Below are 100,746 nucleotides of genomic sequence, written 5' to 3'. Positions count from 1 at the left end.
AGAGAAGCAATCGAGAATTTCTATACTGTGACTCTTCCAGAGATCGCAAGCTCTTTGATATCTCGAATAAATGATAATTTTCAGGTGCTCAAGCAAGCATCTTCAAGTTGATTGGGTATAAAGCGTTGTTCAAACGACTATTTAATTTGAAAGACGGAGAGAGATTCGTTGTATTCATCAGATTTTAATTTAGGGCGTTTAATCGTGTTAGACCACTTCTTTTCGGTATTGTCTGGGCGAGCTTCCACTCCACTTACGAAAGGCATGTCGAAAGTTAGCGCTGTCTGAAAACCCAACGCGCTCAGATATCTCTTCAATGCTCATTTGAGTTGAAGAAAGGTAGTGTCGAGAAAGGTGAAAACGAACGTGGTCAAGTATCTTCTGGTAACTCGTATCGACGGCTTTGAGGTGCCGGCGCAGCGTTCGAGAAGACATCCCCAATTCTGATGAAATAGATTCTATCGAAGGGTAACATCCAGGTCTCTCTAGTAGCATTTGAGAGACTTTTTCTTTTAGGCTGGTGGACGCACTGACTTTTGCCAACATGTCGTCACACGATTTCAGGCACATCTGCAGCGTGATGGTATTGGCGGTAGGAAGAGGCGAGTACAAACTTGTTGCATCAAACTGCCATTCAAGGCGATCACTATTGAATTCAACGGGGCAACGGAAAATCTCTGTGTAGAGGTCGCCGTATTCTGGCTTAGGGTAAGGGAAGCGGATCACTTGAGATGGGAATGGCTGTTGTAGTACTTCTTCACACAGGCTTTGAATTGCGGTGAACCAATATTCGCAACAAAATGGCAGCAGCGAGTCCAAGTCGATCAGCTGCTCGGCTCTAAAGTATCCAACGTTATCTTCTACTGACATCGTTTTTCTAAGTACAGGGCCTGCAAGCTGCAGATATTTAAATCCAATCAGCAAAGCATCTAAAAGCGTTTCACTACTGAATACGGCATAACCTAGAACGCCAAAGTCGCTAAACCGCGCTTGTTGGCCGACTCTTAACCCTAAACCGCCTTCATCAGTGTTCGCCAATGCGTTACTGAACACCGCCAACTTTTGCGCCAAGGTAATGTGGGTGTCTGGCGTGTTGAGCTGCAGAGCATCAATGTTACTGCCTTCCAATAATGCTTCGATATTGAGGGCGGGTGACATATAGCGATGCAGTAATTGAAGATCAAGAATGCCGAATGCTTGCATATCGGGTTCGTAGACTGCGGTGTATTTCATAGGATGCCTCTTGTTGAATATTGCCATCTTAACCGAACTCTTAACATTTTCGCTTGTCGCCTGTTCTCACTTTCCCAAGCTTGTTCAAACTTTTGCTTTATGCGTGCAAGGTTTTACAAGGCCTGATAGAGCTGTGTCCGAATATCACCGGTTTTTGTCTTTTTGAAACCTGTTCGAAATGTTATCAAAATGTTGTAATTTGATGGGTTGCATATTGGAACATCTCAAACATTTTGCTCAATAATTACTATTTTGCTCAATAAATACTCTTACCTACATGACACGCCAATGTGCAGGGTTTGATAGCAACAAAGACAACACTTATTACAACGATTAAAACGTCTACGGTGACTGTGATTAACAGGTCTAAGCCGAATAAGGAGATCATGGATGCACAATCTTGCTGTTAACTTGGAGCGCAGCGCTTCGCTTTTTCCAACTAAAGCCGCTCTGCGTATGGGATCGGATGAAGTCAGCTTTTCTCAGTTAGAACAACTTTCTGGAAACGTGGCCGCGAATCTAAAAAGACTCGGGCTAAAGAAGGGAGATAAGGTCGCGTTGTCGTGTCCGAACGTCACATATTTTCCAATCGCTTATTACGGGATTCTAAAAGCGGGCTGTGTGGTGGTGCCTTTGAATGTGTTATTCAAGGCCAGAGAGATCGCTTATCACCTCAATGATTCAGATGCGAAAGCTTATTTATGCTTTGAGGGCAGTGAAGAGCTGCCAATTGGACGCTATGGATTACAAGGCTTCGAGCAGGCAAATCAGTGTGAACATTTTATTGAGATGCCACTCCCAACAAGCTCAGGAACTCCTTCAGAAGCACATCAGCAACATGAATCGATTACCGACTGGATGGCACAACCTTTGGCTTCGTTTGAGTCTGTGGCGTGCAATGGTGATGATACAGCTGTAATTCTGTATACCTCAGGTACTACAGGTCAGCCAAAAGGCGCAGAGCTTTCACACACCAACATGCAAACCAATGCGATGTCGTCACAATATTTGATGAGATTGGAATACAGCGATACGACAATGGCCACGCTCCCTTTGTTCCACAGTTTCGGCCAGACCGTAATGATGAACGCGAGTGTGTTAACGGGGTCGACCATGGTATTGATTCCTCGTTTTGAACCGTCACTGGTTATTAAACAGATCATTAGCCACAAAGTCAGTGTGTTTGCGGGCGTACCTACTATGTATATCGCGTTGTTGCGAGCAGGAGAAGAGTCGTTAGAGCGCTCTGAACAAGTCAAACACAGCTTAAGGCTTGGCGTGTCTGGCGGGGCCTCTATGCCGCTTGAGGTTATTCGCCAGTTTGAATCGCGATTCGAACTTCCGGTATTGGAAGGTTATGGGCTGTCTGAAACTGCGCCGGTTGCCACGTTTAATCATATTGATGGTGATCGCTTGTCGGGCAGTGTTGGCCAACCCTTGTGTGGGCATCTCATCAAAATTACAGACATACAAGGTAACTCAGTCGCCAAGGGTGAATTGGGCGAAGTCTGCATCAAGAGTCCAAGTGTCATGAAAGGCTACTATCAAAGGCCAGAAGCCACTGCAGAAGCTATAAGAGACGGTTGGTTCCTAACTGGAGATATCGGACGCACCGATGAGCACGGCAACTTGTTCATTGTTGACCGAGTGAAAGACATGATTATCCGTGGTGGCTACAACGTGTATCCGCGCGAAGTTGAAGAAGTTTTGATGTGCCATCCTGATGTCGAAATGGTCGCAGTTGTGGGTGAGCATCATGATCGCCTAGGCGAAGAGATTCACGCTCATGTGGTGCTTCATGAACATACACAATGTAATAGCGAAGTACTGATAGCTTGGTGTCGTGAACAATTAGCCGACTACAAATACCCTCGCAAGGTGTTCATTCGTAAAGCACTACCAATGACGGCAACAGGCAAAATTTTGAAACGAGAATTGCACCCACTAGAAATAGCGAAGATGACCAATGGATAGTTATGATTTTATTATTGTTGGCGGTGGTTCTGCGGGTTGTGTCATGGCTTCGCGGCTATCTGAAGACCCCAATATTACGGTTTGCTTACTAGAAGCGGGTGGTAAAGACACGAGCCCATTCATTCATACTCCAGTTGGCGTGGTGGCAATGATGCCAACCAAACTCAATAACTGGGCTTTTGAAACCGTTGAACAACTGGGTTTGAACGGCCGCAAAGGTTACCAACCGAGAGGTAAGACACTTGGCGGTTCTAGCTCTATCAATGCCATGATGTATGCTCGTGGGCATCGTTACGACTACGATACGTGGGAAAGCTTGGGTAACACCGGGTGGGATTATGAATCGTGTCTGCCTTACTTTAAGAAAGCAGAAAATAACGAAGTCCACCAAGATGAGTATCACGGCCAAGGTGGTCCATTGAATGTGGCTAACCTTCGATCGCCAAGCCCAATGTTGGAACGCTATTTAACTGCGTGTGAGTCGATTGGTGTCCCTCGCAATGAAGACATCAACGGTGCCGCTCAGTTTGGTGCAATGCCAACTCAGGTAACTCAGATTAATGGTGAGCGATGCAGCGCGGCCAAGGCTTATTTAACGCCAAACCTTTCAAGACCAAATCTTACGGTCGTGACCAAGGCAACCACCCATAAGGTCTTATTTGAGGGGAAGAAAGCGGTAGGTGTTGAATACGGCTCGAATGGCAAGCGTTACCAGATCCAATGTAACAAAGAAGTGATTCTATCCGCTGGCGCTTTTGGTTCCCCCCAACTGCTGTTATTGTCGGGTGTCGGCGCTAAAGGTGAATTGGATGCGCATGGTATCGAACAAGTTCATGAATTACCTGGAGTGGGAAAGAACCTTCAGGATCATATTGATTTAGTGCATTCGTACAAATGCAGTGAAAAGCGTGAAACTTTTGGTATCTCGCTGCAAATGGCCTCTGAAATAACCAAAGCCTTACCGCTCTGGCACAAAGAGCGTCGTGGCAAGATGACCAGTAATTTTGCAGAAGGGATAGGCTTTCTCTGTTCAGAAGATCATATCGCCGTGCCGGATTTAGAGTTTGTATTTGTCGTCGCTGTGGTTGATGACCACGCCCGAAAAATACATACCAGTCATGGGTTTACCTCTCACGTCACCTTACTACGACCGAAAAGCATAGGCACCGTAACGCTCAATAGTAGTGATCCTTATGATCCGCCTAAGATCGACCCTGCGTTTTTCAGTCATCCAGAAGACATGGAGATTATGACTAAGGGCTGGAAGAAACAGTATCAAATGCTAGAGAGCTCGGCGTTTGATGATATCCGTGGCAATGCTTTTTACCCAGTCGACGCAAGTGACGATAAAGCTATCGAACAAGATATTCGTAACCGTGCGGATACCCAGTATCATCCAGTGGGAACCTGTAAAATGGGGGCTAGTGATGATTCGCTGGCCGTTGTAGATAAAGACCTTAAAGTCTATGGGTTGAATAACTTAAGAGTCATTGATGCTTCTGTGATGCCGACATTAGTGGGAGCGAATACCAATGCGCCAACTATCATGATCGCCGAAAAAGTTGCAGACCAAATAAAAGAACAATACGGTTTTAGCAAGCAACAAGCCAATGAACAGGCAGAAGACGAGATGGTTGTATAATTAAGAGAAACAGAGATAACTGATTGATTTAAAGTAGGTTAGGGAGTCTTATTTTGGTAAGGCTCTCTAACCTATTTTTTTGCACGCTTCTTCAAGCACCAGCTAAATCAAAAGCGATATAAAATACGGATCTATTTGGTCAGAGCTTGATTAAGCCATTGATCAAATTGACCTTTTGGTAACGCACCGTTAATCGTATCGACACGTTTGCCATCTTTAAACACCATCACCGTCGGAATACTTCTGATTTGGTACATCGCGGCAAGCTGTTGCTGAGCTTCAGTATCAATCTTAACGAATCGAACATCTCCTGAACGCTCTTTTGCGACGTCGCTGAACACTGGCGCAAAGCCCACACATGGGTTGCACCATGTCGCCCAGAAATCGACAACCACAGGCTGTGAACTGTTCAAGATAGATTGGAAATTAAGTAACGTTCCCTCGATAGGAGCGCCATCGAGCAATGCTGTTTTGCATTTACCGCAGGTTGGGCTTTCTGAAATTCTTTCTGAAGGAACTCGGTTTACGCCATTACAAGAAGGGCAACGTGTGTTGAATGTAGACATAACTTTCTCTTTTTATTGTAACTCCGTGTCTAACGCGATTTACGAATCAGGCACGGAGCGCTTATACTGTTTAAAACTAGAATACGATACTTAAATAAAAACAAACAATAAACAGGTAAATGATGACAAAATTTTACGCCGAAATTACTGGCTGGGGAAAGTGTCTGCCACCAGCCGTGCTGTCCAATGATGATCTAAGCACTTTCATTGATACGTCTGACGAGTGGATTCGAACTCGAACTGGTATCGAAAACCGTCGTATCAGTCATGTAAATACCTCTGAACTTGCGACTGTCGCTGCAAAACATGCAATGGCGTGTGCTGGCCTAACTGCTGAAGATATCGATCTTGTTATCATCGCGACGTGCAGCCCAGACTCACTTATCCCAAACACCGCATCTAAGGTTCAACAGAACCTAGGCATTAAAAGCGCAGCGGCTTTCGACCTTAATGCGGCATGTACTGGCTTCATTTACGGTGTTGAAACGGCGACTCGACTGATTCAAGCGGGTAACTATCGTAATGCTATCGTTGTGGGCGCAGAACGTCTTTCATTCTTCATCGACTGGACCAAGCGTGATACCGCGGTTCTTTTCGGTGATGGTGCTGGCGCTGTGGTTCTATCTCGCACCGAAGAACAAGTTGGCTTACAAGAAGCTCAGATCGGTTGTGATGCTGAAGGCCGCGATATTCTAGCAGTACCAAAATTCGGTACATCTATGGATCGCTTTGCTGCTGACAACGGTTACTGGGACTTTGATTTCGTTGGTAAAGAGATCTTCAAACGTGCAGTGAAAGGCATGGGCGCAGCGGCACATACAGTATTGAGCCGCACTGGTATCTCAACCGACAACATTGACGTTGTGATTCCGCACCAAGCGAACATCCGAATCATTCAAACTCTTTGTGATATGGCGGGTATCGATCGCGAGAAAGCGTTTGTTAACATCCAAAACTACGGCAACACGTCCGCAGCGACTGTGCCAATCGCATTGTGTGAATCGCTAGAGCAAGGTTTCGTTAAGCCTAACGACAACATTCTTGTTGCGGCATTTGGTGCGGGTTTAACGTGGGGTGCTGGCCATATTAAATGGGGTAGCCGTGTTGAGCCGCTAGGTCAATCAGATGCTAAGCTTCCAGAAGCCGACAAATCTGCTTTAGAGCTTCTAGAAAGAGCCATTTTACACTGTAAAACGCGTCCTAATTCTGATACCGAGTAGCATCATGGCGCAAGTTCGTTTTATTCTGTGAATACAGAAAACCACGGGTTTACCCGTGGATGAATGCCAATTCCAAAATTACAGCGTAAGCTGTTTGTAATTTTGGTCAACGCTTTAGCGTTGTCACGGTAAGTACTCCGGGCATGCCCGGGGGAATCTTCGACAGAAGCCGACCTCAATGGGGCGGCTTTAGTTCACAAAGCTACTTTTGTTCGACAGCAAAACTCAAAAGGTTGGTTACAATGTAACTTGAACGCTTCACCACGCTTTCTTAACTTTGTTGCTGAAAGCGATGGCGAGATTGTCGGCTACATCATCTGGGTTCAGAAAAGCGGGTTTAGACCTGAAGCTGTTTTAGAACTAGAGCAACTTGCCGTGTTACCAAGCGCGCAGGGGCAAGGATTGGGTAAAACGCTGATTCTAGATTCGCTGCCGCAGGTAAAACAGCATTTGGCGGAGCAAGGCTCGACGCTCAAACATGTTCTGGTTACCACCAGAGCAGACAACTTTGCACAAAAGCTTTATCAATCGACGTTGGGCGCAGAGGTCGAAACCACGATTTCAAACCTGTACTCTGCGGATGAAGTGCTTATGATAGCTCGCAATGTAGGTGAGCGAATCTGATCGCTGAGTTATTAGAACCCATTATAATCAGCGATCTAAATTGATTTACGTTTTATTAGGGACTTCTACAGTCCCTTTTGTTATTTCTTAGGAAGTGTTTTGAAGACAGTTTTAGCAATTGGCTACGTTTGGCCAGAACCGAATTCATCGGCGGCGGGCAGCCATATGATGTCACTTTTACGCCTGTTCAAGAGACAAGGTTGGTCAGTTGAATTTGCAACGCCAGCTCAAGAAACCGAGCACATGATCGATCTCTCTGAAGAGGGCATCTCGAGCAAATCCATACAGTTAAATTGCGATAGCTTTGACCAGTACATCGAAGATCTGCAACCCGATGTCGTGATGTTTGACCGTTTTATGATGGAAGAGCAGTTTGGTTGGCGTGTTGAGAAAGTATGCCCGAATGCATTTAAGTTACTGGATACGGAAGACTTGCAGTTCTTACGCAACGCGCGCCATGAAGCGGTTAAGAAAGAGACTGAACTGACCAAAGCGCATTTGTACAGCGACTTGGCTAAACGTGAAATTGCCGCGATTCTACGCTGTGATCTTTCGTTGATCATTTCTAGCCATGAGATGGAGTTGCTTCAATCTGAGTTTAATATCGATCCAAAACTGCTTCATCACTTGCCGTTCATGGTTGATCTCAACACTCTACCTGCAAGCACGAAAAGCTTTGAAGAACGTAAGCATTTCATGACGATAGGCAATTTTAGACACGCACCGAACTGGGATGCTGTACTTCAGTTGCAAAAGATTTGGCCGAAGATTCGTAAACAGTTGCCTGAATCTGAACTTCATATTTACGGATCTTACCCGCCGCCGAAAGCAACGGCTTTGCACAACCCTAAAACCGGTTTCCATATCAAAGGTTGGGCTAAAGACGCTCAAGAAGTGATGGAACAGGCACGTGTGTGTGTTGCACCTCTACGATTTGGCGCGGGCATTAAAGGCAAGTTGCTTGATGCGATGAAGTTACAAACTCCGAACGTGACGAGTGAAATCGGCAGTGAAGGCATGTTACCGCAAGGTGATTTGCAATGGCCGGGCGCGGTTGCAGACGATATTGACGAGTTTGTTGAAGCCGCAGTTGCTCTGTACAAAGATGAAGAGAAGTGGCTTAAAGCACAAAGCCAATGTCATTCAATCCTTGAAGCGCACTACGAGCAGAATCAACTGGGCGACACATTGATTGAGCGATTAACTGCGTTAGAGTCTGGTCTTGAATCTCATCGACTGGATAACTTCTTTGGTTCGATGCTCAAGCACCACAGCATGGCGAGCACCAAGTACATGTCGCAATGGATAGCTGAAAAGAACAAGACTAAGTAACCGACACAATAAACCGAATCAAATCATAAGCCCTTAGGTTAACGCCTAGGGGCTTTTTTCATGCGGGACGCTTATTAATTCCAGACTTACAAACCGAAACATACTAGTAATATATTAGCATTGACTAATTTATATTTATTAGTAAACTCTAATATAAGTTTATTAGTAAGTCCTAATTTAAAGTTGCGACGAGTTAAATTTAAGCAGTAACGAGTTAGATTCGAGTTGTTAGATAGGAGAGGTAGGTGATGAGTTTAATACCTTGGGATGCATTGTTCGGTGGCATGTTGTTAGGCGCGTCGGCAATTATTCTTATGTTAGGAATAGGGCGAGTAGCAGGAATTAGCGGCATTGTTAGCCGACTATTGCCATTAGGTGCGAACAATAGTGCAAGTAAGGCTTCTCAATCAGGTTCGGACAACAACGCTGAGAAGACCGAAAAGCACTGGCGCATTGGCTTTGTTGTGGGAATGGTCGCAAGTGGTTGGGTATTGATTCCGACGGGTTACCAACTTCCACAGTTGGAAGAGATGAATCTCGCTTTAGTGATTATTGCTGGTCTTTTGGTCGGCTTTGGTACCAAAACAGCGAACGGTTGTACCAGCGGGCATGGCATTGTCGGAATGGCTCGTTTGTCTAAACGATCTATTGTTGCGACCTGTGTATTTATGGGTGTGGCAATCGTAACCGTGTTTATCAAGAACCTGATTGGCTTGGGGGTATAATGAAAAACGCTTCATTTACTATCGTTATCGGTTTGGTCGCAGGTATTCTGTTTGGGTCAGGAATGATCATTTCAGGCATGGTTGATCCTGAGAAGGTACTCGGCTTCTTAGACATTACCGGTAACTGGGACATTAGTTTGGCATTCGTCATGGGCGGCGCGCTGTTGGTCTTCGCTCCGTTTTATCATCTGGTCATTAAAAAGCGTGCTAAAGCGATCAATGGCGATCCGTTAGATAGCCGTAACAATCCACTAATCGACAGAAAGCTGATTCTTGGCTCTACAGCGTTTGGCTTAGGCTGGGGGATTGCAGGCTTTTGCCCTGGCCCTGCGGTAACCAGCCTAAGTGGAGGCAACCCGACGGTATGGGTGTTTATGGTCAGCATGCTGGTGGGAATGTGGCTGGCGGGTCGTACGAACAAAACCTGCTAGCGTTTAACCTATCGCTTGTCGCATAAGGCTTTATATGAGCATTTGAGAGGCTGACTCGCTTTAATTAGAAAGCCAGTCAGCCTCTTTTTACATCTCTATCTACTATTTAACAGTCGTTGAAACTGGGCAGTGGTCACTGAGTTTGTAGTCGAGCACATCTTGCGTTTCAAATACCTTTTGCTTCGCAGGAGTAGCATCTAAGGACTCGCTTACCACAATATGGTCTATTACTGAACGGAACTGGTGCGTGCGGTGGTTATTACGATTTGAGCGAACCTTACAATCTGCTCGAGTTTTTCTTGTTGCCAATTGAGCATCGGTGTTTTGCGTCATATCTTTCCACATCCAATCTCTTGTATAGGAGAGGTTGTGGTTAAAGTCGCCCAGAATCGCGTAGTCTTCGCCTTTACGTTCTCTTTGCTGTATCCACTTATTCAGTTGTTGAGCTTGGTCTTTGAGCCTTGAACAGTCACGGGTAGACTTATACGCGCCGCTGCAACCCGCCTTTAAATGCACTGACAACATGTGAATTGGTTTTGTGTCCGTTTCTACAACCATATAGCTGGCAAACCTAAGCTTGCTGTTAGCACTCGTTTCTAGAGGAAAGTCAGCGTAGTCAGTGAGAGCGATTCCTTTACGAACCGCGAAGCCCGTATATTGGTTCACTTCTTTGAATTGTCGGTTACTGTTTTTGGGCAATGAACGATCAGATATCAATATTTCATATTGGTCACCAGCGATGCGTTGAATGGCATTTACGTCATCGACTTCTTGAAAAGCAACCACATCCGCATCTAAGGATTGGAAATACTGTTCGAGCTTATCGAAATCCGCTTGCTCACGTTGGGCAGGAAACTTATTCACAGCCACATTGGTTGATAACCATTCGATATTCCAACTTGATATGGTCAAAGGTTCAGCAAATGCATGGCTACTGAGTAAGCAACCTAGCATTACCCACTTTTGAAGTCGTTTCATTCCAAATATCCCTAATTTTGTCGTCCAATATAGTTGAGCCGTTATCCTACAACACTTACCGAAAATTCAACTCTTTTTAGCAGTTTTTTTATTGTTACATTGTTTCTTTTCGACTTGAGAACTCACGTAATAATATTGGATTTATCTTGTTCAGCGTGCGCGTTTTATTGATCCAAATCAATACTCAAAGTTGGTGGTTCTCGTTAAATACGCCACAATATCTAGTGTTAGTTAAACGATAAATCGCTCTATATAGTGTGTTTGTGGATAAGTCTGTGAATACCTCAAGAGTAAGGAGAAGTGGTGAAATCAATCGTAATCAAGCGTGATGGCTCAAGAGCTCCATTCAGTAGAGATCGCATCCAAGCTGCAGTGGAAGCAGCGTCAGAAAAAGCCGATAAGGAAATTGCTATTTATGCTCTGAATGTGGCATTAGCAGTTGAGTTGAAGCTCGAAGACTACGATGAAGTTCATATCTCTGAAATTCAAACCATGGTCGAGAACGAGCTAATGCAGGGACCTTATAAGTCTCTGGCTCGTGCCTACATTGAATATCGTCATGACCGCGACATCGCACGTGAAAAGCAAAGCGCTTTAACGCGTGAAATCGAAGGCTTGATCGAGGAAAGCAATGTTGATCTGATCAATGAGAATGCCAACAAAGACGGCAAAGTTATCCCAACTCAGCGTGACCTGCTGGCGGGTATCGTGGCTAAACACTATGCGAAAACTCACATTTTGCCGCGTGACATCGTACAAGCTCACGAATGTGGTGACATTCACTACCACGATCTAGACTATGCACCGTTCTTCCCGATGTTTAACTGTATGCTTATCGATCTGAAAGGCATGTTAACGCATGGCTTCAAGATGGGTAACGCAGAAATCGACACACCTAAGTCGATCTCTACGGCGACAGCGGTAACTGCGCAGATCATCGCACAAGTCGCGAGCCACATTTACGGCGGCACAACGATTAACCGTATCGACGAGGTTTTAGAACCTTACGTAATGGCGAGCTACGAGAAGCACTTATCGCTAGCGAAAGAGTGGGACATTCATAGCCCAGAAGCTTTCGCTATCTCTCGTACCGAGAAAGAGTGTTACGACGCGTTCCAATCTCTGGAATACGAAGTAAACACACTTCACACCGCTAATGGTCAAACACCATTCGTGACGTTTGGTTTCGGTCTTGGCGAAAGCTGGGGTTCAAAACTTATCCAGCAATCTATCTTGAAAAACCGCATCGCAGGTTTGGGTAAGAACCGTAAAACAGCCGTGTTCCCTAAACTGGTATTTGCAATCAAAGATGGCTTGAACCACCAGAAGCAAGATCCAAACTACGACATCAAGCAATTAGCGCTTGAGTGTGCATCTAAGCGTATGTACCCAGACATTCTTAACTACGACAAAGTGGTAGAGGTGACAGGGTCATTTAAAACGCCTATGGGCTGCCGTAGCTTCTTGAATACTTACGAAGAAAACGGTGAGTTGATTCATGAAGGACGTAACAACTTAGGTGTTGTTAGCTTGAACTTGCCACGTATTGCGATTAACGCGAAGCAAGATATGGCTAAGTTCTACGAACTGCTTGATGAAAAACTTAAGCTTGCTCGTCGTGCTCTAGAAACTCGTATTTCTCGTCTAGAAAACGTGAAAGCACGTGTTGCTCCAATCCTATATATGGAAGGTGCATGTGGCGTTCGTTTGAAAGCTGATGATTCTATTGCCGATATCTTCAAAAACGGCCGTGCTTCTGTTTCTCTTGGTTACATTGGTATCCATGAAGCGATGACAGCCCTTTACGGTACTGACGTTCACCTGTACGACGATGGCGAAATGCGTACTAAAGCGCTTGAGCTGGTGGAGTACATGAAGCGTGAAGTGGAATCTTGGACGAAAGAAACAGGTTACGCGTTCAGCCTATACGGCACGCCAAGTGAAAACCTATGTAGCCGCTTCTGCAGCATCGATACCAAAGAGTTTGGTGTGATTGATGGTGTCACTGACCGTGGCTACTACACAAACAGCTTCCACCTAGATGTGCAGAAGAAAGTGAACCCATACGACAAGATCGATTTCGAGATGCCTTATCCTGAAATTTCTAGTGGTGGTTTCATTTGCTATGGCGAATTCCCAAACATGCAGAAGAACATCGAAGCACTAGAAAACGTATGGGATTACAGCTATACGCGTGTTCCTTACTATGGCACCAACACGCCGATTGATGAGTGCTACGAGTGTGGATACAACGGTGAGTTCGACTGTACGAGTAAAGGCTTTACATGTCCTAAGTGTGGCAACCATGACTCAACCAAAGTATCGGTAACGCGCCGCGTTTGTGGTTACCTAGGTAGCCCTGATGCACGACCATTTAACTTCGGTAAACAAGAAGAAGTTAAACGCCGCGTGAAGCACCTTTAGTCAGGCCTAGAGCATTAGAAATAAGATTGGTATCGGTTCAATGTCGATACCAATTCATTTGTTTCACTTATCGCTACTTTCAAGTTAAACCATTAAGCAATCGCGAGTTTTCAATACTGCCTTATGAATTATCACCAATATCATCCAATCGACGTTGTAAACGGCCCAGGAACACGCTGCACTTTGTTTGTGTCGGGTTGTGTGCACCAGTGTCGCGGGTGTTATAACCAGTCGACGCAACGATTGGACTCTGGGCATTTGTTTACTCAAGAACTGCAAGATCAAATTATTGCTGATCTCAATGATCCGCGGATAAAGCGTCGTGGCTTATCGCTTTCTGGTGGTGATCCAATGCATCCAGCAAATGTGTCTGAAGTGCTTAAGCTCGTTCAGCGTGTAAAATCGGAGTGCGAAGGCAAAGACATCTGGATGTGGACGGGTTATGAGCTCGATGAGCTTGATGAAAAGCAGAAGCAAGTGCTTGAATACGTAGATACTTTGATTGACGGTCGCTTTGAACAAGATAAAGCTGACCCAATGTTGGATTGGCGTGGTAGTTCAAACCAAATCATCCATCGATTTACTGACTTATAGATTTACTGACTTATTAAGTGTTGTCCTGATTCAGGACTCTCGTAAACAGGAACACACTCTCAAACAGAAAAAAGGGCTTCATCATTAGCGTAATGCTACAAATCAGCCCTTGGGTGTGAGTTCTTTTGAGTCTATGGCCTGCACGCCAGTGTCGGTTTAGCGCCTGTTTAAATAGGAATGTGCTCAGGCTCGTCGATTAGGTTGTTTATCCATTTCTTGGATTGAATCCTCTTACTAGTTAGAACGATTTTGGCTAGTTCTTCCAGCAGCACAATCATCAAAACCCACTCTAGCGGCCACCCTAATACCAGAGCAGTAAAGTAGGCGAGGGGAATACCGATTGCCCATTGGCCAAACAGGTCGATGAAGATGCTGTAGTTGATGTCGCCACCACTTTTCAGCACTCCGCCGATACCAACCATATTGAAAACTCTGAGTATCATGCCGAGTGCCATTACTAAGGTAACGTTAACGGCCGTATCTTTGAGCTCTAAGTGAGTAAGACCGATCATGTATACGATTGCGGGTTTAGCAAACCAGCAAAGCAAGGCTAGCAGAGCCGCGAGCCCACAGCTGACCAATACATACCCCCAAGCGGTATTTTCAACACGTTGATAGTTCTTCGCGCCGATCTCGTTACCTAGAATGATTGAAGCCGCGACGGCAAACCCCATGAACGCCGAGATTAAGATGCTTTCAACAGGCGATAACAGTGAAATGATCGCAAGCTCTCCAACCCCCATTTGTCCAACGATCACGTTATAAATCAGTATTCCACCCGCCCAGGCCGTATCATGAACCAACATAGGTATAGCTATCGTGAAGTACTTCTTTCTGTGCTTCGGTAATATTGCACCTCGCCAATTGCTTAATGTCGGAAATAGGTGGGCGTAGTGTCTCTTTGCCATAGCAAGCAGGGCAACCGTTTGAAAGAATCTAGACACCGTAGTACCAATTGCCGCGCCAACCACACCCAGTTCTGGAAACCCAAACAAGCCGAAGATCAATAGGGCATTGAGAATTGCATTGACGATGATTGCCCAGATACTGATTTTGGTGGGCAGCTTGGCTTCGCCCACAGAACGAAGTGCACTCTCTAGCGGCACAACTACAGCGGTACCAATAAGGCTGGCTCCTGTTATCCAAAGGTAATACGTTGCCAAGCGGACGTAATCAGGGTCTGAGGCCACCACAGACACTACTGATTCAGGAACCAATGTATAGATGAACACAAAGGGGATGATGGCAAAGATCGACAGTGCCCATGATTGCGCTAGTGTACGTCGAATTCCGTTGAAATCACCGGCGCCAAAATATTGCGAAGCTAGCACGCTTACAGCTCCGCTAATCCCCGAAACCATGATCAAGTTGAAGAAGAAGATACGGTTGCCAACACCAACAGCGGCGGTTGCAGAATCACCAAGCTGATTGACCATAAAAATATCGACCACGCCTAGCAATGAAAACAACATGGTTTGCAGTGAGACAGGTAAACCGATGTGTAATAGTTTTTGCCAAAACTCTTTGTCTAAATGACGATATGTCGAGAGCATCGCATTTCCCCTCTAGTGAATATGCGAGAAGTTTATCGGCATTTGTTTTAACTGTATTGTTCAGGCTCATCACAAACTTTTGCCAAACTATCTAGTTTAGTGGTTTCGCAACTTATACGAGCTAGCAATTGAATGAGTGAGAAACAAGAACAGTACGAGATCTCCGAAAAGACACACCAAGAGTTTGTCGATCAAAGCCATGTTTTGGCATTTGAAGAGCTCGGTATCGTTCAATGTGGGACGGCGTCGTGTCGAGACTTCTTTTCGGTGTATCGGAAAAACCAACAGAAACACATGCTGTTGTATACCGTGAGAGGAAAAGGTTGGTTAGAAAGTGGGGCGTGTCGTTACATTTTAGAACCGGGTTCGTGCATTACTGTTCCAGCAGGTATCGAGAATGGTTTTGGTATTGAAGAAGAAACATGGCAGATCGCATGGATCTTTCTCTCGCCTAATAAACAATGGGAAAATGTCGTCAGTGATGAAGTGAGTTATACGTTGTCTCCGGCGGCAGAAGTCGTCTCGTCTTGCATTCATACTCTGTTGAGAAGTATTGCCTTGCCCATCGATTTGGGTGGAGCGATTGCTACTCACAGCGTAGCCCAAATTGAATTCATGATTAATGCGCCGGTTCCACAGCAGCAATCACGAAATTTGATTCGCTTAAGGCGCGTATTCGACAATGTACAAAAGCAGCTTCATAAGGAGTGGAACGTGCATGAGTTGGCAAACCTGTTTCCGTGTTCAGAGCCACACTTCCATCGCTTGTGCCAACGTTATTATTCACACAGCCCTATGACTCATATCATGCGTATGAGAATGGAGTACGCGGCGCGTTTGCTAAGATCGAGTGATTGGTCGATTCAGCATATTGGTGAGATAGTCGGTTATCCCAATGCTGCTAACTTCAGCACCCGATTTAAGGCTTGGTCGGGAATGACACCAAGGCAATTCAAACAGAGTGTTTGATCGATGTAGCTGCGGGAGGTAAAACAATAAAGCTTATATATTGCGTAATTGGTTGTTAACTGTTCGAAAATTAAACTATATCTTCGCTTAAAATGACCAATCTCTGATTACTTCTGGTAACTAAGCTCTTCTATTAAAAAATGTTTCTGATTTTAGTACGAAAATGTTAACGTGAAATCCATTACTTGAATTTCAAAGGGTTGTGACTTTCATGTTTTCACATCTACCAAAACCAACTTTAGATCCAATTTTATCTCTTTCTGTCGCTTACCGTGGCGATCCTCGTACTGACAAAGTCGATTTAGGCATTGGCGTTTACAAAAACGACCAAGGCGAAACACCTATCATGAAAGCCGTTTCTATGGCTCAAGATATTGTTGTTGAGACTCAGAAAACCAAAGCTTACGTTGGCCTAGCAGGCTGTGAAGAGTTTAACCAGAGCATGGTTGATCTTTTGCTTAAAGGGACTTCTGCAATGGATCGTGTAGCCGCGATTCAAACACCGGGTGCAAGTGGTGCGCTTCGTATGTTGGGCGACTTAATGAAAGTTTCTCAACCAGACACCACGGTTTGGATTTCAAACCCAAGCTACGTTAACCATAAACCGGTGATGGAAGCGGCAGGCTTAAAAGTTCGATACTACAATTACTTCAGTCCTGAAACGAAGCAAGTTGATGTTGCAAGAATGATGGAAGACCTATCAACAGCGGGTCCATCAGATGTGGTACTACTTCACGGTTGCTGCCATAACCCAACGGGTGCTGATATCAATTTTGAAGCGTGGCAGGAAATTACTAAGTTATCGCAAAAGAAAGGTTTCTTACCATTCGTTGACATCGCCTACCAAGGCTTTGGGGATGGCCTAGAAGAAGACGCGAAAGGTCTTCAACACATGGCTAACAACGTTGAAGAAATGCTGATCACAACGTCTTGCTCGAAGAACTTCGGTTTGTATCGTGAAAGAACGGGTGCGGCGATCGTTATCGGCAAAAACAGCGAACACGTAGGCAACGCAAGAGGAAAACTTCTCACGCTGGCTCGTTCAACTTACACTATGCCGCCAGATCACGGTGCTGCTCTGGTCAAAACAATTCTTCAGAATCAAGAGCTAACGAAGATTTGGAAGCAAGAGTTGAGTGAAATGCAGCAACGTTTGTTAAATCTGCGCCAAAGTTTATGTGATGAATTGCGAAATACTTATAACACGTCACAATTTGACTTCATTGAAAGCCATAAAGGTATGTTTAGTGTACTAGGCTTTAAAGAAACTCAAATGAATCAATTACGTGAAGAATATGGAGTCTATGGTGTTGGTGATGGACGCATCAATATTGCAGGCCTTTCCGAATCTCATATTCCTTACGTAGCAAAGGCGATAGCCAACGTCTCAAAATAAAAAGGTGACTGAATGTACACTTGGAAAGCGATTATAACCCTGATGTTAAGTGGTGGCCTGTTTGCTTGTTCGACGACGACTCAAGTTCCTGTCGAGCCAGAGCAAAAGCCGCAAATCGAACAACCTGTTGTTGACGATTCTTCGAAGGGTGAGACTGAAGCAACGGAAGGCGAGAAAGTAACGAAACCTACAGAAAAGCCTGAAGAAGTAAAACCAGTAGAACCTGAAGTAAAGCCTGCACCTGTTGAAAAGCCAGTTGAGAAAGCTAGAAAAACAAGTGATGGTAAATTGCTCCTTGGTGAAGAAGAATGGGTGTTTGTACCTGGTCTTAAAGAAGCATTTAAAGCTCGTGTTGATACCGGTGCGACAACTTCATCAATCAGTGCAGTCGATATTGTCGATTTCGAACGTGACGGTAAAGATTGGGTTAAATTTAAGATTGAACATGATGGCATCACAACGGAAGAGGTGAGCTTACCTGTAGAACGTTGGGTGAAGATCAAACAATCAAGTGCTGAAGGCACACAACGACGTGCTGTTGTTGTCGCTTCAATTCAAATCGGCGACCTAAAAGACAAGACTGAGTTTACGTTAGCAGACCGAACGCATCTTTCTTTCCCACTTCTTTTGGGTAGAAGCTTCTTTAGAGATGTTGCGGTAGTAGATGTAAGCCAAAAATACGTTCAAAAGAAAATTACTAAATAGATTTAGGTCTATGAGTTCTGACTCAATCTGACGTTTCTGTTTTGATAAATTGAATCCCTGCTAATGGAATTAGCGGGGATTTTTTCTATTTGTGGCGTAATAACCTACGAAATACATTTAGTTGTGCGTTATATAAGTGCTCTGGGTTAGGAAAAGAAGCTCTCAATTTTTATCAGTTGTAACTCGTTACCGTATCAATTTGGAAAAGTGATATGCTTTGAAGAACATATTTTTCTGTAATCAAGGTCATTAATCGTGTCAGCGGAAATTCAAGAAGTTGTTGGTGAAGTAGTTAGGATAGGTCTCTCTGAAATAAGTGTAATTGTTGCATCTTTGGTTACAGGCTTGTGTACTCTCGCAGCGGTACATTTATCTAATTTAAACAATGCTAAAACCACTAGGGAACGCGCTGAATTGGAACGCGATGATAACAAGGTAAGATATCGTTTAGAAAAAGCGGAGCAGTTTTATCTAAACGTGACTAAAGAGCAGTATAACTTTGAACGTGCAATGTCTAAGGCTCAAAACCCACCTGCGTACATCAAAACAGATGATGAGTTAAGTGGATACATTATGAGTGATTACAAGTACAAACAAGATGAGTTCTCTGAAAAGAATATGATAAGTGAATTGCACTTTCCGGAGTTAAGAGGTCTTATGTCAGAGGTTAATGTCAATAAAAAGGTGTGTCTTTGGTTCTCAAGTATCTTACATAGAAATGAAGATGAAGAGGTATTGTTTCAAAACGCTCTTGAAGAGGCTAATAAATATACAGAAGCTTTGAAAGGTGAACTAGCAAAACTCGTAAGGTACTAATTCTTAAGGCTTCAGTAATTTCTACATGGTTACAGTATTAATTATTTGATCTATATCACATAGTGGTTTTATCGTTTATACTACGCGTCCTAATTATACCGACCCCTTATCTGACAATCTTCAAGAAGTCTATTAAGTATCGGAATTTATAGACTTTATACTTGAGGAATGCCGTTATCATATCTACCGCGAACATCACAATGCAATTTGGCGCAGAGCCGCTGTTTGAAAACATCTCTGCTAAATTTGGTAACGGCAACCGCTACGGTTTGATCGGCGCCAATGGTTGCGGCAAATCAACGTTCATGAAAATCCTAAGTGGCGCATTAACGCCAAGCTCGGGCAACGTTTCGATCACTCCGGGAGAAAAACTGGGTGTGCTAAGCCAAGATCAGTTCGCATTCGAACAATACAGCGTTATCGACGTTGTGATCATGGGTGACAGAAAGCTGTGGGAAGTAAAACAAGAACGTGACCGCATTTACTCTTTGCCAGAAATGAGCGAAGACGATGGCATGAAAGTCGCTGAGCTTGAAAGCGAATTCGCGGAAATGGATGGCTACACAGCAGAAAGCCGTGCAGGTGACATCCTGATCCAAGCAGGTATCGAAGAAGAGTTTCACTTCGGCCTGATGCAGCAAGTTGCTCCGGGTTGGAAACTGCGTGTGCTATTGGCACAGGCACTGTTCGCAAACCCAGACATCTTGCTTCTTGATGAACCGACCAACAACTTGGACATTCACACGATTAACTGGCTTGCTGAAGAGCTAAACCAGCGTAAATGTACAATGATCATCATTTCGCACGATAGACACTTCCTGAACTCTGTATGTACGCACATGGCGGATATCGACTACGGTGAATTGCGTGTTTACCCAGGTAACTACGAATACTTCCTAGAAGCTTCTGGTTTGATTCGTGACCAACTTTTAGCGAGCAATGCTAAGAAAGCGGCTGAGATCAGCGAACTGCAAGACTTCGTAAACCGTTTTGGTGCGAACGCATCTAAAGCGAAACAAGCAAGTTCTCGCGCTAAGAAGATGGACAAGATCACGCTTGATGAAGTGAAATCATCGAGCCGTATGAGCCCATCAATTGATTTTGGTGAAGGCAAGAAACTACACCGTCAAGCACTTGAACTTAAAGAACTTGGTCACGGCTTCGATGGCGAAACACTGTTTGCTGGTGGCAACTTGCTACTTGAAGCGGGTACACGTCTTGCCGTTATCGGTGAGAACGGTGTGGGTAAAACCACTCTGCTACGTTGCCTAGTTCAAGAGCTAGAGCAAAACGAAGGCATCGTTAAATGGTCTGAAAACGCATCTGTAGGCTACTGCCCGCAAGACAGCACGACTGATTTCGATAACGACCTGAGCATCTTCGATTGGATCTCACAATGGCGCACGGCGAAGCACGATGACCTAATGGTACGTGGCATTCTAGGTCGTCTATTGTTTACTGCTGATGATGCAAACAAGAAAGCACGTAACTGTTCGGGTGGTGAGAAAAACCGTCTGTTATTCGGCAAGTTAATGATGCAAGACATCAACGTACTTGTTATGGACGAACCAACCAACCACATGGACATGGAAGCAATCCAAGCTCTTAATGATGCGTTGAAGGTTTACACTGGCACGCTTATCTTCGTAAGCCATGACCGTGAGTTTGTTTCTTCACTAGCAAATCACATCATCGATGTGAAAGATCAACAGCTAGTAAGCTTCCAAGGTACTTATGAAGAGTACCTAGACCACCAGAAAAAGATGCTGATGGTTAATTTATAAGTAAGTCGCTGGCTTAGAGCGTGAACGACTTAAAGCCAGCGAAACTAATAAACAAAAAAGCCCCGAACATTAATGTGTTCGGGGCTTTTTCTATTTAGATCATGTCGCTATTTATTACTCAGTAACCAAACCTAGATACGAAATCTAGATTAGAAACCGAAGCGAGCAGACATTAAGATTTGGTGGCCGTAAGTGCCATTGTTCCGCATATCAAGGCCAACAGAAAGTTGATCTGTAGAGTGGAAGCGTGCACCAACACCAACAATTGAATGCGTGTCGTCGTTGTCGATCAGTTGGCCTAGGCGTGCGTTAACTTCCACGTTTGCCATTAACCAAGCTCTCAAGCCAATATTGACTTCAGTTTTGATATGGTTGTCGTCATTACGTTCAATGTTGTGCAGTAGCATTTGACCCGTAACGTCAGCAAATTGACTAATTGGGCCGTTAAACCCCATACCTACAGCTGCATCCCAATCACTTTCAAATTCAGAATCGATACGCGCAACGAAGTGTGAGTTCTGGGTGAACATTGTTGTGACTTCACCACCGAAAGTACTAGGGCTCGTACCCATGCGCAGCTCGAATGTGTTGTAGTTAAAGTTGTTTGCAGACGCAGAGAATGAACACAGTGCAGCTAACCCCAGAAGGACAGTCTTGTTTGTGCGACCTAGCATGGTGACTCCATATAAATTGTATTTTTCGGCAGTATATACAAAAAAGCCTGCAATATGCAGGCCAATTAATTGAAGTTCGTTATTTAAAGCGAGATGTTGGAGTTTTGGAGCTTACAACACTTGTATATGGTCAACTTCGATTTCTGGTGTCTTGCCGCCTTCATATTCACCGAAGATACGAACTTTGGTATCAGCGGTTAGTGGTTGTGCCAGGCGGATATCGTCATCCAGCTCAATTTGAATTTCACTCTGTCCGTCAGAGAAGATAAACGTGTCATTCTTTAGTTGACGAACAATCTTGCCATCTACAATCGCTTCTTGCTCTGCGAACATGCTTGTGTCTGCAAGTAGTGTTGCAACAGAAACGGTTTCAATCGGACCCGTGTAAGCAATAGCGCTCTCGTGCTTGTTGCCGTTGCTCTCGTTGTGGTGGTCACTAGCCATTGCGAAAGTAGGTGCAAGGATAATAGTAGATGCGATAGCTAATACAGTTTTTTTCATGGTGAATCCCTTAATGTTGTTTTTAGTAGAAACGTTTTGTGAATTTGAAACGCTTCTTTTCGTTAGTACGTTTTACTTGTTGATGCGCTGCTTATCGTTCATAAGCTTCGTTTCGATGTAGCTATTAAACAACACTGGGGTTGAATCCAGAGTGAGTAACACATTCATTTTCCATTCATTTTATTGAGCATCTACTCGGCAATGGCGTTAAGATGGAGGCAGAGAAATATTGCCCACAGCTATAAATTGAAAATTAAGAAATTAAGAAATTAAGGATTTAAGTACAAATGCGATCACCATTAAGTGCCCTTATGGTTCAAGGGACAACGTCAGATGCCGGAAAAAGTGTGTTGGTGGCAGGTTTATGCCGTGTATTGGCAAGAAAAGGAATCAAAGTGGCACCTTTTAAGCCACAAAACATGGCTTTAAACAGTGCGGTGACAAAAGATGGTGGCGAAATCGGCCGTGCTCAAGCGGTTCAGGCGCAAGCTTGTAATATTGAACCTACCGTTCACATGAACCCGGTATTGCTAAAACCTAATTCAGATACCGGCGCGCAAGTGATTCTTCAAGGTCGAGCGCTGAGCAACATGGAAGCTACGGGTTATCACGATTACAAGAAAGTGGCGATGGATACGGTTATTGATTCGTTTGTTCGACTTTCTAAAGAATATGAAAGCGTGATGATTGAAGGCGCGGGTAGCCCAGCTGAAATCAACCTCCGTGAAAATGATATCGCTAACATGGGATTTGCTGAGAAAGCGGACATCCCTGTGATTATCGTGGCTGATATCGACCGTGGCGGCGTATTTGCGCACCTCTATGGCACCTTGGCTCTGTTATCTGAATCTGAACAAGCTCGCGTAAAAGGTTTTGTGATTAATCGTTTTAGAGGCGATATCGCGCTGCTTCAATCTGGCCTTGATTGGTTAGAAGAGAAAACCGGTAAGCCAGTGATTGGTGTTCTGCCATACCTGCATGGTTTTAACCTTGAAGCGGAAGATGCCATCACTTCAGCCCAAGAGTCTGACGGAGAAGCTAAACTTAAAGTCGTGGTGCCAGTGTTAACACGAATAAGCAATCACACAGACTTTGATGCGCTAAGGCTCAATCCTTCCATTGATTTACGTTACGTAGGAAAAGGCGAGCGTGTAAACAACGCGGATTTGATTATCTTGCCGGGCACAAAATCAGTAAGAGCCGATTTGGATTACTTAAAAGAGCAAGGCTGGGACAAAGATATTCAGCGCCACCTACGTTTAGGCGGCAAGGTGATGGGTATTTGTGGTGGTTACCAGATGCTAGGAAAGATCATCCACGATCCGGATGGAGTTGAGGGTGAACCCGGCAGCAGTGAAGGGTTAGGGTATCTGGATACTGAAACGACCTTAACGCAGCAGAAAACCTTAACTAACGTGCGCGGTACTATGACGCTGGATGGAAAATCAGCACAAGTAAAAGGTTATGAAATTCACGTAGGTAGGACTGATGTCAATGAAACGGCCTTACCGGTTCAGTTAGAATCAGGCAGCCTTGATGGCGCAGTGAATCAAGACAACTCGATTTTTGGTACTTACCTGCATGGCGTATTCGATAACAGTGATGCGTTATCGCTTATTTGCGAATGGGCAGGAGCCAATGATGTAACCGCAATTGACCACGAACAACTTAAGGAGTTGGGTATTAACCGAATCGCTGATGCCATCGAAGAGCACTTAAATCTTGATTTGCTTTGGCCTGAGCTTAAAGCTCGGTTTTGAATTAGAAATATCGATTAAGAAATCAAACGAACAATAGATAAGTGAGAACAATGAAAAAGCTAGTCACCCTTGTCACCTTAGCATTAACGACTTCGTTGAGTTCGACTCATCTTTTGGCGGCAGAAAAGCTACGAGTTTATGCCGCATCGTCTATGACTAACGCGGTTAATTTGTTGATAGAAGAGTTTGAGAAAGAACATTCAGTCGATATTGTTCCCGTTTATGCCAGCACATCGTCATTGGTAAGACAGATTGAAAGAGGGGCACCTGCGGACATTTTTATTTCAGCAAATGAAAAGTGGATGACGCATTTAGTCGACCGAAAATACGTTTCTAGTGACAATGTCACAAACTTGTGTGAAAACGAACTTGTGTTGATTTCACCTAAAGAGATACCGGTCTCATTGGAACTCTCAAAGGGAGACCAGTGGTCTAAATTGCTGACTAATGAACGACTTGCTGTCGGTAATACTATGTCGGTGCCAGCAGGTATCTACGCTAAAGAAGCGTTAGAAGCTCTGGGGGTTTGGGGTAATGTGAGCACTCGATTGGCACCAAGTAACAATGTTCGTATGGCATTGGCCTTGGTGGAACGGAGTGAAGCGAAGCTCGGCATTGTCTACAAAACCGATGCGTTATTATCGAAAGAAGTCGATGTCGTTGCCACGTTTCCTTCAAATCTCCACACACCAATACGTTACCCTGTAGCTAAATTGAACGACAAATTAACCACGAATGACTTCTATACTTTTCTAAACGATGAAAAGGCAAAAGACATTCTTAACAGTTTTGGTTTTGAAGCGCATTAAATGATGTTTTTATCTGAGTACGAATACCAAGCCTTAATGCTGAGTTTAAAAGTCGCTGGGTTTGCCATCTTATGGCTTATTCCTATCGGCATTGGCTTAGCTTGGCTGCTGGCTAAGAAACAGTTTGTTGGCAAAAGCATAGTCGAGAGCATTGTGCACCTGCCTTTGGTGTTGCCTCCTGTGGTCATCGGTTATTTGTTGCTGGTGATGATGGGTAGACAAGGCGTTATTGGCTCATGGCTTAATGAAGTGTTTGGTATCGTATTCAGCTTTAGCTGGAAGGGCGCGGCATTGGCGTGTGTTGTTGTCGCGTTACCATTGATGGTTCGTTCTATTCGCCTGAGCTTAGAAACTGTTGATAGTAAACTTGAAGAGGCGGCAGCCACATTGGGCGCTTCACCGATTCGTGTGTTTTTCACTATCACACTGCCTCTTATGATCCCCGGGATCATTACCGGTACCATGCTTTCATTCGCAAGAAGCTTAGGGGAGTTTGGTGCGACAATCAGCTTCGTTTCGAATATTCCCGGTGAAACTCAGACCATCCCATTGGCCATGTATACCTTTATTGAAACCCCTGGCGCTGAAATGGAAGCGGCACGTTTGTGTGTCATTTCAATTGTTATAGCGCTTGGTTCATTGATGCTTTCTGAATGGCTCAATAAGAAGTCTGCACAGCGACTAGGAGGCAATGCATGAGTGCTTTGATCCTCCAATACCAGCAACAGTTGGGTGAAACCTTCTTTGATATCGACCTACAACTCCCAAGTAGCGGCATTACTGCGATCTTTGGTCGTTCTGGCGCGGGAAAAACATCACTTATCAATGCGATTAGTGGCCTTAAGCAGCCAGATAAGGGCTTGATCAGCGTATCGGGAACTACCTTGTTCGACAGTGATAAGGGCATTAACTTGCCGACTCACAAACGTAATGTCGGCTATGTGTTTCAAGAATCGCGATTGTTTCCGCACATGAAGGTGTCAGGCAATCTTAAATATGGCATCAAAGACTTCGATAAAACGCATTTCGATCAGATTGTCTCCTTGTTATCTCTCGGTTTATTGCTAGACCGTTACCCAGCACGTTTGTCGGGTGGTGAGAAGCAACGTGTGGCAATTGGACGTGCTTTGTTGTCTAAGCCGAGCATTTTGTTGATGGATGAGCCATTAGCGTCTCTTGACTTGCCTCGTAAGCGTGAAGTGATGCCGTTTTTGGAAAACCTCTCTGAAACCGTTCAGATTCCGATCATTTACGTGACACACAGCCTTAACGAGATTCTACGCTTGGCCAATCATCTTGTGATCATCGAGCAAGGCAAAGTCATTTCGTCGGGCGTGACAGAAGAAGTATGGGCTTCAAGAGCGATGCAGCCGTGGCAATCATTCTCAGAACAAAGCTCATTGTTTGAGGGGACGTTGGCTGAGCACAATGACGATTATGCGTTATCTCGTTTGAAGCTTGGCAAATCGACATCGTTGTGGGTTCAGAAGGTGTCGAGCGACATTGGGGCTGCGGTAAGGTTACAAGTTAGGGCAAATGATGTCTCTATCACGCTAGAACAGCCGCAAGGTACTTCGATACGTAATATCCTTCCTGTGACTATTAAAAGCGTAGAGACGCACCAGCAAGGCTCAAATAAGCAGAGTGTTGCGGTAGAGCTGGAGCTAGAGCCTGGTTGTTACTTGTGGGCGACCATAACGTTATGGGCGTTGGACGAGTTGAGTTTGGAAATCGGTCAGCAAGTTTACGCTCAAATTAAAGGTGTGAGTGTTGCTCAACGAGATATTGCCGTTACGCACTGATTCAGATGCGCCCTTTGAGGCAATGAGTTAGATAAATTCGCCCATTGTCTTTTCTATGTTTAAAGCTTTTCAGCGATGTTTAATGTTTGTCTGCGATATGAATGTTGATCTTGATGCCATGAATGGATACATGCGTCATTTTTATACGGTATAACTGCCAGTTTTGCGTCACACTGTATGAATGCTAAGGCATATTATTTGCTCTAACTCAAAGAGTGACTAGAGCTGTAATGACAAATTCTGCATCAGCACAAGAACACGACGAACGACGAAATTAAGCGGTGAATACGTAAAACGATTAGCAGACAAAGCAACAGGCACAAAAAAGCCGCATGTTTGAAGTAACATACGGCTTAATCATAAAGTTTTCGTTAAGCACTCAACCTAAATTTAGGTGAGATGAATGGGTTATCGGATGAAAACTTCTTTAAAATCACGCTTCAAGATAGCATCACGGCGTGCTTTCTTGATTTGCTTAGCCATGTCTTTTACACAGTTGTGTAAAATTTGATCAAGCAGTTGAGCTCGGTACTCTTCTTTTTCTTCATCAGACATGCCTTCTGGAAGTTTAAGAGTAGGGAACTCTTCCATCATGTTTACACCAGCGAAAGCTTGGCTAACAGAGATTAGAGCGTGGAATTGCTCAAAGTTGTCCAAAACATTTTGTGCGCTTGCTGGAAGGCTGCTCCAAGTTTCACGCACTGCTTCTTCAGACACCTCGTGAATAGAAGTAACCATGTTGTGCATCTCTTTAGGCACTTCATCAAATTCGATAACTTGGCGAAGCTCTGGTGAGATAGTGGTTAAATCGATTTCTTGTACTTCGTTGTTTGTAGCGTCTGACATAGTATTTCTCTTTAAAAAGAAACAATGCTAAAAAGATCTGTAAAAAAGTCAATATAATATAGAGATTAGGGCATGAATTAAGCCCAAAATTGAGCTACTTTCAATATTCAACGCTAGATAAAGGTGATGTGATGATAGAAAAGGGATCTTCGATGCGCATATTGCTGGTTGATGATGTTCAACTAGACAGGATGCAACTTGCTATTCGACTTAAGCAATTGGGACATATTGTGGAAGCGGTAGGTAGCGGTAAAGAAGCTCTAAACATCTATTCTGATTTTGATCCTGAACTCGTATTACTTGATATCAGCATGCCAGACATGGATGGTTTTGAGGTCGCTAACGAGGTTCGTAGACAATTCCCCGAATGGGTTCCCATCATATTTCTGAGTGGCCATGAAGAACCTGAAATGATCGCGAAAGCGATTGATGCAGGTGGTGATGATTACCTAATCAAACCAGTTAACAAAGTGGTGCTGAATTCAAAACTTATCGCGATGCAGCGTATCGCTCATATGAGGCGAGAGTTAAAACAGAGCACCGCCAAACTTGAAGAATTGAACATACTCCTGCAACAGCAAGCCAATGAAGATGGCTTAACAAAATTGTATAACCGTCGATATATGGATACTAAGCTTGAAGAGAGCATTGCGTGGCACGGACGACGTAATATCCCCATGACTGTGATACTTCTAGATGTAGACTTTTTTAAGCCTTACAACGATAATTACGGACATATTCAAGGGGATAAGTGCCTACAAGGGCTTGCCAATACCTTGAAACAGCTGTTTGTTCGAGCTGGAGAGTTTGTCGGTCGTTATGGCGGTGAAGAGTTTGTTTTGGTCTTGAGTGACACGGACAGCGCCGCGGCTAAGTTACATGCGACTCGAATAAAAGAAGCATTGCATGACATGAACTATGCCCACGACCACTCAAGCGTATCCGATAGAGTGACAGCGTCACAAGGCGTGCTATCATTCGTGCCTGAAGGCGGTGAGTCGATCGCTTCTATTTATGAAAAGGTCGACCAAGCGCTTTATCAAGCAAAACAAAGTGGTAGAAATACCTTTATACAGCGCAGTATTTTGGAGCTTGCAGGCTAGTTGGCGAGCTCTTCTGGATATTTGAATTTATACTTCTATTAGCGTTTGAGCTTGGAAGTACTTTAAGTGATAAGAGAAATGCCATATTCAAAGTCATTTTCTATGGCTAATACATGTTGGACACTGATTGTCCCTGTATTCTACTTTGCGGTTCCTACTAATGTTCAAGCGAACCAGTTGTCTGATCTTGTCCGTAAGGATATAGAGCAGAACTTTGCAACCAGTGTACTTCTTAACGACACTGATGTTTTTACATTCGGTATCAACAACTTTGACCCTAATAAAGTGTTTCGTTTAGACAATGAAGACATTGGTTCGAACGATTCCGTAAGTCGTCGGAAAAACATAACCTCGCTTAGCCTTCCTTATACATTTGAGCTTCCAGCTTATATTGAAGATAACCATCAAGAGGTGACGCTGCGCTTATCAGCATTACGCACTGAGAAAGACGTTCAATACGCATCAGAAACTGTGTCTGATTTTCAGAAAGAGACTGTGATATCTGGCTATGTTGAGTTTGCAAACGTGTCTCAGTTGGATGAGTACTGGAGTTTTCATTCAGCGATTGGTAACCATATCTCTTACTATCGGAATGATTTTGAGTATCGTGCGAACATACTTAAACCTGTTGCCGAACAGCTTGATGGGTTGTATCTCAATACTGACGCTTGGGCTTACATCATAGAGCCCAAGATTAAATTGATCTATGAAGACAAGAATAACTGGGGTAAATATAAACTCAGTACCAGTTGGCATTATTTTAATGGTGTGGGTTGGGGGGAAGCCAATAACGGTAACATTGGCCACCCAGAAGGTTGGTATATCGCCAATGAAGCAAAGATCTTTTATGATTTAGTACGTTGGGACAAAAACATCACATCGATGTACTCCAGTATCAGACGAATTGATATTGGGGGCGATACTGTAGCGCCTATGGGTACAACGTCATATTACGAGGGTAGCGTAGGCTGGTTACTTAACCCAAACCTATTTAACGATTGGGTCGATAATGTGGGGATCGGGTTTACGATCAATTACGGCAGCAGCTTGAAAGGCGGGAGCTTAGTTATCTTCTTCAACCAAGACTAAGCTTCAACCAAGGTATAACGCTTCTTCCAAAGGCTCGTTTGTCGCTATGGCGATTAAGTTTCTAACTATAGCCCTTAAAGCTTCTAGCTATATCGCCTAACTGTGAACGCACAGTTTATTTCGGCCTGTTTCTTTCGCTTTGTAAAGTGCATTATCGGCAAGCTTCAACACTTCTTCGGGCTGTTTGGTGGTTGTACTGTCAGACAGGCCAATACTCACCGTGACATTGACTACTTTAGTTGGCTTGCCATTCTTGCCGCGCTTTTGCATGCCCACTTCATGATCATCAGGGCGGTCGTGAGTATTACGAATGATCATATCGTAATTCTGGATCTCAGAAATTAGAACTTGAAGATGCTCTTTTACTTGCTCAGTGTTCTTACCTTTGAAAATGATCGTGAACTCTTCACCACCATAACGATAAGCTTTCGCGCCACCTGTCGTTTCTCTTAATATACGCGCTACTAGCTTTAACACATCGTCGCCAATGTCATGGCCATAGGTATCATTGAATTTTTTGAAGTGATCGATATCGACCATAGCCATCGAATATTTACGGCCTAGGTGCTTCATATCGACTTCTAATGCATGTCTGCCAGGGATGTTAGTCAGTTGGTCATTAAACGCCATATCGTGGCTAGCGGACATCACATAGACGATAATCAATATGCCTGACAAAGAGAACATGGTGCTTGAGACGTATTGGATATCAAAGAATATGAAGGTACTCGAAGACAACAAAATCGCGCTGTAAACAACGACATCGATAGAGCGGTTATAAACCAAAACCAAAATCGACGTTAGGCCCAGTAAACAAAGGCTATAGAGCACCAGAATAAAAGGCAATTTAGAAAAGTCTCTAACGGTAAAGAGAATGCCTTCACTCCATGATTCAAAACCTCCGGCATGGAAGTGAGACACAATCAGTTGCGCCCAAACCATGAATAGCACCACAACCAAGGCGTAAAGGAACATGGACTTTGAGTTAACCCCGTTATCGGGGAAGGCATACACCAATAAGCAAGTAACCGGCACTAAAGCAGCCAGAAGAGACAGCTCCAATAATGTGGTTCCAGTGTTTAATGGGGTTTGTAAGCGGACTTGGATAATAAAATAGGCAACGAGCATGGTGAGAGACACCATAGCCATACGACCTTGCCTGAATGTGTGACACAGCAAAACGGCAACGCTCAATAAGATATATGGGAGGTTGCTAGCAAACCCTAAGTTTGAATCCGTCACGAGAATGACGTTGTTCATACCAGCGAGTAAAATTGCTAATAAAAATATAGGGAAGCAAAATCGAAACATGCTCGACGTTACAAAAGAAGATGCCATTTACGTGGTGAGCCTAATTATACTGATGATCTTATAATTTAATTTTATACGTAGGATACGGTTAAACAAGCGATTGCCAAGCTTTTTGCGTAAATCAGAGCAAAAACATAGTCATAGGTCGCTATTGGTGCAACTCTTTTTATATGTATTTGAGTTGCTATTAACCATAGAACGAACTACATAGTATATATGAGAAATTAATTAGTCGTTATAGTTACTTAACATGCAGTTAGTAAATCTGTAGTAATGAGTAGGGTATAGTAAGGTAACAATATGTAGGTCGTTGCCAAATTAGGCTAGAACACGATCTGTCGTGATAGCTACAAATGGAGGTGTAGTATGCAAATTAGTGTTGATGTACATAACTATATGGAAACTCTGGTTGGTCACGTTTTGGCTACCGAGGAATACGTGTCTAGCTATACCAATGAACAGTTGGCTGACCTCGCGTGTTTGGCTTTGGGTCAGCTTAAGCCCATCTATATTCGCTTCGATATCGATTTTCTTTCGGCATTGCCAGAAGACAAATTGGTACTCTATAAACGAAATAGTGAGATCGCAGTCAAGAATGCTGAAAGCATGATTATTGAGGATCGAAGACGAGATCGAACGGACAATGTGCCCGTTATATTTAGTCAACACAATTTTGACGATGACGTAGAATTGCAATGGTATGAAAAGCCATTGTTGAACACTAAACAGTCGTGATAGTTTAGTGTCAGTACGGTCATTTAAGGAGTAAAAAACGTGGGATTCTTTTCTAGATTATTTGGTGGCAAAGAAAAAACCGAACAAAAAGTAGAGATTGAGCCAGTGGAATACAAAGGCTTCAATATCTATCAAGACGCCATTGCAGAATCTGGTCAGTACCGTGTGGCTGGTCGTATCGAGAAAGAAATCGACGGTGAAATTAAAACTCATCGCTTTATTCGTTCTGATGTTGTTTCAAACAAACAAGACGCCGATGAATTGATGCTTAAAAAATCGCAAATGTTCATCGACCAAATGGGCGACAGTATATTTAGCTAACCAATTAGGGTTAGAGTTGATGTTGGTCATAATTTGGAGAGCTTTCAGTGTATATGCTGAAAGCTCTTTTTAGTTTTAGGGATAAAGAACAGCTAGTAGGTTGTTATTAAAAGGATTATTGGGAAGTGGTTTGACCTCTTTATTCGAGAGGCCCGTCATTTATCTAAATTAAGTGCTCAAAATCCATCCAAATCGTTATAAGTAATAACTTTTCCTGTTCTTTGAACAAAACGCTTGAAGTATTAGTTGTCGTTAGATACAAACGAATAAGTCATTGTGCCAATAGTCAAGGAATCGCTATGCAAATTGGTGTACCAAGAGAAACACTCGCAGGTGAAACGCGAGTCGCTGCATCGCCGAAATCGGTAGAACAGCTTCTAAAATTAGGATTTGAAGTTTGTGTTGAATCACAAGCAGGTGCGTTAGCAAGTTTTGATGATACAGCTTATGAACAAGCTGGAGCAAAAGTTGTAACCGCAGATGAAGCTTGGAAATCCGATATTATCTTTAAAGTTAACGCTCCCATCGTTGACGAGTCTAAAAATGAAATCGAGTTACTTAAAGATGGCGCAACACTGGTCAGCTTTATTTGGCCTGCCCAAAATCCAGAATTAATGGAACAGCTTTCTAGCCGTAATATTAATGTGATGGCAATGGACTCGGTACCACGTATTTCTAGAGCTCAAGCTTTGGATGCATTGAGCTCTATGGCAAACATTGCGGGTTACCGTGCTGTTGTTGAAGCCGCTCATGAGTTTGGTCGTTTCTTTACAGGTCAAATTACGGCTGCAGGTAAGGTTCCGCCAGCGAAAGTATTGGTTGCTGGTGCGGGTGTTGCTGGCCTTGCGGCTATTGGCGCTGCGGGTAGCTTAGGTGCGATTGTTCGCTCTTTCGATGTTCGTCCTGAAGTAAAAGAGCAAGTCGAGTCTATGGGCGCTGAATTCTTGGAAGTCGATTTCAAAGAAGATACCAGCGCGGGTGATGGCTACGCAAAAGAGATGTCTGACGCGTTCAACAAGAAAGCAGAAGAGCTTTACGCGGCTCAAGCGAAAGACGTTGATATCATCATTACGACGGCACTGATTCCAGGGCGTCCGGCGCCTAAGCTGATTACAAAAGAAATGGTTGATAGCATGAGCGCGGGTAGCGTGATTGTGGATCTTGCTGCTGCGAATGGTGGTAACTGTGAATACACGGTTGCGGATCAAGTGATCACCACTGCGAATGGTGTGAAAGTTGTGGGCTACACGGATATGGTTGGTCGACTGCCGACTCAATCATCTCAGCTGTACGCAACTAACTTGGTTAACCTACTCAAACTTCTCTGCAAAGAGAAAGACGGCAACATCAATATCGACTTTGAAGATGTTGTATTGCGTGGCGTGACAGTGGTTAAAGAAGGTGAGGTCACTTGGCCAGCTCCACCAATTCAAGTTTCTGCTCAACCACAACAACAGGCTAAGCCTAAAGCGGCTAAACCTGAACCAAAAGTTCAAGAACCTGTCTCTCCTATCAAGAAAGTGGCTGGTATGGCAGTTGCCGTCGGTGCTTTTGCTTGGATAGCTTCGGTTGCTCCTGCTGCGTTCTTATCTCACTTTACCGTTTTTATTCTCGCTTGTGTGGTGGGTTATTACGTAGTTTGGAATGTAAGCCATTCTCTGCATACTCCTTTGATGTCGGTGACTAACGCGATTTCAGGGATCATTGTAGTAGGTGCTCTGTTACAAATAGGACAAGGAAGTGGCGTTGTCACGTTCTTATCATTTATTGCCGTATTAATTGCAAGTATCAATATCTTTGGTGGCTTTACCGTGACCAAACGTATGCTTGAAATGTTCCGTAAAGACTAAGGAGTAACAGATGTCTGAAGGATTAGTACAAGCAGCTTATATTGTTGCTGCTGTATTCTTTATCATGAGCTTGGCTGGATTATCGAAACAGGAATCTGCACGTGCAGGTAACTATTACGGTATTACAGGTATGGCAATCGCATTGATCGCGACGATCTTTGGCCCTCACTCAGCAGGTATTGTGTGGATCATCATTGCAATGGTGATTGGTGGTGGTATTGGTATTCACTTTGCTAAGAAAGTTGAAATGACAGAAATGCCTGAGCTGGTGGCTATTCTGCACAGCTTCGTAGGTATGGCTGCGGTACTTGTTGGTTACAACAGTTACATTGATGCTCCAGTAGCAGCAACACATGCAGAGCACGTTATCCACTTGGTAGAAGTGTTCCTTGGCGTGTTCATTGGTGCGGTTACATTTACCGGTTCCATTGTTGCATTTGCTAAGCTACGTGGTGTTATTTCATCGTCTGCATTGAACATTCCTCATAAGCACAAGTGGAATTTAGCGGCTATCGTTGCTTCTACACTGTTAATGATCATGTTTGTTAAAGCTGATGGCAGCATGTTTGCGCTAATGGTAATGACACTTATCGCATTCGCATTCGGTTACCACCTAGTGGCATCGATTGGCGGTGCAGATATGCCAGTGGTTGTTTCAATGCTGAACTCTTACTCAGGTTGGGCAGCAGCAGCAGCAGGCTTCATGCTTGCGAACGACCTTTTGATCGTAACGGGTGCGTTGGTTGGTTCGTCAGGTGCAATTCTGTCGTACATCATGTGTAAAGCGATGAACCGATCGTTCATTAGCGTTATCGCTGGTGGTTTTGGCCAAGAAGTGGTTGTTTCTGACAGTGATGAAGAACAGGGTGAACACCGTGAAACATCTGCTGAAGATGTTGCGGATCTGCTTAAAAACTCTAAGTCAGTGATCATCACTCCAGGGTACGGCATGGCAGTAGCTCAAGCTCAGTACCCAGTGCATGAAATCACTGAAAAACTAAGAGCGCAAGGTATCAACGTTCGTTTTGGTATCCACCCAGTTGCGGGTCGATTACCGGGTCACATGAACGTGCTTCTTGCTGAAGCAAAAGTACCATACGACATCGTTCTTGAAATGGACGAACTTAACGATGACTTTAATGAGACAGATACTGTATTGGTTATTGGTGCAAACGACACCGTGAACCCTGCAGCATTAGAAGATCCAAACAGCCCAATTGCAGGTATGCCTGTATTGGAAGTCTGGAATGCTCAAAATGTTATCGTGTTCAAACGTTCAATGAACACAGGTTACGCCGGTGTGCAAAACCCACTGTTCTTTAAAGAGAATACACAGATGTTGTTTGGTGATGCTAAACAGAGCTGTCTAGGTATTTTAGAACATCTATAGAAAGAACTTTCTAAGCTCTTTCTAAGTGTTTTGTAAGCATTAAGCTAAGCGCCTAACTAAGCATTAAGTAACAACTAGACTAGGAGCTCATTTGAGCTCCTTTTTTTGATCTTAAGAACTTAGTCTTAATCCGAACCTATGCGATCGGGACGAGGGAAACCAAAGCAAAACCCAATCGAAGTAAAGCTGGATTCATCAATCGGGTAGTGATTACACTTGTGCAACACAATCCTAATCTGATGAAATTTATCGCTATAACGCACCATTCCCACTGTTTTCATGCGGTTAAAAATTTATCTTTGATAACGAATGGTATATATTTGTTTGATCTATATGAATTTGCGTTGGTTTGTGATCATCAAAAGAACATTTACTCTTCTTATCGCTACGTTATCTGTGTCTGCAAACGCACTTGCTGACTCTTTACCTGAGCGTATCGATAATTTCACCAAACTCTTTGATCATGAAACCGCAATCGAATCTTATGATATTCGATTATTACAGGCTGATTATCCAACACGTTTGATCATGCCGTCTTCTATGCTGCCACAAACAGCAGAGTACCCATTAAAAGACATTCAGCGCTTATACCAATTATCAAAAACGTGTAGCGGAAAATTACCACTTAGCCCTATAATTACCGAGCCTTTGGTATTTACTCGGGCAATGTGTAAAGGCACCAAGCTTTCTGACCGTTGGTTTAGTCGTAGCGGGCTTATCCACCCAGGTGGTGGTTCTTATGCCGCGCGTTACGTTGAAAAGTACCCTGATAAGTTCGACTCCTTAAAGCGCTTTATGCACATTCAAGAGCGTCCAAACGTTGAGCATGATGAACTGTTATCTCGCTTGCAGGATATGGACAGTGAAGCGATTACGGCACTGTTGGCTGGTGCGAGCATGTTTGTCGAGCTTGATGAAATGTGGGTTAAACGCGGCGACAGGTACTATTTATACAAAGAACCGGTTTGGTCTGAAAACGCAACACAAGCGGGTTTATCACTCAGTTTATCTTCCGAAGGTAACAGCTGTTTCGTCCAACGCGGTAACGTGTGTTGGGAAATAGAAGATCATTCAGAACTTTTGCAAGTCGCGATGTTCATACTGGTGTTTGCCAATATCATGCTTGTGGTGGGTTGGGCGATATATCGTTGGAACAGCAAGAAGCAAGAGATGAAAAGTCGAATGCTTGTCCTTCAGATCTTAACGCACGAACTCAGAACACCGATCGCGAGCTTATCTCTAACGGTTGAAGGCTTTAGACGTGAATTCGAACACTTACCAGAAACGGTATATGATGAATTCCGTCGACTTTGTGAAGACACACGTCGTTTAAGGCAGTTAGCCGAAGCGAGTAAAGATTACCTACAGTCGGATAATCAACCGCTGGCCACAGAGTGGGTACCGAGTGTACAAGAATGGCTTGAGTATAAAGTCGAAGAAGATTTTGCTCCGGGTATCGAACTCCGAGTAAACAAAGACATTGCTGCAAAATTGAACGTATATTGGTTAGGTACGTGTATCGATAACCTGATCAGAAACGCCGTGAAATACGGTGTGGCTCCAGTGATACTAGAACTGAATACTTCTGACAAGAAGCTGACATTCAAAGTTATAGATAATGGAGACTTGTCCCGTAAAGATTGGGGGCAACTAAGAAAGCCATTTGTAAGTAAAAGTGGACTAGGTTTAGGTCTGACGATAGTGGAATCTATGGTCGGAAAAATGGGCGGTCACATGACGCTGATAGGCCCCCCAACAACATTTATTTTGGAGATACCTTGTGAAACAGACATTGCTTCTCGTTGAAGATGATAAAAATTTAGCTGACGGTTTATTAGTTAGCCTTGAGCAAGCTGGATATGAATGTTTGCATGCAGAACTGATCTCTGAAGTTGAAGGCTACTGGGAACAAGCGGACCTAGTGATTCTAGACCGTCAACTTCCTGATGGTGACTCAGTAGATTCACTTCCAGGTTGGAAGAAGAAGAAAGACATTCCTGTTATTTTGCTGACGGCACTTGTGACAGTAAAAGACAAAGTCGCGGGCCTAGATTCAGGTGCAAACGACTACCTAACGAAGCCTTTCGCAGAAGCGGAACTGTTCGCTCGAATCCGTGCGCAGTTACGTCTGCCAGATGCTGAAGAGCAAGATGCATCAAAAGTGATGGCCCAGAACCTTGTTATCGACAAAGCGACACGCGAAGTGTTTTTTAACGAGCTTGAAGTCACGCTAACACGTACTGAATTTGATCTACTCTTGTTCTTGGCAAGCAACTTGGGTCGCGTATTCACACGTGACGAGCTGCTTGACCACGTATGGGGTTACAACCATTTCCCAACAACACGTACCGTAGATACGCACGTTCTTCAACTAAGACAGAAATTACCAGGTCTTGAGATCGAAACGCTTCGTGGCGTTGGTTATAAGATGAAAGCGTAATGAAAAAAGCCTTACTTCCACTATTAGCGTTAGCAACTGTCGTTAGCCCGGCACAAGCGGCCGATTGGTTTAAGAATAGTGATACTCTGACCCAAGTGCACAAACATCTGCTGGACAACGACTTGTCCCAGATGTTTGATTCATTGGTGGAAGTTTGGCAAATTAACTCTTCTCAAGTAAGAGAAGATCACCTCAATGAATTATTTGACCAAGCGTTAAATAAGGATTGTGGAAAAACCCTCACCAAAAAGACCTTACCGGAATGGATTAATTCGCTGGTCGTCAAAAGACACACCATTCAAAGCCCTGGACGAGATACGTTTAGAGTTGTGATCGAAGTTGAGTCCGAAGAGAGTATCCAAGACATCACCTTCGAGAAATGGGTTGATAAAGCTGTTTCATCAGATAGCGAACTCACGAAAGATAAAGAAGTCGTGAATAACGCTTCAGTTATTCTTTATAAGCAACGCTACAACTTGCCTTCTCAATTGGACTCAGGCTTATACCGTTTAAATGTGAAAACCGAGGGCGGCGTAGCTTGGAGCACTTGGATTATTCTTGGTGAAATTACGATGCGACAACAAGTACGTTGGGCATCTAAAGACACCTGGAGAATCGATAAAAAAGAGCTTCTTAACCCATATTGTCCGTTACCAAAGTTAGACGTTGGTTTGTACGATTACATCGACGAACACTATGAGCAGGTATGGGGCAAAAGCTACGAGTCAGATTATCCCATCAGTTTAAGTGCTGAAGAAGTTCCTAATGATCGCTACGTTTTGGCAGTTTCGATGATACATTCGCGCTGGCAAGGTGACATAGCGATAGAACAAGCACAAACTATCAGTAAAACTTATGATATTTCTAGCGAAGAAGAGTTAAAGTAATTTAAAATTGTGCCGTTAACTATGTAAGGGATCTAACAAAGATAAACGGCATGAAAAAAACTACTAAACTACTCGCAACGTCAATTGCATTCGCCAGTCTTCCTCTTTCAGCAGCAAACTACGCCATTGAAGCGCGTGGTGATGCGATGGGTGGTGTTGGTGTTGTTTCTGCAAACTTCTTAACCGCTCCATTCTATAACCCAGCATTGGTTGCTATTTATCGTCGTAACGATGATATGGGAATGATCACGCCAAGTTTTGGTGGTAGCTATAATGACCCTAACGACATGAAGTCGAACATTGATAGTGTCGTTGATGCATCAAACACTGCAGATTTAGACGCCGCACTGAATAAACTGGATGGCAATCAAGCCAACGTTGAACTGGGTGGTGTTGTTGCATTCGCACTTCCTAACCAGTTTGTTGCTGCAAACCTTTTCGCGAAAGCCTACACAGAATCATTTGCGACACCTAACGTTTACACAACAGGTTCAGATGAAGACAAAGTTGAACTGTCTACCGTTGAAGCTGTTTCTATCGGAGTCGCTGAGGTTGGTCTTTCTCTAGCAAAATACCAAACCTTTATGGGTCAACACATCTCATTTGGTATCACACCTAAGATCCAACGCATTTATACATATAACTACGTTGCTTCAGTTAATGATTACGACTTATCTGACGTAAGAGAAAATAGTGATGGTGAAACAGCCTTCAACATGGATGCAGGTGCACTTTGGTTCTTCGGTCCATTCCGAGTCGGTGTTGCAGCAACGAACTTGATCTCTCGAGACATCGAAACCAAAGATACCACGAGAACGCTAAGCAGCAGCACAAGTAGTGCGACACACCAAGTCGGCGGTAAATACACTTACCAACTTGAGCCGGTTTACACCGTTGGTGCAGGTATCGTGTCTGACTACTTTACATTGAGTGTCGATTACGATTTGAATGAAACTGAAAGGTTTACTTCATTCGAAGATAACGAACAGATGATTCGTGTTGGTACCGAAGTCGACCTTCTACGTCAGCTTAAGTTAAGGGGAGGGTACTACAAGAACCTGGCTTACTCTGATTCAGAAGGAACAGTCACAGCAGGTATTGGTATCTCACCACTTAACTTGTTCCAGTTAGATCTAAGTGCGAACTACACAAACGAAAATGCAATGGGCGCTTCAATCAATTTCCTTGCTAGTTACTAACAGTCCTTATATAGTTCTGCTCCTAAATAAAGGAGCAGAGCATGCTAAACGACTTACCAACCCTTTCTCACGAAGAACAACAGAAAGCTGTTGAACGAATTCAAGAAATGATGACTCAGGGCATCAGCACAGCACAAGCTATCAAAATCGTTGCTGAGCAAATTCGTGAAGAAATGAGTAATAAAGAAGAGTAGGGCATCAGCCCCTCTTTTTTATTACCTTAGTGCACTATAACTGCATATATTACCCTCTAGTATATTATCTCGTACGTACCCACTCTTTAGTTACCCTAAATCCCGACCTCATCAAAACCGTTAATTTTAGCTTATTCAGTAGGTTACAGCGGGGTAATCTGCTTTATAGGCTTTTCTCGGTTTCTATTTGTAATTAAATTACAGCAAGATCTGAAGGTAAAACAATTACCATTTTGGGTGTCAGTATTTATGTCACCCCACCTAAGTGGTTCAATATGTGGCGTTTTTTAAGGCTGGTGACGTTGTGACTTCTATTTTTAGCGGATACAAGTGCATGAATGTTCAGAAGCAGACAAATGAGGATTTCATCTAAGAACAGTGCGAGATAAGTCGTGATGGTAATGTTCAAAACCGATATCGCGAGCGACTGACTACCGCTTAGGAGAAGCTTAGAGGCGTAAGGAAGAGCTGTTTATCGAGCGATTCAGACGATACGTATCAACCGGAGAATGCCATTGATAACGTTATTACAGGTGGTTTCATTACAGGTGATGAGAGCGCGCTTAGAAGTATCCGAATCGATTAGAATTTTGAGGAGACAACAAAGCTTATGAGCTTATTTAGACAGCGGTTAAAAACCTAACGGCTTCTTTAAGTGGAGAGTCGATATCGACAAGGTATTGATTGCGTGCTGATTGAGTATCGGCAGAGAGTTGAATGTGTAACTGCAGTCCAGTCTAACGAGCCTTAATAAAATGTAGCGACTTGGTTTCGTCCGTTGTCTTTCGCTTGGTAGAGTGCTTGGTCTGCACGTTTGATGGCAGTACGTATCGATTCATGCTCCTTAAGTTGCGTTACTCCGGTCGAAGCCGTAACTTTAAGCGCTTTAGGCCAAGGGCTTTGGTCCATTGCTAGGTAAAAATTATCGATTGATTCGTTACACTGTAGCGCAGTTTGTTCTAGGCAAACGAGTAGAAACTCCTCACCACCCCAGCGATAAAGCAAGTACTGCTCACCAAGGCTCTCGTTAGCTGTTGCGACAAACTGAATAAGTACTTTATCACCCACTTCATGGCCATGTTGATCATTGATCTGCTTAAAATGGTCTAAATCAAACAGCGCGATGTGAATGGTTTTTCCTTGTTGCGCCAGCCATTCGAAATCATAGAAGGTATCTAACGCTTCGGTTCGGTTCCTACAACCGGTCAACGGATCGGTTGTGGCTTTCACCTTTAGCTCTTTAATTTCTTGGGTTAAATAGCGTTGTTGCTCTGCTGCGAGCGTCTTGCTTCGCTGTGCGATATGTAATGCGCAACCTATATAATAGATGGCATAGGTCACCCATAATCCAACCAAAAGCTCACCTAACAAAGCTTTACTGATGATTTTACCGTGGAAAACAATGCTCGAGATCTTAAGTGAGTGATGCCCATCAAGCGTGCTGGCACCAAGCCCAAGTTCAACAGACACCGCGTTTGTAATGTCTACCGCGCTATCAGAAACAGGGTGGTTATAATGATCAATCCACCAGAAAGGGACATTGAAGTAGCCCAAATCAATGTGGCTTGCATCTGGTAACGAGAAGTCTAAGCGATTGAACTTGTTCGACATAGCATCGCCTTTCACGCTGTAATTCTTGTCGTAATTACGAATGTAGAAGCGAAACCTTGGGTCTTCTTGGCCTTGGTAATCCATATTAATGGTGACCGAATCGAAAGTAGAGAGATCGAGCCCTTTACCTTGTGTCGATATAACGAATTCAATTTCACAGAAGGGCAAGCTATAGGTTCGCTCAAAGTCACACTGTAACTCAATGCCATCTTCTGTCTTATGTAATGAGCCTACGGTGCCACCGTCGTGGTCTCTGTCTGTGTTAACGCGTGTAGGGTATTTGTCTGGTGTAATAACGTAGCTCTTATTCATGAGCGTATTAAATGAGACCAACGATATTAGCGTGATTGCTAGGCAAAAAATCGAAAGGAATATGTTGAGTTTTCGGAATGCTTTGTCGCTCATGATACTAACCCGTACACGTGATTCGAATGTAATGCGCAATGCCTTAGAGTTGGCGCAATCGAAGATTAGAGTATTAGCATTGATAAAAGAGCTATACCCAAAACTGATCCAGAACTGACGGTTATACAGGAAAGCGCACCATTAGACCAAATTCAAGTTTAAATATTGAACGCAGCCCCTTGATTCTGAATGTTATTTACTCAATAAGTGCGGTTTTTACGGGGTTAATAATTTAACTGTATATTTATACAGTTAAATTTTAAGTGGTTCAGTTTTTATTAATCAGAGTGGTGTGTGCGGGTTTTATGGCTAGCTGTGACCATGAGCCACGAGGCCACTGGTATTGTTCATCAATTAAAGTGGAGGGCAGTTATGTTGCAGTGTCACTTTTTGGGTCTCGTTTTATCGAAACACTTTGTTGTCTATGAGAGCGTTCGTACCAGTCATCTTGTCTTTCATTTCCAATTACGCGCTATATGTAGAACAAGGCTTCAATGCACTGCAGAACATCCCTAACCCTTATTGGTTTGTAGTTGGTGCCGTTGTGGTTGATACGCTAGGCATGCGCGCAATGGTTCGATACCTACTGGAGTACTATGCGTCTCGATGGAAAGTGAAGTGATGGCGTACCTTGATGCGTTAATCATTGCACTTATTACAGGTGGAGTCTCAAGCCTTGGCACAATTGCAGCTTTGAAAACAGACATCAACTGGATTAAACGAGTGCAGCAAGACCAAGAGCAACGGATACGAAAACTGGAGGATCCTAATGGCTAGAAATGTTCCTAAAGCAAAGGCCGAAAACAAAACGGCCAGCTAATGAAAGGCTATACGCTTAGAGATGGGGCGAATACGACCCGGAACCGTTACAAGAAGCGTAGGTAAAAGGAGCCACTTTCTTATAAAGTGGCTCCTTTTGCATCTTATATAAGGGATAAGGCGCTTAGCATTAACGGGCACTTGTGCCTGTCCCGTTTCCCAACGCGAAAAGGTAGCTTGAGTGATTTCAAGGTTGTTTTGAGAAATGAAGTCTTTCTGCTGTAGGCCAGAACGTAAACGCGCATCACGTATCAGTTTAGCCGTAATAGGGTACTTATATTTGGATGGTTCCATAGCTCGTTGCCTTAACTGACGTGAAAAGAAACAATCTGGAGGTTTTACGAACGATTTGTATTATACGTAACTCTTATTAATAAGGTGTTTATTTGACAATTGGAGGTATAATTATCCAATTATTTTAGTAAGTTATGACGTATACCGTCTTCGGTAACGCAGTTAATAGAGGTGTCACGCAACACATGGAAGAAATACATTCTGATGCAGAACGTTTGTTCAATCTGGCCCGCGATTATAAGTCTGGTAAAGAAGGAGTTGAGCAATCATTCGAAAAAGCTGTTGAATACTATGAAAAGGCAGCTAGCTTAGATCATAGCGGAGCAATATTTAGTTTAGCTTTTGCTTATGAACGCGGTGAGGGTGTTGAACAGTCGATAGAACAGGCGATTGAATACTATGAAAAGGCCGCCGCTTTGGGTGAGAGCAAAGCAATGTGCAATTTAGCTTTTGTTTTTCATCGTGGTGAATATATTGACCCGTCATTGGAAAAGGCAATTGAATACTATGAAAAGGCCGCTGCATTAGATGATAACAAAGCTCTGTTTAATCTAGCTTTACTTTATAAGCGTGGTGAAGGTGTTGACTTGTCATTGGAAAAGGCATTTGAATACTATGAAAGGGCCGCAGGACTAGGAAATAGTAAAGCCATGTTTGGTTTAGGCTTAGCTTACCATCGTGGTGAAGGTGTTGACCTATCACTGGAAAAAGCAATTGAATACTATGAAAAAGCCACCGCATTAGGTCATAGAAAGGCAATATTTAATCTAGGTGCAGCTTATCATCGTGGTGAAGGTGTTACCCCATCATTGGAAAAGGCAATCGAATACTATGAAAAAGCAGCTGCGCTAGATGATAGAAAAGCATTGTTCAATCTAGGTTTAGCTTATAAGCGTGGAGAAATTTATGAACCGTCATTGGAAAAAGCAATTGAATACTTTGAAAAGGCTGATGCGCTAGGTAATAGCAAAGCTACCTTTAGTTTAGGTTTAGCTTACCATCGTGGTGAAGGTGTTGCCGTGTCATTGGAAAAAGCAATTGAATACTATAAAAAGGCTGCTGATTTAGGTAATAGCAGCGCGATGTATAATCTAGGTTTAATTTATGATCGTGGCGAAGGTGTCGAGCCGTCATTGGAAAAGGCAATTGAATATTACGAAAAGGCCGCTGAGTTAGGCAATAGCAAGGCAATGTTTAATCTAGCTATACATTATGAACATGATGAGGATGTTGACGCGTCATTCGAAAAGGCAATTGAATACTATGAAAAGGCTGCTGAATTAGGCAACTACAAGGCAATGTTCAAGATAGCTTTGAACATTAGAAAAAGTGAAGGTGAAGAAAATCAAGCGATTTCCGAAGAGCTATTCCAGATGCTTTACGATGCAGGGGAAAAAGACGCGTATAGATACATACCGCATCCTTCCTTGAAGAATCATGTATATCCAGCACTAACAAAAGCACGTGTGAGTAAGTGTGTAGAAGAGGAAATAAAGAAAGCTTTTTCGCTATTCCAGGAAGCTATTATCAAAATCATGGAGTCGAGCGAATATACGGAAAATCAACCGATTTATCATTTTACTCGTTGGCCAGCTATTCAAAGCATTTTACCAAAAGAGCGAACGAAAGATTGTAGAAATGTTATCCGCTTGTATCACGAAGATTATATGAATGACCCTAGTGAAGGGAAAAGCTTAGATTCAATAATTAAAACTCGTTCATTTGATTCTCAGTATCAAGATGTTGCAGACTTTATGACTGAAGCATTAGATTTGCGCTTAAATTTAACACAGAAAGCTGCGACCTACATGGCATCATTTACAAAAGCACATGACCGATTGGACCTATGGCGTGCTTACAGTGATGATGGAGATGGTTATTGCCTAAAAATCAACATCACTCAAACAGACATGCATATCTGGTCGCAAGCAAAAGCCTATACTAATAGTGATACCGATACTGATACTGATACTGATACTGATACCAACAAGCAATATGAGACTGAGCATTTGTATAAACTTTATAAAGTGAAATACGATCAGGAAGACAAAGAAACAGACCTCAAAAGTCTATTAATAGCATTAAAACCTCTTTATGAAATCGCAGCTAATCTTCAGCCGAATATACAGAATGAAATTAAAAAAACGATGTTCTATATGCTTAGCGAGGTTGTATACCTATTTAAAGATGAACAATACTCAAGTGAACAAGAGGTTAGAATGATTCAGCGTTTATCTTTAGATGAAGTATTTATAGATGAAGGTGACGTTGGGAAATTGTATAAATCTACTGGTCCTATCTTATTTACTCATGAAGATTCAGAGATTATCATCGGACCGAAAGTTCAAAACCCAAGAATAGCAGAGCTGAGCTTACGCAAAAGGCTTCAAGAAAACGGTTTTTTCAATACAGAAGTCACTCGCTCAAATGTTAATTATCGTTAATTAAAGTCAAAGGCCACATCGTGATCTAGATGCGGCCTTTTTATATTTTCTGAAAATATTGCCTTTGCTTCCTCCTAGATTTATCGCGTAGCGATAGGCTCTTAGAATTACGTACATCTCACCCAATCCGTAGAATCACCATTCCTTTGTTGTGTTTCGTCTACAGGCATACAAGGCCGCAAGTCGCTTGCGATAAAGAAAGGCCGCTTCATTTGTCCCAAATAGAAATGTCTCCTTGTTGGGTCTTTCGACTGGAGGCTATGAGCACTGGGTTGATGGTTCGAGGGGCTGTTTGAAGGGCTCTTTGCTGTGCACGGCGTTTGGGGGCTTTCTTACTGCGGGTTCGTTGCTGTTGTTGTTCGAATTCTTCTTGTTGTTGCTGAGCAAACTTTAAAACTTGGCCGAGGCGTTTGTTGTCGACGATTTGGGTTTGTTGAACGTGCTCGAGTTTGTCGAAGGTTTTGAATTCGAGTTTTCGATGCCCGTATTGGATGGCGATTTCACCGTTTGGGTAGTCGAGTATCTTGACATGTTCGTGCGCTAGTCGGCTGTTTTCTTCAGTAGGTTCAATGAGATAAATCACTTTATCGTATTGAAATGTCAGCGACTTTGAGAGCTTGCGGGTTTCTTGCCAACTGAAAATATCGTCGAGTTCTTGCTTGGACTCTCGAACCGGACGATGCATGTCTTTTGGGTATTGAGCGGGCTTAGCAAAGCGATGGTTAAAATCGGCGGTGAAGTAGGGAAGCCAGGCGTTGGCTTGTTCGATGGTGTCGATACCTTGTAAGCGCATCTCTTTAACCAGCCGGTCTTGCAGCGTGAGGTTGGTTCTTTCAGCACGCGCCCGTATTGAGTTTGGCCAACTTGTTTGTGTTTCTCCTGATTCACTCGAAAAATTGAGTGCTTGTCACTGTAAAATGCGATGGGTTTACCGTGCTCATTGAGGTATTCACGCATGGTCAACATGTAGTCAAATGCGGATTCTGTCTCGCTGAATCTTAGGTTCATCAAACGGCCAGTTGCATCATCAATGAACACCAATAGGCAACATTTGTCGCTGCGGCCTTCAAACCAGTCATGATGGGAGCCGTCAATTTGGATAAGTTCGCCCAAGCAATCACGACGGTAACGAGGCTGATAGACTCGAGATTTGCGTTGTGAATGTGGAAGCCACAGTCCGTCGGCGATCATCCATTGACGGAGTGTTTCTTTAGAGACGGATAGATTGTGTCGTTCAGTCAGTTTTTCCAGAGCGAACGTTGGTGAGAAGTCAGAGTAATGCTCACGGATAAGTTTCAGTATTTCAATTCTGAAATGTTCTGAGTAGCGTCGATTACTTGGGCGTCCACGCGCTGCGTGTGTAAGACTTTGAGCGCCAAGAGAGACAAGTTTGTTTACCAAACGTCGGATATGACGCGCAGACAGATTCAAAATGATAGCAGCGTCAACTTGGCGTAGTCGCTTTTCACGTACGTCAGTAAGCACCTTGAATCGCTGAATATCTTTTTCACTCATAGTAATAAGCATCCGGATAACTCCTAAGCAGACCAATATAGGTAAGCTTAGGAGGACATTTTAAAATGGCTCAAACCGGATATTACTAAATTGCTCTAACACCGTCACTGCGTATTATGTACGTTATGTTAAATTGGTTTTGGCGTTTATAAGGCAGGTATCTTTGTGTGATGCCCTGCCTTTATTCTGTGTCGATAATCTCTGAATTATACTGTGTATTTAACCATAGTGGCTATTTACCATAAAATACCTAATAACCAGTGATAATAATCTTCGATTTTACCCCTGGCATTAGTTAGAGCTTAACCGCCAGCAAATTTAACTTTGTAGCCTTTCTTTTCTAGATGCGCTTTGAGCTTGTCACGAGCGTCGCCTTGAATTTCGATGTTGCCATCTTTTACTGAGCCGCCGCAGCCACACACTTTTTTGAGTTCCGCTGCCATTAGTTTTAATGGTGCGTCATCTAGGTCTAAGCCCGTTACGATAGAAACGCCTTTGCCTTTACGGCCTTTGGTTTCTTTTTGGATTCGAACGATACCATCGCCTTTAGGACGTTGGACTTTCTCTTCTTCAGGCTTAATGCGACCTGTTTCTGTTGAATATACTAGGCTCATAAATTACTTCTTTTGTTGCTCTGCTTTTTGTTTTGCGAGTAAGTAAGCTTCTATATGACGTTGGATTGCAATCTTGCCGCCTTTGATAAGACGCCCGTTAAACATGCAATACCACGCGTTAGGCTCACTGGTGTCATTCTTGATCTGATAGCCGTTGAAGTTTTCAGTTAGGCCACCAGTTCCTCTCGACTTATTTAATGCAGTGAACTCTTTAGGGTCAATAATAGACGCGGTGTCAATCCACCAATCAATACTCTTCTTCACGGCAGCTAGGTTGCCCTGAATAACATTGTTTTTTAACTTAGCACGCCAAATGGTGTTGTTAGCATCCATCGATTGCAGATGGACGCTACGGTAAATTGAATTAGCCATATCTATTAATCATCTTTTTGTTTTCACTGTATTAATCATAAGTATACTTATAATGATATCAAGCATAATATGGTAAAAACACCTGTTGAGGTACGGTAATTTGAGAAAAAAAGTCCCTATTTTAACCGACTCCGTGACAATTAATTCATTTGTTGAAAAATTGAACAGGCACGCGACAATTGAAATTATAGATGAGTTAACAGGATATCAGTATTCTCGTAACTCACTACTGGGTATCTACAGTGATTGGAATCGCTACCATGCGTTCTGCACTAAAAACCGTATTAACACACTCCCTGCCTCTATTACTGCTGTTCGTCGTTTTCTTGAGACTGAATCCAGTGATAGAAAATACGCATCTTTAAAACGTTACACTGCAACGCTTAGTTTGTTGCATACTGTGTTGAGCTTTGCCAACCCAATCAAGCACAGACAAGTTCGTTTTACCCTGCTCCACTTGCAAGCTCAAATGGCCGGCGACGCTAAGCAAACCAATGCCATGACATCTGCACACCTCGCTGAGTTAAACACGTTACTTTCAAATGAGAAATCGAGCTTAAAAGAGATCCGAGATATCGCCATTTATAATGTGATGTTTGAGTGTGCTTTAAAGCGCTCAGAACTTAAGGCGTTATCAATGGGTAATGTCGAGTGCGTTGAAAATGATTACCAGATTACAGTAAAAGATTCAGCGTATCGGCTGTCGCAAGTTGCAAGTGCTGCACTTCAGCGTTGGTTTGCGTTTACTGGGACACAAGATGAGTTACCCGTGTTTCGCGCGATAGATAAGCATGAGAATATCAGCCTACAACCGTTAGATGATTCGTCGATCTACAGAATATTGAGAAGAGCAAGCGACTTACTTCAACTTGCAGAAAACCACCATTTCTCTGGGAACTCGATTCGCGTGGGTGCTGCACAAGAGCTGTCGAAACAAGGCCTTAAGGTAAGGGAGATTCAGGATTTTGGTCGTTGGCTAAGCCCTGCAATGCCTGCGCAATATGTGGGTTATTCTGGAACGGCTGAAAGTGAGAAGATGAAGTTTAAAGCACTAGTGCCTTGGCAATAAGCTCAAGGCACTATTATGTTCTTTAGCCAGTGGTGTAAGACTCGCTAACATATTTTGGAAGAACTAAGAAATGCTCGTTCTCACACAGTTCTCTAGAAACTGGCTGAATTTGTGGCCATCATGTTCAACCATTTTAGGGAACATGGAAATTGGTGTCATACCTGGGAAGGTGTTGACTTCATTCAGGTAGATCTCATTGTCTTGCGTTAAGAAGAAATCAATACGAGACAAGTGACGAAGCTTCATTTGGGTGAATACTTTGCGTGCACTGTCTGCAATTAATTCACGTTGTTCATCCGTTAGATTACTTGCTTCCACTTCAGTAATTGAGTGGCTGTCTGCACTGTATTTCTCTTCATAAGAATAGAATGCTCCATTCGGTGCAATCACCTCGCCCGGTTTGCTGATGTGTAGCTCACCATCGATTTCATAAGCGGCAACTTCGAGCTCTCTAGGCACAACTGATTTCTCAACCAGCACTTGATCAGAGAAGGTAAACGCCTTATTGATCGCTTCGCTTAAGTCTTCCACTTGGTTAACTTGGTAACAACCTACAGAAGAACCTTGACGAGCCGCTTTCACGAACACTTTTCCCCAATTTTCAAAAGCTTGAGTCGCTTGTGAATGAGCTTGGTCGTTGTTGTCTGATAAAAACAGATACGGCGTGTTTGGGATGCCAAGAGCGTCGTACCAAAGCTTTGAAGTGATTTTGTTGAAGCTGTTGTTACTTGCTTCAGAACCACAACCTAGATACGGAATTTTTGCCAGTTCAAACAGTGACTGGATGTCACCTGTTTCACCCGGGAAGCCGTGAATACAAGGCGCAATGAAATCGACTTTAGACTCTAGGTTGTCGCCACGTAAGGTTTGATTGTTGATATCAAGATAAACCAATTCACCAGAATCAAGACACCAGCCTTCGTTTTTAATTTCAACTCTCACAACGTTAAAATCTGTAACGCTATTCAGTTGTTCAAAAAGGTAATTGGCTGAAACTAAAGATACTTCATGCTCTGAAGATCCACCGCCGCAAAGTAGAAGGATGTTAATGGTGTTCATGGGTAAATTCGGTCCTTGAAACTAGGAATACTGACTTCAATGATAAACAAAAGTCGAAATAGGTACAGTGTTTTGAACGTTAAAATTGTGTTCGAAAGATCGAGCGATTAACTATTAAACAAAACTGCTGGTCTTAAAACAAAAGAAGGAGCATTTGCTCCCTCTTTCTGAATTAAAACTTAGTTCAACTTGTTAAGTGTTGGGTATTCAGAGTTCTTGATGTCATCAATGCTCTTAACGAACGGCTTCAAGTTTTGGAAAGTGGTCGGCAGAGTCGAGATAGCCTTTTTAGCTTCTAAGCGTGTCGCGTAATCACCGTAAAGGACGGTGAACCACTTAGTGCCATTAACCATTTTATAGTTTTCCCAAACTGGTTGAGAAGTCGTTGGTAGCATTTTCACGAAAGAATCGACTTTAGTTTGGCTGCCAACAGCAACAACTTGAACTGTGTAACCAAAACGCTGGTTCATGTCTTGCTGTTTCTTGGTTGGGCCTGTTACTACTGCAACGGGTTTAGCCCTAGTCGTTAGAGTCACTTTCTGTTCAACAGGTTGGGTCTTGATAACGTTGACGACATTCTCTTCAACAACGCCTGTTTGCTCAGATTGAGATACAACTGGAGCTGCAACTTTGGCAGTTTTGTACTCTTCTTGATAGCTATCTGAAGTTACATTAGTCACGTAGTCGTCAGATACACATGCAGCCAAGAGCAGTGGCAAAGTCGCAATTGCAAATTTTTTCATGGAAAGCTCTATATCCTTAATAATAATTACTATAAATCATGCCGATACGTCGGTTTAGAATCAAGTTAACTTTGAGATTATACACCATTAGTGGGTGACCTATTTCACAAACTTTATGCAGTGTTTGCTTATTCATCTGAATTCGGTGAATTTGCCATCAACTCATGAGTGAAAAGTAAGTTACGATGAACTTACGTGCATTGCTAGGATATCTCTATGAATCATCTTGATCCCCTCCTTAAACCCCGTTCAATCGCTGTTGTTGGTGCTTCTCAACGAGAAACGCGTGCGGGATATACCGTCATGAACAATTTGTTGCACGGGGATTTTAAAGGTGCGGTGATGCCCGTTACGCCAAAATACGACTCGGTGGCAGGCGTACTCTCTTACAAAAATATTTTGTCGCTGCCTATCGTGCCTGACCTTGCGATTCTGTGTACCAATGCGACCCGTAATGTGGCTATTTTTGAAGAGTTAGCCGAGAAAGGCATAGCTTCTGTCATTGTGCTTTCTTCCGACATGCAGCAACAAAGCGATAATGGCGAAACTTATGATGCACGATGCCTAGCGATTGCTAAAAAACACAACATTCGTGTGCTTGGATCCAATAGCTTGGGGATTATTGTCCCTTGGTTAAATTTAAATGCCTCTTTCTCTCCGGTAACTGCGCTGCCAGGTAAAATCGCGTTTGTTTCTCAGTCTGCGGCGGTTTGCACCACGATCCTTGACTGGGCTAACGACAAAGAGATCGGCTTCTCTGCTTTTATCTCGATAGGTAATGGCAGTGACATTGAGTTTTCAGAGCTATTGGATTATTTGAGTACCGATTCGCACACTGAAGCAATCTTGCTTTATGTCGATAGTATTAGCGATGCGAGGCGCTTTATATCTGCGGCGCGTGCGGCTTCGCGTAATAGACGAATTCTGGTGTTAAAAGGCGGTAGAACAGCGAAAGGCAGAGCGGCAGCAATGGCACATACCGGTGGTGCTGATACCTTAGACATTATCTATGATTCAGCGATCCGACGTAGTGGTATGTTGCGAGTTAAGAACTTACATGAACTGTTTGCTGCAGTAGAAACACTGACTCACTCAGTGCCTTTACGTGGCGAGCGTCTTGCTATAGTGACCAATGGTGGCGGTCCTGCAATTATGGCCGTGGACACCCTATTTGACCGCGGGGGTAAACTCGCAGAATTATCTGAAGATACGCTCGATAAACTCAGTAAGGTTTTGCCATCGAGTTGGTCTAAGAGCAACCCTATCGATATTGTTGGCGATGCTGGCGATCAACGCTATATCGACACCATAAACATCTTGCTCGATGGCGATGAAGCGGATGCCATTCTTATCATGCACAGCCCCTCTGCGGTCGCACATTCAGCCAAAACAGCAGAGCGAATTATTGAAGCGATTAAAAAGCATCCTCGCCACAAGCGCTTTAATATCTTAACAAATTGGTCTGGTGAGCTAACAGCAAGGCCAGCGAGAAAGCTGTTTACGGAAGCGGGTTTCCCAACCTATCGAACGCCTGAAAGTTCAGTGGTCGCATTCATGCACTTGGTCGAGTACAGACGCAACCAACGTCAGTTAATGGAAACGCCGACCACGGCAGAAAAAGTGCACATTGAAGACTTGGCAGATGCCAAAAATTGGATAGAGCGCCAACTACTGGATAAAGATACAGTTAGTCTTGATACCCATCAAAACAGTCAGTTTTTCAAGCACTTCAACCTTGAAGTATTGCCAACTTGGATTGCTTCCGACCCAAGCGAAGCGGTACATATTGCCGAAACGATCGGTTACCCGGTCGCCGTAAAACTTCGCTCGCCAGACATTGCGCATAAGTCGGACGTTCAAGGTGTGATGCTCAATTTACGAAACAGTAGTGAAGTCGCCAATGCCGCTCAGGCGATTCTCGATCGCTCTCAATTGTCGTTCCCGACCGCTCATATCCATGGCTTGTTGATTCAAGGTATGGCTAAACTTGCGGGCGGCCAAGAGCTGCGAGTTAAGGTCACAACGGACGAAACCTTTGGCCCTATCATTTTACTTGGCCAAGGTGGCTCTGAGTGGGATGAATCGATTGATGCCGCAGCTGCTTTCCCACCGCTTAACATGACACTGGCGCGTTACTTGATCATTAGGGCGATAAAAAGTGGCAAGATTCGACTGCAAAAGTTACCTACCCCGATCGATATTGAAGGGCTCTCTGAATTGCTAGTTCGTATATCGCAAATGGTAGTGGATTGCCCTGAAATACATGACTTGGATATTCATCCCGTACTGGCCAATGGCGACAAGTTCACGATCTTGGATGCCGATATCATATTGAAAGCGTACGAAGGCGATCCTCAAGAACGTCTTGCGATTAGACCTTATCCAGTCGAACTTGAGGAGAATATTGTACTCAAGGACGGCACAGAAGTGTTGTTACGCCCTATTCTTCCTGAAGATGAACCACTTCATGCGGATTTTATTAATCGAGTATCCAAAGAGGATCTCTATAAGCGTTTCTTTAGTGATGTTGGTGAATTCAATCATGAGGCGTTGGCTAATTTTACTCAGATTGATTTTGATAGAGAAATCGCGTTTGTGGTCGTCCGTAAGGAACAAGGCGTGCCTGCGATTATTGGTGTATCGAGAGCACTGATTAACCCAGAAAACACCGATGCAGAGTTCGCGATTCTGATACGCTCCGATCTAAAAGGCGTCGGTTTAGGACGCATTTTGATGACCAAGGTTATTGATTACTGTCGTGCTAAACAGACCAAGCAAATGTCTGGAATGACTATGCCAACCAATAGAGGGATGCTAACACTAGCTCAAAAGCTTGGTTTTGAGCTAGACATCAGTTTTGAAGATGGCACTGCTGATATGGTGTTACCGCTATTTGAGTGACCATGTTTTTTTAAGGTGTTGAATACACCAAGATTTGGCGTCGCCCATTTTGTTGCGTCGCCAAGCCATGACGATATCGATCGGCTGTGGTTCTGTACCCGAAATCTGCTGTAGAACGCCAGATTCAATCAGCGGTTTAGCTATACTACTCGGCAAGGTGCCAATCCCTAATCCAGTTGTTAGAGCCTCTACCTTTGCAGAGAAGCTTGTCACGGTTAAACGAGGTTGTTTCTCTAGAATGTTGCGACTCAAAGCTGGTTGTTCACGTGCAGTATCCGCAATTGCAATAACCCTGTAACTTTCCCTTGCCTTTTGATCGAACTCGCCAGAACGTTTATGAACGTAGTGGTTTGATGCCGCGACCCATACCATTTCCATTTTACCAATCACGTCACTTTTCATATCGTTTGGAATCGTGTCGAGCTTGGGGCAAACAAGCAAATCTGCACGGCCATCCGTGAGGGATTCCCAGCAACCAGCTAAGATCTCTTCTTGTAAACGAACACGTGTTTTGCTGATTTTCCCGAGTTCGTCGACCAACGAGAAGAAATTAGCAATTGGAATAATGCCATCAAAGGCAATAGTTAAATCCAGCTCCCAACCATTGGCAAGAATACTCGCGTCGTTCACGAGTTGTTCGGTGGCACCAAGAATGATCCTGCCTTGCTCTAATATTAACTGCCCCGCTTCCGTGAAATTAGCGCGGTGGCCAGAGCGATCAAAAATCATGATATCCAAATCTTGTTCTAACTTCTGGATTTGATAACTCAATGAAGAAGGTGCTCGGTCCATTTCATTCGCTGCAGCTGCGAAACTCCCACGACGATCAATGGCATCTAATATGTGTAATGCTTCAAGTGTTATTGGACTATGCATAGCTTCCCTACTTTACAAATGAGACTTGAATCACAAAAACAGAAGCATTCAGGCTATAAATGGAACTGTAAAAGTCTTTTTAATACAGCTATTTAAGAATATTAATTATGAATTAGTTGATAAAATTGAAAATTATTTAAATGCAAATAATAGTAATTATCATTTAGAACCAATATTATCTTTCGCAAATCAAGATAATACTATGGAATTAAGGTAACTATCAAATGTATAAGCAATCCCTACTCTCTGCTTCAATCGTTTTAGCGCTTTCATCAACCTCAGCCTTTGCTGAAGATTATGCCCTATTTGACGAGGTTGTTGTATCGGCAACTCGTACCGAGCAAAACAAAGAAGATGTTTCAAGCTCAATTGAATCGGTATCGTCAGAAGATATTGATAATCAAATGTCTAACGACATAAAGCAAGCTCTTCAATACACTCCAGGCGTAGAAGCGCAAGGCAGTGGCCGCTTTGGTATTTCGGGTTTCAATATCCGTGGTGTTGAAGGTGATCGCGTTAAATTGATGATCGATGGTGTCCAACAACCAACCCCATACAACCCTGGCGCTACAGAACAGCGTAAATATTCAAACGCCATTGAAGTAGACACATTGAGTGTCATTGAGGTAAATAAAGGGCCAGCTTCTACATTGTACGGTTCTGATGCAATTGGCGGTGCTGTACTGCTAAGAACGAAGAACCCAGAAGATATGCTTAGAACTGATGGTGATGAGAACCGTTTTGGTATCAAATCTAGCTATACGTCAGCTGATGAACAGTTTAAAAACACACTTTCATGGGCGATGCGTAAAGATAAGTTAGAAACTATCGTTATGGCGACATACGCTCAAGGTCATGAGACAGAAACTCATTCATCAGGAAGTGACATTGAAGGTCCAGATCGTGGTGCTTCTAACCCAGCCGATACGGAATTAAGTAACTTCTTAGCTAAAGCAATCTACAATGTATCGGATTCAAACAAGATTGGTGTAACTTTAGAGCATTATCAGCGCCAATATGATGAGGATGAGTTGAATTACAATGGTTACCAGCTTATGCCGGGCTTTGTATACACTGATAACTATAACGAAGACACCAACAAACGTTTTCGTGCAACATTAGAGCAACAGCTTAAGTTGAATTCGTCTATCGCGGATTCGTTAGACTGGTCTCTTAGCTACCAGGACTCAAGCACTCTTAATAAGAACTACGACACGACACCATCAAGTGGTCGCCGATTACGTGAACGTGATGCATCAGACGTAAACATGCAGCTTGATACACAACTTTCTAAGTTAGTGAATATCGACGGCGCTGATCATGAATTTACTTACGGTTTTACTTACCTACAAAATGATTTTGAGCTAGACAACACCGATCATAAGTTTGACCGAGGCACCGTTACTCCAGGTAGTACGGGTATCCCTGATGCAAAAATCACGCAATGGGGTGTGTTTGTTCAGGATCAAGCGTTCTTCATGGAAGATAAGTTGATTGTAACCGGTGGTCTTCGTTATGACTCGTTTGTTGCTGATCCATCAACAGATGAAGGCTACACCACGGAATATGAAAAGAATGAAGATGATGCATTCACAGCGAAGCTAGGTTCGGTTTATCACATCAACGACAACTTATCTGTATTTGGTCAAATCGGTCAAGGATTTAAAGCTCCTTCAGTTTATGACTTGTATTACTTCTATAACAACGGCGCTATTATTGAAGCAAACCCTAATCTAAAAGCTGAAAGAAGTGTGTCTTATGAGTTTGGCCTTCGTGGCAGCAACCAACACGCTCGCTTCGAACTTAGCACTTTTTACACCGACTATACCGATTTCATCAATCAGACGAAAACGGGGGAGCAAAACGGTAGAGACGTAATTACCAAAGAAAACCTAGATAAAGTTACGATTTATGGTGCAGAACTTTCTTCAACAATTAACCTTGATACCCTGCTAGACGCACCATTCGGTACATACACTCGTTTGGCTGTAGCCTATGCTGACGGTGAAGATAAATCTAACGGAAAATCAATTGATTCGGTAGCACCTCTAACAGGAACAATTGGTCTTGGTATTGAGAGAGAAACCTTCGGTTCAGCTCTAAATATTAAAATGGTTGCTGCGAAGGATGAGTGGAACGCTGACGACAAGGTCGATGTAGCTGGGTACACCGTTGTCGATTTAACCGCTTATTACCGTCCTATCACGGATTTGACTCTGCGAGCTGGTCTATTTAACGCGCTGGACAAGAAATATTGGTTGTACAGTGAAACGTCTAGTAGTACACAGGCCTCTAAGTTTAATACAGACTTTAAGTCTCAACCTGGCCGTAACTGGGGAATATCTGCAAATTACGAATTCTAATTCGTTAACTAACTGATACAGAAAAACTAATGTAGCAGAAACTAAAAAGCCAGCTTAATGCTGGCTTTTATCTATTTCACTAAAAATTGTATCAAAAAGGACTAAGTGAAATTACGTCTTACTTCTCTGCCATTTCTTTCTTAACCATTACTGCAGCAGCAATGATGAAAGTGATGATTAGGCCTAGTTCCATGATTAACTCCAAAGAAAATTAACATTAAACATATAATTCGCGAGCATAGTAACACAACGAATACAGAATGATACTTTTTAACCACTAATTTACTTTTTATTCGATTTAGATCAAAAAAGATGCCCTAAAGCATCTTTTTGTACGTTAACTATTCATGAAACGACTAGATCAACCAGGGAAACCATCAGGGTTCGTTGACTGCCAACGCCACGTATCTTCGGTCATATCAGTCAGTGTGCGTGTCGCATTCCAGCCCAATTCTTTCTGAGCTTTTGCCGGATCTGCCCAACATTCTGCGATATCACCCGGGCGACGATCGACCAGTTGATAAGGGATTTGTTTGCCGCTCGCTTTCTCAAACGCCTTAACCATATCCAATACACTTGAACCGTTGCCTGTACCAAGATTATAGATATGAAGACCGTCTTTACGCCCTACTTTCTCAAGTGCCGCGATATGACCGTCAGATAGATCCATGACGTGGATGTAATCACGTACGCCAGTGCCGTCTTTTGTTGGGTAATCGCTACCGAATACTGATAAGAATTCACGACGACCTACAGCCACTTGAGAGACAAATGGCATTAGGTTATTTGGAATACCTTGCGGGTCTTCACCTAGCTCACCACTTGGGTGTGAACCTACTGGGTTAAAGTAACGCAGCAGTGTAATGCTCCAATCTGGATTGGCTTTTTGGAAATCGGTTAAGCACTCTTCAACCATTAGCTTACTACGACCGTAAGGATTGGTTGCGCTTGTTGGAAAATCTTCGGTGATAGGCACACTCGCAGGATCGCCGTAGACCGTTGCTGAAGAGCTAAATACCAGTGTTTTCAAACCTGCTTCACGCATTGCATCAACAAGAACTAGCGAACCATTTACGTTGTTGTCGTAGTACTCAAGAGGCTTAGCAACAGATTCGCCAACCGCTTTCAAACCAGCAAAGTGGATGACTGCTTCGATGTTATGTTGCTCCATGGTTTCAATCAGCAGTGCTTTATCGCGAATGTCGCCTTCAATAAAATCAGGACGAACGCCAGACACTTTCTCGATACGTTCTAATACGCTCGGCTTGCTGTTATACAAATTATCAAAAAGAACAGGCGTCATACCTGCATTGATCATTTGGATACTTGTGTGACTGCCGATGTAGCCCATGCCACCTGTAACTAAAACATTCATGTTTAGCAGACCTTTTAATTAAAATTATTCAACCTATCACTTATGATACAACAACTTAGGGTGGGCTCACAAACACTGGAGCCTATTTACCCTCACGAGCGAACACAAACTGGCCTTTTCCTTTGCGTTTCGCTTGGTACATAGCCTCATCAGCAACTTTTAGAATCACGTCAATATCACGCTCTGAGCCATCAACTAAATGGATACCTAAGCTCGCTCCCACATGAAGTGAACGTTGTTTATAATTCACTTCTTGCCCGATCAGATCCAACAATCGCTCGGCTAACTTAGCTAACAAGACCTTGTTTGTCTGTTTAATAATAAGAACAAATTCATCACCCGACAAACGTGCAACCAAATCCCCCGCTCTTACCTGAGATAACAACCGGTTTGATACTTCTTTAAGGATTTCGTCACCTGCATCGTGTCCATAGCTGTCATTCACTTCTTTGAAACCATCCAAATCCAAGTAGATAACCGCGAAATGCTGATTTGAATAGTGGCTCGACGTGACAACATCATCCATAACCTTATACAGCTGCGCTCTATTCGCTAGCCCGGTTAATGCATCGTGATGAGCCAAGTGTTCGAGTCTCTCCATCTCTTTAACGTTGGACAAATCAGACAGCGTTAATACCATATCAAACTCGTCTTTCTCATTGCCTGAGGCAACTCTATTCACTTTGACAAACATTGGAACTAACGTACCAGACGCACTCTTCTCCCACACTTCGCCTTGCCATTGACCATAGTTCTCTAACGAACTGCGAATTGTCGGCATTAGTGATGAAAACTGCTGCCACGAAAATACTTCAAATGGTGTTTTGCCCACCAGCAGATCAGAGTGATAACCGAGAAGTTGTGTGATCGCCGGGTTAACCATGGTTATCACATTGGACGAGTTCAGCACGATCAAACCGTCTTTACTGTTTTCGAAAACACCCGCTGCAATACGTTGGCGGCTCATGGCCGTTTCTATGTCTGTGACATCTTGGATTGCGTAAAGAATACGACCGTGTTTTGTCAAAGAACGGCTACTCACACGAAGCCAGCGTTTTGATTGAAAGAGATCGGTGGTTTCCAGCAATTCATCATTGAGTTCAATATTGGCATCAGTAACAACTTGTAAGTAGCCCGTTTGCTTGGTTGCGATCAACTCTTGGATCAACAAGTTCTCAAGAAAGGCTTCCGAGCATTTAAAAATATCCCGAGTCGCTGCGTTCGCATGAAGGATGAGCCCTTTTTCATCCACCACCAACAACGAGTGCTGAACGGTTTCAATGACCTCATTTGCGAACGATTTTTCTTCTTGTAATTTGTCTAACGTAAAATTGATTTGGTTGTCGCGATGGTGAAGCCTTTCTAACATGGTATTGAAAGCTCGAACCAGATCACCGATTTCATCGCGGTTCGTTGCGACCAATTTCGGCTGCTTTGAACTACGCTCAACGAAGGCTTGCATCGCCTCATTGAGGTCAAACATCGGTTCGATGATCAAGCGTTGAACCAATTTGACCAGTACTCCGCCTAAGATCACCAGAAACAACAGGTAGACGCCCGCAACCTTGAAAATATTCGTTAAGATCGCATTAAACGTCTCTTTCGATATTGTCACTCTCAAGTTCGCGATCACTGCGCCATCCAGCGTCACTGGAACGAGTAAAAATATGAAATGCTCAGAGATGGCAAATTGATGATCTGCGATATCGTCTAATTCATCTGTATTTGGCCTTGGAACCAAAGTGTTGCTCACCTGATAGCTTGCAAAAAGCTGCTCGTTAATGTCATAGAGCTTCACTCTAACAATATCTTTATCTGCTACGAAAGCTGACAAGATTTCCTGAGCCGATGACTTGTCTTCAAATAGAATCGCGGCTTGTAGGTTATAAGCAACACCTTGTGCTAGTACTTTAACACGCTGGATAAGACTCTCTTTTTCCCTTTCAAACGTGACAGTGTAATTTACTGATTGAATCGTGACAAAAGTGACTGCGATGAAGATGATGATGGGTAATATCAGCTTGTTTTTAATCGATATGTTATTAATGAAAGACAACATTATTGACCCTCCACTATAGCGATTCGTAACAGATTTGAGCCAATGACGTAGTCACCGCGCCTTGCATTCTCGAGATTAATCTTAGGTTTGAGCTTATTATCAATGTGAGTGAGCTCAATGACTCCACCTAAGTCTGTAAAGTTAGGGATATCACTGATTGTCACAGTATGTGGGGAGTGCTCTTGACTAAGGAATTGGTCATTTTTACGGTCAGACAAATACGTAATATCACACTTAGAAGTAATCGACTGTTGAACTTGGATAGCGAGCGAACGAATAGATTTGCCCTCTGTAATTGACGTCAGCACTTGGCTTACCTTTTCATCGCCAATCACACAAAAGTTCACAGCGTTCATTGAGCTTTCATCATTCCAACGTATAAAATTCGCAATTCTAAAAAGGTACACCGCTTTCACTTCATAAGGTTTGAAGCTAGCTGCCGAGGTATTCAAAGGCATAATAAGCATCGTTAAAGCGGCAAGGCCTAATTTAAAGAAACCGAGCTTAATGCGGTGCTTAAGCCATTTAGAATTCATGAGAGATCCTCACATACACCGATTCTTGATTGACGCTTTTCTGAGATGTGAATTCAGCTTGATAGCCGTCACTCTTACCTATGTTTTCAACAACCACTTCAACTAAAGGCGCTGCGGACGACTTTTTCCATGCGAGACGCGCATCAAAGGTTATTTCATGTGGGTAAGACTGCCATTCATATTGAGTGCCATCGCCTGCTACCCAATAGTCTGGGTAATTCACATTAATGTACTGGCCAATCACATCGAATTGCCAACTTTCTGTGATATTCCACATCAACTGTGCCGTGGCTAAATGTTCATTATCAATATCGTAATAAACACTCGTTTGAGGACTAGATTTAGGGTCATCACCTTTATTCTTACCTTCTAACGTCGCATAGGCGTAGCTCAGGTAACTGGCTAGATCTGCGGTGAGTTGGTAACTCGCGCCTAACTCTAAGCCATAAGTTTTTGCTTTATAATCGTCAGACAACGCCCCAACATAGACATGATTAGCGGGGATATCATTTGGGTCATAACTGTGGAAGCGAAGGTTGTCATGTTCACTCAGGTAAATCGTTACATCGAGTTCAAAGTTTGAATTGTTTGAGTAGCGATAACCCATTTCCGCCGTTACGACGTTCTCTGTTTCAAGAATCGAGCTTGATTTATATACATCTAAGTAGCTGTTGTTTGAATCAGCATTGTAACTATTGAAATAATAGGTGGAATTGGAATCCATATAAGATGGTGCAACAACTGCACGGCTAAGCCCCGCCCATACGGAGTGACGTTGAGTTAACTTATATAAACCACGCAGTTGAGGTGAAATCTCAGTTGAATCATTCTGTGTAAAGTGTTCAACCTTGGCACCAAGAGTAATAGACAGCGCTTCCGTCATTTGAATTTGAGACTGTATAAAAGCGTTCGCAATATAATCGTTGGCAGATTGGATATTGTAGGCTCGACCGTAGTAATCAGGGTTGTACCAATCAACATCCGAAACTTGGCTAGACGAGAAATCAAGATACATATATCGCAGGCCACCACCGAGTGTTAGCTGATGGTTTGCCGACAACTGGTTGATATAAGTAGAGTCAAAATCGAGGGTTGAGTAGCTTCCTGGAGAGTCTGGCGCGTTATCCTCATTATATTCACCCCATAACGAATATGAGAGTGTCGAATTTTCATCAAAATGGCGAGAATCGTTGAACTGGACGTAAACAGATTGGCTCTTATTATCAAAATCGTTGGCTTGTGATCCGACAAACGATCCTGAATTATCATATTGGAACGTATACAACTCCGACTCATAAAAGCTTTTCTCACCACCAATACGTAATGACCAACTTTCTTCAGCATTACTTGGCTGAAACACCATCCCTGCCGTTTGTGCTTTCCATTTTTCAGATTCGTTTGTGCGATATGTGGGCTCTTCTCGGTACTTATAAAAGGCACGAGCATTCACACTGTCGTTTAGGCTTAATCCCTGACGAACACTAAATTCATAGTTATCAGTATTAGAAGCGACACCTGAGAGATAAGTCCCCTGCGTATCATTGGCAGACTTAGTAATGATATTGACAACACCATTAACCGCGTTACCTCCCCAAATTGTTCCACCGGGGCCTTTTAGTACTTCGATGCGTTCGATGTCGGCAAGTACATAATCAACGTCGCTCCAATACGTACCGCCATAGACTGGGCTAAACAAGCTTCGTCCATCCATCATCACGAGCATCTTGTTATATAGGCCATCATGAAAGCCGCGTGTCGAAACAAACCATGAGGTTTCGTTGAATTTGGTGACTTTGAGTCCAGGTACAAGTGTTAGGACCTCTGCAATGGTTTTCGCGCCACTGCGCTGAATTCTCTCATTAGAAAGCACATACACCGACGAGGGGATGTCAGTGAGTTTTTGTGTCACTTTCGAAGCCGTTTCCATTTCGACATCTAACATAGACAACTCTTCAAGGCTCATCGACATGAGTTGATCTAGAGAGTTTTCTTGAGCAGAGACAAAAACAGGTGTCGTTAATGCTAGTCCTAAGCAAACCTGGCGCGATATCATGTGCTCACCTAATATACAGATAGATATTAATCCTTTAATCGATAGTTCAACTATATATGAAATGCCATACTGGTAAATTTCCGATATCGAAAGTTTGAGTCAGGTCACTGTTTATTTATGGCATTTATAAGACCGTCGTTACTTACCTCAACGTAAAGGATTAGCACCACGTGACAATGAAGATTTTGCTTAATTGCGACATGGGAGAAAGTTTCGGCAATTGGAAGATGGGCGATGATGAATCGGTCATGGAATGGGTCGACATGGCAAACATTGCCTGTGGGTTTCATGCGTCCGATCCCCACGTGATGTCTAAGACTATTAAACTTGCTGAACATTACCATACTCAGATAGGTGCTCATCCTGGCTATCAAGATCTTGTTGGCTTTGGGCGCCGTTCAATCCCTCACACTATGGACGAGATCAGCGAATTAGTTTGCTATCAAGTGGGCGCACTGCAAGCCCTTTGCCGATATCACCACACCTCTGTTGGGTATGTGAAACCTCATGGTGCCCTTTATAACGATATGATGGCAAACACCGATGTGTTTAACGCAGTCGCTCAAGCGGTTGCTGAATTCAACATCCCTTTAATGATCCTCTCTTCTTCTGATAATCAACAGTATTTAGATATCGCTGATGATCATGATTTACCTCTACTCTTTGAAGCGTTCGCAGACAGAGCTTATTTAAACAGTGGGCAGCTCGCGCCGAGAACTTTAAAAGGTTCGGTTTATGTCAATCAAGATGATATCTATAACCAAGTCATGCAGATCGTCAATTACGGATCAGTCACAACGCTCGAAGGTGAACGACTCCCTATTGAAGCCGACACGATTTGTGTCCACGGCGATAATCCACAATCGATCGCATTGATTAAAAAAATTAGACAAGACCTCAACACTTTTAATTAATACTGCGAAAGCTAGAAAGCTAGAAAGCTAGAAAGCTAGAAAGCTTCGAAGCGGTTAGTTAAAAATAAAGCGATAAGATAAGACCACAAAACAAGAAACCATGGCCAATTACCAAAGCTCATATGCTGTGATTGGCACGAATGGTATTTTAAAGCGTATTTCTTCGTATCAGTATGGAAGCGAAATGAAGATGAACAAGATTGAATTCAATATCGACCCTGTCGCAGAGTGCAGTGTTCTCGTTACACTAAAGCAGACTTACTCCTCAAACGTGACGCAAAGTGCAGAGCACAGTTCAAGTGCGGATGATTCTCGATACATGGCTCATTTTTCTGAAGCCATTCGACAACATTTCGCGTCAGTATTAATGAACGTGACACCGGCTTATCACACAATATTGGTGGATTACCTCCCTTACCGAATATCTGAACAACAATTGGTTGAACAACTTAACACCCTACTCACTCAATCCTTGTCGACACTTGCAAAAAAACATTCCCAATCAAATGTTGTTGAACTGCCCGCCTATTATTCTAAAGAAACCGCACTCGATTTAGAACGATACCAAGACAAAGGCTTGTCGTTAGATTCTGTTATTGCTTATCACACCTCGCAAACATATCACGTCAGTGCAATCGGCTTTATTCCCGGCTTTGCCTTTATGTCTGATGTGCCTGATGAACTGGTATTGCCACGCCATGCGACTCCGCGTTTAAGTGTGCCTAAAGGCAGTATTGCAATTGCAGGTTCAAAAACGGCTGTTTATCCATCTGACTCACCGGGTGGATGGAATATTATAGGTAACTGTCCTCTATCTCTGTTCAACTATGACCAATTAACCAACGCAGACATAAGCTCGCAAGGTCTCTCATTATTGAATGTTGGCGATAGCGTGCAATTTAAAGCCATTACTAAAGAAGAATTCATTGAACTAGGAGGCGTGCTTCATGGCCAAGCCAACACTCACAGTACTTAAGCCGGGTCCAATGAGTTTGATTCAAGATTTCGGACGGTTTGGTGTCGCACACCTCGGTTTAACACAAGGTGGCCCAGTGGATGATTACTCTTACAGTTGGGCTAATCACCTATTACAAAATCCCGTAAACTTAGCCGCGTTAGAAGTTACCCTAGGACAATGCGCTTTCAAGATCGATCACGATTGTGAAATGTCGATATGTGGCGGAGACTTACAGGCGTCTTTGGATGGCCAGAAGCTTGATAACTGGAGTACTTTCCAAGCTCGTACTGGGCAGATTTTATCTTTTGGATTACCGAAGAATGGCCTTCGAGCCTATTTAGCGATTAAGGGAGGATTTGATGCTCCCGTGACTTTGAATAGTCGTTCTACGGTCACAAGAGAAAAGATTGGCGGTCTTACCCAAAATGGTGAGCCTTGCCAACAAGGTCAGAAGATAACTTTCTCGACACATCCTCTCACTCAACCTTTCAAGCCTGTGAGTGTCACGTTCAGATACAAGCCGAACTATAACTTGCCTTTGAATTTACGCATTATCGAAGGTTATCAATGCAATCTGTTTTCTGAACCTGCGAAGGAAACGCTCTATAGTTCCAGTTATCGTGTTGATCAGAATTCGAACCGTATGGGTTATCGACTCAGTGGCGAGCCGGTCGCTTCTCCTGATATTTCTTTGTTATCTGAGGGAATTGCACTTGGGGCGATTCAAATCCCACAAGACGGGCAACCTATCGTGCTATTGAACGACCGACAAACCATTGGTGGATATCCGAAGATTGGTTGTATCGCTCGAATTGACTTACCGAGGTTAGCTCAAGCAAAACCGGGCCATGAAATATCGTTTAGTAAAGGAGATCGCTTGGGCTTACAAGATGTGTGGTGTCAGTGGGCGCAGTTTTTCGGCTATTGATGTGTTTTTTTGATGAACAACCCTATTAGCAAAACAAAACCAGACGTTTAAATTGAAAAATCCAGCTTGCTGTTTTCAGCAAGCTGGATTTTGTATTTGGATATCGTGGTTCTAGGTTAAGGTATAAGCTTCTAGGAGAATTAGAGCGCCTTTTAACCGTGATCTTGCCCTGATACCTTCGCAAGCGCATCTGGGTAACCGCGCTCTTTGGTTAAACCTATCGCTCTGCTTTCAATATCATCCACACTAAGTGACATTGTCACTGAATGCGTATCTTCAATCGATACTGATCCTGCTATATCAAACCATTGCTCAGCAACCTTTTGCGCCGCTTCTAACGTGGAAGACGCTTTGACGACTTCAAGTCGAGCATAGCGGTCACCGCAGAAAGACACGTCTGAAGCTCTCAAGCTTGGGTCCGTCCCCGGAATTTGCTGCGCACCGAAAAGCGGCTTACCGCCAACTTCAGCAGAAGCAAAGCTTGGAATGAACTGAGACATATGAGTGATCGCCGCTCGCGTTCTTAATTCAAGCTGTTCTTCACTCCAACCGGATACGATTTTCTTAAGCAGCTTAGAAGGTAACTGAGGTTGCGATGAATCCGTTGAAGATGAAACCAATCCGCCCTCAAACAGCGTAATCCCCTCTGTCATGCCATGAAGCTGGAACACACCATCGGCATACGGCGTTAATTGCGCCATGCCTTGTGGAGTGCCTCTTGGACCATGAAAGATAACTTCTGGCCACTCTTCCTTACATTCTTGTGAATATGGCCACTCAGTAACGTAGGCGGCTTTAAACTCAACCAGTCTTTGTTGCTTGGATCCAACAAAGTCATCGACAATGCCGGTCTCGAAACCACTCGCATTAATCAAGTAATCTGCCGTCAGGTTACGGCTTTGATTTTCGCGGTCTGTGTAAGTTAAAGACCAGCCTTCATTAGTCGATTCAACAGACTGTAAGCGGCTATTGGTTAACACAGTGCAATTCGATTGTTTATCAAGGGACAATTGAGCTGTCGCGGACAATCGGAATACACTCCAACCATACTCTTGAACCATCGCAACAGGGTATTTGAGCGTGTCTAAATCAGTGTGTTTAGCAAAAGGAATACACCAATCATCGAGTGACGTAGGCTTCAGAGGCTGCGTTTTTTCAGAAAGTGCTAACAAATCCTCTTTGTTATACAGCTTGTAATACTCTTCCGGGTCGCCAAGCACTTGATTGCTTTTATCTTGTTTAACAAGGTCAGTATAGGCTTGTTTGATTAGCTTAAGACGAGGAAGTAAATCCGTCGGTTCGCCGCCATCACTATGTGGCACAGCGATGATTGTCGGTCGAATATTGATCGTGTGAGGGAATAGTCGGACAGTATCAATCGACTGCGTGAGCAATTGGAGACACTGCTCTACAGAAATATCTCGATACAAATTGCCGCCAGCGTGCAAGTGGCAAATGGGTGGCCCATTGACCAAACTTGGCCCTTTTTCCAAGATAATGACCTTAAAACCCAGCTCACTAAAATGAATAGCGCTTGTGGTTCCGGCAATACCGCCGCCAACAATGGCAATAGAAGGTTGATTTGTATCCGTTTTGTTGTGGTTCATCGTGTTCTGTAGAATTAGATTAACTGCCCCTATTCTACTTTTGTTCGGCGATGAATTAAATCACATTTTTATCAAGGTCTTAGCATTCTGCTTCTTAATATCAATAAAAAAAACAAAAATAATTTCTTGACTTAATAACTCTAGATTACGATTTGAAGGTTATCTAACAGTCAGATTTGTCCTAAGTGACGCCACATAAAGGCTGTCTCAATACTCGTAATACATCGATGTTAACTTATCCCTAAAGTTATCCACCGTTTTTGTGGATAACTGTTGATAACGTTCTTGCTAAGTTGCGCAAACCCTTTGTTTACAGGGACTAACCCATGTTCATAAAATCGGCGATATTGAACAATGAGTTTTAATTAATGCTGAGAAATGTCTATTTTAAGGTGAGATATATCTTGTGAGTGACACCAGTTGGTTAAATAAAAAGCAGCCTATCGCGAATGACCGAAAAGATGCAAATAGGTATTCGCTGATAGACCGCTTTAAAAAGTGTGGGCGACGTAAGTTAGTCACCCACCTTGACTTAACCAATATCGTTTTAGTGACTATCCAAAGTCTTTGTTTACTGGCGCCAATAAACGTTTAATCAAACTGTTAACCACGGCCGCTAAGGTGATGAAAGTCAGCACAGGAAGAACAACCCACAACATTGGATGAAGTGATGGTTCTAACTCGAAGCCGAAGTTCATCACGCCAGCGACGCTGAGTTCTGAACCGAAAGCTGCAATCGATCCCGCCACCAGTGCCATCAATCCATATTCACACCAAATGGTATTGAGAATGCGCTTCTTACTCGCCCCTAAGGTTCGATATAAACGAATCTCTTGCTGTCTTTGAGATAGGCTCAACCTTAGCAGCGTGAAGATTAACAACAGCCCCGCTACCACGCCAAGTACCGCGAGCACGGTGATTGACCAGACGATTTGCTTAAGCAGCTCTTGTATCTTGCTGCCCATCTTTCGAATGTCCATCAAACTTACAGTCGGGTGATTACGTGACAGGTCGTTGAGCATTTGATTGTGCTGCTCTTCTAATCTGAAGCTCACCAACCAAGTCGAAGGAATCGAACTCAATACATCCGGTGTAAAGATGAAGTAGAAGTTTGGCTTCATCTCACGCCACTCTACCTTCCTGATGCTATTCACGTTGGCCACAACACTCTGGCTGTTTATCGTGAAGGTTAGCTCATCACCAATCTCCAAGCCTAGCTGTTCAGCCACTTCAGATTCCACGGACACACCTTTCTCTTGAGTCCAAGCACCTTCAAGCACTTCGTTATAGACTGGTAGAGCGTCTCCCCACGTAAAGTTAATCTCTCGGCTCAGTGCATCTGTACCTTCTGATATATCACTGTACTCGTTCGCTTCGACTCCGTTTATTGTGGTTAAGCGGCCACGAATAATTGGGAATGCCTGAGTACGCTCTACATCGTTGGCATCAATGGTCGCCAGATAATCGTCTTTCTCATAGCTCGCAATGTTCAGTGCAAACGCATTTGGCGCGTTTTCAGGTAAGGTTTGTTGCCAATCCGACAACAAATCGCTTCTCACTAACCAGATAATCGATAGCAGCATCAAAGACAGCGCTAAAGACCCGAACTGAATACCAGTAGCAAAAGGTGTGCGATTGATTCGACTTAACGCCAAACGCATCGAAGTTGATGTCGGTAATTTACCAAACAAACGCAATACCACATTACTCACGACCGCCAAAACTAAGAACAGACAAGCAATTCCGGCTAAGACGATCCACACCAACAAGTTATCGCCGTACATCAGCATCATTGGAATAATAGGCACAAGTAACAACAAGTATTTTTTATAGATTTCACGTAACTGGTGGTTTGATTGAATAACGCTGATCGCAGATGTGTTGACCAAACCTATTAGTGGAATACCTAAAGCGGGCACGCCAATCAAAATGCTTGATACGATAGCCAGTATTGCAGGTTCAGCGCCATAACTGGGAAGCGGTGTTGGCAATAAGTCACCAAGCGGAATTCGCAATAAAAACTCTAAGCCAATACCAATGGCTATACCGAGTACAGCGCCAATAACGACTAGCAGAGATACCTGTACAGATAGCCATTTAATGATCCACTGCTTACTCGCACCTAAACTTTTAAGCATCGCGATGGTTTTTCGACGACTCGCCACATAGTGTTGGCAAGTCAGCACTAAAGTGGTTGCAGCCATAATCACAACAATGGCTACCGTTAGCGATAAGTATTGAGTGGTGCTTTCGAACATGTCGTTGGTACGACTGGCCGAGTCTTGTGTACGCCAGCGATCACTTGGTGTCAGTTCGATACTGTCTTGTGCGGCTTTGAGTTTCGATTCATCACCATTTAAAAACAATCTAAAGCTAACGCGGCTACCTGGTTGGATTGCGCCTGTCGCTTCAACATCGTTATTATGAATCAGAACAGCAGGCATTTGTTGGAAAGGGTTAAAACTCAGGCCCGGTTCTTGCGCTATGCGCCCTGTGATTGTTAAATCGGTATCGCCTATCGTGACATTGTCACCTATCTCAACTTCTAGCTGAGCAAATATGCGTTCATCTAGCCACAATTCACCCGGTTCAACATGATTGCTTGCCGCGTTATCCGCGCCTTCTAGTATCATTTCACCACGTAAAGGGTAATTGCTCTCTACGGCTTTAACAGTAACCAACTGCATCGAGTTATCACTGAATGCCATGGTTGAGAAGCGAGTTAACTGAGAGCTTTCTAACTGTTCAACCTGAGTCAGATCTAGTAAAGGTTGAGGGATTGGGTTTGCCGATACAAATACACTGTCGGCGGTTAACGCATCTTTGCCCTGCTTTACGATTACTTGTTCCATACGCTCAGCCAAAGCTGAAAGCGCGAACACGCATGCAATAATGAGTGTTAAAGCGATGGATACCGGCCATAGCTGACCATGTCGAATCTCTTCGATGCTCCATGAAAACAGTCGTTTGTTCAGTCCGTGTGATGAATTCAATTTACACTTCCTCTATGTGACCGACATGCATTTTCAAGGTTCGCTGGCAACGCTGTGCGAGTTTAGGGTCGTGCGTGACGAGAACAAGCGTGGTGCCGTGCGATGAATTGAGTTCAAACAACAACTCGACGATTTTCGCTGCCGTTTGTTGGTCTAGGTTGCCCGTTGGTTCATCGGCAAACAAAATTTTAGGCTTAATCATAAACGCACGAGCCAATGCGACCCTTTGTTGTTCGCCACCTGACAGTTGAGACGGCAAGTGATCAAGCCTATCTTTCAAGCCCACTGATTCAAGCAGAGCCGTCGCGCGTTCGATGTCTTCGTCTTCACCTTTCAATAAACAAGGTAGCGTGACGTTTTGCAACGCAGAAAGGCTTGGGATCAATAAGAAGCTTTGGAAAACAAATCCAACGGATTCACTGCGGATTTTGGCTCTCGCTTCATCATCCAGCGGTGATAGAGGTTGACCTAACAAACTGATTTCACCAGAAGTTGGCACATCGAGCCCTGCAAGCAGTGTCATTAACGTGGATTTACCCGCACCTGAAGTACCGACAATCGCAACCGTTTCACCCTCACGAATATCGATATCAACATGCTCTAAGATTGTTAAATGTTCTTGATTAGTAGACACTGTCTTGGAAACAGCTTCTGCTTTTATGATGGATGTATGCATGACTCGACTAATTTCCTTTTTATTTTTTATTTTATTTTCAACCGCTTCGTTAGCTCAAGGCCCTACGTCAGCTCAAGTTTCCAAGTTATTGGTACTTGGCGATAGCCTAAGTGCGGGCTACAACATGGATATCAAGCAAAGCTGGCCAAGTTTGTTGCCAGACGCATTGGAAAAACATGATAAAACCGTGAACGTGGTCAACGGCAGTATTTCTGGTGACACAACGGGCAATGGCTTAGCGCGTTTACCGCAACTGCTTGAAGAACACGCCCCAGACACCGTTCTTATTGAACTCGGCGCGAATGATGGACTGCGTGGCTTCCCACCTAAGCTTATGTCTGCGAATCTGGACCAGATCATCGAGCAAGTAAAAGCTGCGGGTGCAAAACCAATTATGATGCAGATTAAAATCCCACCTAACTACGGCAAACGTTACAACGAACAATTCGAGTACGTTTTTACATCGCTGTCTGATCAACAAGACGTGCCACTTTTGCCCTTTTTCCTTGAGCACATCATCCTCAAACCTGAGTGGATGATGAACGATGGACTGCACCCAAAACCAGAAGCTCAACCTTGGATCGCTGAATTCGTCGCCGAAGAATTATATCAGTATCTTTAAGTTTTAATGGTCTAGCTCAATAAATTTTACACAGCTTTACGTTAGCCTGAGTGCATATCACCGTTAACTGTAAGGTTATTTATGCTGATCGAACCTATTATCAAGGGTGTGGTAGCCAAAAGCGCTCACCCTCTTGGCTGTAAAGAAGCCGTCAAACAACAGATCAAATTTGTTAAGAGTGCGCCGCAAATCAAAGATGGCCCGAAACGAGTCCTGATCATCGGCGCATCCTCTGGCTTCGGGCTTGCCGCTCGTATCGCCCTTACCTTTGGCGGTGCTAAAGCAGACACCATCGGCGTCTCATTCGAGCGCGGTCCTAATGAAAAATCCTTAGGCACTGCAGGTTGGTACAACAATATCTACTTCAGAAAAGAAGCCGAACGAGAGCAGCGTACTGCGATCAACATCGTTGGCGATGCCTTTTCACAAGAGACACGCTCCCAAGTTGTCGAAGCCATCGAAACTTACTTCGAAGGTGAAGTGGATCTGATTATCTACAGCCTAGCCGCTGGCGTTCGACCGAAACCAAATTCCGAAGACTTCTGGCAATCTGCGATCAAGCCAATTGGTGAAAGCGTCACTGGCGCGACGATATCTCTTGAACACGATCATTGGGTAACCAACACGCTTGAAGCAGCGACCGAAGAAGAAGCCGAAAGCACACTCAAAGTCATGGGTGGCGAAGATTGGGAAAACTGGATAGATGAGCTGATTAATGCTGAATCTATTGCCCCAGGCTGTAAAACCATCGCATTTTCTTACGTTGGTCCGGAAGTGACGCATCCTATCTACTTAGACGGCACTTTAGGTCGCGCTAAGATCGACCTTCATCAAACCAGCCATGCACTTAATCTTGAGCTAGCTAACTTTGATGGCAATGCTTACGCGACCGTGTGTAAGGCATTAGTCACCAAAGCGAGCGTATTCATTCCGGGTTTAAGCCCCTACTTGCTTGCTTTATATAAAGTGATGAAAGAGAAAGAAACCCACGAAGGTTGTATCGAACAGATGCAGCGCTTGTTTAGCAGCAAACTGTATGGTCAGGAAAAAGTGCCACTTGATGGTGAACGACTAGTGCGAATGGATGAATGGGAACTCGATCCAGAAACCCAAGCTCATGTGACAGAGTTACTTGAAGCAATGGATGAAAACAACTTCCAATCAATCGGTGACTATCAAGGTTTTAAAGAAGAGTTTTTACAGTTGAACGGTTTTGCTCAACCATCGATAGACTATAAACAGAAACTTAACACTCAAGATTTTATAAAGTTAAAGCCTTAATCGAAACTTATCTCATTACTGAGACCCAGATTCATATTTGAAAACCTCTGCAAAATTGCAGAGGTTTTTTTCTGCAACTTTTCTTATACTTAATTAACGTAATGTTCACAGGTTATTTGGTTTCATCATAATTAACACAGGATGTGTTGATGCATTAAGCATAATTGACTCGGAGTCATATGAAGAAAATTAAAACTCTAGATTTAGACATCCCAGACGACATGAAATCCGGTTGGCAAAATATTGTCGACTTGCTGGCTCAGATCACTGAGGTCCCAGCGGCTCTCATCATGCGTGTCCACAGCAACTCCATCGAAGTTTTTTCAACCAGCCGTAGCGAAAATAACCCCTATACCCAAGGCGACTCAGAAACATTAGGCAATGGCTTGTATTGCGAAAAGGTAATGGAATCTCAGCAAAACCTTGTCGTTCCTAACGCCTTGGCTGACCATGAATGGGAAAACAACCCCGACATCAAACTTGGTTTGGTCTCTTATTGTGGTATTCCGTTACTTTGGCCGAATGGCGAGCTGTTCGGTACGATCTGCATCTTAGATTCTAAAGAAAACCACTACACATCTACCTATATCAAGCTACTCGAAAGCTTTCGTACTTCAATCGAATCTCAACTCAAGACTTTGTTTCAGCACGCGAAACTGACTCAGATGAATGAAGAGTTAAAAAACCGCGTTTACACTCGAACTAAAGATCTCGCGAGCCTGAACTACTCACTCAACCAAGAGATTGATAAGCGCAAAGCGGCTGAACAAAAAATCAATTTCCAGAAGAACCACGATCTTGGTACCGGATTTTTGAACCGCAACGCGTTTGAATCTCGCTTAAACCAAAGGTTGTCTACACAGAATAGACTGACCGATTGTTCCTACGCTGTCATTCATATCGGTTTTACCAATGGTCGACGTATCCAAGCACGTTACGGTTATAACGCATTAGACCAAGTGCTGGTTGAATACCGTCAGCGAATCGAAAGCATCTCCGATGTTGAAGTTTTCACGGCACGCCCTACTTCTATTGACCTCGTATTGGCGTTCAGCGTTAAGGATTTACAGCATCGCCTCGAAGAACTGTGCAAGAGTTTGGTCAATGTCGGCCATTCAGAGTTCGCGATAGATAATGACAAGGTTCATTTGCATACTTTTATTGGCATTGCGATAACTGACAACGAAGACGATGCTGAAAGTGCGCTGCAAAAGTCGTCGGAAGCGATGCTTGCCTGTAAAGACTCGGGGCAAAAGTTTGCTTATTACTCCCAGTCACATACCGAAGAACAAAGTCATCTGAATAAGATTGAAGGTTATTTATTACACGCGGTTCGTAATGATGACCTGATGCTCTATTTCCAACCGAAAGTCTGCCCACTCACCCATCGCTGGGTTGGCGCAGAAGCGCTGTTACGGTGGAAGCACCCTGTTCTTGGTGACATATCAAACGAAACTTTGATTCACATGGCAGAACAGAATGGTTTGATCTTCGAGGTTGGCAGCTTTGTGTTGCGGAACGCGATTGAAAAAGCCAAAGAGTGGTCACAATACGTCGATGATTTCAAAATGGCGGTTAATGTGTCTGCCGTTCAACTTAAAAACGTGCATTTTGCCGAGCAAGTTATTCACCTCTTAGAAACCTATCACCTTGAACCGCACTTTTTAGAGCTCGAAGTCACTGAAAGTTGCCTAATCGCTGATGAAGTGGTGGCAAAGAACACCTTGGAATCTCTACATGATATCGGTGTTACATTGTCACTTGATGATTTCGGTACCGGCTACGCCTCATTCAGTTACCTCAAGAAGTTCCCATTCGACTCGATTAAAATCGATAAGAGCTTTGTCGACCAAATGTTGAACTCAAGTGAAGACAAAGAAATTGTTCGTTCTATTGTTCAAATTGCTAAAAAACTCGACTTAAAAGTCACCATCGAAGGCATTGAGTCAGAAGTTCAGGAGCAATTCATCGTTGAAGAAGGTTGCGATGTTGGACAAGGTTACCTCTACGGAAAGCCTATGCCCGGGCAAGAATTCGAACATAGCTTAGTCAATCAAAACTATTTGGGGTCAACTCGTTACGCTTAAAGCGAAAAAGAGCAGTTTGTTTTGGATTTAGGCCTACTTTCTCTTTACTCTAAAGGTGGTGATTTTTATAATCGCCGCCTTTCTGTTTTTATCTTCCCTTTATATAGGCATTCCTCGTTATGGATCAGTTGACTGCAAAGCTTAAAAAGCTCGAAAAACAAAACTTCCGCGCATATCAACAAATTAAAGGTCAATACGACTTTGCTGATTTCGAATTACACATCGACCACGTTCAAGGTGACCCGTACGCATCTTCTTCACGTTTTCGCGCAACACGCGCTTGGTCGTTAACAGGGTTAGGTTGGCTGAAAGAAAAGTCTTACGAATACCAAGTAGCAGCGCGTGATTTTATTGCACGTAGCTTCTCTGAATTTGCTAAGCAAGAAGCGACTGTGTCTATCGCACTAACAGGTCAAACTGTTTTAGATAACACATCAGTGGTTTTCACCGAGTACGGTATCGAAATCCGTTTTCGTATCAACTTACCTGCTGATGGTCGTAGCATTCTTGCAAAGAAAGCAATCAACATCATTACGTTCTATTTGCCTAAGTTTATTCGTCGCGCAACGCTTGAACGCGAACTCAACATCGAAGCGATGATTAAGCATTGTGAAGCTGTTGAAGACCAAGACGCATTGCGCGCTCAATTGGAAGAAAACAACCTAGCGGCATTCGTTGCAAACGGCAGCGTATTACCTCGTATCGCAGGTAACTGTGATTTACCAATGAAAGGCGCGGTTCCTTTCCTAGCACCAGAGTCTTTGAGTGTTACCTTAAACACACCAAACCAAGGTGATGTGACCGGTTTAGGCATTCCTAAAGGCATCACACTGATCGTTGGTGGTGGTTTCCATGGTAAATCTACACTACTGAACGCCGTTGAACGTTCTATCTATAACCATATTCCAGGTGATGGTCGTGAAGGCATCGTGACGGCGACTGATACGATGAAGATCCGTGCTGAAGATGGCCGATGCGTGCACAACTTGAATCTTTCAAACTACATCAACCATTTACCAATGCAGAAAGACACGTCTGATTTCAGCACACAAGATGCATCTGGTTCAACTTCGCAAGCAGCGTGGCTACAAGAATCTATTGAAGCGGGCGTACAAACACTCCTTATCGATGAAGATACGTCAGCGACTAACTTCATGATTCGTGACGAGCGTATGCAAGCGCTAGTATCAAAAGGGGCTGAGCCTATCACTCCACTTGTTGACCGTATTGGCCAACTTCGCGAAGAGATGGACATCTCAACTATCGTGGTAATGGGTGGTTCTGGCGATTACCTAGACGTGGCTGACACTGTGATTCAAATGCACGACTACCAAGCGGTAGACGTAACTGAAAAAGCACAAGAAGTGATCGCTCAACACCCTACTCAACGAACTAACGAATGTGAGACCGCATTAGAAACGTTTGTTCCTCGTTCGTTAAACCGCGCAGCACTGATGAACATTCTTACTGACGGTAAGTTCCGAGTTAACGCGAAAGGCAAAGAGTCACTGCGTTTTGGTAAGGAATTCGCGGACCTTTCTGCATTAGAGCAGTTAGAGTCAACTTCAGAAGTAAACGCGATTGGTTGGGCATGGTTCCAGTTTGCACAAACTCCAGGTTGGTCAAACAATCCTGCTAAAGAGTTTAGCGCTATCTTAAGCGATGAGTGGCACGTGAACATGCCAAACTACGGTGACTTGGCGAAACCAAGAGTATTGGATGTAATGGCCGCTCTAAACAGAATGCGTAAATCTCAGTTCAAACCTTCGAACTCCAACTCGAACTAATATCTCGCGTTAAGTTAACCTTATCTTGTATTACGGCTCTCATTTATGAGGGCCGTTTTTTTCGTTCAATTCCTATATTTCTATCTGATTCGGCCACTCTTTACGTAACTACATTGTTGGTCAGCGCTTTAATCATAGAAATCCCCAAAAACATGACACAGCTTTTACAAAACTATGGCGATATTCAGATAAAGTTCCGACTCGATAGGTGTAACTAAATGTAACAGACCCTTGAGGCTTCAATGAATCATAAACGCGTTAAGATGCGTGACCATAAAATCGAAGTAAACTTATTCAAAAACCGTGTAATCGTGGCGTTTTGTGGGATCTTACTGTTCACTCTCGTCTTAGTCGCCAACCTGTACCGACTTCAAGTCGACAATTTTGAAAGCTATCAAACTCGTGCGGATGGCAATAGAATCAAAGTATTACCTATCGCGCCAACTCGCGGGCTAATTTACGATCGTAATGGTGTGTTGCTTGCCGAGAACAAGCTTGTATTTAATCTGACGATGATTCCCGAGCAAACAGATGATGTCGATACCATGCTCGCCAAGCTAGACAAATACATCCCGCGTGATGTTGAGCAGATCGCTCGATTCAAAAAACGTTATCACAACACGCGCCGTTTCAAATCTGTCACTATATTAGAGAACCTAAGTGAAGAAGAGATTGCTAAGTTCTCGGTGCACCAGTACCAATTCCCCGGCTTATCGATTGATACGAACTTAAAACGTTTTTACCCAAATGGAGAGGTGCTGACACATGTCTTAGGGTATGTGGCACACATCAATGATAGTGACCTAAAGAAGCTAGAAGAAAAAGGCATCGAAGCGAATTATCAAGCGACTACTATTATTGGTAAGCTCGGTGTCGAACGCTATTACGAAGATATCCTACACGGAACCAAAGGCTATCAAGAAGTTGAAGTAAACAGCCGCGGCCGCGTCGTAAGGACGATCAAATACGTTCCCCCTGTCGCAGGCAAAGACATCGTGCTTAACATCGACCTTGATTTGCAAAAATACGTTTTCAAGCAACTTGATCACCGAACCGGAAGTGCGGTAATTCTCGATCCGAAAGACAACAGTGTACTGGCGATGGCATCTAGCCCAAGTTATGACCCTAATCTATTTGTCGACGGCATTTCGAGTAAGAATTATCGAACTCTACTCAATGACCCTGCCCACCCGTTGGTTAACAGAACAACTTTGGGCGTTTATCCCCCAGGTTCAACGATAAAGCCCTTCATGGCTGTTGCAGGTTTGCAGGAACATGTCATTTCCGAAAATACGATTCGCAATGATCACGGTTCATGGCAGATTCCCGGTTCTAAACCTAACTCTAAAGCGTGGAGAGACTGGAAGCGTTGGGGCCATGGTCCGGTGGATGTCACACAAGCGATTGAAGAATCCGTTGATTCCTTCTTTTATCAAACCGCCTTTGATTTAGGGATCGATCGTATTTCAAGTTGGATGAATCGATTTGGTTTTGGTGAACCCACCGGGATCGATATCTACGAAGAAAGTAACGCCAACATGCCAACCCGAGAATGGAAAATGGCTCGTTATCGAACGCCTTGGTATCAAGGTGATACAGTCCCTGTTGGTATCGGGCAAGGCTATTGGACGTCGACTCCTCTACAATTAGCAAAAGCAACGTCTGTTTTAGTCAATCACGGAAAAGTGATGCCTCCACATATCCTAAAGGCGACGTTAGAACACGGAGAAGATTTTGATAAACAGCACGTTGTTGATCCTCAACCTATGCCGTCGATTGAGGAAGTGCCAGACAAAATATGGGATATACCGATTAACGCGATGCGATTAGTGAACCACGGGAGTCGTGGTAGTGGTAGACGTGCATTTAAAGGCGCTAACTATATCAGTGGCGGTAAATCCGGTACTGCCCAAGTATTTGATCTTGCAAAGGACCAGGTCTACAACTCTAAAAAGCTCGCAAGGCACTTACTCGACCATGCTCTGTATACCGCGTTTGCACCTTACGATAACCCGGAATACGTTGCGACAGTGGTAATTGAACACGGTAATGGTGGTTCAAAAGTCGGAGCGCCTTATATCCGAAAAGTGCTCGATTATGCATTTGAGCATAAAAGCGGCCAGAACAAAGATAACTCCTAATACCAAGAAAGCCCCACTCTAGATTCATAGTATGGGGCTTTTTATTTTAGGGTTTCATTAAACGTAGCTAGAAACTCCGTTAGGTTACGAGCTTCTCAATACATGCCATGCTTCGCACAATGTCTGAAACTTAGCCGTGTTGCCCTCGTCCCTATCTGGATGCCAACGTAGTGCGAGGCGTCGCCATCTTTTACGAATCTCTTGTTGAGTCGCATCTAATGGCAACTCAAACAAACTGAGTGCATGGCTTCTCTCCATATCCGTTTCACTGCCACCAACAAACCTTTTGTATCGAGTCCAAAACTCATTCAACAACCTTTTGACTTCACCCTCATTCGCTTCATAGTTAAGCCAGTTGATGTAGTAGTCACGCAATGGATCTTGAAGGTCGATGGTATGAGTGCTGCCATGATAACGGCCGCTCATCAGTTCAATGTCCATAGCTTGAACCTGCAACCAACTGTCTGGATACAATGTCTCTTGCAATTGATAGAGGGCGTTCATAATTAAGAAGTTTTTCTTAAACAGCTCTTTTTCAGGTACGGGATCTAACACTGGTACCAAACCGAGATCTTTGAGGTGTGCCGCCAAGGTATGCACTTTCCATCCACTAGGCTTTTGCTCAAGCACTTCCATAATTGGCCAAAGCAACGGGTTTTCCATATGTGCTTGGAAATTAGGGCTAATATCCTGATGACTTGGTGAATCTGGATTGTCTAACATAATAAAGTGAGCCGTTGCCATATGCATTTGAGTGTCTTATTAATTGAAAGCGATTTACGACAGTTTGTCGAGTTTCAAATCAAATAAACATCAATCCGTTGCACCAGATATACAAAAGGCCAGCATTACGCTGGCCTTCAAGAATATACAGTTCAACTTATATGAACTTTAACTGATTAGATAACGCCAAGCTCTCTTAGACGTTCCATTAGGTATTCATTTGCCGTGTACTTCTCAGACAGAACCACTTCTGGTTTCGGGTGAAGGAAAAGAGGCAAAGAAATTCGAGACTTTTCTTGGCGAGCACCTGATGGGTTGATTACACGGTGAGTCGTTGATGGGAAATAACCACCAGACGCTTCTTGCAGCATGTCACCGATGTTGATGATCATGTTACCGAAATCACATGGCACATCAATCCACTCATCATTCTGAGCTTTAACTTGAAGGCCAGGCTCGTTCGCAGCAGGAAGAACAGTCAGTAAGTTGATGTCTTCGTGTGCTGCTGCGCGGATAGCACCTGGTTCTTCATCACCTTGCATTGGTGGGTAGTGAAGAACGCGAAGCAGCGTTTGTTCGCTACCATTAATCATTTCAGAAAGCGCGATTGAGAACTTCTCTTGTACTTCTTGAGGTGCATGTGCTTCAACCCAACCTAATAGCTCTTGAGCAAAAGCATTAGCACGTTGGTAGTAATCTAGAATCTGTTCTTTTAGCTGTTCAGGAATCTGACCCCAAGGGTATACGTGAAAGTACTCTTTGATGTCTTTTACAGTGTGGCCCTTAGCAACTTCAGACACTGAAGGTGGAAAATATCCATCTTGTGTTTCAACATTAAAGCGGAAGTTCTCTTTCTCTTCAGAAATGAAGAATTGGTACCAGTTCTCGTAAATTGACTCAACAAGCTCTTTTGGGATCGGGTGATTCTTAAGAACACCAAAACCCGTTTCACGTAGAGAGCGAACAAATTGTTCTGCTGCGTCGTCAGCAAGGTAATCGACAGTTTCCAGTTTCATGACTTTTCTTTCTTGTTATGTAGTGATGCAACGATTTTAAGGATCGCTTTGTTGTAAATCAAACTTTTGTGAAACTCTCGCAACCGTTTGTCTAGATACTGGGCGATAACGCTAGTTTTCAACAAATATGGTGATTAGAGCACAATTGAACACTGTTCATTATTGTGTAACTATACATGAAACTTATACAGGATCTGATGATGACAATTACGCCACTTGCTCAAAATAGACCTCTACTCTCACTAACTGCTGTCTATCTTGTTATCTTTCTCTTTTCAGCCTTTGCTCCGTCTTCAAGAGCTGTTTGGATCGCTGAGATTGTCCCTGCTCTCGGTATTCTTGTCGGGATATGGTGGTTATCCACCAAGCTTACCTTTTCAAAGACGGCTTACGTCCTGATGTTCATCTGGTTGGTTCTGCATACGATTGGTGCTAAGTACACCTTCGCTGAAGTACCTTTTGATTGGTTTAATAATCTGATTGGCTCTGAGCGTAATAACTTCGACCGCGTGGCGCACTTTTCGATTGGCCTTTACGCTTATCCGCTCGCTGAATATTTGATTCGTAAGAAATTGGCTCAACCAGTGTTGGCGTGTTTCTTTGCTCTGTTTGCCATCATGAGTGTTGCAGCAGGTTATGAGATTATTGAGTGGTGGTACGCGGAGATTGCAGGTGGTGATGAAGGTATCGCATTCCTTGGTTCACAAGGTGATATTTGGGACGCGCAGAAAGATATGCTTTGCGACACCACCGGAGCAATAGTCTCGCTAGTGATTCTTAAACTTCAAGGTCGAGTCAGAACTTATTAATATTAGCCTTTGAATCTGAACTTCAATACCAGATTTGAAATGCCACACACATTATGTACCGTGGCATTTATTCTTCTCTATTACTTCATTGTTACCTTGCCACCCACAAACTTGTATGCTGGCGTACCTCGAACCAAGGTATCTCGCGCAAATTCAATTCCGCACTTAGGGCATACGCATGGCTCTGTCGTGAAATCTTCGACTATGCGTTCCTTAAAGCACTTTACGAGCGCACCTTTGCCGCCTTTTCGATACTTGAAAAGTTGCGTCTTACATTTAGCGCAGAATATCTCAACCGTTTTGGTCGGTTGTTTCTTGTTAGGTTTAGCCATAGAAGTTAGTGATTGTACTTATTATTTCTTAAGTTTAGGGGCGACAAGAACCAAGCTTATCCCAAGTAAAATGACAGTCGATGAGATAACAAATTGCATGGTAACAGGTTCAGATAACAACAAGACACCGCCAAGTGTCGCGATAACTGGAACAGAAAGCTGTGCAATCGATGCGACGACGGTATTCAGCTTTTTCACCACGTAATACCATAAGCTATATCCCACACCAGAAGCCACTGAGCCCGACAATATTGCGTAAATCAAACCTTGTTCAGTGATGGATATTTGCGATGCCACACTAGGGATAACAAGTAACAGGCTTATTAACACAAGGATCGCCAACGAGCTAAATCCAAAGTTGGCTGTCGTAGATTGCAACGCGTTTGTGGATTTCTTACCCGCCAATGTATAAATCCCCCAGCCAACTCCAGCCAGAGTCATCAATATGATGGAGGTTATATCTGGCGAACTTGTCGATTCCGTCGGCATGAGTAAGTAAACGAGCCCAGAAACTGACAACAAACAACCACACCACTCTAACAATGACATTCTGTTGCCAGCTAACAGGTGTGCGGCAATCATCGTGAATTGAACCGCGACAAACAGGACCAAAGCACCAAGCCCCGCCCCTAGCGTTAAATAGGCAAACGAGAAGCCGAACATGTAAACAAGTAACGCCACTATGGCAGTTAGATCAAACTGAGAACGAACCTTGGTATACGTCGATGTGTTGTTGACCGTTTTATCTTGTTTGCGCTTAGCGCTTGAAGATAAGGTTAATAAAATCAACAGGGCAAACGCACCCGATATGATACGCACGATCGAGAAACTCAAAGGATCAATCGTTTGATCCATCAAAGCCCAACGACACAACACTGAATTGGCAGCAAATGCCACCAGCGTAATAAATATGATAATCACCGTTTGCATCGTGTTGTCCTAATCAAGTTATCTCTGGTTTCAATCAACGTCAGGTTTAACCCAAACTTGGCTAAAGTCGAACCAACCGAGTGCATTACACTTTGCGTTCTGCAGCGTACCGCATTGGTCTTTGTTTACACCTAGCCAACAGTGGAACATCGGGATCAACTGATTGCTTTGCACAAGTTGCTTACCTAATTGTCTTGCTGGGAATTGCTCAAACTCGCCTGAACGCCAACGATCAATCATGTGACACCATTGGTCGAAGTCTTCTGCTGGGCTGGATTCATCAAGAAAACTGTAATCCATTAACCAACCGGCCAGCGCATCATCTCTATTGTTGGCAATCCCCATTGGGTTAATCCAAATATCAACATTGTCGGCGTGTGGAGGATCCGTTTCGTAACCGAAAAGCTCGACATCAACATTATATTGCTTCAACACAGTGACGATTGCTTTAGCGAGCGTTGGAAACATCGGATGTTGGCATTGATACGCCAATCTCACGCTTGGTTTAACGCTTGCTGGTGGACAAACTGGCGTTTTTAACTTGATGTCATACCAACCCGGTTTGATTCCGTAAGCATGCAGCACACCCAAGTCGATAACCGTCTCTTTCGGAATATGCACAAACAGATCTGAAGCGTTCAAAGCATTTGATAAAAACTCTGCCCATGCTGGATCTTGTGCGATACCCTTCTTTCTATTGAGTAGTAAATACGTACAGCCCGGATCAAGTTCAACTTCATCGCTGTCACCACGGTCTGCCATTACCGGTTTAGAAAGGCTTGGGTAAACCATTGATGAATAAGCCTCATCGACCACCCAAACTTCAACGCGATCAATCAGCGGCCTAAAACCAAAGTATCCGTTGAAAGCCGTTAACACCAGTTGCTTCTCATCGTTCTTTTCAATGCGATAAGGGCCAGTACCAATCGGTCGAATATCGTAGTCTTCACCACGTAAAATCATCGGCAAGGTCACTTTAGCGACCGATTCGGTAAGCGCGAGTGGGAAGTACTTATCTGGACGCGTTAGAAAAACATCAACCACGCAATTGGCCGGTGATGAGACATCTTTAATATGTGAGAACATATTGAGCGGTTCGAGCAAAAGAAGCGTATCCACAACGTGGCTTGTTAACAGCGGTTCTCCATTATGAAAACGAACGCCCGGCCTTAGAAAGAATCGCCATTGGTAATCGTTAATCTTTTGCCATGAATGAGCAAGATCAGGCTGCAGCTGATCGTTCTCATCGAGGCGCGTTAACCCACTGAACACCTGACACGTGATGTGCTGCTCAGATCTTCGCATTGATTTCGTTGGGTTAAGCATGGAAAGTGGACGGTAGTAAGGCAAACGAATAACTTGTTCACCTTCTTGATACTGTACGCCCAAGTAATTTTGAATAACTTGAGTAAGCTTGGCTGCATTGTGGTCAAGTACCGACAGTGCTTGGCCAATTTTACCTTCTTCTAAGTAGCGGCGTGCTAGGTTTTCGCTTACGTCACAGCGATTCTGCTTAAAGATAAGCTGAGACAACTTACCTCGACCCGCTGCGGGTAACCACTCTACCCAACCCTCTTCTTCGAGTTTGTTAAGCACCATTCTGGCATTACGACGCGTACAACAGAGCACATCTGTTATGTCGTCGAGCTGAACATCAGAATCTTTACCATCGAAATATTCGAACAGGGTTTCAAATTGAACGCGAAGTCTTGGGCTACTCATAAAGAGGAAAACTTATTCAAAGGATATTGAATTCAGTTTCCCTATTTTATGAGTCAAAATCAATCGAACTTATCAGTTTTTACGAAGAGATTACGAATGTGACTTGATTAAGTGGACTTAATAGAAAGTCAAAAACCGAATTAAATTCAGTTATAACGTATGGTTACATTACATCGCAGCCGATTTCAGTGGCGATATCACGGAGCTGTTGTTCATTGTCTAATTTAATCGACCATTTACATTCTGAACCGTTGGCAGAAATAACGTTTGCCCCTTTTCCGATCAGTTGAATCGCATCAACTTGCGCTTGCAGTGTAACTCTATGCTCACCATCTAAACGAACAACCAACTCATGTGCCGTTGCAATAACTTTTCCACTTTTAAAGGTTATGACCATGGATTTCTCTGACTAAAATAAACAGTTTGTATATGAGGTTAATAAGCTGGGGGTGTAATGATTCCTATCCCCAGCCTTTGCTATCGAATTAGCGTTTGTGCTTCTTCACTGCAATGGTTAAACGGCTCGTACATACCAAGCGTTGACGCTCATCAGTGATGTTTATCTGCCATACTTGGGTGGACACACCAAGGTGAATGGGCTCGGCAGTGCCAATAACAAGCCCTTCACGCATCGAGCGAACGTGGTTTGCGTTAATATCTAGCCCAACGCAATAGTAGCCTTCTGGTACACAGAAATTAGCCGCCAATGAGCCAAGTGTTTCAGCTAAAACTACCGATGCGCCACCATGAAGCATGCCCAGCGGTTGGTGCGTAAAATGACAAACCGGCATGGTCGCCACCAAGGAATTATCGTTGACCTCAGTGTAAACAATGTTGAGGTGCTCAATTAAGGTATTTTTTGAGGTCGCGTTGAAGGTATCTAGGTCAACGGGCTTTTTCCAAATACTCATGTGGGTTCCTTAATTATTGACTTTGTTTGTGCGTAAGCTGCTTTATTTACACGAATGGAGATCTTAACGATAACAATCGTTCTTAAGTACAATAGTTATCTTACAACTATTAGTTATTACGCAAGTTGATGTTAACATGCATAAAAACCGAATACACAGAGGATATTGTATGACGTCATGGATGAAGTTTACCTCGCTTCTCACACTAGCAGGCCTGACCGCATGTAGCGCTTCCCCTACAGGAAGAAACCAACTGCTGCTTTTTTCAGATCAAGATATGTCTCAGCTTGGAGCACAATCTTTTGAGCAAATGAAGAAAGAACAGCCAATCAGTAAAGATGCAAAAACCAACGCTTATGTTCAGTGCGTAGCGAACAGTATTACTCAACACATCCCTAAGCAAGGCTTTAGTGAATGGGAAGTCGTTGTTTTTGATAGCGACCAAGTGAATGCGTTTGCCCTACCTGGTGGAAAAATTGGCGTATATACTGGTTTACTCAATGTTGCAGTTAATCAAGACCAACTCGCAACGGTTATTGGACACGAAGTAGCTCACGTTCTCGCTGACCACAGTAATGAGCGTCTATCTCAGTCTCAAATCGCTAATACTGGCCTATCTATTACTAGCGTCGCGTTAGGCGCATCAGAATACAAACAGTATCAGGGCATGACGATGGCTGCGTTAGGCTTAGGTGTTCAATACGGTGTTGTTCTACCTTATGGCCGAACTCAAGAGTCTGAAGCCGATATTGTAGGCTTAGAGTACATGGCTCAAGCTGGGTTCGATCCAAAACAAAGTGTCGATTTGTGGCAAAACATGGCGAAAGCATCAGGTGGGAACCAACCACCCGAGTTACTTTCTACGCACCCTTCCCACAATACGCGTATCAAAGATCTGCAAGCCAAAATAAAAACGTTACCTCAATCTGGAACATCAAGACCAAATTGCAAAGCATAACCTGATGCTAGATTAAATTCAGAGCCTCAAATACAGAAACGCCCTATCCATATTGGTTAGGGCGTTTTTAGTACATCAAGCTAATGAGTTATTCAGATAGCGTTAACTCTTGAATTATGTACCTAAAATTTGTAACGGTAGGCTGAGTAACTGATCGCCAGTTGATGCAAAGTACCAGATAACGCCGATTAAACTGCTCACTAAGCCCACATACCAAAGGAATGATACGACTTGGCCATATTTGTCTAATGGCAATAAATGACTGTGGTGACGCCCTTTCCATTCGAATAGGATTTCAACACTGCCCATGATCAATAAGAAACCAAATAAGGTTAAGTTCAACTGATAACTCAGCACGACGCCAGCAACCGCTGCTGCCACGCAAAGTACAATACCAAGAACGCTGTTCATTGAAAAACTGATACTTTTCAACACATGACCGCCATCAAGAGGCAAAATCGGCAGTAGATTGAACAGGTTTAACAAGGCATTAAATACCGCAAGCCCAGCAAAGAACATCTCGCCAGTCGCCCAATACAACACCATAAATATCAACGACAATATCAAGCCAAACAATGGCCCCATGATCGAGATAACCACATCTTGCCATCGTGTATTGATCTTTTCGTCGGATAACGCCAAGCCACCTAAGAATGGAATTAAATAGATGCCTTTGGTCTTCATGCCAAAGTATTTCATTGCTCTGATATGACCGTATTCATGGAACATAAGACAAGCGATCAAGGCAAGCGCGAACTGAATTGAAAATAGCCATGAGTAAGCCGCTAAACTCGCAGAGGCAAGTACCACCTTAATTAACTTGGCACTCTTGAGGGCTTTCATACCCAACGACACTAACCCGATTAAGCTAAAACGCTTCTCAGGCTTAGGTGCTACAACGGGAGTTTGTTGCTCAATATCTTTAGTATTGCGATTGCCTTCGGTGATGGTTTGGCCATTAACAGACGCTTTGTACGTCATCTCAAATGGTTGCCATTGAACCAACGCCTCAACGTGACACTGCAACGTTTCTTCTCCAGATCGGAGCGTAAATGTATGCGTTCTCGCATCACCTTGATCTGTCGTTGCATCCAACTGAGAGACCAACGTGTTATCCCAAAATAACTGTTGCCACCCTGCCATTGACCCCTCTAAACGAAGCGGTTTACCAAGAAACTCTATCGCGAGTAATTCCAAACTAAAATTCCAATTTAATGACTTTCTAAATGAACCAACATTATGCCGATTTAGCGATTAGCGGTAAACATAAACAAAGTTGTTACATATTGAGCAGTTGAACACTATTTGTACCAATGAGATACACAATCATTCTGGTCACACCTCCAACCACCAATAAACCATTGATTGTAGTTATATTATTAGTGTTAAAGTCCCGCCCCTTAAAAATATAACTTCACAAAATAACAACTCATTCTTTGACTTTATATGAAATATGAATTTAACATGCCGTTTACATTAGAGCTTAAACACCAACAATGCTCAGTGTGTTTTCAACAATAAGAATGAGATTTGATGCCCTAGGAGGGTCACGGATGAAAACAATACAACGCTCTCTCGTTTCGCTTTCTGTGCTATTTGCATGTAATTCACTTGCGGCTGGTTTCCAAGTTGCTGAGCATTCTGCTTCAGGTCTTGGTCGCGCATTTTCAGGTGAAGGTGCCGTAGCCGATAACGCGAGTGTGCTAGCGAGAAACCCCGCCGCAATGACCCTATTTGATACAGCCCAATTTTCAGGCGCGGTTTCTATCGTTGATCCCGAGGTAGACGTTACTCAAACCAAAATCAATGACAACGACTTCAACCAAAAATCATCAGATGTAGCTCCTTTACAAATTGTCCCTGCTGCTTATTACATTAGTCCTATCAACGAAAAATGGGCTTGGGGGATTGGCATGTTCACGACTTACGGAGTAGCTACTGATTACCCAGATGACATCTATGCCGGTGATCTAGCTGGTGATACATCTCTAGTGTCAGTTAACTTAAACCCCAATATTGCTTACAGAATCAATGAAAGTTTTAGCGTTGGTGCAGGTGTCAACTTCGTTTATGCAGAAGCTGAACTCAACAGGCATAAAGGTAGTCTTGCTGCCGGTGGTTCACCTAGCGATAAACTCATTTCTATGACAGGGGAAACTTTCGCTTTTGGCTGGAATATCGGTGCCTTATATGAACTGAACCAGCACAACCGTTTTGGTTTTGGTTACAGGTCATCCGTTGAACTCGATTTTGATGACGGTGAGTTCACAGATTACACGGGCTTGAAGATGGCGAATGGCGCACCAGGAAAAACCACCGGTCGTTTAGAAATCGAACTTCCTGACATTTTCGAACTATCTGCTTTCCACCAACTAAATGATGCTTGGGCTATACACTACGGTTGGCAGTTAACTAAATGGAGTAAGTTCAAAGAGTTAAAAGCCACTAGTTCAGATTGTAAAAACAATGAGTGTTTCTTAAAGACAGAACATTACGAAGACAATCAGAGATGGTCTGTAGGTGCAACCTATATGGTTAACTCAAATTGGACGCTACGTGCAGGTTTGGCTTATGACGAACAAGCCGGTGAAGCCACACTAAGCATCCCAGATAGTGACCGTATGTGGTACTCAGCAGGCCTAACGTATTCTGTGTCAGAAAATATGACTTTGGATGCCGCGTTCGCATTAGTACAAAGTGAAAGTGGCTCATTTACCGAAACCGATGCGTTAGGAAACAAGTTTACATTTGACGCCGAGGGCGTTGCTTACCTTTCAGCGATACAACTTAACTACACCTTCAACTAACCGTACGGGAATAATTACATGAACAACAAATTTTCTTTATCTCTCGTATGCTCGGCATTACTACTTACGGGCTGTGGGGACAATAGTGAAAGCTCTGGTGATTCAACAGCGGCACCTTATTCAGATGCAATCAACCAATCATTAGCTAGAAGTTCAAAAATTAGCTTCACTCTTCTAGGTAATGAAGCGGATGTTCCTCTTCCTTCGTTTTTCTTGTTCGATACCAACGATCACACTCTAAACATTCCGTTAGATGCAAATTCTACTGGTCTGCTGAATGATCCAAAAGTAGCAATGGGAGAAGCTGATGGTTGGAGTACTATCATGCCATTCACTATCAATGTGAATCTTCCAAGTGATAGGACGCTGAAGAATGATGTCGTAATGATGGGAACGACACCGTATAGCGCACACTTAAATGATGGCGTAAAAGTGGCTAAAGTGGATGTTGATCTGAGCACCGGTGTCATGTCTAACTTTACTGCGCTAACTGCTGGAGTTGACTACTTAGTGGCATCTAGCGATTTTAAGACGATACAAGTTTTACCTCTTAAAGGTTTAGATCCTAGCTCTGACTACATCTATGCACTAACTGACTCAATTGTTGATAGCGCAGATGAACCACTAGGAACATCAAGCTCCTACGCGTCTTTAAAAACGACAGATATAGACCAAGCAGGCTCGCTCGATTTACCACAAAAAATCATCCATCAAGTTGAAGCTTTATTCGCTGGCTATGGTGAAGTGTCAAGTTCAGATGAGATCATCTATTCATCTTGGTTTACTACTGCGTCGGCAGGTAACGTAATGCAAAATACCAAAAACGCGTTAGCACTAGGGTATGAGTCAACCCAATCTCAGATTTGGCAAGGCAGCGCCAACCCGAACAATATTGATGCAGATATGCTCAATAGCCTTTACGAGATAGAAATTGATACTGCGAGCCAAATTCCAAATACCATGGCATTTGATACCGCACTAAGTGTTGATCCATACGCAAAAGTGGTACTGGGAACAGATGGCATTAATACCCTTACCACCAATTATGCTGATTTAAAGTTAACGGGCAGCGAAATCACGGTCTACCGTGCTAAAGTTAAATTGCCGTATTTCCTATCTAATGACACAGAGAACAGTGGTTGGAAAACTCAGCCTTGGCGCAGTGGCATGCCGAGTGTCCTCAAGATCCTCAAAGTTCTAACGTCTGGTTCGGACGCAGACAAAGGTGAAATAGCAAGGCAACTATTTGTACTGGGTATCACTGACCCAGCGACTCAACTACTCGATGCAAACTACCAAAAGAACCTAGTTGGTACGGAGCTGACCTTAGCGGACGGCTCTCAACTGGACCCAGAACGAATATTAACCAAATACAGTGCAGTTCCACAGATTCGCTCTGTTGAAAGCATTGATGTCATTATGTTTATCCCTTCTGGTGGCCCTGTCGGTAACAGCCTGCCAGTACTTCAATACCAGCACGGTATTACCAGTTTAAAAGAGACCAGTTACGCTTTCGCGTTGCAGCATATTGCGGGCGCAATCCAAACCGGCCAGCAACCTTATGCCATTGTTGCGATTGATCAACCGCTGCATGGTCAGCGAGGTCTTGGACAAAATGGAGAAGTCGTGACTACGCCAAACACACCGACTGTGTACATGAACCTTGAGTACTTACCGGTTGCCCGTGACAATATTAGACAAAGTGCGATTGATGGCATTGGTTTGAGGCTTGCGCTCAATAACGGTACTGGTGCACCATTTAGCTCTTTAGATACGAGCAACGTATCTTTGATGGGGCACTCTATTGGTGGCATTACCGGCATTAGTTCTTCAGCAGTAGCCAACACCAAGATTGATGCGAAATTCGGCATAACGGTTGATGACGAACTTGCTTATAAAGCGACAACGTTAGCGAATCCAGGCGGTGGTATCGGTCCATTCTTACTTGAATCTGGCTCATTTTCCGGAACAATAAAGCATACGGTAATAGGTGCTCAAGTCACCGCCTATCAAAACTATTATGCCGTCAATTGTTATAACAAAACGCCGGCGGTTGACGGTGGTGATTGCTTTGATGATTTCTATGCAGCGGTCAGTGACTCGAACGCAAGTGATGAACAAAAACAAACAAAAGCCGTTGTTGATGCAACGCTCACGTCATTCACTTATGCGGCGCAAACCGTGTTAGACAATGTTGACCCGATTAACATAGCGACACTTATGTCTGGCCCTGTACTTGGCATACAAGCAGAAGGTGATGAGACAATACCTAATACGACTCAACTGCCTACAGCTGGCACACAAGCTCTGTTTAGCAAACTTGAGTTAAAGAACAGTGTTAATCATTCTACAGGCCAATTATTGGCGTCTTACTTTGCTCGCACTTCATTTGCTGAGCATAGTACTGTGATTGCACCACAAAAATCTCACCTACCTGCCGAAGACGACAGTGCCGCGCATGAAGAAATGGTGTCACAAATTGTGCAATTTAATCTCACCCAAGGTAATGCAACGGGTAGCTTAGTCGTTAACCCTGCACTGCTTGATGCAACGATTGATTAGCAACAAGTAACTAATGATTAAAAGGCAAATAGCCCAGATCATTAAGCCAAGTTATAACTTATTCATGCCAGCCTTCCCGCTGGCATTTTTGTCTCTGTCGTTCGAACAAATCCCCTAGTTAACCGTTTGCATAAACCTTTAAAACACAAATGGTTGATCTCAGCTAAAATTAATCAAGACAGAATACCGTACGACCTCTTTCTTTATTGTAAATAAAGTGGATAATAGCCCCGTAATTTAATACCTAATAAATGTGAGTCCATTATGTCTTCTGAAGCTACGATGCTAGAACGCTGCCAATCTAAATGTGAACTATGTGGTTCTGATTCTTCTCTTACTGCATACGCAGTGCCGCCACACAGCCACGTAACAGTGGATCACGGCATCATGGTATGTGACAAATGTCTTGGTGAGATCGACGATCCTAAAGATATCAACCACTGGCGTTGCCTAAGCGACAGCATGTGGAGTCAAGAAGTGCCAGTTCAAGTAACTGCATGGCGTCAACTTACTCGTCTGAACTCTGAAAGCTGGGCTCAAGACGCGCTAGACATGATGTACCTTGAAGAAGAAACGTCAGTTTGGGCACAAATAGGCATGTCTGCTGATGATAAGCCTCTTGATGTGAACGGCGTTGAACTTAAAAAAGGTGACGACGTAACAGTAATCAAAGACTTGCCAATCAAAGGTACTAACCAAGTGATTAAGCAAGGTACTGTTATCCGTGGTATCAGCGTTGGTGACGATCCTAAGCTTGTTTCTGGTAAAACAAACGGCGGTCAATCAATGTACGTAATCGCTGAGTTCTGTCGTAAGAAGTAATCTTACGGTAAGAAAGTGATAGAAAACGAAAAGGCGCTGATTAGCGCCTTTTTTACACCTGAAATTCTTACAACTTGAAGCTATCAATAAGGTGCTCTCGATAATTCTTGATGACCGACACCAAAGAACCTTTTATTCCGCTGATTTGTTTTGAGTGCGGACACCATAATGCAAAGCCAAACTTGAAACCTTCTACCATTTGTTGGGAACGAATAGGTTCTATCGAATACTTTGAAAACTCCAAATCAGTAAAAAATGCTTTAGGTAACAATGACCACCCCAACCCTTCTTCGAGCATTTTGATAATCAAAACCAGTTGGTCGATTTCTTCATAATCAGAGCTCACAATAATCTTTTCTGACATCCCTTCTTCAATCAAAGATCTCAATACAAACTGCTTCGAATTGCGGAGTGCCACAAGGACTTCATCTTTGCTCAAGGTAGATAACTCTCCACCTTTTTGCGCAAATGGAAAGAATTCGAAATGCCCTAGAAAAGTGGCATCTAAACTGTGCATAGCACGGCTATCATGAACATTAACCAAGCCAAAGTGGTAATCGCCAGTCTGTAACCCTACTTTAATTTCTTTCTTATTCTTGACGAGGAAATTTACTCTCATCATCGGAAAGTCGTGTTTTAACTGCTTACGAATATCCACCAGCACACGTTGAGGAATCACACTAGAGTAAGCAATCGTAATGTTTTCTAATCCACCAGAGGACAGGCTCAACGCAACCTTGTCAAAAGTTCTAGCTTGTTCAATCGTCTGTTTCGCGTAGTGATAAAGAAGGTGCCCGTCGTCGGTTGGCTCGACAGAGCGGCCAACTCTTTCAAAAAGATTGACTGCGAGATGATCTTCCAAGTTAGTAATAACTTGTCCAATAGTCGTTCTGTGCTTGTTAAGCTTTACTGCTGCTTTACTAAATGACTGTTGCTCATAAACGGTCACAAACGCGAGAAGTTGTTCAATACTAAAATTCATTCGATCGCACTGGCTTTCTTGAGTATCTCTTTAAGTTATCACGAAATGCTCTGTTTGCACTTTTTGAGGACAACAAAGACAAATCAGATCGACTATACGAGCGTGATCTGTCTAATTTGTAATCATTACCCATCTATACAGACCATAGTTTCCTGTTTTTGATGGATCCAATCCTCTATAAGCGATTATCCAAATTGTGCCAACTGCTTTATCGTTCTGCCTATCAGAACGAATAGAGAACAAGACCATGAACACAATGCCACATGAACTCGTGTGGGGTGAAATCTACTTCCCACCGCTGTTACTGGTTATCGCGCTCGCTTATATGCTGACGATTTTGACGGGTTCAATAGCAACCAAGTTCGGACTGCACAAATATGTCGCCTTTCCTGCATTAGCAGAAATAAGTCTAATTGTGATTTTTACTGGCGTGATTGGCCAATTCATTCCCTTCTTATAAGGCCTTACCTTGATAAAACGTTACCTCATCACATTACTATTATTTGTTGCTGCAGGCTCTGTGGTTTATAGCTATTACCAATCTTATACAAGTAACCCTTGGACGAGAGACGGGCAAGTCAGTGCCTACATAGTGTCTATTACTCCTCGTGTCACCGGACAAATCATCAAAATCCACGTAGATGACAACTCTCAAGTGTCTAAAGGCGATCTACTTTTTGAGATCGACCCTAGTATTTATAGAGCGGCTTACAACAAAGCACTAGCGACACAAAAACAAGCGCTTGCTCTACTTGCGAAAGCAAAGAATGAAGAGCAACGTGCAGCGAACCTAGAAAAGAGAACCCCTGGTGCCGTGCCCGTTTTAACGTTGAACAACTTAAGCAATGCTGTTGAAACTTCATCAGCGAATGTTCAAGTAGCCAAAGCCAATGTTGAAGAAGCACATTTGAATCTCGAATTTACCAAGGTCTATGCGCCTACCAACGGATACATTACTAATTTTAACTTACGTGTTGGATCGCAAGTGGTTGCCAACTCACCTGTGGTTGCGTTGATCGATGAGGATAGCTTTTGGATTGAAGGTTATTTTAAAGAAACCGACCTTGTTGGGGTCAATCCACAAGACAAAGCGTTTGTCACTCTCATGATGCACAACAACGTCCTGTTGAAGGGTCACATCAAAAGTATTGGATTTGGTATTGCTAAACAAGATGGCAGCACTGGCAATGATCTTCTACCTAACGTGAACCCAAACTTCCAATGGATTCGTCTTGCTCAGCGTATTCCGATTAAAGTGAAGTTAGATAATGTGCCTGAAGACCTACAACTTCGTGTCGGGATGACAGCTTCAATCAAAATTATCAAATAGTTGGATGGCTTTTATGTTCAATGCATCAACCAAAGAAGCAATTAAAGCGGCGCTCTCAATCGTTATCGCAATCTGCCTTGCGCTGTGGTTTCAATGGGAGAAACCTTATTGGGCTGCAATAGCGGTTGCCGTAATGGCATTGAACGAGAGTTTTGCTCATTCAATCAATAAAGGCCACAACCGTTTAATGGGCACCTTATTAGGAACTGGTTATGCCTTTTTCTTGATCGCGATGTTTTCGCAAGATCGTTTTCTGTTCCTGACGTTTTTTACCTTGTTTCTAGGAATATGTATCTTCATGTCGAGTGATGAAAAGTATGGGTACATCTTTTCAATAGGATTCGCTGTGTGTTCCATCATCGCGAGTATGGGTGGTTTCGATAGTCAGGTGACGTTCTACTTTGCGGTATTACGGATACAAGAAACTCTGCTCGGCGTGATAACGTTCTCTATTGTGTATCGCTTAATTTGGCCGGTAAACACGGAACAAAACTTTGTACAGCGCTTTGAAGCAAGCAGAGAGACATTGTTAACCGCAATGCGTAACACCGACAGCTTAGATATAGAAGCCTTAGAATCCAACACTGCGAATATTGATAAGCTCTACCAACTGCTAGATTTACCATTAAACGGCAGTTATCACCTTAAAGAGAATATTCATGACTGGCGTTTGAGAATCCATGAAATGGCTCATATTCAGGCTCGACTGCTTGAACTCGCCTCAGATGAACTGACTCAAGCTATTGACTGGATCGCTCTCACCCAAAAAATGGAAAAACTGAAGTTAATCGCGCCAAACCAGTCATTGATTGGTGATGTATCGTATGTGGTCGGTAAGAACCAAGGAGTTTCTTGGCACCACGAACATCGCACCTTTGTTCAACATTTGAATGAGGATGGGAGAAAAGTCTTACAAGGTGTCTCGATGTTCGTAACATCGCTATTGGTTTGGATATATCTACCTGTACCAGGTGGTTTTATCTTCCCAATGATTGCAGGTGTGTTTTCTTCCATGCTACCGACCATGCCACCAAGTGTTATAAAAGATGCTTTTTTCGGTGTGATCGGCACCGGTACCATTATTTTGCTTCAATACATATTTATCATGCCAATGATGAGTGAACTTTGGCAACTCGCACTTTTTTATTTCGTTAATAGCGTAGTGATATGGAAGGCATTCGCAACACCTAAGCTTATGATTCATAGGATACTTGGTATTAACCTGCTCGTCGTGCTTACTTCTGGCGCTCTAAACCTAACGCCGATATACCAGATTGAAACGCCATTGCTTATGTTGACCACGATCCTGATTGTCTTGATGATCGCCAAGCTGTTTACTGACCTCTTTAGAGTAAAGAGCACTGCTTAACTTAAGCGTTAACAAGATCTTTTGAGAACAGAATGACAGACACAAAAAAGCGCAATTAAGCGCCTTTAAAAATCTCTTTTTACCGATTCAATATCAGTTATTTCTTAACCAAACATCTTGGTTTTTAGATGCTTTCTTCTTTTTCTTCTTGCCTGTACCAGCCGGTGGCGCAACGGGTTTTAATGCAGCAACAAGTGCAGCGGTTGCTTCTTTATCCACTTCAAAGCCTTCAATTTGCTCACGCTCAAGACGAATTTTGTTCTTCTTCTCGATGATAGTGAAGTGATGGTAGTCTTCGTGATCGATCAAAGACAATGCTAAACCAACCTCACCCGCACGACCACTTCGGCCAATACGGTGCATGTAGTCTGATGGGCTACGCGGTAAATCAAAGTTGATAACAACTGGAAGCTTTTCGATGTCCAGACCACGAGCAGCGATGTCTGTCGCGATTAGAACATCAATCTCGCCAGATTTAAAATCTTCTAGGATACGAGTACGTGAACCCTGACCTTTATCACCGTGGAATACTTCCGCAATGATACCGCGCTTGTAAAGCTTGTCTGCCAAATGTTCACAGCTGTTCTTCGCATTCACGAAGATCAGGGCTTGGCGCCATTCGTGTTGTTGAATCAGGTGCGCTAACAAAGCTGTCTTGCGGCCTTTTTCGACTTCGAATACTCGCTGAACTAGCGTGCTCGCATTAGCACTTTGAAGTTGGACTTCAATTGGGTCGTTCAGTAATTCGTGAGTCAGCGTTTTAACTTGCTCAGGGAAAGTCGCAGAGAACAACAGAGTTTGCTTCTTGCTTGGCAGAAGTTTCAAGATCGCATCAAGTTCTTCTGTAAAGCCAAGACTCAACATACGGTCAGCTTCATCAAGCACTAACGTTTTTACTTTATCGAGTTTGATAGCGTTGCTTGAGATTAGGTCAAGCAAACGACCCGGCGTTGCCACCAAGATGTCTGTGCCGCCACGTAGCGCTTGCATCTGAGTGTTCACCGATACACCACCGAATACACAAACAGTTTTGATTGCACCGTTGAAATGTACTGCGTAAGACTTAACGCTATCGGCAACTTGCTTAGCAAGCTCACGTGTAGGAACCAAGATAAGGCCAGAAACATAGTTACCTTTGCCCGAACGACGGTCTAAAGGTGCATCTTCATGGATCTTTTGTAACAGTGGAAGTGCAAATGCTGCGGTTTTACCTGAACCTGTATTTGCGCCTGCAATTAGGTCGCGTCCTGCTAACACACTTGGAATAACTTGCGCTTGGATAGGCGTTGGCTGTTGGTATTCAAGCTCGGTTAAACGAGCCATCAAAGGAGAAATTAAGCCAAGATCGGAGAAGTTGGTTGGTGCTGTGGTGTTAGTCATTAATTGCAGGAACTCAAAGCTAAAATAATAGCGCGCTATATTAACGTATTTCATCAGTATTACGTAACTAAATCGCCCGTTTATCCCTTGTTTCAGTGGTTAAGGCCCACCAAAACAAGCAAGAGATGAAGTAAACGGTATTAGAAGTGCTCTAATCATCGTCCCAGCTTCATCTCAATGTCGCTTATCTTATTGGATTGTCACTCGTGTAACACCGTTGCTCTTGCAAAACGGTCATCCTTACAATTTAGTTCAACCACCCTGCTACCGTTTGTTCCGGCACATACGAGTTAGGCTCGGTTAACCACACGGCCACGGCATCTGGCGTGGCGACTAATGGATCAAAATCGACATTGAATTGCCATTTGGATTCGCCGCGTTGGTAACCATCGTAAACCACCACAAAATCATGTTCGAGTTTCTTACCTCTGTTCTCACCTGCTTTAACGCTAGTGACTTCGTTCATCGCCAATAAGGCAAGATGAGCCACATAATCCCCTTTGCCTTCGTAACTTACACTGAACGTATCGCCTTTATGATTGACGGTTAGCTTAGGGTTACTTTGTTGTTGGAGCGAAGGGAGATTTCTATCGAGCCAATTAAAGTAACCACGCCACTCTTTTCCATCAACGATAAAGCCCGGAGTATAAACGCCACTTGTTACTCCATAAGCTTTGTACAAGCGTTGCTTCTGACTGAATGCCTTGCTCGCAAACTTATCTCCCCACCCTAGGTAATCCCAGTAGTCGACGTGATAGGCAAGCGGAATGACTTGTGTCCAAAGATTAGGGTCGTCTTCAAAAGTACTGAGGTAAGCATCAGCAGGCGGACAACTTGAACAACCTTCAGAGGTGAACAGTTCGATAACCTGCGCAGGTTGGCCTTCATTACTCCAGGTTTGTGCAAACGACACAGAGGAATAAAAGCCGATCGGTAAGGCAAGTAAACAGAGTTTAATCAATGGTGGGTTGCATTTGGCGTGTGACATACAGAGATCCTTGTACAAAGCGAATTTACTGGCGCTCAAATACAGACCGTTATGCCTAAATCTTTCTTTCAGGTGATGAGTTTCTTTCAGGTGCTTAGTTTGCGAAGGGATAGAGTTTATTGCAGATACAAAAACGCCAGCTTCAGAAGCTGGCGTTTTCTTAAAATTCTATATTTTACATGTTAACGCTAAAATTAACGGTTAATACCGATATCGCGTTGCATGTGACCAGATAGGTCGCTTGCGTAGTAACTACGTGGAGAGTTGTCTACGAAAAGAATATCGAAAATGTGTGCAATCAATCCTTTGAAGTTAACCGAGTAGGTCTTCTTATCCATAGAGTTAGGAACAGCGATAGTATTCATTTGCATTGCTTGAGCCATGATTGCCTCTCTATAAATTTGTTTATGTGGTTCGTTCTGATGACAAGAATAATAGGTGATCTTTTGCAGGTTAAAAAATGACTAAAATTAGATATTCGAATTAGTTTTTCTAATAAAACAAACCATTAACAACCCTAAGAAATACATATGCACAATGGGTGAGTATAAATTCAACATGATGCAAAAATCATGCATTTAGTACAAATAACCCCCAAACAAAAGTGGCCAATGTCACAAAAATTTTACATAAATAAATTTCCCACTTCATCGACCACGTATCCCTTATCGAGTTTTCGATAAGTTATATTTGTTTTAATTTACTTGTTCAATGTCTGGCTTCTTTGCATAAATCGACGCTATAACCGCAATCGTCATAGTAGAAATCAGTACTGCTAACGACCAATACGTTGGAATAGCCCATTCGCTGTCGACCAGTAGCATTTTCACGCCAATGAAGACCATGATGAACGCCAATGCTGGCTTCAAGTAGATGAACTTATCCATCATGCCTTGCAGCACAAAGTACAGAGAGCGAAGGCCAAGTAATGCAAATACGTTTGCAGCAAGTACCAAGAACGGTTCTTGTGTCACCGCAAAGATAGCTGGAATCGAATCCAGTGCAAACATCACGTCCATGACGGCAATCGCGCCAATCACCAACATCATTGGAGTGAACGCCCATTTAACGCCCTGTTTAACCATTAACGCAGGACCATGGAAGTCCTCGGTGACAGGCATAATTTTACGAAGTAACTTCTCAGGCAGTGTGTTAACACTCTCTTCTTCGCCCTTGTCTAACGCCAGTTTGATACCTGTACCAATCAAGAACGCCGCAAACACGTAAAGCACCCAGTGGTATTCAGCCAACAACTGCGCACCTAATGCGATCATAATTGCACGAAGCACCAATGCACCGATTACTCCCCAAAGAAGCGCACGCGGTCTTAGATGCTCTGGAACTTGGTATTGAGCAAAGATCATCGCGAATACAAACAGGTTGTCTACGCTCAATGATTTTTCTAACAAGTAACCGGTAATGAATGACACCGTTGCTTTTTGTGCGGTGTAGTCACTATTTGGAGCATAGATGTCCCAAAATAGGTAGATAGAACCTGCAAACAAAAACGCGAGTACGAACCAGAAAACGCTCCAAATTGCCGCTTTCTTAATGGTTACACTGCCACCACGAGTTTGATAGATATCAATAGAGACGAGAATTACTGTCAGCAGGAAAAAGCCCACATAAGTCGTCATGATTGGCGATGAAAAAAAGGATTCACTATTGGTAGATAATAGAGATTGAGTTGAGTTCATTATTCCTCCGGGCGGAAGAACTGTACAAAGACCTTCCGCAAACAAAGCATATCAAGCTCCATTACGGATCTTGACTGTGATTGCGTTGGTCTCGTTGAAGTGAAATATGGGATTTCACCTTTACATACCGGATAGACTCTTGGCCTAACGAGATGACGATATGTAAACTTGCGCTAACTACTCCCCAAACGCGTGGATAATATTCCCCTATTTATGTTTCGTCTAGATAAATTTGTTCTAAAAAAGAAAAAAGGAGCAAAAGCTCCTTTTTCTATTACCGCTGTTTTATCAAAATGACACACACATTGATTCTAAGAATACCACTCACGTGTTCACCCTAGATGAATGCTTAGTGATACTTGAAACGAATGATATTTATTAGTCTCCTAAAAGGTTAAAACCACCGACTTTAGTCGGTCAGCTTTAGCT

At 43.4% G+C, this 100,746-nt stretch carries 84 protein-coding genes and 4 pseudogenes; 52 read left to right on the top strand and 36 right to left on the bottom strand.

Annotated features, from left to right (window positions below):
• Positions 1–111: pseudogene (locus ED652_RS08750) on the top strand (IS630 family transposase); the annotation flags it as partial.
• Positions 112–207: 96 nt separating this feature from the next.
• Here ED652_RS08750 and ED652_RS08745 read toward each other — a convergent pair.
• Positions 208–1,233: an AraC family transcriptional regulator gene (locus ED652_RS08745; RefSeq protein ID WP_076670822.1), complete on the bottom strand. Its 1,026-nt coding sequence runs from the start codon at positions 1,231–1,233 to the stop codon at positions 208–210.
• A gap of 390 nt (positions 1,234–1,623) precedes the next feature.
• Between ED652_RS08745 and ED652_RS08740 the strand changes: the two genes are divergently transcribed.
• Together ED652_RS08740 and ED652_RS08735 are read left to right on the top strand one after the other, a co-directional pair.
• On the top strand, positions 1,624–3,207 hold the full coding sequence (locus ED652_RS08740; protein ID WP_122054392.1) for a long-chain fatty acid--CoA ligase: 1,584 nt from the start codon (positions 1,624–1,626) through the stop codon (positions 3,205–3,207).
• Complete coding sequence (locus ED652_RS08735; RefSeq protein ID WP_122054390.1) at positions 3,200–4,849, top strand: GMC family oxidoreductase; 1,650 nt, start codon at positions 3,200–3,202, stop codon at positions 4,847–4,849. Before ED652_RS08740 ends, ED652_RS08735 begins: the two co-directional genes overlap by 8 nt.
• Before the next feature lie 131 nt (positions 4,850–4,980).
• Here ED652_RS08735 and trxC read toward each other — a convergent pair whose 3' ends face one another.
• Positions 4,981–5,415: a thioredoxin TrxC gene (gene trxC / locus ED652_RS08730; protein WP_122054389.1), complete on the bottom strand. Its 435-nt coding sequence runs from the start codon at positions 5,413–5,415 to the stop codon at positions 4,981–4,983.
• A 122-nt stretch (positions 5,416–5,537) separates the two neighbouring features.
• On the opposite strand from trxC, the gene ED652_RS08725 reads away from it, so the two are divergent.
• From ED652_RS08725 to ED652_RS23740, 5 genes and pseudogenes are all read left to right on the top strand, one after another.
• Entirely contained in the window at positions 5,538–6,635 is a 1,098-nt protein-coding gene (locus ED652_RS08725) for a ketoacyl-ACP synthase III (RefSeq protein WP_102291769.1), read from the top strand.
• 162 nt (positions 6,636–6,797) lie between these two features.
• Positions 6,798–7,259 (top strand): annotated as a pseudogene (locus tag ED652_RS08720) (GNAT family N-acetyltransferase); the annotation flags it as partial.
• A 99-nt stretch (positions 7,260–7,358) separates the two neighbouring features.
• Positions 7,359–8,591, top strand: a complete 1,233-nt coding sequence (locus ED652_RS08715) for a glycosyltransferase (protein WP_122054387.1) — start codon at positions 7,359–7,361, stop codon at positions 8,589–8,591.
• A gap of 248 nt (positions 8,592–8,839) precedes the next feature.
• The gene (locus tag ED652_RS08710) at positions 8,840–9,316 is read left to right on the top strand and encodes a YeeE/YedE family protein (RefSeq protein ID WP_122054386.1); all 477 of its coding nucleotides are present in this window, start codon (positions 8,840–8,842) and stop codon (positions 9,314–9,316) included.
• Positions 9,316–9,747 carry a YeeE/YedE family protein gene (locus tag ED652_RS23740; RefSeq protein ID WP_162929932.1) on the top strand — a complete coding sequence of 144 codons (432 nt, stop codon included), beginning with the start codon at positions 9,316–9,318 and terminating at the stop codon, positions 9,745–9,747. The genes ED652_RS08710 and ED652_RS23740 overlap by 1 nt, the downstream gene beginning before the upstream one ends.
• Positions 9,748–9,849: 102 nt before the next feature.
• On the opposite strand, the gene ED652_RS08700 is transcribed toward ED652_RS23740, so the two are convergent.
• A complete protein-coding gene (locus ED652_RS08700; protein ID WP_122054384.1) occupies positions 9,850–10,725 on the bottom strand; it encodes an endonuclease/exonuclease/phosphatase family protein in 876 nt (291 codons plus the stop codon).
• Between the two features lie 303 nt (positions 10,726–11,028).
• Here ED652_RS08700 and nrdD point away from each other — a divergent pair, with 303 nt between their 5' ends.
• Together nrdD and nrdG are read left to right on the top strand one after the other, a co-directional pair.
• Entirely contained in the window at positions 11,029–13,149 is a 2,121-nt protein-coding gene (gene nrdD / locus ED652_RS08695) for an anaerobic ribonucleoside-triphosphate reductase (protein WP_122054382.1), read from the top strand.
• Positions 13,150–13,272: 123 nt separating this feature from the next.
• On the top strand, positions 13,273–13,743 hold the full coding sequence (gene nrdG / locus ED652_RS08690; protein WP_122054381.1) for an anaerobic ribonucleoside-triphosphate reductase-activating protein: 471 nt from the start codon (positions 13,273–13,275) through the stop codon (positions 13,741–13,743).
• A gap of 167 nt (positions 13,744–13,910) precedes the next feature.
• Here the strand turns inward: nrdG and ED652_RS08685 are convergent, their stop codons facing one another.
• Positions 13,911–15,296 (bottom strand): MATE family efflux transporter, encoded by a 1,386-nt coding sequence (locus tag ED652_RS08685; protein WP_122054379.1) that lies wholly within the window; start codon positions 15,294–15,296, stop codon positions 13,911–13,913.
• Between the two features lie 132 nt (positions 15,297–15,428).
• Between ED652_RS08685 and ED652_RS08680 the strand changes: the two genes are divergently transcribed.
• The 5 genes from ED652_RS08680 (at position 15,429) to ED652_RS08660 (ending at position 20,966) form a co-directional block, all read left to right on the top strand.
• Positions 15,429–16,265 (top strand): AraC family transcriptional regulator, encoded by an 837-nt coding sequence (locus tag ED652_RS08680; RefSeq protein ID WP_122054378.1) that lies wholly within the window; start codon positions 15,429–15,431, stop codon positions 16,263–16,265.
• Between the two features lie 211 nt (positions 16,266–16,476).
• Positions 16,477–17,661 (top strand): amino acid aminotransferase, encoded by a 1,185-nt coding sequence (locus tag ED652_RS08675; protein WP_122054376.1) that lies wholly within the window; start codon positions 16,477–16,479, stop codon positions 17,659–17,661.
• A 12-nt stretch (positions 17,662–17,673) separates the two neighbouring features.
• Positions 17,674–18,366, top strand: coding sequence for a RimK/LysX family protein (locus ED652_RS08670; protein WP_122054374.1), 693 nt, complete (start codon positions 17,674–17,676; stop codon positions 18,364–18,366).
• Positions 18,367–18,621: 255 nt separating this feature from the next.
• On the top strand, positions 18,622–19,182 hold the full coding sequence (locus ED652_RS08665) for a hypothetical protein (RefSeq protein ID WP_122054372.1): 561 nt from the start codon (positions 18,622–18,624) through the stop codon (positions 19,180–19,182).
• A gap of 176 nt (positions 19,183–19,358) precedes the next feature.
• Complete coding sequence (locus ED652_RS08660; RefSeq protein ID WP_076670851.1) at positions 19,359–20,966, top strand: ABC-F family ATPase; 1,608 nt, start codon at positions 19,359–19,361, stop codon at positions 20,964–20,966.
• A 149-nt stretch (positions 20,967–21,115) separates the two neighbouring features.
• On the opposite strand, the gene ED652_RS08655 is transcribed toward ED652_RS08660, so the two are convergent.
• Both ED652_RS08655 and ED652_RS08650 read right to left on the bottom strand, forming a co-directional pair.
• Positions 21,116–21,640 carry a hypothetical protein gene (locus ED652_RS08655; RefSeq protein WP_017109605.1) on the bottom strand — a complete coding sequence of 175 codons (525 nt, stop codon included), beginning with the start codon at positions 21,638–21,640 and terminating at the stop codon, positions 21,116–21,118.
• A 111-nt stretch (positions 21,641–21,751) separates the two neighbouring features.
• Positions 21,752–22,141 carry a YgiW/YdeI family stress tolerance OB fold protein gene (locus ED652_RS08650; RefSeq protein WP_102466362.1) on the bottom strand — a complete coding sequence of 130 codons (390 nt, stop codon included), beginning with the start codon at positions 22,139–22,141 and terminating at the stop codon, positions 21,752–21,754.
• A gap of 287 nt (positions 22,142–22,428) precedes the next feature.
• On the opposite strand from ED652_RS08650, the gene ED652_RS08645 reads away from it, so the two are divergent.
• From ED652_RS08645 to modC, 4 genes are read left to right on the top strand one after another with little or no spacing between them, the layout of a single operon-like run.
• Entirely contained in the window at positions 22,429–23,901 is a 1,473-nt protein-coding gene (locus ED652_RS08645; RefSeq protein WP_122054371.1) for a cobyric acid synthase, read from the top strand.
• 50 nt (positions 23,902–23,951) lie between these two features.
• Positions 23,952–24,710, top strand: a complete 759-nt coding sequence (gene modA / locus ED652_RS08640) for a molybdate ABC transporter substrate-binding protein (RefSeq protein ID WP_122054369.1) — start codon at positions 23,952–23,954, stop codon at positions 24,708–24,710.
• A complete protein-coding gene (modB, locus tag ED652_RS08635) occupies positions 24,711–25,409 on the top strand; it encodes a molybdate ABC transporter permease subunit (protein WP_017109609.1) in 699 nt (232 codons plus the stop codon).
• Positions 25,406–26,512 (top strand): molybdenum ABC transporter ATP-binding protein ModC, encoded by a 1,107-nt coding sequence (gene modC, locus ED652_RS08630; protein ID WP_102383137.1) that lies wholly within the window; start codon positions 25,406–25,408, stop codon positions 26,510–26,512. The genes modB and modC overlap by 4 nt, the downstream gene beginning before the upstream one ends.
• Before the next feature lie 408 nt (positions 26,513–26,920).
• Here the strand turns inward: modC and ED652_RS08625 are convergent, their stop codons facing one another.
• Complete coding sequence (locus ED652_RS08625; RefSeq protein ID WP_004731036.1) at positions 26,921–27,358, bottom strand: DUF3069 domain-containing protein; 438 nt, start codon at positions 27,356–27,358, stop codon at positions 26,921–26,923.
• A gap of 131 nt (positions 27,359–27,489) precedes the next feature.
• Here ED652_RS08625 and ED652_RS08620 point away from each other — a divergent pair, with 131 nt between their 5' ends.
• Complete coding sequence (locus ED652_RS08620) at positions 27,490–28,461, top strand: diguanylate cyclase (RefSeq protein WP_174214624.1); 972 nt, start codon at positions 27,490–27,492, stop codon at positions 28,459–28,461.
• Between the two features lie 78 nt (positions 28,462–28,539).
• Positions 28,540–29,550 (top strand): Solitary outer membrane autotransporter beta-barrel domain, encoded by a 1,011-nt coding sequence (locus ED652_RS08615; protein ID WP_065113012.1) that lies wholly within the window; start codon positions 28,540–28,542, stop codon positions 29,548–29,550.
• Between the two features lie 96 nt (positions 29,551–29,646).
• Here ED652_RS08615 and ED652_RS08610 read toward each other — a convergent pair whose 3' ends face one another.
• A complete protein-coding gene (locus ED652_RS08610; RefSeq protein ID WP_122054366.1) occupies positions 29,647–30,888 on the bottom strand; it encodes a GGDEF domain-containing protein in 1,242 nt (413 codons plus the stop codon).
• 339 nt (positions 30,889–31,227) lie between these two features.
• On the opposite strand from ED652_RS08610, the gene ED652_RS08605 reads away from it, so the two are divergent.
• The 9 genes from ED652_RS08605 (at position 31,228) to ED652_RS08565 (ending at position 39,877) form a co-directional block, all read left to right on the top strand.
• On the top strand, positions 31,228–31,596 hold the full coding sequence (locus tag ED652_RS08605; protein WP_122054364.1) for a late competence development ComFB family protein: 369 nt from the start codon (positions 31,228–31,230) through the stop codon (positions 31,594–31,596).
• Between the two features lie 39 nt (positions 31,597–31,635).
• On the top strand, positions 31,636–31,917 hold the full coding sequence (locus tag ED652_RS08600) for an HlyU family transcriptional regulator (RefSeq protein WP_017107026.1): 282 nt from the start codon (positions 31,636–31,638) through the stop codon (positions 31,915–31,917).
• 299 nt (positions 31,918–32,216) lie between these two features.
• A complete protein-coding gene (pntA, locus tag ED652_RS08595) occupies positions 32,217–33,767 on the top strand; it encodes a Re/Si-specific NAD(P)(+) transhydrogenase subunit alpha (protein ID WP_122054362.1) in 1,551 nt (516 codons plus the stop codon).
• Positions 33,768–33,777: 10 nt separating this feature from the next.
• Positions 33,778–35,157 (top strand): Re/Si-specific NAD(P)(+) transhydrogenase subunit beta, encoded by a 1,380-nt coding sequence (pntB, locus tag ED652_RS08590; RefSeq protein WP_076678613.1) that lies wholly within the window; start codon positions 33,778–33,780, stop codon positions 35,155–35,157.
• A gap of 333 nt (positions 35,158–35,490) precedes the next feature.
• Entirely contained in the window at positions 35,491–36,963 is a 1,473-nt protein-coding gene (gene vxrA / locus ED652_RS08585; RefSeq protein WP_122054360.1) for a sensor histidine kinase VxrA, read from the top strand.
• On the top strand, positions 36,938–37,597 hold the full coding sequence (vxrB, locus tag ED652_RS08580) for a response regulator transcription factor VxrB (RefSeq protein WP_122054358.1): 660 nt from the start codon (positions 36,938–36,940) through the stop codon (positions 37,595–37,597). Before vxrA ends, vxrB begins: the two co-directional genes overlap by 26 nt.
• Positions 37,597–38,484 carry a DUF2861 family protein gene (locus ED652_RS08575; RefSeq protein ID WP_122054356.1) on the top strand — a complete coding sequence of 296 codons (888 nt, stop codon included), beginning with the start codon at positions 37,597–37,599 and terminating at the stop codon, positions 38,482–38,484. Before vxrB ends, ED652_RS08575 begins: the two co-directional genes overlap by 1 nt.
• A 50-nt stretch (positions 38,485–38,534) precedes the next feature.
• Entirely contained in the window at positions 38,535–39,683 is a 1,149-nt protein-coding gene (locus ED652_RS08570) for a conjugal transfer protein TraF (protein ID WP_122054354.1), read from the top strand.
• A 41-nt stretch (positions 39,684–39,724) separates the two neighbouring features.
• The gene (locus tag ED652_RS08565; protein ID WP_004731009.1) at positions 39,725–39,877 is read left to right on the top strand and encodes a YoaH family protein; all 153 of its coding nucleotides are present in this window, start codon (positions 39,725–39,727) and stop codon (positions 39,875–39,877) included.
• 747 nt (positions 39,878–40,624) lie between these two features.
• On the opposite strand, the gene ED652_RS08560 is transcribed toward ED652_RS08565, so the two are convergent.
• The gene (locus tag ED652_RS08560; RefSeq protein ID WP_122054352.1) at positions 40,625–41,932 is read right to left on the bottom strand and encodes a GGDEF domain-containing protein; all 1,308 of its coding nucleotides are present in this window, start codon (positions 41,930–41,932) and stop codon (positions 40,625–40,627) included.
• Positions 41,933–42,326: 394 nt separating this feature from the next.
• Between ED652_RS08560 and ED652_RS08555 the strand changes: the two are divergent.
• Positions 42,327–42,515 (top strand): annotated as a pseudogene (locus ED652_RS08555) (hypothetical protein); the annotation flags it as partial.
• Positions 42,512–42,670, top strand: coding sequence for a hypothetical protein (locus ED652_RS23735; protein WP_157781559.1), 159 nt, complete (start codon positions 42,512–42,514; stop codon positions 42,668–42,670). The pseudogene ED652_RS08555 and the gene ED652_RS23735, both read left to right, overlap by 4 nt.
• A gap of 39 nt (positions 42,671–42,709) precedes the next feature.
• Here the strand turns inward: ED652_RS23735 and ED652_RS23955 are convergent, their stop codons facing one another.
• Complete coding sequence (locus ED652_RS23955; RefSeq protein ID WP_254051688.1) at positions 42,710–43,006, bottom strand: DNA-binding transcriptional regulator; 297 nt, start codon at positions 43,004–43,006, stop codon at positions 42,710–42,712.
• Positions 43,007–43,191: 185 nt separating this feature from the next.
• Here ED652_RS23955 and ED652_RS08545 point away from each other — a divergent pair, with 185 nt between their 5' ends.
• Positions 43,192–45,450 carry a tetratricopeptide repeat protein gene (locus ED652_RS08545; RefSeq protein ID WP_162929931.1) on the top strand — a complete coding sequence of 753 codons (2,259 nt, stop codon included), beginning with the start codon at positions 43,192–43,194 and terminating at the stop codon, positions 45,448–45,450.
• A gap of 208 nt (positions 45,451–45,658) precedes the next feature.
• On the opposite strand, the pseudogene ED652_RS08535 reads toward ED652_RS08545, so the two are convergent.
• From ED652_RS08535 to ED652_RS08525, 3 genes and pseudogenes are all read right to left on the bottom strand, one after another.
• Positions 45,659–46,965: pseudogene (locus ED652_RS08535) on the bottom strand (ISNCY family transposase).
• Positions 46,966–47,267: 302 nt separating this feature from the next.
• Positions 47,268–47,579, bottom strand: coding sequence for a stress response translation initiation inhibitor YciH (gene yciH, locus ED652_RS08530; protein WP_009845368.1), 312 nt, complete (start codon positions 47,577–47,579; stop codon positions 47,268–47,270).
• Positions 47,580–47,582: 3 nt separating this feature from the next.
• Positions 47,583–47,951, bottom strand: coding sequence for a DUF3319 domain-containing protein (locus tag ED652_RS08525; RefSeq protein ID WP_122054346.1), 369 nt, complete (start codon positions 47,949–47,951; stop codon positions 47,583–47,585).
• 100 nt (positions 47,952–48,051) lie between these two features.
• On the opposite strand from ED652_RS08525, the gene ED652_RS08520 reads away from it, so the two are divergent.
• A complete protein-coding gene (locus ED652_RS08520; protein ID WP_102545870.1) occupies positions 48,052–49,020 on the top strand; it encodes a tyrosine-type recombinase/integrase in 969 nt (322 codons plus the stop codon).
• A 63-nt stretch (positions 49,021–49,083) separates the two neighbouring features.
• Here ED652_RS08520 and ED652_RS08515 read toward each other — a convergent pair whose 3' ends face one another.
• Complete coding sequence (locus ED652_RS08515; RefSeq protein WP_122054345.1) at positions 49,084–50,079, bottom strand: D-alanine--D-alanine ligase; 996 nt, start codon at positions 50,077–50,079, stop codon at positions 49,084–49,086.
• Between the two features lie 179 nt (positions 50,080–50,258).
• Positions 50,259–50,822 carry an SPOR domain-containing protein gene (locus ED652_RS08510; protein ID WP_122054343.1) on the bottom strand — a complete coding sequence of 188 codons (564 nt, stop codon included), beginning with the start codon at positions 50,820–50,822 and terminating at the stop codon, positions 50,259–50,261.
• Between the two features lie 216 nt (positions 50,823–51,038).
• Here ED652_RS08510 and ED652_RS08505 point away from each other — a divergent pair, with 216 nt between their 5' ends.
• Entirely contained in the window at positions 51,039–53,723 is a 2,685-nt protein-coding gene (locus ED652_RS08505; RefSeq protein WP_122054341.1) for a bifunctional acetate--CoA ligase family protein/GNAT family N-acetyltransferase, read from the top strand.
• Here ED652_RS08505 and ED652_RS08500 read toward each other — a convergent pair.
• Positions 53,712–54,599, bottom strand: a complete 888-nt coding sequence (locus ED652_RS08500) for a LysR family transcriptional regulator (RefSeq protein WP_102515101.1) — start codon at positions 54,597–54,599, stop codon at positions 53,712–53,714. The two genes, ED652_RS08505 and ED652_RS08500, sit on opposite strands and share 12 nt — an antisense overlap.
• A 224-nt stretch (positions 54,600–54,823) precedes the next feature.
• Between ED652_RS08500 and ED652_RS08490 the strand changes: the two genes are divergently transcribed.
• Positions 54,824–56,962 (top strand): TonB-dependent hemoglobin/transferrin/lactoferrin family receptor, encoded by a 2,139-nt coding sequence (locus ED652_RS08490; RefSeq protein WP_122054337.1) that lies wholly within the window; start codon positions 54,824–54,826, stop codon positions 56,960–56,962.
• Positions 56,963–57,323: 361 nt separating this feature from the next.
• Here ED652_RS08490 and galE read toward each other — a convergent pair whose 3' ends face one another.
• The 4 genes from galE to ED652_RS08470 all read right to left on the bottom strand — a co-directional run bounded on the left by galE (position 57,324) and on the right by ED652_RS08470 (position 62,985).
• On the bottom strand, positions 57,324–58,337 hold the full coding sequence (gene galE / locus ED652_RS08485) for a UDP-glucose 4-epimerase GalE (protein ID WP_122054336.1): 1,014 nt from the start codon (positions 58,335–58,337) through the stop codon (positions 57,324–57,326).
• A gap of 82 nt (positions 58,338–58,419) precedes the next feature.
• On the bottom strand, positions 58,420–60,396 hold the full coding sequence (locus ED652_RS08480) for a diguanylate cyclase (RefSeq protein WP_122054334.1): 1,977 nt from the start codon (positions 60,394–60,396) through the stop codon (positions 58,420–58,422).
• Positions 60,396–60,932: a YfiR family protein gene (locus ED652_RS08475; RefSeq protein ID WP_055319524.1), complete on the bottom strand. Its 537-nt coding sequence runs from the start codon at positions 60,930–60,932 to the stop codon at positions 60,396–60,398. The genes ED652_RS08480 and ED652_RS08475 overlap by 1 nt, the downstream gene beginning before the upstream one ends.
• Positions 60,922–62,985: a TonB-dependent siderophore receptor gene (locus tag ED652_RS08470; protein ID WP_122054332.1), complete on the bottom strand. Its 2,064-nt coding sequence runs from the start codon at positions 62,983–62,985 to the stop codon at positions 60,922–60,924. Before ED652_RS08470 ends, ED652_RS08475 begins: the two co-directional genes overlap by 11 nt.
• 170 nt (positions 62,986–63,155) lie before the next feature.
• Between ED652_RS08470 and ED652_RS08465 the strand changes: the two genes are divergently transcribed.
• The 3 genes from ED652_RS08465 to ED652_RS08455 all read left to right on the top strand — a co-directional run bounded on the left by ED652_RS08465 (position 63,156) and on the right by ED652_RS08455 (position 65,785).
• On the top strand, positions 63,156–63,899 hold the full coding sequence (locus tag ED652_RS08465; RefSeq protein ID WP_122054330.1) for a 5-oxoprolinase subunit PxpA: 744 nt from the start codon (positions 63,156–63,158) through the stop codon (positions 63,897–63,899).
• A 184-nt stretch (positions 63,900–64,083) separates the two neighbouring features.
• Positions 64,084–64,875, top strand: coding sequence for an allophanate hydrolase subunit 1 (locus ED652_RS08460; RefSeq protein WP_122054396.1), 792 nt, complete (start codon positions 64,084–64,086; stop codon positions 64,873–64,875).
• Positions 64,847–65,785: a biotin-dependent carboxyltransferase family protein gene (locus tag ED652_RS08455; protein ID WP_122054329.1), complete on the top strand. Its 939-nt coding sequence runs from the start codon at positions 64,847–64,849 to the stop codon at positions 65,783–65,785. Before ED652_RS08460 ends, ED652_RS08455 begins: the two co-directional genes overlap by 29 nt.
• Positions 65,786–65,937: 152 nt before the next feature.
• Here ED652_RS08455 and ED652_RS08450 read toward each other — a convergent pair whose 3' ends face one another.
• From ED652_RS08450 to ED652_RS08440, 3 genes are all read right to left on the bottom strand, one after another.
• Positions 65,938–67,392 (bottom strand): FAD-dependent oxidoreductase, encoded by a 1,455-nt coding sequence (locus tag ED652_RS08450; RefSeq protein ID WP_122054327.1) that lies wholly within the window; start codon positions 67,390–67,392, stop codon positions 65,938–65,940.
• Positions 67,393–67,946: 554 nt separating this feature from the next.
• Positions 67,947–70,385, bottom strand: a complete 2,439-nt coding sequence (locus ED652_RS08445) for an ABC transporter permease (protein WP_122054325.1) — start codon at positions 70,383–70,385, stop codon at positions 67,947–67,949.
• Position 70,386: 1 nt separating this feature from the next.
• Entirely contained in the window at positions 70,387–71,061 is a 675-nt protein-coding gene (locus ED652_RS08440) for an ABC transporter ATP-binding protein (RefSeq protein WP_122054323.1), read from the bottom strand.
• Between ED652_RS08440 and ED652_RS08435 the strand changes: the two genes are divergently transcribed.
• From ED652_RS08435 to mrdA, 5 genes are all read left to right on the top strand, one after another.
• The gene (locus ED652_RS08435; protein ID WP_065105729.1) at positions 71,060–71,683 is read left to right on the top strand and encodes an arylesterase; all 624 of its coding nucleotides are present in this window, start codon (positions 71,060–71,062) and stop codon (positions 71,681–71,683) included. The genes ED652_RS08440 and ED652_RS08435 overlap by 2 nt on opposite strands.
• 81 nt (positions 71,684–71,764) lie before the next feature.
• Positions 71,765–72,964 carry an enoyl-ACP reductase FabV gene (gene fabV, locus ED652_RS08430; protein WP_122054321.1) on the top strand — a complete coding sequence of 400 codons (1,200 nt, stop codon included), beginning with the start codon at positions 71,765–71,767 and terminating at the stop codon, positions 72,962–72,964.
• 179 nt (positions 72,965–73,143) lie between these two features.
• Positions 73,144–75,051, top strand: a complete 1,908-nt coding sequence (locus ED652_RS08425; RefSeq protein WP_122054319.1) for a GGDEF and EAL domain-containing protein — start codon at positions 73,144–73,146, stop codon at positions 75,049–75,051.
• A gap of 119 nt (positions 75,052–75,170) precedes the next feature.
• Complete coding sequence (locus ED652_RS08420) at positions 75,171–76,838, top strand: ABC-ATPase domain-containing protein (RefSeq protein ID WP_122054317.1); 1,668 nt, start codon at positions 75,171–75,173, stop codon at positions 76,836–76,838.
• A gap of 242 nt (positions 76,839–77,080) precedes the next feature.
• Positions 77,081–78,979, top strand: a complete 1,899-nt coding sequence (gene mrdA / locus ED652_RS08415) for a penicillin-binding protein 2 (RefSeq protein ID WP_122054315.1) — start codon at positions 77,081–77,083, stop codon at positions 78,977–78,979.
• 84 nt (positions 78,980–79,063) lie between these two features.
• Here the strand turns inward: mrdA and ED652_RS08410 are convergent, their stop codons facing one another.
• Both ED652_RS08410 and ED652_RS08405 read right to left on the bottom strand, forming a co-directional pair.
• Positions 79,064–79,702 carry a DNA-J related domain-containing protein gene (locus tag ED652_RS08410; RefSeq protein ID WP_122054395.1) on the bottom strand — a complete coding sequence of 213 codons (639 nt, stop codon included), beginning with the start codon at positions 79,700–79,702 and terminating at the stop codon, positions 79,064–79,066.
• Between the two features lie 176 nt (positions 79,703–79,878).
• Complete coding sequence (locus ED652_RS08405; protein ID WP_029223686.1) at positions 79,879–80,718, bottom strand: isopenicillin N synthase family oxygenase; 840 nt, start codon at positions 80,716–80,718, stop codon at positions 79,879–79,881.
• A 200-nt stretch (positions 80,719–80,918) separates the two neighbouring features.
• Between ED652_RS08405 and ED652_RS08400 the strand changes: the two genes are divergently transcribed.
• Positions 80,919–81,527, top strand: coding sequence for a DUF2238 domain-containing protein (locus ED652_RS08400; protein WP_029223685.1), 609 nt, complete (start codon positions 80,919–80,921; stop codon positions 81,525–81,527).
• Positions 81,528–81,607: 80 nt separating this feature from the next.
• Here the strand turns inward: ED652_RS08400 and ED652_RS08395 are convergent, their stop codons facing one another.
• The 5 genes from ED652_RS08395 to ED652_RS08375 all read right to left on the bottom strand — a co-directional run bounded on the left by ED652_RS08395 (position 81,608) and on the right by ED652_RS08375 (position 85,422).
• The gene (locus ED652_RS08395) at positions 81,608–81,859 is read right to left on the bottom strand and encodes a hypothetical protein (protein ID WP_122054313.1); all 252 of its coding nucleotides are present in this window, start codon (positions 81,857–81,859) and stop codon (positions 81,608–81,610) included.
• Between the two features lie 21 nt (positions 81,860–81,880).
• Positions 81,881–82,789, bottom strand: a complete 909-nt coding sequence (locus ED652_RS08390; protein WP_122054311.1) for a DMT family transporter — start codon at positions 82,787–82,789, stop codon at positions 81,881–81,883.
• A 30-nt stretch (positions 82,790–82,819) separates the two neighbouring features.
• Complete coding sequence (locus ED652_RS08385) at positions 82,820–84,511, bottom strand: SgrR family transcriptional regulator (protein WP_102325913.1); 1,692 nt, start codon at positions 84,509–84,511, stop codon at positions 82,820–82,822.
• A 163-nt stretch (positions 84,512–84,674) separates the two neighbouring features.
• The gene (locus ED652_RS08380; RefSeq protein ID WP_076678655.1) at positions 84,675–84,908 is read right to left on the bottom strand and encodes a DUF3389 domain-containing protein; all 234 of its coding nucleotides are present in this window, start codon (positions 84,906–84,908) and stop codon (positions 84,675–84,677) included.
• Between the two features lie 88 nt (positions 84,909–84,996).
• Positions 84,997–85,422 carry a hotdog fold thioesterase gene (locus tag ED652_RS08375; protein ID WP_065675336.1) on the bottom strand — a complete coding sequence of 142 codons (426 nt, stop codon included), beginning with the start codon at positions 85,420–85,422 and terminating at the stop codon, positions 84,997–84,999.
• Positions 85,423–85,591: 169 nt separating this feature from the next.
• Here ED652_RS08375 and ED652_RS08370 point away from each other — a divergent pair, with 169 nt between their 5' ends.
• On the top strand, positions 85,592–86,380 hold the full coding sequence (locus ED652_RS08370; protein ID WP_065105722.1) for a M48 family metallopeptidase: 789 nt from the start codon (positions 85,592–85,594) through the stop codon (positions 86,378–86,380).
• A 114-nt stretch (positions 86,381–86,494) separates the two neighbouring features.
• Here ED652_RS08370 and ED652_RS08365 read toward each other — a convergent pair whose 3' ends face one another.
• The gene (locus ED652_RS08365; protein ID WP_017108057.1) at positions 86,495–87,577 is read right to left on the bottom strand and encodes a site-2 protease family protein; all 1,083 of its coding nucleotides are present in this window, start codon (positions 87,575–87,577) and stop codon (positions 86,495–86,497) included.
• A 356-nt stretch (positions 87,578–87,933) separates the two neighbouring features.
• On the opposite strand from ED652_RS08365, the gene ED652_RS08360 reads away from it, so the two are divergent.
• From ED652_RS08360 to ED652_RS08350, 3 genes are all read left to right on the top strand, one after another.
• Positions 87,934–89,187 carry an outer membrane protein transport protein gene (locus ED652_RS08360; protein WP_122054309.1) on the top strand — a complete coding sequence of 418 codons (1,254 nt, stop codon included), beginning with the start codon at positions 87,934–87,936 and terminating at the stop codon, positions 89,185–89,187.
• An 18-nt stretch (positions 89,188–89,205) separates the two neighbouring features.
• Complete coding sequence (locus ED652_RS08355; protein WP_122054307.1) at positions 89,206–91,749, top strand: VolA/Pla-1 family phospholipase; 2,544 nt, start codon at positions 89,206–89,208, stop codon at positions 91,747–91,749.
• Between the two features lie 264 nt (positions 91,750–92,013).
• Complete coding sequence (locus ED652_RS08350; protein WP_122054305.1) at positions 92,014–92,571, top strand: PhnA domain-containing protein; 558 nt, start codon at positions 92,014–92,016, stop codon at positions 92,569–92,571.
• 67 nt (positions 92,572–92,638) lie between these two features.
• Here ED652_RS08350 and ED652_RS08345 read toward each other — a convergent pair whose 3' ends face one another.
• Positions 92,639–93,553, bottom strand: coding sequence for a LysR family transcriptional regulator (locus tag ED652_RS08345; protein ID WP_102518427.1), 915 nt, complete (start codon positions 93,551–93,553; stop codon positions 92,639–92,641).
• Between the two features lie 247 nt (positions 93,554–93,800).
• Here ED652_RS08345 and ED652_RS08340 point away from each other — a divergent pair, with 247 nt between their 5' ends.
• The 3 genes from ED652_RS08340 to ED652_RS08330 are packed head-to-tail and all read left to right on the top strand — an operon-like array spanning position 93,801 to position 96,252.
• Positions 93,801–94,013, top strand: coding sequence for a DUF1656 domain-containing protein (locus ED652_RS08340; protein WP_122054303.1), 213 nt, complete (start codon positions 93,801–93,803; stop codon positions 94,011–94,013).
• Positions 94,014–94,022: 9 nt separating this feature from the next.
• Positions 94,023–94,883: an HlyD family secretion protein gene (locus ED652_RS08335; protein ID WP_065112986.1), complete on the top strand. Its 861-nt coding sequence runs from the start codon at positions 94,023–94,025 to the stop codon at positions 94,881–94,883.
• Positions 94,884–94,896: 13 nt separating this feature from the next.
• Positions 94,897–96,252, top strand: coding sequence for an FUSC family protein (locus tag ED652_RS08330; RefSeq protein WP_122054302.1), 1,356 nt, complete (start codon positions 94,897–94,899; stop codon positions 96,250–96,252).
• A gap of 93 nt (positions 96,253–96,345) precedes the next feature.
• Here ED652_RS08330 and ED652_RS08325 read toward each other — a convergent pair whose 3' ends face one another.
• The 4 genes from ED652_RS08325 to ED652_RS08310 form a co-directional block, all read right to left on the bottom strand.
• Positions 96,346–97,632 carry a DEAD/DEAH box helicase gene (locus tag ED652_RS08325; RefSeq protein WP_122054393.1) on the bottom strand — a complete coding sequence of 429 codons (1,287 nt, stop codon included), beginning with the start codon at positions 97,630–97,632 and terminating at the stop codon, positions 96,346–96,348.
• Between the two features lie 247 nt (positions 97,633–97,879).
• Positions 97,880–98,620 carry a DUF1223 domain-containing protein gene (locus tag ED652_RS08320; RefSeq protein ID WP_122054300.1) on the bottom strand — a complete coding sequence of 247 codons (741 nt, stop codon included), beginning with the start codon at positions 98,618–98,620 and terminating at the stop codon, positions 97,880–97,882.
• A 194-nt stretch (positions 98,621–98,814) separates the two neighbouring features.
• Complete coding sequence (locus tag ED652_RS08315; protein ID WP_010429554.1) at positions 98,815–99,003, bottom strand: hypothetical protein; 189 nt, start codon at positions 99,001–99,003, stop codon at positions 98,815–98,817.
• A gap of 312 nt (positions 99,004–99,315) precedes the next feature.
• Positions 99,316–100,317, bottom strand: coding sequence for a TerC/Alx family metal homeostasis membrane protein (locus ED652_RS08310; protein WP_065105712.1), 1,002 nt, complete (start codon positions 100,315–100,317; stop codon positions 99,316–99,318).
• Positions 100,318–100,746: the final 429 nt, after the last annotated feature.

The sequence above is a fragment of the Vibrio sp. Evd11 genome, from assembly GCF_900382755.1.
GTDB classification, from domain to species: domain Bacteria; phylum Pseudomonadota; class Gammaproteobacteria; order Enterobacterales; family Vibrionaceae; genus Vibrio; species Vibrio lentus.
This window is presented reverse-complemented; position numbering and strand designations above follow the sequence as displayed.

What these genes read in the sequence shown, in the direction of transcription:
- ED652_RS08745 (WP_076670822.1), bottom strand. Translation starts at nt 1,233, where the DNA reads ATGAAATACACCGCAGTCTACGAACCCGATATGCAAGCATTCGGCATT.
- ED652_RS08740 (WP_122054392.1), top strand. Translation starts at nt 1,624, where the DNA reads ATGCACAATCTTGCTGTTAACTTGGAGCGCAGCGCTTCGCTTTTTCCA.
- ED652_RS08735 (WP_122054390.1), top strand. Translation starts at nt 3,200, where the DNA reads ATGGATAGTTATGATTTTATTATTGTTGGCGGTGGTTCTGCGGGTTGT.
- trxC (WP_122054389.1), bottom strand. Translation starts at nt 5,415, where the DNA reads ATGTCTACATTCAACACACGTTGCCCTTCTTGTAATGGCGTAAACCGA.
- ED652_RS08725 (WP_102291769.1), top strand. Translation starts at nt 5,538, where the DNA reads ATGACAAAATTTTACGCCGAAATTACTGGCTGGGGAAAGTGTCTGCCA.
- ED652_RS08710 (WP_122054386.1), top strand. Translation starts at nt 8,840, where the DNA reads ATGAGTTTAATACCTTGGGATGCATTGTTCGGTGGCATGTTGTTAGGC.
- ED652_RS23740 (WP_162929932.1), top strand. Translation starts at nt 9,316, where the DNA reads ATGAAAAACGCTTCATTTACTATCGTTATCGGTTTGGTCGCAGGTATT.
- ED652_RS08700 (WP_122054384.1), bottom strand. Translation starts at nt 10,725, where the DNA reads ATGAAACGACTTCAAAAGTGGGTAATGCTAGGTTGCTTACTCAGTAGC.
- nrdG (WP_122054381.1), top strand. Translation starts at nt 13,273, where the DNA reads ATGAATTATCACCAATATCATCCAATCGACGTTGTAAACGGCCCAGGA.
- ED652_RS08685 (WP_122054379.1), bottom strand. Translation starts at nt 15,296, where the DNA reads ATGCTCTCGACATATCGTCATTTAGACAAAGAGTTTTGGCAAAAACTA.
- ED652_RS08680 (WP_122054378.1), top strand. Translation starts at nt 15,429, where the DNA reads ATGAGTGAGAAACAAGAACAGTACGAGATCTCCGAAAAGACACACCAA.
- ED652_RS08675 (WP_122054376.1), top strand. Translation starts at nt 16,477, where the DNA reads ATGTTTTCACATCTACCAAAACCAACTTTAGATCCAATTTTATCTCTT.
- ED652_RS08670 (WP_122054374.1), top strand. Translation starts at nt 17,674, where the DNA reads ATGTACACTTGGAAAGCGATTATAACCCTGATGTTAAGTGGTGGCCTG.
- ED652_RS08655 (WP_017109605.1), bottom strand. Translation starts at nt 21,640, where the DNA reads ATGCTAGGTCGCACAAACAAGACTGTCCTTCTGGGGTTAGCTGCACTG.
- ED652_RS08650 (WP_102466362.1), bottom strand. Translation starts at nt 22,141, where the DNA reads ATGAAAAAAACTGTATTAGCTATCGCATCTACTATTATCCTTGCACCT.
- ED652_RS08645 (WP_122054371.1), top strand. Translation starts at nt 22,429, where the DNA reads ATGCGATCACCATTAAGTGCCCTTATGGTTCAAGGGACAACGTCAGAT.
- modA (WP_122054369.1), top strand. Translation starts at nt 23,952, where the DNA reads ATGAAAAAGCTAGTCACCCTTGTCACCTTAGCATTAACGACTTCGTTG.
- modB (WP_017109609.1), top strand. Translation starts at nt 24,711, where the DNA reads ATGATGTTTTTATCTGAGTACGAATACCAAGCCTTAATGCTGAGTTTA.
- modC (WP_102383137.1), top strand. Translation starts at nt 25,406, where the DNA reads ATGAGTGCTTTGATCCTCCAATACCAGCAACAGTTGGGTGAAACCTTC.
- ED652_RS08625 (WP_004731036.1), bottom strand. Translation starts at nt 27,358, where the DNA reads ATGTCAGACGCTACAAACAACGAAGTACAAGAAATCGATTTAACCACT.
- ED652_RS08620 (WP_174214624.1), top strand. Translation starts at nt 27,490, where the DNA reads ATGATAGAAAAGGGATCTTCGATGCGCATATTGCTGGTTGATGATGTT.
- ED652_RS08615 (WP_065113012.1), top strand. Translation starts at nt 28,540, where the DNA reads ATGCCATATTCAAAGTCATTTTCTATGGCTAATACATGTTGGACACTG.
- ED652_RS08610 (WP_122054366.1), bottom strand. Translation starts at nt 30,888, where the DNA reads ATGGCATCTTCTTTTGTAACGTCGAGCATGTTTCGATTTTGCTTCCCT.
- ED652_RS08605 (WP_122054364.1), top strand. Translation starts at nt 31,228, where the DNA reads ATGCAAATTAGTGTTGATGTACATAACTATATGGAAACTCTGGTTGGT.
- pntA (WP_122054362.1), top strand. Translation starts at nt 32,217, where the DNA reads ATGCAAATTGGTGTACCAAGAGAAACACTCGCAGGTGAAACGCGAGTC.
- pntB (WP_076678613.1), top strand. Translation starts at nt 33,778, where the DNA reads ATGTCTGAAGGATTAGTACAAGCAGCTTATATTGTTGCTGCTGTATTC.
- vxrA (WP_122054360.1), top strand. Translation starts at nt 35,491, where the DNA reads ATGAATTTGCGTTGGTTTGTGATCATCAAAAGAACATTTACTCTTCTT.
- ED652_RS08575 (WP_122054356.1), top strand. Translation starts at nt 37,597, where the DNA reads ATGAAAAAAGCCTTACTTCCACTATTAGCGTTAGCAACTGTCGTTAGC.
- ED652_RS08570 (WP_122054354.1), top strand. Translation starts at nt 38,535, where the DNA reads ATGAAAAAAACTACTAAACTACTCGCAACGTCAATTGCATTCGCCAGT.
- ED652_RS08565 (WP_004731009.1), top strand. Translation starts at nt 39,725, where the DNA reads ATGCTAAACGACTTACCAACCCTTTCTCACGAAGAACAACAGAAAGCT.
- ED652_RS23955 (WP_254051688.1), bottom strand. Translation starts at nt 43,006, where the DNA reads ATGGAACCATCCAAATATAAGTACCCTATTACGGCTAAACTGATACGT.
- ED652_RS08545 (WP_162929931.1), top strand. Translation starts at nt 43,192, where the DNA reads ATGGAAGAAATACATTCTGATGCAGAACGTTTGTTCAATCTGGCCCGC.
- yciH (WP_009845368.1), bottom strand. Translation starts at nt 47,579, where the DNA reads ATGAGCCTAGTATATTCAACAGAAACAGGTCGCATTAAGCCTGAAGAA.
- ED652_RS08525 (WP_122054346.1), bottom strand. Translation starts at nt 47,951, where the DNA reads ATGGCTAATTCAATTTACCGTAGCGTCCATCTGCAATCGATGGATGCT.
- ED652_RS08515 (WP_122054345.1), bottom strand. Translation starts at nt 50,079, where the DNA reads ATGAACACCATTAACATCCTTCTACTTTGCGGCGGTGGATCTTCAGAG.
- ED652_RS08510 (WP_122054343.1), bottom strand. Translation starts at nt 50,822, where the DNA reads ATGAAAAAATTTGCAATTGCGACTTTGCCACTGCTCTTGGCTGCATGT.
- ED652_RS08505 (WP_122054341.1), top strand. Translation starts at nt 51,039, where the DNA reads ATGAATCATCTTGATCCCCTCCTTAAACCCCGTTCAATCGCTGTTGTT.
- ED652_RS08500 (WP_102515101.1), bottom strand. Translation starts at nt 54,599, where the DNA reads ATGCATAGTCCAATAACACTTGAAGCATTACACATATTAGATGCCATT.
- ED652_RS08490 (WP_122054337.1), top strand. Translation starts at nt 54,824, where the DNA reads ATGTATAAGCAATCCCTACTCTCTGCTTCAATCGTTTTAGCGCTTTCA.
- galE (WP_122054336.1), bottom strand. Translation starts at nt 58,337, where the DNA reads ATGAATGTTTTAGTTACAGGTGGCATGGGCTACATCGGCAGTCACACA.
- ED652_RS08480 (WP_122054334.1), bottom strand. Translation starts at nt 60,396, where the DNA reads ATGTTGTCTTTCATTAATAACATATCGATTAAAAACAAGCTGATATTA.
- ED652_RS08475 (WP_055319524.1), bottom strand. Translation starts at nt 60,932, where the DNA reads ATGAATTCTAAATGGCTTAAGCACCGCATTAAGCTCGGTTTCTTTAAA.
- ED652_RS08470 (WP_122054332.1), bottom strand. Translation starts at nt 62,985, where the DNA reads ATGATATCGCGCCAGGTTTGCTTAGGACTAGCATTAACGACACCTGTT.
- ED652_RS08460 (WP_122054396.1), top strand. Translation starts at nt 64,084, where the DNA reads ATGAAGATGAACAAGATTGAATTCAATATCGACCCTGTCGCAGAGTGC.
- ED652_RS08455 (WP_122054329.1), top strand. Translation starts at nt 64,847, where the DNA reads ATGGCCAAGCCAACACTCACAGTACTTAAGCCGGGTCCAATGAGTTTG.
- ED652_RS08450 (WP_122054327.1), bottom strand. Translation starts at nt 67,392, where the DNA reads ATGAACCACAACAAAACGGATACAAATCAACCTTCTATTGCCATTGTT.
- ED652_RS08435 (WP_065105729.1), top strand. Translation starts at nt 71,060, where the DNA reads ATGACTCGACTAATTTCCTTTTTATTTTTTATTTTATTTTCAACCGCT.
- ED652_RS08440 (WP_122054323.1), bottom strand. Translation starts at nt 71,061, where the DNA reads ATGCATACATCCATCATAAAAGCAGAAGCTGTTTCCAAGACAGTGTCT.
- fabV (WP_122054321.1), top strand. Translation starts at nt 71,765, where the DNA reads ATGCTGATCGAACCTATTATCAAGGGTGTGGTAGCCAAAAGCGCTCAC.
- ED652_RS08425 (WP_122054319.1), top strand. Translation starts at nt 73,144, where the DNA reads ATGAAGAAAATTAAAACTCTAGATTTAGACATCCCAGACGACATGAAA.
- ED652_RS08420 (WP_122054317.1), top strand. Translation starts at nt 75,171, where the DNA reads ATGGATCAGTTGACTGCAAAGCTTAAAAAGCTCGAAAAACAAAACTTC.
- mrdA (WP_122054315.1), top strand. Translation starts at nt 77,081, where the DNA reads ATGAATCATAAACGCGTTAAGATGCGTGACCATAAAATCGAAGTAAAC.
- ED652_RS08410 (WP_122054395.1), bottom strand. Translation starts at nt 79,702, where the DNA reads ATGTTAGACAATCCAGATTCACCAAGTCATCAGGATATTAGCCCTAAT.
- ED652_RS08405 (WP_029223686.1), bottom strand. Translation starts at nt 80,718, where the DNA reads ATGAAACTGGAAACTGTCGATTACCTTGCTGACGACGCAGCAGAACAA.
- ED652_RS08400 (WP_029223685.1), top strand. Translation starts at nt 80,919, where the DNA reads ATGACAATTACGCCACTTGCTCAAAATAGACCTCTACTCTCACTAACT.
- ED652_RS08395 (WP_122054313.1), bottom strand. Translation starts at nt 81,859, where the DNA reads ATGGCTAAACCTAACAAGAAACAACCGACCAAAACGGTTGAGATATTC.
- ED652_RS08390 (WP_122054311.1), bottom strand. Translation starts at nt 82,789, where the DNA reads ATGCAAACGGTGATTATCATATTTATTACGCTGGTGGCATTTGCTGCC.
- ED652_RS08385 (WP_102325913.1), bottom strand. Translation starts at nt 84,511, where the DNA reads ATGAGTAGCCCAAGACTTCGCGTTCAATTTGAAACCCTGTTCGAATAT.
- ED652_RS08380 (WP_076678655.1), bottom strand. Translation starts at nt 84,908, where the DNA reads ATGGTCATAACCTTTAAAAGTGGAAAAGTTATTGCAACGGCACATGAG.
- ED652_RS08375 (WP_065675336.1), bottom strand. Translation starts at nt 85,422, where the DNA reads ATGAGTATTTGGAAAAAGCCCGTTGACCTAGATACCTTCAACGCGACC.
- ED652_RS08370 (WP_065105722.1), top strand. Translation starts at nt 85,592, where the DNA reads ATGACGTCATGGATGAAGTTTACCTCGCTTCTCACACTAGCAGGCCTG.
- ED652_RS08360 (WP_122054309.1), top strand. Translation starts at nt 87,934, where the DNA reads ATGAAAACAATACAACGCTCTCTCGTTTCGCTTTCTGTGCTATTTGCA.
- ED652_RS08355 (WP_122054307.1), top strand. Translation starts at nt 89,206, where the DNA reads ATGAACAACAAATTTTCTTTATCTCTCGTATGCTCGGCATTACTACTT.
- ED652_RS08350 (WP_122054305.1), top strand. Translation starts at nt 92,014, where the DNA reads ATGTCTTCTGAAGCTACGATGCTAGAACGCTGCCAATCTAAATGTGAA.
- ED652_RS08345 (WP_102518427.1), bottom strand. Translation starts at nt 93,553, where the DNA reads ATGAATTTTAGTATTGAACAACTTCTCGCGTTTGTGACCGTTTATGAG.
- ED652_RS08340 (WP_122054303.1), top strand. Translation starts at nt 93,801, where the DNA reads ATGAACACAATGCCACATGAACTCGTGTGGGGTGAAATCTACTTCCCA.
- ED652_RS08330 (WP_122054302.1), top strand. Translation starts at nt 94,897, where the DNA reads ATGTTCAATGCATCAACCAAAGAAGCAATTAAAGCGGCGCTCTCAATC.
- ED652_RS08325 (WP_122054393.1), bottom strand. Translation starts at nt 97,632, where the DNA reads ATGACTAACACCACAGCACCAACCAACTTCTCCGATCTTGGCTTAATT.
- ED652_RS08320 (WP_122054300.1), bottom strand. Translation starts at nt 98,620, where the DNA reads ATGTCACACGCCAAATGCAACCCACCATTGATTAAACTCTGTTTACTT.
- ED652_RS08315 (WP_010429554.1), bottom strand. Translation starts at nt 99,003, where the DNA reads ATGGCTCAAGCAATGCAAATGAATACTATCGCTGTTCCTAACTCTATG.
- ED652_RS08310 (WP_065105712.1), bottom strand. Translation starts at nt 100,317, where the DNA reads ATGAACTCAACTCAATCTCTATTATCTACCAATAGTGAATCCTTTTTT.